We start from the raw sequence: 112952 nt of genomic DNA, 5'->3' as shown, positions 1-112952 counted from the left end.
GCACGATGTCGCGGTCGTCCGCGATGATCTCCGACAGCCGGGTCGTCGCCGACGGGTCGAGGATCAGCACGCGCTCGGCGCTCGCACGCTCCACCAGCTCTGCCGTGCTGGCGGGAGCCGAGACGTCCGGGACCCACGGCCGGTGAGCCTGCTTGGCCGCCTCGCGAACGATCGTCGCCCACCGCTCACGGCCCTTCACGGCCTTCGGCCCCTCCCAGCGGGAGACGCTCCGGCTCGCCTGCCAGGGCACGACCTCATCGACGCCCAGCTCGCACGCGGCCTGGACGGCGAGCTCGTCGCGGTCGCCCTTCGCCAGCGCCTGGGCGAGGACGATGCGCGGGGTCGGAGACGGATGCACGGCACGATCGGAGATCCGCACGTCCACGCGCGTGGGAGCGACCTCCTCCGCGACGCCCTGGAGCCAGACGCCCCGGCCGTCACCGATCGTGACCTGCTCCCCCATCCGGAGGCGGCGGACGACCGCGGCATGCTTCGCCTCGGCGCCGGTCAGCGACACGAGGTCGCCGGCTTCGGCATCCGATGATGTGTCGACGAGGAAGTGCAGCGCCATGACTCAGTGCGCGCGGAAACGGTCGCGGAGCTTGGAGAAGAGACCCTGCTGGAACTGCGCGAGCTGCGGGCCCGGAGCCTTCGCCTTCTTCGCGAAGTCCTCGATGAGCGCCCGCTGCGCGGAGTCGAGCTTGGTCGGGGTGAGCACCTGCACGCCCACGCGCAGGTCGCCCCGCTGCGAACCGCGCAGCGGTGTGATGCCGCGTCCCTTGATCGTGAGCACGTCGCCGGACTGCACGCCCGCACGCACCTCGAGGTCCACCGCACCGTCGAGACCCTGGATCGAGGTCTCGGTGCCGAGGATCGCATCGGTCATCGACACCTCGAGCGTCGCGAGCAGATCGTCGCCGTCACGGCTGAACGCCGCGTGCGGGTTGACCGTGACCTCGACGTACAGGTCGCCGTTCGGGCCGCCGGCCTTGCCGACCTCACCGGAGCCCGGCAGCTGCAGGCGCAGACCGGTCTCGACACCGGCGGGGATGTCGAGCGAGACGGTGCGACGGGAGCGCACGCGCCCCTGACCACCGCAGGTACCGCACGGGTATGGGATGGTCGTGCCGTAGCCCTCGCACGTGCCGCAGGGCTGCGAGGTGACGACGTTGCCGAGCAGGCTGCGCACGGTGCGCTGCACGTGACCGGACCCGCCGCAGATGTCGCACGTGACGGGCGACGTGCCCTCCTGGCAGCAGGAGCCCTGGCACGTCTCGCACAGCACCGCGGTGTCGACCTCGATGTCCCGATGGGCGCCGAAGACGACGTCGCCGAGGTCGAGGGTGACCCGCACCAGCGCGTCCTGGCCGCGCTCGCGGCGGGAGCGCGGGCGCGCACGCCCTCCGCCCTGCCCTGCCCCGAAGAACGTCTCGAAGATGTCGCCGAAGCCGCCGAACCCGCCGCCGAAGTTCCCGGCGGCGCCGTCTCCCCCGCCCATGTCGTAGCGGCGGCGGGAGTCGTCGTCGCTGAGCACGTCGTACGCGTGCGTGACGAGCTTGAACTTCTCTGCGGCGTCCTCGCCCGGATTCACATCCGGGTGCAGCTGACGCGCGAGGCGCCGATACGCCTTCTTGATCTCGTCGGTGGAAGCGTCCCGGGACACCCCGAGAACCTCATAGTGGTCCGCCACGATCGCCTTTCTGCGTTGTTCTTCGTCGACGGCCGCTCAGCGGCTCGTCTCGTCTTCGTCGAGCATCCGCGTCAGGTAGCGGGCCACGGCCCGCGCCGCCGCGAGATTGCTCGGATAGTCCATGCGCGTCGGGCCCATCACGCCGACCCGCGCCATGCCGCTGGGGGCGGCGTAGTTGCTCGCGACGATCGACGCCTCGCCCAGACCGAACGGGGCGTTCTCGGTGCCGATACTGGCCGCGAGGCCGTGCTCGTCGGTGACCATCTCGCTCATGAGCCGCAGGAGCGTCACCTGCTCCTCGATCGCCTCGAGCAGCGGATGGATGCTTCCGCGGAAGTCCTGCTCTCGACGCGCGAGTGTCGCGGCCCCCGCCATCACCAGACGTTCCTGACGGAAGGTGCCCAGCTCGTCGACGATCACGGTGGCGAGAGCCCGCAGCGCAGCATCGCCCGGTGCGGCCTCGGGCGCCGCCAGCAGCGTCTGCAGACGCTCGGCCGCGTCGCTGACCGCCTGCCCGGTGAGCAGAGCGGAGAGGCGTGCGCGCAACATGATCGTGTCGCCCTCGTCGATCTCGATCGGCAGCGGGGCCATCCTCTGGGAGACACCGCCGGCGTCGGTGACGAGCACGACGAGCATGCGGGTCGGAGCCAGCGGCACGAGTTCGATGTGCGTGAGGTGCGCACGGGCGAACGACGGGTACTGCGCGAGGGCGACCTGACCGGTCAGCTGGGTCAGCACCCGCACGGTGCGCACCATCAGGTCGTCGAGATCGCTCGGCGTGGCCAGGAACGACTCGATCGCCGTCCGCTGGGCGGACGAGAGCGGGCGCAACTGGGCGAGGTGGTTGACGAAGACGCGATAGCCCTTGTCGGTGGGCACGCGGCCCGACGACGTGTGCGGCGCGGTGATGAGCTCCTCGTCCTCGAGGAGCGCCATGTCGTTGCGGATGGTGGCCGCCGACACTCCGAAGGAGTGTCGGTCCACGATGGAACGGCTGCCGACGGGTTCGTGGGTCTCGACGTAGTCCTGCACGATCGCGCGGAGAACCTGGAGTCCTCGCTCTGTGACCATCACCCTTCCCTTCCGTTGGCACTCGGACGTTCAGAGTGCCAATCCTACCCCGCCCGCGGCTCCTCTCGTCGGAGGTCGGGGCTGCGTCCTAGGATGACGACCATGACCGCCCCCACCGTCGAGCTGTCCGCCGGAATCGTCGAGGGATCGAGCGAGGGCGGGGTGTCCCGGTTCCTCGGCATCCCCTACGCCGCCCCTCCCCTCGGCGAGAACCGGTTCCGGGAACCGCGGCCGGCGACTCCGTGGACCGGCGTGCGTCCCGCCACGGTTTTCGGGCCCACGGCCCCGCAGTCGCCGTATCCCGGCGCGATCGGCGAGCTGCTCGGATCGGTCAGGATCGACGGTGACGACATCCTGACCGCCAACGTCTGGGCGCCGACGGATGCCGAGCGCGCCCCGGTGCTGCTGTGGATCCACGGCGGAGCGCTCGAGCGCGGCACCGCGGCGCTTCCGCTCTACGACGGGGCCGGCTTCGCGGCGGCGGGGATCGTCTTCGTGTCGATCAACTACCGCCTCGGCTCGGAGGGTTTCTCGGTGCTCGACGACGCCCCGCGCAATCTCGGCCTCCGGGACGCGGCCGCAGCTCTCGAGTGGGTGCATCGCGAGATCGGCGCGTTCGGCGGCGACCCCGCACGCATCACCCTCATGGGCGAATCGGCCGGAGGCGCGATCGTCGCGGGCCTTCTCGCGCGCGACGACTCCCGCGCCCTCGTCGCGCGCGCGATCATCGAGTCCGGCCCGTTGGAGGCGCAGCCGCCGCAGAAGGCGGGGCGGGTGACCGCGGCTCTCGCGAAGCAGCTCGGCATCCGCGCCGATCGTGCGTCGTTCGCGTCCGTCCCTCCCGAGAAGCTGCTCGAGGCGCGTCGCGCGCAGTCCGCGGGTTCGTCGCCGCTGGGCGGAGCGCCGGGGTTCCAATTCGCGATCGATCCGGACAGCCTTCCGCGCTCGCCTCACGAGGTCCTGCCGACCATCGACACGCCGCTGCTCATCGGCAGCAACACCGATGAGTACCGGCTCTGGTTCACACCCGAGACCCTCGCCGAGATCCGCCCGCTCAAGCTCTTCATCGCCCGTCTGGCCCTGGGAATCCCGCGCCGAGCCGTATCGGAGTACCGGAAGGCGTTCCCGAAGGCCTCCACCGGCGAGATCTTCGGACAGCTGGCGACCGACGTGATGCTGCGCGCGCCACTCTCGCGCGCGGCGCGCGCCCGCCCCGCGCTCACCTTCGTCTACGAGTTCGCGTGGCCGAGCCCGGTGCGCGATCTGCGTGCCGCACACGCTCTCGAGCTCGGATTCGTCTTCGATCGTCTGGCGGATGCCGAGGCGCAGCGCCTCGCGGGCGCCGACGCACCCCAGGCTCTCGCCGACGAGATGCACGCCGCCTGGATCTCGTTCGTCACGACAGGTTCACCCGGCTGGGCGGCATACGGCGCCGACCGCACGGCACGGGTGTTCGACGCGACGAGCGGCACGCTCCCCCAGCGCCGCACCGCTGGAATGGATCTTCTCCCGACCCGGAGCTGACGAGGTTCGCTGCGCGTCAGTCGGTGAGCTCGCGGACGACCGCGTCGGCCAGGAGCCGTCCGCGCAGCGTCAGCTGCACCCGCCCCTGCACGGCGGCGCGGGCGTCGACGAGCCCGTCGGCGATGAACCCCGCGACGTTCGCACGGTTGCCCGCGGGCAGGTCGGCCACGGCGATGCCCTCGACGAGGCGGCTCTGCAGGAGCACCCGTTCGAGCATCCGCGCGCCCTCGTCGGGACGCTCGGTGCCGGCGGCCGGAGAATCGGATGCAGAGAGCCGCTGCGCGTAGGCCGCCGGATGCTTGACGTTCCACCAGCGGAGTCCGGCCACGTGGCTGTGCGCCCCCGGCCCGAAGCCCCACCAGTCGCTCCCCCGCCAGTAGGCGAGGTTGTGACGCGAGCGCTGCGCGTCGCTGCGCGCCCAGTTGCTCACCTCGTACCACTCGAAGCCCGCGGCGGCGAGACGGCGATCGGCGAGCTCGTACATGTCGGCCTGCAGGTCGTCGTCGGGCGTCGGCACCTCGCCGCGTCGGATCTGACGGGCGAGCTTCGTGCCGTCCTCGATGATGAGCGCGTACGCCGAGATGTGGTCGGACTCGAGTTCGAGGGCGGCGTCCAGCGACGCCTCCCAGTCGGCGAGCGACTCGCCCGGCGCACCGTAGATGAGATCGACGCTGACCGCGAGCCCCGCGTCCTTCGCGGCGGCGACGGCCGTGCGCACGTTGTCGGGATCATGCGTGCGGTCGAGAGCGGCGAGCACGTGCGGCACCGCCGACTGCATACCGATCGAGAGACGCGTCACCCCGGCATCCGCGAGCGTGCGGGCGACCTCGGGCGTGACGGTGTCGGGGTTCGCCTCGACCGTGACCTCCGCGCCCTCGGCGAGACCGAAAGCCGAGACTGCGGCGCCCAGCATCCGCGCGAGGTCGCCCGCCGGGAGCAGAGTGGGCGTTCCCCCGCCGAAGAAGACCGTGTCCATCGGGCGCAGCGCACCCGCCTCATCCAGTACGTGTCGCGCGAGGTCGATCTCGGCGAGGAGCGTGGAGGCGTAGTCCTCCTGACGGGCGCCGCGTAATTCGCTCGAGGTGTAGGTGTTGAAGTCGCAGTATCCGCACCGCACCCGGCAGAACGGGATGTGGAGGTACGCCGAGAAGGGCACCGAAGGATCGATCGGCAGATCGGCCGGCAGGCGGCCGTCGGACGGTGCGGGATCGCCGAGAGGAAGGGGCCCCGCCATCAGAGGGGGGTCGCGTAGAGCGGGGAGATCGCCCGGAGGTAGCGGGCGAAGAGCTCGCGGCGGCGGCGCTTCACGAGCGGCGGCACCGTGCGGTAGAGCAGGGAGTTGGGGGCGTCGAACGCGCGCACCGTGAACCAGACCTCGTCGTTGTCCTCGCGCCAGTCGACGTCGAAGGACTCCTCGCCGCTGACGACGGATCCGCCGACCGTGCCGAGCACGAAACCGATGCGGCGGGCCTCCTCGGTGACCGAGATCACGCGCAGCTCGGCATCCGCCCGCATCCCCGACAGCCGACCGCGCACGCGCAGCGTCATCCCCGGGCCGACGAAGGGAGTTCCCTCGGCGTCGTAGCGGGGCTCGACGTCGCGCTTGCTCGGCGCGATGGGGTTACCCTCGGCATCGAAGCTCACACCCGCGTACGCCGGGCCCGGTGCCGGGCGCACGTCTTCGATCACGAGTCCGGCCGCGCGCTGCGCCGTCCACGACAGCAGAGCTTCGCCGGCCGTCTGGAAACGCTCCGCTCCGGAGCCGATCCGCCAGGATTCCTCCGCCGGGAAGCTGCGCTCCGGCGGGTACTGCATCAGATCGGGCGCGTGGGTGGCACCCACGGCCGCATAGTCCACCGTGTCGTCTCGGAAGTTCCCGCGCCGCATGACATCCAGCCTACTGGCGGTTGCCTGGACGAACACCCCACTCGCGCGCCTCGGCGGCGACGATGCGGGTGTACCGCGCGTGGGTGCGGCGCTGGATCAGTCTCAGCGCGGGCGACAGCAGCCACCACACGATGGTCGCGGGGCGCGAGATCGAACGAGCGGTGAACACGCCGTCGTCGAGCGCGAACGACTCCTCTCCGTAGATCGGATGCCCCGGGCGCGTCTCGTACCCGAAACCCCGCTCATCCGCCCACACGACCCGGATCGGTTCGGAGAACCGGATGCCGAGCACGCGCTTGGCCAGCACGCCCTCCTGCCCGGTGAACGGTGCCGTGCGTGGACCGTCGAAACCCGCCCGCCGCTTGAACTCCCAGGAGCGGATCAGCGCACGAACGGCATCCTGGCCCTCCGGAGCGACCCGGATGCTGCGCTCGGAAAGGCGCATCCCCGCCGGGACGTCGACGATCGGATGCCGCGTCATCCCGCGCGTGTACGGCGGGAGCGCCATCGTTACTTCTTGTCCTTGCCCTCGACGTCGCCCGAGAGCGCGGCGATGAACGCCTCCTGGGGGACCTCGACGCGGCCGACCATCTTCATGCGCTTCTTGCCCTCCTTCTGCTTCTCGAGGAGCTTGCGCTTACGGGTGATGTCACCGCCGTAGCACTTGGCGAGCACGTCCTTGCGGATGGCGCGGATGGTCTCGCGAGCGATGATGCGTGCACCGATCGCCGCCTGGATCGGCACCTCGAACTGCTGGCGAGGGATGAGCTTGCGCAGACGCTCGGCCATCATCGTGCCGTAGGCGTAGGCCTTGTCGCGGTGGACGATCGAGCTGAATGCGTCGACCTTCTCGCCCTGGAGCAGGATGTCGACCTTGACGAGGTCGGCCTCCTGCTGACCGGCGGGCTCGTAGTCGAGCGAGGCATAGCCCTGCGTCTTGGACTTGAGCTGGTCGAAGAAGTCGAAGACGATCTCCCCGAGCGGCATCATGTAGCGCAGCTCGACGCGCTCCTCCGAGAAGTACTCCATGCCGAGCAGCGAGCCGCGACGCGACTGGCAGAGCTCCATGACCGTGCCCACGTAGTCCTTCGGGAGCAGGATCGCGGTCTTGACGATCGGTTCCGACACGGAGCCGATGCGGCCGTCGGGGTACTCGCTCGGGTTCGTGACCGTGACCGTCTCGCCGGTGTCGGAGGTCAGCACCTCATAGATCACGCTCGGTGCCGTTGTGATGAGATCGAGTCCGAACTCGCGCGAGAGCCGCTCGGTGATGATCTCGAGGTGCAGCAGGCCGAGGAAGCCGCAGCGGAAACCGAACCCGAGGGCCACCGAGGTCTCCGGCTCGTACTGCAGGGAGGCATCCGAGAGCTTGAGCTTGTCGAGGGCTTCGCGGAGTTCGGCGTAGTCGCTGCCGTCGATGGGATAGATACCCGAGAAGACCATGGGCTTGGGGTCGGTGTATCCGGCCAGAGCGTCGGTCGCGGGCTTGCGCGCCGACGTGACGGTGTCGCCCACCTTCGACAGACGCACGTCCTTCACGCCTGTGATGAGGTACCCCACTTCGCCGACGCCGAGTCCCTTGGTCGGGATCGGCTCGGGGCTCGAGACACCGACCTCGAGCGCCTCGTGGTTCGCGCCGGTCGACATCATCTGGATGCGCTCGCGCGGCGACAGGCTGCCGTCGACCATGCGGACATAGGTGACGACGCCGCGGTAGGCGTCGTAGACCGAGTCGAAGATCATCGCGCGCGCCGGAGCATCCGCGTCACCCACCGGAGCGGGGATCTCCTTAACGAGTCGATCGAGCAGCGCCTCGACACCGACGCCGGTCTTGCCGGAGACGCGGAGGACGTCCTCCGGCTTGCCGCCGATGAGCGACGCGAGCTCCTTGGCGTACTTGTCGGGATCGGCGGCCGGGAGGTCGATCTTGTTCAGCACCGGGATGATGTGCAGATCGTTCTCGAGCGCGAGGTAGAGGTTCGCGAGGGTCTGCGCCTCGATGCCCTGCGCCGCGTCGACGAGCAGGATCGCTCCCTCGCACGCGGCGAGCGAGCGGGAGACCTCGTACGTGAAATCGACGTGGCCCGGGGTGTCGATCATGTTGAGCGCGAACGTCTCGCCCTCGATCTCCCACGGCATGCGCACGGCCTGGCTCTTGATCGTGATGCCGCGCTCACGCTCGATGTCCATGCGGTCCAGGTACTGAGCGCGCATGTCTCGGTCGGAGACGACACCGGTGATCTGCAGCATGCGGTCGGCGAGGGTCGACTTGCCGTGATCGATGTGCGCGATGATGCAGAAATTTCGGATCTGCGTCGCGGGCGTCGCGGCAGGCTGAAGCGGAGTGAGAGCGCGTGGGGACATGTTGCGTCGATTCTACGGTGAGGGAGGCCTAATGCCCGATTCCGCCGATCCGGTGGTAACGTCGCCCAGGTCTCCGGCATGGAACCCAGTTCCACGAAGGAAACGACCCCGTAACATCTTTTTGGTATACCGGAACGAGCGAAGAGGCACGTCCGGAGTGAAGCACATTGATCGGATCCGCAACGGCGATCCCGTTCGGCTCTGGTGAAGAGAGAGATACCGACCTTGATCAAGTACCTGCTACGTCGAGCACTGGGCTGGCTGCTCATGATCGTCGTGGCGACGAACCTCACGTACTTCCTCGCCTGGCTCTATCTGGACCCGCGCAGCAACTACGTCGGCCGCCGCCCCCCTCTCAACGAGGAGCAGATCGAAGCACTGCTCCGCCCCCGCAACCTCGACGACACGGTACCCCTCATCGAGCGCTGGTGGACGTGGTTCAGCAACATCCTCTTCCGCTGGAACTGGGGGCTCAGCCCCACGGGCGATTCGGTGAACGATCAGGTCGCCTACCGCGTCTGGGTCAGCGCCGAGCTCGTGCTCGGGGCCACCATCCTCTTCACCGTGATCGGCATCGCGCTCGGCGTCTACACCGCCTCGCGCCAGTACAAGCTCGCCGACCGCATCGGACAGGCGACCTCGATCATCACGATGAACATCCCGATCGTCGTCGCGTCGCTGGGAATCGTGCTGCTCGCGATCCAGGCGAACAGCGCGACCGGCACCCGGATCTTCTTCGTCACGGGAGCGGCGAGCCCGGGGGTGAGCGGGTTCTTCCCCGTCCTCATAGATGCGCTGCAGCACCTGATACTCCCGACCATCGCGCTGATCCTCGTCAGCTACGCCGGCATCCACTTCCTGCAGCGCTCGCTGCTGCTCGACAACATCAACGCCGACTACGTGCGCACCGCGCGCGCCAAAGGGCTGACCAAGTCCCAGGCGATCCGCCGCCACGCGCTGCGCACCTCGCTGATCCCGGTGACGACGCAGGTGGCCTTCTCCATTCCCGCGGTCTTCACCGGCGCCGTCCTCACCGAATCGATCTTCGGGTGGAACGGCATGGGCAAGTACTTCACACAGACCATCGCGACGAACGATATCCACGGCGTCGTCGCCGTCGCGGCCTTCGGCGCCGTGATGACCGCGATCGGCGCCGTCCTCTCGGACATCGCCGTCGTCATCCTCGATCCACGAGTGCGGGTGAGCTGAACCATGAGCATCGCAGACCTCTCCGATCCCCTCCGCCACGGCGACGACCCGCCGGCGACCCCGGTGCGCACACCGAGAAAGCGGATGTCGAAGTTCGAGCTGTACGGACGCCGCTTCCTGCGCAACCGCGGTGCCGTCGCGGGCGCGGTGATCTTCGTCATCATCGTGCTGTTCGCCCTGATCGGCCCCCTCTTCCAGCAGTACGACCACATCGAACTGGACTTCCTCGCACTGACGAAGCCCCCGTCCGCCGAGCACTGGTTCGGCACGAACGGCGCGGGCAACGACCTCTACGCCCAGGTCGTCGTCGGTCTGCAACGGTCGCTCATGATCGCCCTGGCCGTGTCGATCGGAACGACCGTGCTCTCCGCGCTCATCGGCGCAGCCGCCGCCTACTTCGGCGGCGTGTTCGAGCGCGGCGTGCTCGTCGTCATCCACTTCCTCATGGTCGTGCCGACGTTCCTCATCCTGGCGATGATCTCGAACAGCGCCGGCGGCGACTGGCGGATCATCGCGGTCATCATGATCGCGATCAACTGGTTCTTCCCCGCCCGCGTCATCTGGACGCTCTCGCTCTCTCTCCGCGAACGCGAGTACATCTCCGCCGCGAAGTACATGGGCGTGCCCGGATTCCGGATCGTGCTGCGGCACATGCTCCCCAACATCGGATCGCTGCTGGTCATCAACTTCACGCTCGGCGTCGTCGGCGCGGTGCAGACCGAGACCAGCCTGTCGTTCCTCGGTTTCGGTGTGAAGGCGCCGGACGTGTCGCTCGGCTCGCTCATCGGCTCCGGCTCGGCGACCATCACGAGCGCGCCCTGGCTGTTCTACTTCCCCGCGGCCGCGCTCACCCTCCTCACGATCTCGATGGCCCTGATCGCCGACGGTCTGCGCGACGCCCTCGACCCGACCTCTGCCGCGGGAGGCCGCGCATGACCGCTCCCATCCTCTCCGTCCGCGACCTGCGCGTCAGCTTCCCCTCGGAGGCCGGTCGCGTCGACGCGGTGCGCGGCATCTCGTTCGACCTCGAAGCCGGCCGCACGCTGAGCATCGTGGGCGAGTCCGGCTCGGGCAAGTCCGTCACGTCGCTGGCGATCATGGGCCTGCTGACCGAGAACGCGAAGGTCGAGGGTTCGATCGTCTTCGACGGCCAGGAGCTGATCGGCAAGACGGATGCCCAGCTGTCGATGATCCGTGGGAACGGGCTGTCGATGGTCTTCCAGGATCCGCTCACGTCGCTGACGCCCGTGTACACGATCGGCGATCAGCTGGTCGAAGCGCTCACCGTGCACAAGAGCATGGGCAAGAAAGAAGCCCAGGCCCGCGCGATCGAACTGCTCCGTCTCGTCGGCATCCCGAATCCGGAGCGGCGCTTGAAGGCCTTCCCCCACGAGTTCTCGGGCGGAATGCGCCAGCGCGTGGTGATCGCCATCGCCATGGCGAACAACCCGAAGCTGATCATCGCCGACGAGCCGACGACCGCCCTCGACGTCACCATCCAGGCGCAGATCCTCGACCTGCTCGGAACCGCGCAGCGCGAGACCGGCGCCGCGGTGATCCTCATCACCCATGACATGGGGGTCGTCGCCAAGACGGCCGACGACGTCCTCGTGATGTACGCGGGACGCGCCGTCGAGCAGGCGCCCGTGCGCGAGCTCTTCCACCACACGCGGATGCCGTACTCGATCGGCCTCCTCGGCGCGATGCCCCGGGTCGACGCCGCCGAGAAGGTGCCGCTCATCCCGATCCACGGCAACCCACCGCTGCTGATCGATCTTCCCGATGCCTGCCCGTTCGCGGCGCGCTGCCCGATCGCGATCGATGCGTGCCGGGCGTCGGAACCCGACCTGCTCCCGGTGCCGACGAGCACCTCCAGCGAGCACCGAGCCGCATGCATCCGATCGCACGAGATCGACGACGGCGGCATGCTCGGCGGACTGCCGGTCTACCCCGTGCCGCCGATCCCGGAGAGTGCACTGACCCGCACACCCCGCGAGGAGCGCCCGATCGCCCTCGAGGTCACGAACCTCACCAAGACCTTCCCCCTCCTCAAGGGAGCCTTCGTCAAGCGTCGGGTGGGATCGGTCCACGCGGTCAAGGGTGTGACCTTCGACGTGCGCAAGGGCGAGACGATGGCGATCGTCGGCGAGTCCGGCAGCGGCAAGTCGACCACCCTCCTGCAGATCATGGACTTCGTGCCGCAGGAGAACGGCGACATCCGGATCGGCGGCACCAGTGTCTCCGATGTTCGCCGCGGCGCCGCGGAACGCCATCTGCGCCGGGACATCCAGATCGTCTTCCAGGACCCGATGGGAGCCCTGGACCCGCGCATGACCGTCGCCGACATCATCGCCGAGCCGCTGCACGCCATCGGCGTCAAGGGCGACGAGGCCGACAACCGGGTCGACGAGCTCATGGATCTCGTCGGTCTCGATCCGGCGCATTCCGATCGGTTCCCCGGAGCCTTCTCGGGTGGACAGCGTCAGCGCATCGGCATCGCCCGCGCCCTCGCGACCAATCCCAAGATCATCGTGCTCGACGAGCCCGTCTCGGCGCTCGACGTATCGATCCAGGCCGGCGTGATCAACCTGCTCGACGAGCTCAAGGTGAAGCTGGGGATCTCGTACCTCTTCGTGGCGCACGACCTCGCCGTCGTCCGCCACATCGCCGATCGCGTCGCGGTGATGTACCTCGGCGCCTTCGTCGAGGAGGGCGACGTCGACAGCGTGTTCGACGATCCGCAGCATCCGTACACGCAGGCGCTGCTGTCGGCGATCCCCGTGCCCGATCCCGACATCGAGCGCGCACGCGAGCGGATCGTCCTCTCGGGCGACCTGCCCAGTCCGACCGAGGAGGTGCGCGGCTGCTCCTTCGTCAGCCGCTGCCCTCTCTACCCGACGCTCGCACCCGAGCAGCAGGCACGCTGCGAGGGCGAGGTTCCCGAGTTGACGGGCCCCTCCACCGCGCACATGAACGCATGCCACTTCCGGTAACGGTTAACAACGATTAATCGACGTCGGAGCGCCACAGGCTTAACCTTCCCCCATCCCCACAGGCCGACACGGCACAAGAAGGAGCACACCACACCATGAAAAGGCATCAGAAGCTGCTGGGCGCTCTCGCCCTCAGCGGCGCCCTCGCACTCGTCATGAGCGGCTGCGCATCGGGCGGCGACGGCGGTAGCACCGACGACGGCGGCGAGGCCCAGGCCGTCACGGGCGCCGACTACAACCCGCAGCCCCGCGAGAATCTGCAGGAGGGCGGCGAGGTCACCTTCCCCATCAGCGAGATCACGCCGCAGATGAACGCCAACCACTCCGACGCCACGGTCGACACCGCAACGCTCTGGGAGTGGTACAACCCCCAGACGATCCTCATGACCCCGGACGGCGAGGCGTACGCCAACCCGAACTACCTCACCGACTGGACCACCGAGGTCGTCGACGACAAGACCGTCGTCACCTACACGATCAACCCCGACGCCGTCTGGAACGACGGCTCGCCGATCGACTGGACCGCCTACGAGCAGACCTGGAAGGCTCTGCGCTCGACCGACGAGGGATACGTCCCCAACTCGACCGACGGCTACTCGCTGATCGAGAGTGTCGAGCAGGGCACCGACGACCGCCAGGCCGTCGTGACGTTCACGCAGGTCTACCCCTGGACGAACGGCCTGTTCTGGCACCTCGTGAACCCGAACATCAACACGCCGGAGCTCTTCAACGAGGGCTACCTCAACGAGGCGAACCCCGACTGGGGCTCCGGCCCCTACGAGATGACCGAGTTCGACCCCAAGGGCGGCACGGTCATCTTCGAGCCTAACCCGGACTGGTGGGGCGACAAGCCGCTGCTCGACAAGGTGACCTTCCGTCAGCTCGACGACACCGCCGAGATCAACGCGTTCAAGGCCGGCGAGATCGACATGGCCTCGACCGGAACCGCCGACCGCCTCGCGCAGGTCGCCGACATGGACGACGTCGTGACCTACAAGGCGCAGCGCACCGCCACCAACCTCATGCAGTTGAACGCCGAGCGCCCCCAGCTCGCCGACATCAAGGTGCGCGAGGCCATCATGAAGGCGATCGACCGCGAGCAGCTCAAGGAGGTCGTCTGGAACGGCCTCGGCTACACCGAGGACCCCGCCGGTTCGCTGATCCTCTTCCCGTTCCAGGAAGGCTTCGTCGACTCGCTCGGCGACGCGGGCTGGAAGTTCGATGACGACGAGGCGAACACACTCCTCGACGATGCCGGATGGGTCGCGGGCAGCGACGGCATCCGCGAGAAGGACGGCGTCAAGCTGTCGGTCGCCCTGCCGGTCTTCGGCGACGACCCCATCGTCGAGACGCGTGGAAAGGTCATCCAGGCGCAGCTCAAGGCGATCGGTGTCGAGGTCACGGTCGACGTGCGTCCGGCGTCGGAGTTCTCGACGACGGTGACGACGAAGGACTGGGACATCATCCTCATGGGCTTCTCGTCGAGCGACCCCTACGGGTTCGCGTACTTCTGCCAGGTCTACTGCTCCGACAGCGGCCTGAACCTGTCGGCCACCGGCACGCCGGAGCTCGACGAGAAGATCGCGGGCGTCGCCGACCTCCCCACCGCGGAGGAGCAGATTGCCGAGGGCACCAAGGTCGAGACCGAGGTCATCAAGGAGACGTGGGGCATCCTGCCGCTGTACTCCGGCCCCGAGATCCGCACGGTGACCAAGGGACTCGCCAACCTCACCCCCGAGACCTACACCGGTCTCGACCTCTTCGGGCTCCTGCCCGTCGAGAACGTGGGCTGGGAGAAGTAATCCCCTCATCCGAGGCGGGGTCGGTGGTCTTCCACCGGCCCCGCCTTTCTCGTGCGGTGCGTGGAATGCGCACCTAGGCTGAGAGCGTGAGCGTCCAGATCGTCTTCGTGCACGGCATCCGCACATCGGCCACCATGTGGCGCTCTCAGCAGGCCTTCCTCGACACTCACGGATACGCGCACTCCGCGGTCGACCTGCCGGGGCACGGGACGCGCATCGCCGAGGACTTCACGCTCCACGAGGCCCTGCACACGATCGATGCCGCCGTACGCGATGCGGCGACGCGCGGACCGGTGCTGCTCGTCGGGCACTCCATGGGCGGGATCCTCTCGCTCGCGTACACCGGAGGCGGCGAGGCCACCCCCGTCGCAGGCCTCGTCGCGGCGTCGTGCACCGCGCTGCCCATCGGGGCGGGCCTTGCCGCCTACCGTTGGCTCGCGCGCGCGATGGATTCCCTGCCCGACCGCGGACGCTGGCTCTCGGATCGCGTGCTCGATGCCACGATCCCCCCGGAGACCCGCGACGACTTCGGCGCGGGCGGTTATGCGCTCGACGCGCAGGACATCGCCCTGGGCAGTCTCTCGGCGCTCGACCTCGCCGCGGCGGTCGCGCGCATCCGGCTGCCTCTCTGGTTCATCAACGGCCAGTACGACCAGCTGCGTCGCCACGAGGCCCTCTTCTGCTCGCTGGCGCCGCAGGCCGAGCTCATCGTCGTGCCGCGCACCACGCACCTCGTGACGGCGATGCGACCCCGCGTCTTCAACGCCGTGCTGCAGCTCGCGATCGCGACGCTCGAGAACGAGAGCTCATGACCTCTGCGGTTGCCGTGCGAGGGCGGTGAGCACTCCGCCGGCGAGCGACAGCACCGTGGCGGCCACGAAGACGAGCCAGAAGCCACCCACCAGCGCCACGAGACCGGCCCCGAGAACCGGGCCGATCAGCTGGCCGAGGGCCGCGGTGACGTTGACGATGCCGAGATCCCGGGCGTGGTCCTTCTCGTCGGGCAGCAGATCGGCGGCGAACGCGAGACCGACGGTCGAGAACGCGCCGTACCCGAGTCCCATGAGGGCGGCGGCGACCATCGTCATCTCGAACGTCGGAACGAGCGCGATCGCGACACCGGACGCCGCCTGCACGACGGTGGCGATCACGGCGAGCCGACGACGGTCGCCCGTGCGATCGGACAGGATGCCGGTGAGCACGGATGCCGCGACCACGAACAGCGTGTAGACGACGATGAGCAGCAGGAGGTTGTCCTGCGCCGTCGATGACGGCTGACCGAGGCCGTGCAGGAGGAAGAAGAGGAAGAGCGCCGTCCCCAGCGCGTTGCCGATGTTGGTCATGAGACGCCCGGCGAGCATCCAGGCGAAGTCGCGGTCGCGCAGCGAGGCGAGGCGCCGACGGTCTCGGGTCGCCGGCCGCACTGTCTCCGGGCGCACCGTCTCCGGGCGCACCGTCTCCGGGCGCACCGTCTCCGGGCGCACCGTCTCCGCCGAGGAAGGGTCGGGCAGCAGCAGGGCCGCAGCACTGCCGACCGCGGCGATGACGGCGGCGAGCAGCAGGTAACCCGAGACGATGTCGAGACCGAGCAGCACGACGAGACCGACGCCCAGCACGATGCCGACGGCCTGACTCGACCCGACCGCTGCGGATGCCGCGCCCCGCTGCGTCGTGGGCAGCTGATCCGCGATCATCGCGGTGAAAGCGGCCGACGACACCGCGACACCGATCGAGACACCGACCCACGCCCCGCCGACCGCCCAGGGCCCCGCGCAGAAACCGGTGAGCACCAGGAAGGCCGCGGTCGTCCACACGCCCGCGAGCGCCCACGGCCGTCGGCGCGAACGCCCCGGTCGGGCACGATCCGACAGCGCTCCGGCGAGGGGCCCCGCGACGATGCCAGCGAGTCCGCCGATTCCGAGGACGAGGCCCGAGGAGACCACTCCCCGGATCCAATCGTCTTCAGGGGTGTCGAGTTGCAGGGGCAGGAGGAGCTGCACGGGGGTGAGCTGCACGGTCCAGATCGCGAGCCAGGCGAGAGTGAACAGCGACATCCACCGCGCGCCTACCCTCGTCGCCGCGGTCATTGCACGCTCCGCTCGATCGCCGCTGCGGTGCGAGTGCGGGCGATGGCGTCCCGGTACCAGTCGTACGAGGCCTTGGGCGTGCGCTCCCCCGTGGCGAAGTCCACGTGCACGAGGCCGAAGCGCTGGGTGAAGCCGTCGGCCCACTCCCAGTTGTCGAGGAGGGACCAGACCGTGTACTCCTCGACGGGAACCCCGGCGGCCATCGCTTCACCGACCGCCGCGATGTGATCGGCGAGGTAGTCGATGCGATCGGCATCGTCGACGCGGACCGCGTCGTCGAGTTCGGGGAAGGACGCACCGTTCTCGCCGATGATCACCGGTGGCATGTGCGGATGCCGCCGATGGAGGTCGACGAGCAGATCGCGGAGCGCCCCGGGCACGATCGGCCACTCCGGGCCGAAGCCGGTGACAGGTGCCCCGGGCGTCGGCACGATCTCGAACGGCAGCGGTCCTGCGGGATCGGCGACGCTCACCGTCGTGGGGTTGTAGAAGTTGATGCCGTAGAAATCGATCGACGCCGCGATGCGCGCGAGGTCCCCGTCGAGCACGGGCATCGGCGGCAGGCCGAGCGCCTCGAGATCGGGGTACTCGCCGGCGAGGAGTGGCTCGCTGAACATTCTGTTGTGGAGCATGTCGTAGATGGTCGCGGCCACGAGATCTTCTCGCGATGCGCTGAGCGGAAGCACGCGGGTGTGGTTGTTGACGAGGCCGACTGCGGTCGCGCCCCGCGACCGCAGCGCCTCGGCGGCGTACGCGTGCGCGAGGAGCTGATGGTGGACGGTCGGCAGGGCGTGGAACAGCAGCGGTCGTGCGGGGGCGAGCGCGCCGGTCCCGTACCCCTGCAGCGTAGTCATCGCCGGTTCGTTGAGCGTGTACCAGTGGGCTACCCGATCGCCGAGCCGATCCGCCACGATCGTGGCATAGTCCGCGAAGCGTTCGGCCGTGTCGCGGATGAGCCAGCCGCCGTCGGACTCCACCGCGCTCGGCATCTCCCAGTGGTACAGCGTGGGGAACGGGGTCGCGCCCACCTCGAGCAGCGCATCGACGAGGCGGGAGTAGTGGTCCAGCGCGGCGGTGTTGCCCGCGCCGCGCCCGTCCGGTTGCACGCGCGCCCACGGGATCGAGAAGCGGTAGCGGTCGATGCCGAGGTCGGCCACCAGGGCGACGTCGGCCTCCGGATGCCGATAGCTGTCGCAGGTGCGTTGCGGCGTCGAGCCGTCTCGCACCGCACCCGGCGCATAGGCGAAGTCGTCCCAGATCGAGCGCCCTCCCCCGTCGTCGGAGGGAGAGCCTTCGATCTGGATGGCGGACGTCGCCGCGGACCAGCGGAGACCTGAGGGCAGAACGGTATCGCGGGAAGCAGAACTCATGTCGCTCCTTGGCGTCTGTGTCGGGTGATCCTGATTCTGCACCCGGTACCGCGTTTCGCGCGACCGAGTTCCGCGATCGCCTCGTCGTGTCGGAGTCCGGACGCCACCCGAGAGGCGTCGTTTCGCGTGATCCGCCTGACTGCTGGTAGAGTTGCTTCTTGGCTTGCGTGTGGGTTCTTCCCTCACGACCGTCGTGCAGCAGCCCTCTTCTGCTGCCGGCACTCCGAATCACTCCTGTACAGAAAGCGTCCACACGTGGCAAACATCAAGTCGCAGATCAAGCGCAACAAGACCAACGAGAAGGCTCACGAGCGCAACAAGGCCGTGAAGAGCGAGCTCAAGACCCTCGTTCGTCAGACCAAGGCAGCCGTCGCCGCAGGCGACAAGGCAGCCGCCGAGGCCACCCTCAAGAAGGCCGCCGTCAAGCTCGACAAGGCCGTCAGCAAGGGTGTCCTGCACAAGAACCAGGCGTCGAACCGCAAGTCGGCCATCGCCAAGTCGGTCGCCGCTCTCTGAGCCAGCACCGCTGAGAAAGGCCCGTCCCGTTCGCGGGGCGGGCCTTCTTCGTGTCTGTGACGCGTGCGGGCTTCACCCTGCAGCGACGGAGCAGAACGGCGGACTACTCCTCGCCGAACGGACGGCGGGTGGCGATGACCGTGACCATGCGCTCGAGCGCGAAGATCGGGTCGCGTGACGCGCCCTTCACCTCGGCATCCGCCCGTGCAGTCGCCTGGATCGCGAGCCCGAGTGAGCGCTCGTTCCACCCGGCGAGATCGCGTCGTGCACGGTCGACCTGCCAGTCCTTCATGCCGAGGCGCTGCGCGAGCTGACGGCTCGGCTCCCGGTTGCCCGCAACGCGCGCCATGGTGCGCAGCTTCATCGCGAAGGCAGCGACCATCGGCACCGGATCGGCACCGGACGACAGCGCGTGGCGCAGGGAGATGAGCGCCTCGCCGTAACGACCGGCGATCGCCGTGTCGGCGACGACGAAGGCGGAGACCTCGACGCGACCCCCGTAGTACTTGGTGACGACGTCGTCGGTCACGTCGCCCTCGACATCGCCGATGAGCTGCTGACATGCGGCGGCGAGCTCGGTGAGGTCATCGGCGAAGGCCGAGACGAGCGCCCGCAGCGCGGATGGCTGGATGCGCTTCTTCGCGGCCTTGAACTCACCCGCGGCGAAATCGACGCGGTCGCCGTCGCGCTTGATGGCGGGGCAGGCGATCTCGATGCCCTCGCCCGTCCCGGCGCGCAACGCGTCGAGGAGCTTCTTGCCACGGACGCTGGCTCCGGTGTGCCGGAGGATCACGGTCGCGCCGTCCTGCGGCTGGTCGAGATACGACACGGCCTCCTGCAGGAAGGCATCGGAGCAGCGCTCGACGCCCGAGACCCTCACGAGCCGCGGCTCGCCGAAGAGGGACGGCGATGTCATGGAGAGCAGGGTGCCGGGCGCGTAGTCGTCGGCACGGATGTCGCTGACTTCGAGGGCCGGGTCCTCGGCGCGCAGGTAGTCGCGGATGCCGGCGATCGCGCGCTCGGCGCAGATCTCCTCGGGTCCGGAGACCAGCACGAGCGGGGCGGGACGCGGATCGCGCCAGGAGACCTGGGGGACCTTCGACGGCTTGGCGGCGGTGCGGGAGGAGGATCGCGGAGCTGCCATGGTTCCAGACTACTCGGGGGCACCGACGTCGGACTCCGTCCAGACCGCGATCCTGCCGTCGTCGATCCCCAGCAGGATGCGCCCCTGACGGTCGGTGCGCAGGACGTGCGCCCCGACCGCCGTGAGCAGGTCGAGCGTCTCCTCCCTCGGGTGCCCGTAGTCGTTGTCGACGCCCGCGCTGAAGACCGCGATCGCCGGGCGGATCGTCTCGTAGATCGCGGGATCCTGATCGGCACTGCCGTGGTGGGCGACCTTGACCACGTCGTACGGTCCCGCCAGCGGGGTGTTGCGTGCGAGCATCCGCTGAGCCTCGGCCGACAGATCGCCGAGGTAGAGCGAGCGCGGCACGCCCCCGCCGGAGACCTCGATCACGACACTCGCGTCGTTGCCGGAGGGGAACACCACCGACTCGCGGAGCGGCCAGAGCACCCGCCACGTCGATGCGCCGAGCGTGCCGTGCAGCCCCGCCGTCGCCTCGGTGACGGTGGCGCCGCCCGCGCCCAGGCCGTCGAGGATCCGCTGCTCCTCCGCCTCGACGACCGGTCCGTGCAGCACCGCGCCCACCCGTCCGCGCACGGCATCCACTCCCCCGACATGATCGAGGTCGAAGTGCGTCAGCACGAGAAGATCGATGCGATCGATGCCGAGCGACCGCAGGCACTCGTCGAGCGGACCCGCCTCCGGACCGGTATCGATCAGCGCGACCTCACCCTCCGAGCGCACGAGCAGCGCGTCCCCCTGCCCCACGTCGCACGCCGCGATCGACCAGCCGGACGGTGCCGACATCGCGGCGAGTGGCCCCTGCAGAGCGAGATGCGCCCCGCCGAGCGAGAGTGCCACGATGAGTACCACCGCGGCGAGGCGATACGTCCGGGAGAACCACCGGCCTCGTCGGCTGCTGACGCCGCTCGTTCGTCGCCGCCCGCGCACGATGATCCCCAGGGCGGCGCTGAGCACCGCGACGAGCAGGGCGCTGCCGATGCCGGGAACCAGCGAGGCCTGCGCGAGCGGCAGTCGCGCGCTCACCGTCGCGGTCACGGAGATCCACGCGGCCGGCAGCCAGGCGGATGCCGCGAGAAGGTCGGCGAGCATCGGAACGGGTGCGGCGAGGCAGGCGAGAAGGCCGATCACGGTCGCGATCGGCGCCGCGGGAGCGGCGAGCAGGTTCGCGGCGATACCGACCAGGGACTGCTGCTCGGCGAACAGCGCGATGATCGGACCGCAGGCCAGTTGAGCTGCGAGGGGCACCGAGATCGCGAGAGCGAGCGGCTGCGGCATCCACCGGGCGAGCCCGCGCGCGAGCGGAGGTGCCAGCAGGATCAGCGCGCCCGACGCTGCGACCGACAGGGCGAACCCGGCCGTCGCGGCCAGCCACGGATCGGCGACCAGGATGCCGGTCGCGCACAGCGCGAGCATCCCCGCGCCCGCGCTCGGACGCCCGAGGAGCACCGTGAGCATCGCGACCCCGGCCATCACCGCCGCGCGGATCACACTGGGTTCAGGGGTCACCAGCACCACGAACCCCGCCAGTGCGAGGGCGGCGACGACGACCCGCAGACGGCGCCCGCCTCCGCACAGGGCGACGAACCAGAACGCCGCCGCGACCACGATCGCGCAGTTGGCGCCGCTCACGGCCGTGAGGTGGCTGAGGCCGCTCGTGCGCATGTCGTCATTCAGCGCGTCGGAGATTGCCCGGGTGTCACCGACGGCGAGACCGGGCAGCAACCCCGCCCCCGGCTCGGGCAGGCGCGTCGCCCGCTCGATGAAGGCGCTGCGCGCGCCAGCGGCCACGGCGAAGACCCCCGACGCCGGGCGCATGATCTCCGCCTCGCTCGCGAACACGACGACCGCGGCGCGCTCCCCCGCATCCGTCGCCTCCATCTGCCCCGTCACCCGGATCGTCGCGCCGAGATCGAAGCCCTCGGCCGGCTCGATGCCGATGCGCACCGGCGCCGAGACCGCGGCCTTCCCCTCCGACGACCCGACGGAGGTCGACTGCGCCTCGAACCAGAGTCGCCCGTCCTTCCCGACCGACGCCGACGACGACACGTCCGCCACTACGTCGACCGCATACGCCTCCCGCTCGCGGACCGCATCACGTGCCGGCATCGCGAGGCATGCGGTGGCCGCGACCGCAGCAGCCGCCGCGAGCACCACGATGATGAGACCCCCACGCTCCACGCCACGCGCACGGGAGCGCCCGACGAGCGCCCCGGCGACGACAGCGGACAGAACGCAGAAGGCAGCCACCGCGCCCGCCGTCTGCGGGAGGAACACGCACAGCAGCCCGGCGGCCCAGGCTCCTCCGGCGATCGGCAGCAGCCGGAGATCGCGTCGCCTCACACCCGCACGCCGTCGCGCAGTCCCTCGAGCAGCTTCTCGCCGATGCCCGGAACGGCGAGAAGGTCGTCGACGGTCTGGAAACGCCCGTTCTCGTCGCGCCACGAGATGATGCGCTCGGCCAGCGCAGGACCGATGCGCGGCAGGGTCTCGAGCGCCGCCTGATCCGCGGAGTTGAGATCGATCCGATCATCGCCGGGCGCCGTCGTCCTCGCGCCCGGAGTCGTCCCCGCGCCCGGTTCGGGAGCGGTCGCGCCGATGACGGGCACGACGACCTGCTCGCCGTCCGTCACGATGCGCGCGAGGTTGATCGAGGCGAGGTCGGCCTCCTCGGTCGTGCCGCCGGCCGCAGCGAGGGCATCGACGATCCGCGCATCGATCGCAAGCACGTACAGGCCCGGCTTCTCGACAGCGCCGAGGACGTGCACATAGAGCTCCCTGCCCGGCGTGGTGGCGCCCCCGGCATCCGTCGTCCCGGTCGGCGTGTCTCCGATCGACACCGTCTCGACGGGTGCGGCCTGTCCGCGGAGGATCCCGAGTCCGACCGCCGCGGAAAGTACGACGAGGGCGAGCACCGCCGCCGCTCCGATGCTCAGACGCACACGTCGGGGCGCGGGCGGAGCATCCACGGGCAGGGCGTCATCGGGAGGTGCTTCGGTCAGCGGCATCCGCCCACGCTAGGCCGCCCGATCTCGCTGCCCCGCACCGCTTGCCGCACACCGTGGACAACTCAGCACATCGGTCAGCCGTGCAGAACCACCCCCGCCGGAACGCCGAGACCGCCGCCCGGCGTCCGGACGGCGGTCTCGATCGAGAGAGCGGATCAGCCCTTGACGACGAAGCTCACGATCTTGGGCGCACGCACGATGACCTTGACGATCTCCTTGTCGCCGATCGCACGGATCACGCGCTCGTCGCCGCGGGCGAGAGCCTCGAGCTCCGCCTCGCCGATGCGTGCGGAGACCTCGAGCTGAGCACGCACCTTGCCGTTGACCTGCGCGACGGCGGTGATGGTGTCTTCGACCAGTAGCGCCGGGTTCGCCGAACGCCACGTCACGAGACCCACGGAGGGCTCGTGACCGAGGATCTCCCACATCTCCTCCGCGGTGTGCGGGGCGATGAGGTCGAGCATCACGGCGACGGTCTCGGTGGCTTCGCGCACCGCAGGGTCGGCAGCACCGTTCGCACCGTTGTCGATCGTCTTTCGGATGGTGTTCACCAGCTCCATCAGACGCGCGACGAGCACGTTGAACTTGGTCTGCTCGACGAGCGCCGGGGCCTCGGAGAGGAGCTTGTGCGTCGTGCGGCGCAGCGCCGCATCACCACCGTCGAAGACGACGTCGACCGGGCTCGAGACCTCGCGCGCGATGCGCATGGCCCGCGACAGGAACTTCTGGGCACCCGTCGTCGAGACGTCGGCCCAGTCCTTGTCGTCCTCCACGGGACCGGCGAACGCGAGACCCACGCGCAGTGCGTCGGCGCCGTGCGCGTCGAGTTCCTCCTGGAAGAGCACGAGGTTGCCCTTGCTCTTCGACATCTTCTGGCCGTCGAGGAGCACCATGCCCTGGTTGATCAGGTTCGAGAACGGCTCGGTGAAGTCGATCAGCCCCATGTCGAACAGCACCTTCGTGATGAAGCGGGCGTACAGCAGGTGCAGGATCGCGTGCTCGACACCGCCGATGTAGGAGTCCACCGGAGCCCATCGCGCGGCCTGGGCCGGGTCGAAGGCGACCTGATCGCTGTTCGGCGACAGGAATCGCAGGAAGTACCACGAGCTGTCGACGAAGGTGTCCATCGTGTCGGGGTCGCGCAGCACCGGCTCACCGGTGGCCGGGTCGACCGTGCGCACCCAGCCCTCGGCACCGCCCAGGGGCGACGTGCCCTTCGGCTTGAGATCGAGACCCTCGATGCTCGGCAGACGAACGGGCAGCTTGTCCTCGGCGACCGGGACGATGCTGCCGTCCTCGGCGTGCAGCATCGGGATCGGCGTTCCCCAGAACCGCTGACGGGAGATCAGCCAGTCGCGCAGACGGTAGTTCTTCGCGGCGCGACCGGTGCCGGATGCCTCGAGCTGCTCGATCGCGCGGGCGATCGCGTTGCGCTTCGACAGGCCGTTGAGCTCGCCCGAGTTGATCAGACGCCCCTCACCCGTGAGCGCGACGCCCGTGGACGCGGGGTTCTGGTCGTCGAGTGCGCCGGTGTCGATCGGCACGCCCTCGTCGTCGACCTCGATGACCGGCATCGCTCCCGTGATGGGCGCGGTCGTGTCGACGACCACCTTGACCGGCAGGTCGAATGCGCGGGCGAAGTCGAGGTCGCGCTGGTCGTGCGCGGGAACCGCCATGACGGCACCATGACCGTAGTCGGCCAGTACGTAGTCGGCAGCCCAGATCGGCAGCTTCTCGCCGTTGACCGGATTGATCGCGTAGCGCTCGAGGAAGACACCCGTCTTGGGGCGATCCGTCGCCTGGCGGGCGATGTCGGTCTCCTTCTGCACCCCTTCGAGGTACGTCTGGAAGCGCTCGCGCACCTCGGCCGGAGCATCCGCAGCCAGCTCGGTCGCCAGGTCGGAATCGGGTGCGACGACGAAGAAGGTGGCGCCGTGCAGCGTGTCGGGGCGCGTCGAGAACACGGTGACCGGCTCGTCACGGCCCTCGATGCGGAAGTCGACGTCGGCGCCGACCGAACGGCCGATCCAGTTGCGCTGCATCTGCAGCACCTTGTGCGGCCAGAAGCCCTCGAGCTGGTTGAGGTCGTCGAGCAGACGGTCGGCGTAGTCGGTGATGCGGAAGTACCACTGGGTCAGCTTCTTCTTGACGACCTCGTAGCCGCAGCGATCGCAACGACCGTCGACGACCTGCTCGTTCGCCAGCACCGTCTGGTCGTTGGGGCACCAGTTGACGGCGCTCTTCTTGCGATAGGCGAGACCGCGCTCGTGCATCTTCAGGAACAGCCACTGGTTCCAGCGGTAGTACTCGGGGTCGGACGTGTGCAGCACGCGCGACCAGTCGAACGAGACGCCGTACGCCTGGAACCCGACCTTCTGCTGCGCGATGTTCTGATAGGTCCACTCGCGCGGGTCGGCGCCCTGACGGATCGCCGCGTTCTCGGCGGGCAGCCCGAAGGAGTCCCACCCGATGGGGTTCAGGACGTTGTGCCCGCGGTGACGCCAGAAACGCGCCACGATGTCGGAGTACAGGTAGTTCTCGGCGTGCCCCATGTGCAGGTCACCGGACGGGTACGGGAACATCGCGAGCACGTAGCGCCGGGGGCGCGTGTCGTCATCGCCGCCGGTGAGGAACGTCTCGTTCTCCGCCCAGTACTTCTGCCACTTGGCCTGGATGGCATGAGCCGACGACGTCTCGTCCTCGGCGGGAGCGGTGGACAGGTTCTCAGACAACGAACGCACGACCAATCTGAAAGGAAAATCGGGATCAGTTCAGGATATCGGAACCCCAGGCCCCGGGCAGGACAGCCCCCAGCGCCGCGAGCGGCGCACGCGCCTTGGTCGCGACCTCGGCGACCTCGGCTGCGGCATCCGATCCCCAGGTGATCCCGCCACCGGCGCCCACGGTCGCCTTCTCGCCGTCGATCACGATGCTGCGGATGACCATCGCGAGGTCGACGGCGCCGTCGACGCCGATGTAGCCGAAGCATCCGGCGTAGATCCCGCGCGGTCCGCCCTCGAGCGAATGCAGACGCGTCATCGCCGACAGCTTCGGGGCGCCGGTCATGCTGCCGGCCGGGAACGCGGCGTCGAACAGTGCACCGACGGTCGCGCCGGGTGCCGCCGTGCCGCTGACCGTGCTCACGAGCTGGTGCACCGCGGGATAGCTCTCCACGACCCAGAGTCCCTCCACGCGGATGGACCCGGCGACGCAGACGCGGGAGAGATCGTTGCGCATGAGATCGACGATCATCACGTTCTCGGCGCGTTCCTTCGGGTCGACCGCGAGTTCGGCGGCGAGAGCGGCATCCTCGATCGGATCCGCGGATCGTGGCCGCGTGCCCTTGATGGGTCGGGTGCGGATGACGCCGTCCGAGGCGAGGAGGAACTGCTCGGGGCTCGCGCTCAGCAGCGCCCGACCCTGGATGCGCACGAACCCGCCGTGGTGCGCGGGAGTCGCGGCGCGCAGTCGCGCGTAGACGGCGACCGGATCGCCGACACCGGATGCCGAGAAGTGCGTCGTGAGGCAGAGCTGATACGCGATCCCCTGCCGGATCAGGTCGCGGCAGCGCTCGATCAGGGACGCGTACTCGTCGGGTTCGTGTCGGGCCTCGGCCACGACACCGGCGACCGGCGCGTCCGGCAGGTCGGGAAGAGCGGATGCCGCGCTCGCCGCCTGCTCGACGACGGACTGCCACTCCGCGAGGTCTTCCTCGGCTTGCACCCACACCCGCCGACGCGCATGGTCGAACGCGGCGAAACGCTGCACGCGCATCCACGATGCCCGGTTATCCGCATCGCCGGCGTGGATCGGAGCGCCGGCCGCCGCAGCCCCGCCCTCGTAGTCGTGCCACCCGACCCATCCGCCTCGGAACGGCGGTCGTTCGTCCTCGCCCGCGCCGTCGGCGGGTACGCCGGGGACCGAACCGAGCGCCACGTCAGCGGGCAGCGCCGACGGCTCGCCGACCCCGACGAAGCTCCACCCGTTCGCCGTGTCGGGACCCGCGTCGAGCCAGAACACCTCCGGCGAGGAGGCCTCGAGAACACGGAAGACGTCGACGGGCTCGACCCAGATGGGAAGGGGGCGAGCGGTCGGACGATCGGGCACCTTGTCAGCCTAGAACCTGGCCGCTCCCGTATTCTCGTGCTGTGGATGACCTCTTGACCTGGATGTTCGAATTCATCCGTTCGATCGACCCCGTCACCCGCACTCTCATCGCCGGCGTGGCCGTCATGCTCGAGACCAGCGTTCTCATCGGACTGATCGTGCCCGGCGACACCGTCGTGATCATGGCCTCCATCGGCGTCCGCGGTCCCGTCGAGGCGACCGCGATGGTGATCGCCGTCGTCATCGGAGCGCTGATCGGCGAGAGCATCGGCTTCGCCCTCGGTCGCTGGCTCGGCCCGCGCATCCGTACGTCGTGGCTCGGGCGCCGTATCGGCGAGAAGAACTGGGTGCGAGCCGAGCGCTATCTGCAACGACGCGGCGGCATCGCGATCTTCCTCTCGCGCTTCCTGCCCGTGCTGCACTCCCTCGTTCCGCTCACGGTCGGGATGAGCCATTACTCGTACCGGCGCTTCCTCGCCTGGACGGCACCTGCCTGCGTGATCTGGGCGGTCGCGTACGTGAGCGTCACCTCTCTCGCCGCGCTGACCTTCGACGAGATGGTCGATCGCGTGCACTACGCCGGGTACATCTTCGTCGGGATCATCGTGGTCTTCCTCGTCGTGGTCTACCTCGGCAAGAAGCTCCTGGAGCGCTCGGAGGCCCGTCACCTCGACGCCCACGACGCGGAACCCGAGGCGGACGTGAAAGACTGAGCCAATGGCTTCCGCACCCCCGGCGCCCCGGATCCACTGGTTCGCCCGACTCGAACACCGCTTCCACGTGTGGCGTGAAGTTCGTGCGCGCAAGCGGGGTCGCACCGCGACGGTCGTGCCGTTCCCCGGCTACGGCGGGCCCGGCTGGGTGCGCGTCGTCGGGCGTGTGCTGATCGTGCCGCCGCAGCGACGGGGCAAGGACGGCGAGCTCGCGAGCATTCGCGGCTGGCGCAGCTTCGTCGGGATCCCGGTGAGCTTCGCGAAGGTCACGGTGCACGTCGGCGATACGGTGCACCAGGTCGTCGCCGACCGCGGCGGGGTCGTGGATGCCGTGATCCACGCGGATCTCGATGCCGGATGGCAGACGTTCCGCGTGTCGACGGAAGAGCAGGAGCCGGTCGAGGCGACCGCCTTCGTCGTCGCCGAATCCACGAATTTCGGTGTCGTCTCCGACGTCGACGACACCGTGATGGTCACCGCTCTGCCGCGTCCGTTCATCGCGTTCTGGAACTCTTTCGTGCTCGACGAGCACGCCCGCATCCCCGTGCCAGGTATGGGCGTGCTCCTCGACCAGTTGCTGCGTCAGCACCCCGGCGCCCCGATGGTGTACCTGTCGACCGGCGCGTGGAACATCGCGCCGACGCTCCGTCGCTTCCTGGGCCGCCACCTCTTCCCCGCCGGCTCCATGCTCCTCACCGATTGGGGCCCCACACACGACCGCTGGTTCCGCAGCGGTCGTGAGCACAAACTCACCAACCTGCGTCGGCTCGCCGCCGAGTTCCCGCACGTGCGCTGGCTGCTCATCGGCGACGACGGGCAGCACGACGAGGCCATCTACTCGACCTTCCTCGAGGAGCACCCCGAGTCCGTCGCCGGTGTCGCGATCCGTCGTCTGCTCCCTGCCGAGGCCGTTCTCGCCGGTGGGCGCACGGATGCCGAGCCGCACGGCGACGAGGACGTGCCGTGGGTCAGCGCCGAGGACGGCGCCGGGCTCCGCGACCGCCTCGGCGACGCCGGCATCCTGGACTGACATGCCGCTCGCCCTGGACGAGGTCGACTGGCGCGCACGGGAACGCGCCCATCAGGAGCGCGCCGAGGCCCTGACCGCCGAGCACCGCTCGCGCGCCGCGGCCGGGGAGAAGCACCCCGTGTGGGACTTCCTCTTCACGTACTACTCGTACAAACCCGCGCAGTTGCGCCGTTGGCATCCGGGCGCGGCCGTCGAACTCGCCGATGCTCCGGAGCGCGCGGACTGGCGCTGGTACGCCGCCGGCTCTGCTCCCGGCAACGTCGTGCCCGATGCTCCCGCGTTCGCGCGCGAGAAGCCGGAGCTCGCGGGACTCGTCGAACGGATGCTGCGCCGCACCGCCTCACGACCCGGTCAGTTCGGATGCTTCGGTCTGCACGAGTGGGCCATGGTCTACCAGGCGGACGAGCACCGTCACCCCGTTCCCCTCCGGCTGGGGCGAAAGGGCACGGACGCCGTGGTCGATGCGCACGATCTGCGCTGCACGCACTTCGACGCTTTCCGTTTCTTCACCCCGGAGGCCGTGCCGCGCAATCGCTCCCCACTCACCCGCGAGGAGCAGCCGCTGTTCGAGCAGCCGGGCTGCCTGCACGCGGGGATGGATCTCTACAAATGGGCGACGAAGCTCGGACCCCTTGTTCCGGGTGAGCTGCTGCTCGATACGTTCGAGCTCGCTCGCGACATCCGTCTGCTCGACATGCAGGCGGCCCCGTACGACCTCTCGGCGTGGAACGTCGAGCCCGTGCCGATCGAGACGAGTGAGGGCAAGGCGGAGTACGTGCGCCGCCAGCGTGTCTTCGCCGACCGCGGTACCGCGTTGCGCGCCGCGCTGCTCGACGCCTGGCTCGGAGACGCGGAGACCGCGGCCGCGTAAGGCGCGCTCAGCCGGCGGGCGTGCAGTTCTCGCACACCGACCAGTCGGCCGTGTCAGCGGCCAGCTCGAGGCGCAGTTCCCTGACGCGGGTCGCCGCGTCCGCCAGTCGCTCGGCCGGGAGGTCGCCGGATTCCACCGCGGCGACCAGCCCCGCGACCATCTGACCGGCGGTCTCGGGAGTGGACCCGGCGATCATGAGCACGAGGTCGTTGCCCGCAGCGATCGCGGCGACGCCGTTCGCCACCGGATCCGCGTAGGCGGGGTCGCCCGACGAGAGCAGCATGCCCAGATCGTCGGTCACCATGACCCCCGCGAAACCGAGCTCCTCGCGGGCGATCCGATGCCATTCCTCCGACATCGACGCCGGGGCGGGATCGACCGCGGTGTACGCGAGGTGTCCGAACATCAGCAGCGAGGCACCAGCATCGATGCCGGCGGTGAACGGTGGCGCGTCGGCCGTGCGCCACTGCTCCTTCGACATCGGCGTCGTCGGGATCGCGTGATGCGAATCTCCCTCCGCCGCTCCGTGCCCCGGGAAGTGCTTGAGCGTCGACGCGAGGAACTCCTCCTGTGCCGTCGTCGCCGCCGCGACGCGCTCCGAGGCCGATGACGGGTCGTCGCCGAGAGCTCTGCCGTAGATGAACGATGCGGGATCGGAGGTGACATCGGCGACCGTGCCGAAGTTGATGTTGACCCCAGAGCGGGCGACCACTGACGCCCGCGCCGCGAAGGCATCCGTCGTCTCGGCCACCGGCGCCGACTTCAGCGTCGTCGATGCCGCGAACGTGTCGGACGGCAGACGCGAGACGATTCCACCCTCTTGATCGATCGCGATCAGCGGAGGGAGCGACGCGTCGACCGTCAACGCGGAGGTGAGCGCCTGCAGCTCCGGCTCGGTGGCGGGGATGTTCGACCCCATCAGGATGAAGCCGCCGAGTCCCTGCTGCATATAGGCGCGGAGAGCCGCGGCATCCGTCACCGGGATATGCCCCATCACGACGCTGGCCGCCTGCTCGGTGACGCTCATGTCGTGCACGTCGGCCACCGCGCGAGCAGCGGGGCCGACGATGCCCGGCGTCGCAGCATCCGCCTGCGGCCTCTGGGCGGCCGGCCGCGGGGTCTCCGACGGCGTCTGCGCCGCCGCAGGTGCCGCGACCGCCGCCACCGCGAGAGCGGCGACGGTCGCGAGCATCCAGCGACGCAGCGTCCTCATCCGATCAGCTCAACACCTCGGCGATGGGCAGGGCGGCGTCCGCCGGACCGTTGCCGAAGCGGATCGTCCGCCCGAACGTCGACGGCTCGACGAGGGCGGCCGCGATGACCGCGGCGACATCCGCACGCGACACCTCGCCCCTGCCCTCGGGGTCGAGCACGATGCGACCGGTCGGGTCGTCGAATGTGAGGGTGCCAGGGCCGAGGATCGTGCCGTCGAGGTCGGTGGAGCGCAGGTGCTCGTCGGCCGCCCACTTCGCATCGGCGTAGGCGAAGAAGCCGTCGCTCTCGGGCACGCCGTGGTCGGCGGTCGAACCGATCCACGACACCATGACGTAGCGGCGGACTCCCGCGGCCTCGGCCGCGTCCATCGAGCGGATCGCGGCATCGCGGTCGACCGCGTACGTGCGCTGCGCGTCTCCTCCGCCGGCACCGGCCGACCAGACGACCGCGTCGTGATCGCGGATCAGATCGACGATCCCCGCGACGTCGAGCGATTCGATGTCGGCGACGAGCGGGCGCGCGCCCGCGGCTTCGACGTCGGCGATGTGCTGAGGGTTGCGGATGACGGCGGTCACCTCGTCGCCGCGGGCGACCAGAAGCGGGGCGAGCAGAAGGGCGATACGACCGTGCCCTCCGAAGACGATGATGCGGGACACACGATTCTCCTTACTCCGGCAGCTGAGAGCTGTCGATCACGAAGGCTTGCGGATGGCTCGGAAGGTAGCGTACGACCACACCCTGACCGCCCGGTATGTACGCGTCGCGGTCGGGGAAGACGGCCGGGCTGAAGAAGTTGCTCTCGAGGGTGTACTCCACCCCGTCGGCCGTGGTGAAGGTGACCCAATCGCCGTCGAGCGTTGCCACGGTCGGGCGGCCGTTGTCGTAGATGTACGCGCGGGTGACGGGCACGCCGGTCAGGCTCAGGATGCCGATGACGAGGCTCGCGAGCATCACGAAGGCGAGGATGCGGAACAGTACGCGAAGCGTCGTTCCGCCGATGTCGCGCCGTGCCACGCTGCCCGCTGTCAGCAGACCCTCGCGCTCGCGCATACGGCGCAGCGCCGCGCCCGGACTCGTGCGCTTCGCCGATACCGCGAACAGTCCCAGGATCGAGAACCCGGCGATGAAGACGATCGCGTAGGCGTGGGAGGCGGGGAAGTTCATCAACCAGAACAGGGTGTCGAGGGGGTTCATCGGCCGGCCTCCTTTTCGATCGTCACGGCCACGGTCTGCGGATCCTCCCGGCGGTAGAACGCCCAGATCGGGGCGCCGACCTGCAGATGCGGGATCGCCTGCGGGTAGACGAAAACCGTGGTGTCGGCCTCCCAGGTCTCCCCTCCCTCGGGCGCGAGCAGCACCCGCAGCGCGAGTTCGGACTGGCCTTCACGACGGCGCCCGGTGGGCCGGATCTCGAGAACGGATGCCGGGACCTGCGTACCGGTCGTGCGCGCCCGGACCTGGCTCGGGTCGATCAGTCCGCGGTCGATGCGCCACTGCAGCAACGCCTCGCTCACCGCCGGATCGGACGGATCCACGAGTTCGAGGGCGTCGTGGTCGCCCGGCCGGTACCGCACCGCGAGCGGTTGGCCGACCTGCAGCGCCCCCACGTCGGCGAGCGGCACGAGGGTGCGCAGCTGCGCCACGAAGTCGTCGCCATCGGTCGGGGTCACGCGGAGGAAGATGTCGTACTGAGGCACGTCGTTGATGGTCGTTCCCGTTGTCTCGACCTCGACGATGCGTCCGATACCGATCCGTGCGTCACCCGCGCGTGCGAGTCGTCGGCGGGTCGGGCCGAGCATCACGCCCCCGAAGGTGAGGAGAAGCCCCCAGGCCACGCCGATCATGATCGGGGCACCGAGGCTGTCGCTCCCGAAAGGGAGTATCGACTGCCGCTGGTCGATTCCGAAGAGCCCCTCGCCCGTCCAGATCACCAGCCAGGCGGTGAGCAGCAACCAAACGATCAGCAGTGCGAGGCGAAGCATGCCTTCAGCGTATCGAGGGAACGTTCGCCAGCGCTCGCCGCGCTCCGGTTGCGGCAGAGCGCCCTGCACGGTTCGCCCCGATCGTGCTCGCCGAGGGGCCGTAACCCACGAGCTGGATCCGGGGATCGGCGACGGCCGTCGTTCCCCGTCCGCCACGATCGAGCTGGATGCCTCCCGCGCCGCTGCGCAGGTGCAGTGGAGCGAGGTGGCCGATCGCGGGCCGGAAGCCCGTCGCCCAGAGGATCACGTCGACGCGCTCGAACGATCCGTCGGCCCAGCGCACGCCGTCGGGTTCGATCCACGTGAACATGGGCCGCCGCGCGGCGTAGGCCCCGAGACGCTCGGCTTCTCGCTCCTGTTCGCGGAGCATGAGCCCGGTGACGCTCACGACGCTCTGCGGCGGCAGCCCCTGCGCGACGCGCTGCTCGACGAGCGCGACCGCTGCCGCGCCCGCCTCGGGCGTGAAGTCGTCGGTGCGCCAGACCGGTTCGCGCCGCGTCACCCAGAGGGTGTCGGTGATCGGGGCGAGCGCGCCGAGGAACTGGACGGCGGACGCCCCGCCCCCGACCACGAGAACGCGCTTCCCTCGGAAGTGCTCGGGACCGGGGTAATCGATCGTGTGCATCTGCTCGCCGAGGAACGTCTCCATGCCCGGGTAGTGCGGCAGGAACGGATGCGTCCAGGTGCCGGTCGCGTTCACCAGGGTGCGCGAGCGCCACTCCCGCTCCCCCGCCCGCGTCACGAGCACCCCGTCCTCGTCGTCCACGAGATCGACCGTGACGGGGCGGATGATCGGAAGGACATGCGTGCGCTCGTAGGCGGCGAAGTAGGCGGGCACGACGACGTTGGCGCGCTGGCCGTCACGCGGGGGCGGAGTATCGCCCGGAAGCTCTGCGACCCCGTGCACGTCGCGCATCGTCAAGGCATCCCATCGGTGCTGCCAGGCTCCGCCCGGCTCGGCGTCGGAATCGAGCACCACGTGCGAGATGCCGAGCCGCGTCAGGTGATACGACGCCGAGAGTCCGGCCTGACCCGCGCCGATCACGATGCTGTCGAGGATGCTCACGCTGACGTGAACGTGCGGGAGCCCGTCGTTGTTCCCCGTCGCCCTCCCCGGCTCCGGATCACGACGCGCCCGGGCGGCTCGCGCCGATTGGTGTTGACCTCGCGACCTGTAGTACGCTTTTCGAGTTGCCCCGGTTGATCCGGAGCGATTCTGGGCCTGTGGCGCAGCTGGTAGCGCACCTGCATGGCATGCAGGGGGTCAGGGGTTCGAGTCCCCTCAGGTCCACCGAGAAAAAGCCCCGCGAGACATCGCGGGGCTTTTTGCTTCTCGTGGGCAGGTTCCCCTCCGTCTCGGACGACGGACTCTCCCCTCCGTCACACGTGCGACAGCGCGCGCGCTTTGATCCGCTCGTACTCCTCGGCCGTGATGGTGCCGTCATCGAGCAGACCCTTCGCCTTGGCGATCTCATCACTCGGACTCGCGCCGGCGACCGAGCGGATGTAGTGATCGGTCGCATCGGCCGTCGTCTGCGCCTGTGCGGCGCTCCGCTCGGCCATACCCTGCCCGCGAGCGATGAGATAGACGAGCGAGGTGAGGAACGGCACGAAGATCAGGAAGACGACCCACACGGCCTTCCACCAGCCATTGAGCTTCCGATCCCGGAACAGATCGCCGATGATCGCGAACAGTGCGAACAGATACGAGATGAAGACGAACGCCCAGAAGAACCACCAGATGATGTCCCAGAACCCCTGCCAGAAACTCATGATCGACCTTTCGTTGATTGCCGTGGATGGTGCGGGCTACTGCTTGAGCATGGCGACGGCGAGCCGGTGCTCGTCGTCGATGAGGTGCGAGTGGTCGTCGTCGCCCAGATCGATCCGCACCCACTGGAGCGTGCCGCTGAACCCGTTGTCGGTCGCCCCGTAGTCGGGCGACACCGGCGAGGCGAGGTCCGCTCCGACATCCACCGTCTCGTCGAAGCTGAACTGGAACGGGATGGTCTTCTCGACGCGTCCCTCACCGAGCAGCTCGTCGTCGGAGTAGAGCGTGACCGTGCCGCCTTTTCCCAGCCCTCCGCCGTCGTAGGCGAAGTGCGCACGCACCTCCTGCTCTCCCGGGGGGACATCGCGGTCCGAGTGGATCACCGCCACCTCGATCCCCAGCAGGTTGTACGCGAAGGCGAGCTTGCCGCCGTGCGCGTAGAACGACCAGCCGCCGTAGGCACCGCCCTGGGCGATGATCACGCCGTCGGCCCCCGCAATCGACGGCGAGACACTGGCCGTGACCGTCCACGACTTGTTCTTGATGTTGATCGTGGTGTTCTCGCTGAGGCGTTTCATGCCCGGATAGAACTTCTGGGTGTCGGCCACCACGAGCTGCGGCCGACCGGCGAGATCGGGATTGAACCGTTCGGCGGTGCGGATGTCGAGCGGCAAGACGTTGAATCTCGCCGCCTGGATGAGGAAGAGCTCTTTCAGATGTGCGAGACGCTCGGGTTCCCGAGCCGCGAGATCGTTCGACTGCGTCCAGTCCTCGTCGACGTTGTAGAGCTCCCACACGTCGTCGTCGAGACCGTGCGACGACGCCAGCCACGGATCCTTGTGCTTCGCCACCGCGGTCCAGCCCTTGTGGTAGATCGCACGGTTGCCGACCATCTCGAAGTACTGCGTCGTGTGCCGCTCCTCGGCCTCCGCACCGTCGGCGCCGAACGTGTAGTTCATGGGGGTGCCCTCGTAGGGCCGTTGCGTCACTCCGTTCACGGTCGACGGCTCCGGGATGCCGGCCGCTTCGAGAACCGTCGGTGCGACGTCGATGACATGGCTGAACTGGTGGCGGATCGCGCCCTTCGCGACGCCGCCGTTCGGCCAGCTGACGATCGTGCCGTTGCGGGTGCCTCCCCAGTGGCTCGCCACCTGCTTGGTCCACTGATAGGGGGTGTCCATCGCATGCGCCCAGCCCACCGCGTAGTGGTTGTACGACCGGGGCGTGCCGATGTCGTCGATGTGGTCGGCGACGTACTGCTCGGTCTCCAGGTCGTTCATGTGGTTGATCGTGAAGCCCTCGTTGGTGGTGCCGTGCATCGACCCCTCGGCACTGGCCCCGTTGTCGCCGATGATGACGTACACGAGCGTGTCATCGAGAATTCCGAGTTCCTCGTAGGCATCCAGGAGCAGGCCGACGTGGTGATCGGCGTAGGCGAGGAAGCCGGCGTAGACCTCCATCTGTCGGGCCAGCGCGGGCTTGATGACGTCGCTCATGTCGTCCCATGCGGGGATGCCGGGGCTGCGCTCCGTCAGCACCGAATCGGGTGCGATGACCCCCATCTCGAGCTGGCGCGCGAACGTCTCGCGCCGCACTTCGTCCCACCCCTGATCGAACTCGCCCTTGTAGGCGTCGGCCCACTCGGCCGGGACGTGATGAGGGGCATGCGTCGCGCCGGGGGCGAAGTAGGTGAAGAACGGCACGTCGGGTGCCAGCGACTTCTGAGCGCGTGTCCAGGCGATGGCCTTGTCGGTCATGTCTCCCATGAAGTGGTAACCGTCCTCGGGCGTCCCCCAGGGTTCGACCGGCACCGTGTTCTCGTAGAGCGCCGGATACCACTGGTTGGTCTCGCCGCCGATGAAGCCGTAGAAGTACTCGAAGCCGTTGCCCGGGCTCGGCCAACCGTCGAAGGGTCCGATCTCGCTCGCCTGCCAGACCGGCACCTCATGGCACTTCCCGAACTGTGAGGTGTTGTAGCCGTTCAGCTTCAGGGTCTCGGCCAGCGGCGCGCAGCTGTTGGGGCGGAGCGAGCTGTACCCGGGGGCGGAGGTGGCGATCTCGGTGATGCCGCCCATCCCGACGGTGTGGTGATTGCGACCGCTGAGGAGGGCGGCGCGGGTCGGCGAGCACAGCGCCGTGGTGTGGAAGCGCGTGTATTTGAGTCCGGCAGCCGCCACCCGTTCGAAGTTCGGGGTCCGCACCGGGCCCCCGAAGGCGCTCGACGCGCCGAAACCCGTGTCGTCGATCAGCACGACGAGGACGTTCGGTGCACCCGTCGGCGGGCGCACCGGAGTGATCGCGGGGAAGTGCGTGTCGGGATCGGTCGCGTCGTAGGTCACCATCCCGGTGTGCACCAGGTCGGGGATCGGAAGGATCGAACGTTGACGGTCGGACATGGTCGCTCCTCTGCATCCGGCGAGTGGGGTCTCGCTCCGAGACACGTCGATTCGAGTCTGTTGACGCCCCGGATCCACGTCCTCACCCGCCGCGGGTGAGATGTGGCAGCGCTCTCATGAGGCGGTCGTCGGGTTTCCCAAACCCGAGAGCCATCGCAACCATCGCTGCTCCGGGTCGCCGTCGATGATCAGCGCTCGGGCGAGCAGCGTGAGCGGCACCGCGAGGATCGCTCCGAGCGGTCCGATGATGAACGTCCAGAAGATCACCGAGAAGAAGGTGAGGGTCAGACTGAGATCCACCGCGTCGCTGACGAACTTCGGCTGCACCAGCACCTGCAACGTGACGTTGATCACGACGTAGAGCGCGATCACGACGAGCGCCAACTGCCATCCGCCCACGGCGAGCGCGAGCACCGCCGGCGGGATCAGTCCGAGCACGAACCCGATGTTGGGCACGAAGTTCGTCACGAACGCGAGGATCGCCCACACCACCGGGGCCGGCACGCCGAGCGCCCAGAGAGCGAGCCCGTCGATCACCGCCACCACGGCGCCGAATGTGGCGTTGACCACGTAATAGCGCCGGACGCCCGACGTGAATCGAGCGACGCGCTGCGCTCGCGCCCGATGGTCGCGAACGGGGGCGCTCGCTGCGGCACCGAACCGTGCGCCGTCCGCGGCCATGAAGAGAACATAGGCGAGAACGAAGAACAGGCCCGTCAGCACCCCCATCACCGAACCGCCGATCGAGGCGGCGGCCGTCAGGAGCGACGCGGGATCGATCACCGAGGCGACTCCCTCGCCCGTGCTCGCGTCGAACCCGAGCGACGCCGTCCATGTCTGCACATCGTCGACGAGCCGCCGCAGCTCGGGGGCGGACTCGGCGACGAGTCGCCCGAATCTCATCCCTGCGAGAGCGAGCAGCGCGAACATGCCGCCGATGACCGCGTAGGCGACGACGATCACGACCGTCGTCGCCGCCCACGACGGCCACCCCGCTCGCTCCAGCGGACGCCGCACCGGATGACAGATGATCACGATCACCGCGGCGAGCGCCAGCGGTCCGACGAGTTCACGTCCGAGAGAGAGTCCTGCCAGCACCACGACTCCCGCTGACAGCGCGAGCAGGATCCGCAGCGACGACGGGAGGAGAGGCGAGGCCTGGTCGCCGCGACGGGCACCGCTCACCGGTTTCATGATCGGCGATCTCTCACGGCCTCGACTCGAGGACCGTTCCCGGCACGATGACGTTCAGGCCGCCGTGCTCGACCCGGGCGTGGATCGCCATCGCCTGCCCGACGACGTCGCCGTCGATCTCGAGGCGGTGCGGGGTGTCACTGCGCAGACGGATGTCACGGGTGGTGCGGTAACTCATCGCCCGCACCTCGTGCGCGAGGCCGAGGACCCGGGGGCCGAGGCTCGTGCGGCGCAGGACTCCGTTCTCCCAGATGATCTTGACGAAGATCTGCACCCACCCGAGGATCGAGGTCGGCCGGAGCACGAGGACCTCGAAGTTCCCGTCGTCGACCGAGGCATCCGGCATCAACAGGATGTCGCCCTGCAGCGTGCCGCAGTTCCCCACCATGATCGTGTGGCAGCGCAGTCGGTGCGCCCGTGCTCCGTCGAGACTCATCGTCATGCGCAACGTCTTGCGAATACGCATCACGCGCAGGATGGCCGAGACGTAGGCGAGCCAGCCGACGCGCTTCTTGAGCACGGGGTCGGTGGCGTCGATCATGCGCGCGTCGATCCCGATGCCCGCCATCACGAGGAAGCGTCGCCGGTCGACGCTCCCGTCCTCTCGCAGCACATCGAGACGACCGACGTCGATCGCTCGGGGTGACCCGGTGAAGGCCACATGGAGGGCCGTGCGGGGGTCGCCGGTGTTCATCGCGAGGTTGCGCGCCAGGAGGTTCCCGGTCCCGGCCGGGACGATGCCGAGCGGGATGCCGCTCCCGGCGAGCGTCTCCGCCACGGCTCGCACGGTTCCGTCGCCGCCGGCGGCGATGATGAGATCGCATCCGTCCGCGACCGCCTCCCGCGCCATACCGGTTCCCGGGTCCTCTGCAGTGGTCTCGTACCACTGCGCCGTGACGTCGTCGGGCAGCTCTTCGCTCACTGCCTCGATCGCGTCGCGCAGGGCGGCGATGGAGATCTTGGTGGGGTTCACGACGATCCCGACGGTGCGAGCCCCCCGGGCGCTCCCGTTCACGTCGTCATCCCGGTCGGTGTCGGGCGTCACTGCGCAGCGTCGTGGATCAGTTCCTCTTCGGCCTCGGCCGAGAGCGAGGTCTGCACGATCGTGCCCCGGTAGGGCGCGATGGCAGCGGCGAACTTGTCTTCCGTGAGCTTGGTCGCGTAGAGGACCACGGCGGACTTCCCGGCGGCCACCGCGGACTTCACCCGCTCCCGGAACTCCGAGTCGATCCCGGACTTGTCGAGTCCGGCGATCAGCGCGCCGAAGGCTCCGCCGAAGATCAGGCCCGCCCACGGGACGAAGAAGAGGATGCCGAGCAGGAAACCGAACAGCGCACCGCTCGTGGCACCGAGCCCGACGTCACCCGCGGCACCGGGGTGCTCGACCTTCATCTTGCCGTCGCTGTCGACCTTGACGAGTGCCAGGCCCGCGAGTTCGACGACGAGGTCGTCGGCCAACCCCTGGATCGTGGCATACGCTCCTTCGGCGTCCGCCTCGGTATCGAATGAGATGACGATGAGATCGGCCATGCGTGCAGTCCTTCCGTGCGGGTTTCGTCAGTGGAGTCCGTCACCCCCGGGCTCGGGAGAGCGCCTCCGACCTGCCGTCAGTCTCGGAGGGTTCGCGCCGTCTCGGCTCACCCGATCGGGGTGAGGTTCGGGTGTTCAAGAACCCCTCGCGCGGCGATATATCACCCTGCTAGCCTGGCCCCACCCGAGTGACATCACGTACGCGCGATTCGGTAGGGGGCATGCGGTGGCGAAGATCGATCAGCCGTTCAGCGCGAAGCGCGAGAAGGCACTCCTCCCCGAGCGCAGTGTCCACCACCTCCGCAGGCCGAGACTCGACCGCTCCTTGAGCGCGTTGCTCGACGACGGCGCGCGGATCCTCACCGTGTGGAGCGCGGCCGGATCCGGGAAGACCGCGCTGTTGACCGACTGGGCGCACGACCTCGATGATTCCGGACGGCGGGTGAGCTGGTTCCGCGGCGGCTCGTCCCCCGATCCGGATGCTCGCGCCGTCGACGACGAGTGGGTCGTCGTCGACGATGCGCACCTGGTCGACCCCCGAGCCCTCGGCGCGCTGCTGGCCGGCGCGGTCGGGACGGCACGACATCTCATCGTGGCCGGCAGGTTCCAACCGGTGCACAGCCTCTCGTACCTGGCCGCCGCCGGCACCCTCGTGGAGGTGCGCGGCGATGAGCTCGCCTTCACCCCCGACGAGGCATCCGATCTCGCGAGCCTGCACGGGGTGCAGCTCGGCGGCGCGGCGTCTACGGCTCTCGTGGCGCGAACCGCGGGGTGGTCCACCGGTATCGCCCTGGCGGTGCCGAGACTGCTCCATGGCGACGTCGACGACGTGATCGAGAGATTTCTCGCCGATTCGCGTGCCGTCGGAGACTTCCTCTCCGCCGAGGTCCTCGACCACAGCAGCTACGAGGAGGTGGATATCCTCATCTCCGGCGCCGTGGCGGAGTCCCTCCCCGGCGACCTCCTCGTCGAGCTCACCGGCCGCGCGGATGCCCCGGCCATCGCCGCCGGGCTGGCCGCCGAGAATGCGCTCCTGACCGTGGCCGACGGGCTCGTCACCTTCCACCCCGTGCTGTTCGCTTTCCTGCAGGCCGAAGGACGACGACGCGATCCGGTCGCTCTGCGCGACAGCCACGGGCGCGCTGCGCTCTGGTATGCGGCACGGGAGCGCTCCGTGGAGGCTCTCCGTCATGCACTGCGCAGCGAGAGCTCGTCGTTGATCCGGCGGATGGCGGAACGGTTCGGGCTCGAGCTGGTTATGAGCGGGCACGGCGCGCTGGTCGCCGAGGCGGTGCGGCTGCTCCCCCGGACCACCGACACCCTGGGCGTGATCGTGACTCGGCTCCTATTGCAGATCCCGTTCTCCACCGACCCGCTGCTCTGGGCACGTCTGATCGAGGACGCCCACCGGCACGATCACTCGAGCTACGAACGCACCCCGTGGCCCACCGCGCTCGAGGCGATCGAGTGCTTTCCCCCGGACGACGCATACCGCACGCTCGAGCGCCCCGATCTGCGCTCGCCACCTCGTGTCGCCGCTCGTGCGTCATCCCTCGCACTGGATCTGCTGTGCACCCTCGCCGAGGCGCAGGCGCTGCGATGCGCCGGCGACATCCGCGAGGCGATGTCCACGGCGGGGCAGGTGGTGGAGTGCGCCGGGACCGCCGGATACCAGTGGCTGCAACTGCACGGTGCTGAGCTCTACTCGAACTGCGCGATCGCGCTCGAGGAGTGGGAGAAGAGCGCGACGATGGAGGAGCGAGTGATCGAGAGCGGGATCACTCTCGCGACGGGCCTGAGCGATCCGGTGCGCGCCGCCACCGTGATCATCCGCGCCGGCCGCGACTACCAGCGGGGAGAGCCGCTCCCCCACGAACTCGACGACGTGGTCGTCTCGCGCGGAGGATCCGCCGACGCCCTGGCTGTTCCCGCCCGCGTGCTGCAACTCCTCGAGACCCTCGACGCCGACGACGAGCCTCTCGACGCAGCCGATGAGCTCGAGAGGATCCTGCGCACCTCGGGGTCGCGGTTCCCCCGCCTGGTCGCGGCCGCTTCGCTGCAGGTCGTGGCGCTGCGCGCCGCGCAGGACGAGCTGCCCCTGGCCATCGACTTCGCGGATTTCGCCGAGACCATGCTCGGCAGCAGCAGCCTCGAGCTCGCCAACCTGCGATTCCTCCTGGACCCGCGCCCTCACCCCGATCGCGAGACGGAACTCAGTCATGCCGTGGCGCGCGGCGCACGGAGCTGGCATCCCAACGCGATCGTCGGTACCTCTCTGCTCCTCGCCGAATCCGCCCACGCCGACCGGCGCGATCGTGTCTGCATCTCGCATCTCACGACCGCACTCACCCAGGCGAGGCGATTTCGAACGGTGCGCCCGTTCCTCATGCGCGGCGCGGTCGGCGCCCGTCTCACCGCATCTCACGCCGGCCGCTTCGGGCACCTCAACCCGCTGTCGTCCACCGTGGCCCGGCTGGTCGGAGTCGCACCGGCGGGTCCCGGCCTCACCGTGGCGCTCACCCCGAAGGAACACGACATCCTCATCGAGCTGCCCGTGCACCAGAGCGTCGCCGACATCGCCGCCGGCCAGTACCTGAGCGTCAACACGGTGAAGACCCACCTTCGCAACATCTATCTGAAGCTCGATGTCACCGGTCGCAGCGAGGCGGTCAAGCGCGCGACCGAACTGGGACTGCTCTGACCGCGCTCGCGATCGTGCTCTCTTTCACCTGAGACGGGCGAGGCGCTCGTCGAGCGGGCGCCTCACCATGGAGGCATGGAAGCCGCAGGCTCAGCACGGAGGACGCAGTACGAGATCCGTCTGCCGTACGCGCGCTCCGACACGCTCGCCGCCGCCTTCCCCGAACTCGAGGCCGTGCAGATCGACCGGAGCACCACCTTGCTCTCCGGTCCGATCCGCGACCAAGCCGAGCTCCACGGCCTGCTCATGCGCATCGCCGGCATGGGCCTGGAGATCACCGAAGTCCGTCGAAAGCCCTGACCCCACTCCACCGATCGAAGGAGACCATGACCATGAGCGAACAGCTGCCCGGCTCGATCCTGCCGCTGCCCGACCGCGAGTATCAGGGGCCCGTGGGCTTCGACGCGAAGAAGGCCGACGCCGATTTCCCGGCTCTGACGGCGAAGCGACCGCCGAAGAGCGCCCCGAACGTCCTGATCATCCTTCTCGACGATGTCGGGTTCGGTGCCTCCCGTGCCTTCGGCGGGCCGGTCCGCATGCCCACGGCCGAGCGGCTCGCGGACGCGGGGCTGAAGTACTCGCGCTTCCACACGACGGCGCTCTGCTCCCCGACACGCGCCGCCCTGCTGTCGGGCCGCAACCACCACGCCGTCGGTATGGGTCACATCACCGAGACGGCCACCCCTTCGCCCGGGTATCGCTCGACCCGCCCGAACTCCGCCGTGCCCCTGCCGGAGATCCTTCGACAGAACGGGTACAACACCGCGCAGTTCGGCAAATGCCACGAGGTCCCGGTCTGGGAGACCGGGCCCACGGGTCCCTTCGACCACTGGCCCGCGTTCTCCGGGTTCGAGCGGTTCTACGGCTTCATCGGCGGAGAGACGAACCAGTGGACACCCGCCCTCGTCGACGGCGTCACCGCCGTCGAGCCCTCGACCGCGGACGGCTATCACCTCATGCCCGACCTGGCCGACAAGACGATCGACTACATCCGCCAGCAGAAGAGCCTGACCCCGGACAAGCCCTTCTTCATCTACTTCGCCCCCGGTGCCACCCATGCTCCGCATCACGTGCCGAAGGAGTGGATCGCGAAGTACAAGGGCGCCTTCGACGACGGGTGGGATGCGCAGCGGGACCGGACGTTCGCACGTCAGGTCGAGCTGGGCGTCATCGCGCCCGACTCCGTGCTGACCGCTCGCCCCGAGGGCCTTCCCGCCTGGGACGACGTCGCCGAGGAGCGCAAGCCGATCCTGGCGCATCAGATGGAGGTGTACGCCGCGTTCCTCGAGTACGCCGACTTCCACACGGGACGCGTGATCGACGCGCTCGAAGAGCAGGGGATCCTCGACGAGACCCTCGTCTACTACATCATCGGAGACAACGGCGCGAGCGCCGAGGGCGGCATCAACGGCGCCTACATGCTCACGACCGCCTCGAACGGGGGCGGCGAACTCGAGACGGTCGAGTTCTGGAACGAGCACCTCGACGACGTCGGCGGCCCCGAAGCCTACAACCACTACTCCGTCGCCTGGGCGCACGCGATGTGCACCCCCTACCAGTGGACCAAACAGGTCGCCTCGCACTACGGCGGAACACGCAACGGCACGATCGTGCACTGGCCCGCCGCGATCGAGGGGGCGGGCGAAGTGCGCGATCAGTGGCATCACGTCATCGACATCGCCCCGACGATCCTCGATGTCGCACGCCTCGCCGAGCCGCACACCGTCAACGGGGTCACGCAGATCCCCATGCACGGGGTGTCGATGGCGTACTCCTTCAACCAGTCCGACGCGCCCGAGCGGCACGTCACCCAGTACTTCGAGTTGATGGGCAATCGGGGCATCTACCACCACGGATGGACCGCGCAGACCAAGCACCGCACTCCCTGGGACGTGGTGTCGAAGGCCCCGGACTTCTCCGCCGACGTGTGGGAGCTCTACGACACCTCGGTCGACTGGACCCAGTCGAACGACCTCTCGGCGTCGCACCCCGAGAAGCTCGCCGAGTTGCAGCAGCTCTTTCTCATCGAGGCGGCGCGGCACAACGTCTTCCCTCTCGACGATCGGGCGGCCGAGCGGATGAACCCCGCCATCGCCGGTCGACCGACTCTGGTGACGGGCACATCGCTCCGTCTCTACCCCGGCATGGTCCGTCTCGGCGAGAACGTCGCCCTCAACGTGAAGAACCGCTCGTACAGCGTCACCGCTCAGATCACGGTTCCCGCGGATGCGAGCCTCGACGGCGCGATCGTCGCGCAGGGCGGACGCACCGGCGGCTGGTCGTTCTTCGCGGAGGACGGCAAGCTGGGCTACCACTACAACTACTGCGGCCTCGTGCGATCGACGACCGTGTCGGACCGCGCGATCGGCAGCGGCGACCACCTCGTTCGGGTCGAGTTCTCCTACGACGGCGGCGGAATCGGCAAGGGAGGCGATGTCGCCCTGTTCATCGATGACGAGCCCGCGGGCACCGGCCGCGTGGAACACACGCATCCGCTGTACTACTCCTTCGACGAGGGCATGGATGCCGGCGAGGACACCGGCATGCCCGCGTACGAGGGCTATCGCGAGTGGGGCGGGAAGTTCAGCGGGAAGCTCGACTGGGCGGAGGTCGCGCTCGGTGACGACGATCACTCGCACCTCATCGACCCCGAGGAGCACCTCAACGCCGCCCTGCGGCATCAGTAGCCGGCCGAGGCCGAAAGGGGCGTCCTCCACCGCGGAGCGGAGGGCGCCCCGACGCCTGTCCGGCACTTCTCCCCGCCGCCGTCTCAGAGCAGAGCGCTGAGGCCCTTCTGCAGCTGAAGGACGGCGATCACGAGGAGTAGCGCCGCGTTGAGCACGTTGGTGTGCGTCGCGACCCAGTCGCGGAGCCTGTCGAGGCTCGGTTGCGCCGCGGGGCCCCGCAGGAGCACGTACACGACCGGGAGCGTGATCGGCAGGATCGAGACGATCCAGAAGACCGCGACGACCGCGACGAGCGACCCGGTGTCGAGACGCGCGAGCGTCATGTCCAGGGCCGCGAGAAGAGCGCAGGATGCATCGACCGGATTCAGGACGAAGATCCCCACCCCGAGCGCGGCGGATCGCCCGGGGCGGAACGTCGATATCGTCTGCAGCCACCCCGGCAGCTGCGGCGCCGCCGCGACGACCGCCTGAGGAGTCGTCGCCTCGGCCATCGCCTTCACATGCGCATGGCCGCGGCGATAGACCCAGAAGGCGGCGCCGAGGAGGAACAGGGCGAGGAGGATACGGAGCACGTCGGCCCAGAGCGGTGGTTCGGTGACCTGGTGCAGTTCGAGCACCGAGAAGAGCCACAGCCCCAGCAGGAGCACACCGAGCGTCCCGACGGCCCAGCCGATCAGGAAGGCGACGCCGTTCCTGCGCGCGTGCGTCGAGACGAGGATGGCGACGAGGGCCATGATCGCGAGGGGGCTCAGCACGATCCCGATCGCGACGGGGATCAGCTGCAGGATGAGTTCGCCCATGATGGCGTCTTCTCGGGTCCGAGTGATCGCAGGCTCGGCGCTAACCGAGGAGGCGCGCCTTCGCCGCGTCGAACTCGGCCGATGTGAGCGCACCGGACTCGCGCAGAGCGGCGAGCTTCTGCAGCTCCCCGACGAGGTCCCCGCCCGGTGCCGCACCCGATGGTGCGCTCTGCGCGGCGACCGCCGACTGCGCGGAGACATCGATCTGCTCCTGCTGCTGCGCGGCCTCGTACTGACCCTGTTCGTACTCCGCCTCCGCTTTGCGCTGCTGATGCTCCCGCATGCTGTTCGTCACAGCGCCGGCCGTTCCGGCGACGATCGCCGTCCTCGCCGCGAGACCGAGGAGTCCGGGGCGACCGAACCTTCTGATGAATGGCATCGTGCTACTCCTGTCCTGCGTGTGCGACGGCGTCGATGATGGCGTTGACGGTGGGTGCCGGGATCCGCTCGGTGCGCAGCACGACGCCTCCGGCGGCGTCCAGACGGCTCGCGAGCGACCGCGCCCACGTGAGTTCGAGCGCGACGAGCGCCGCAGATCCCCCCGGGGGGATCTGCTCGGCGAAGTCCACGACGTCGTCGTCGGCGATGAGACCGGAGACCCCGAACTCGACCCCGCCGAATCCGTAGGCCTCGCTCTCGTCCTCGATCTCGGTCACGGTCACGTCTCCCTCCTCGGAGCGCGAGACGATGATGAGGTCGAGCAGACGGATGAGATCCCCGTCGACGAGTTCCCTCAGCGAAGCCATCACCGCCGGGTGGGGGTGGTCTCCTTCGAAGCCGACGAGATAGAGCTCGACCGGACCATAGGCGAGATGCGTCATGCGGGGATCCTCTCTAGAAGCTTGCGAACGACTTGCCGATCATGGAGACGCCGATGACGAGGAGGAGAACGGCCATGATCACAGCGTTCTCCTTCTGCAACCAGTCGCGGAGGGCATCGAGCGGGCTCCGCAGCCTGTCGGCCGCGAGGAGGTAGGCGATGACGGGGATCGCCACGGTGGATGCCGCGATGATCACGAACACCACGATCACGACGACGACGGATCCGACGTCGAGCGCATCTCCCCCGATCGCGACGCCCGCGCCCGCACCCATGAGCAGGTTCTTGGGGTTGAGCGCCGACAGGAGGAAACCGAGACCGAGCGCGACGGGGAACGTCACCCGGTCGATCGCCTGCATCCATTTCGGCAGGACCGGTTCCTGGTCGCCGCGCGGCCGACCGCGCCACTGCCGAAGCGCCACCAGGAGCAGCAGCAGGCCGAGCACGAGTTGGATGATGCCCTTGACCGGCGACGAGGCCTCCGAGTCCTGGGTCGGCAGCACCGAGGAGATCAGCGTGAAGACCACCACCGCCACGATGATGCCCACGATCCAGCCGAGCAGGAGCCCGACGCTGGTCACGCGCGCTTTGGGCGAAAGAAGCATGAGGATCGCCGCGATGATCGGAATCGGACTGATCGCGATGCCGAGGGCGAGGGGAAGTGTTTCGCCGATGACGGAGAGCATGGTCTACCTCTTCTTCTTCTCGGACGGCGCGAGTGCAGTCGTGGTGAGGGCCGTGAGCGCTTCCCTGTTCGTCGAGTACACCGCCTCGCTCGTCAGCAGACCAAGATGCGTCAGTCTCGCCGCCGTGTCGGCGCGCATCCGACTGAACGACAGTGATACCCGCTTCGCGGCGAGCCACTCCTGGAGGGCGGTGAACGACTCCGCCCCGGTGACGTCCACGTCGGTCACGGCCTCCATGTCGATCACGACATGCTCGACCTCCTGATCGTGCACGTTCTCGACCGCACTCTTCACCGCCTGCGCGAAGACATCTCCGTTGGCGAAGAACAGCGGGGCGGCAAGACGGATGACGATCACGCCGGGGGCCGTCGTCATCCCCTGCGGTGCGTCGGTGAGAAGGGACTCGGACGGGTCGCCGGTGGCCTCGAGCACGTCGATCGCCGGATTGGCGGCGCGCTTCGCCAGATTGATCAGCGCAAGGACGAACGCGACCACGATGCCCGCGATCGAGCCGATGAACAGGGTGACGAGGAAGCAGACCACGCCGATCGCGAATTCGAATCGGTCCTGGCGCCAGAGCTGGATGAAATCACGGATGCCGAGGAGCGGGATGATCGCGACCGCCACGATCGCCCCGATGGCCGGCGATGGGATGTCGGCGAGCAGTGCGGTGCCGAACATGACGAGGAGGAGCGTTCCGACCGCGAGAACGAGCGACGGCAGCTGCGTGCGCGAACCGGCCTGGTCCATCGCGGCGGTCCTCGACGTGGAGGAGCCGACCGTGAAGCTCGCGGACGCGCCCGCCATGATGTTGCTGACACCGAAGGCGAAGAGATCACGGTTCGGCTTGGTCGGGTAGTGCCGCTTCTCGCCGTAAGCGCGGGACACGAGCAGGCCCTCGGCGGTCGTGATCATGGTGAGGGCGATGGCCGAGGGCACGAGAGCCAACCACATCGACCAGTCGATCACCGGCCAGCTCAACTGCGGCGGTCCCGCAGGGACGTCGCCGAGCACGTCGACGCCGGCATCCTGAGCCCGGGTCACGACCACTGCAACGGTCGCGACGACGAGCACGACGAGGGCCCACGGCACCACGGGGAGAAGTCTGCGCCCGCCGATCAGCACCGTCACGGCTGCGATGGCGATCAGCACCGACCAGCCGTTGGCCGTTCCGATCCCGCCGAGGAGCTGCCCGACCTTCTCGACGAACTCCCCGCCCGAGTCGATCCCCACTCCCAGCATCTTGGCGACCTGGCTCACCATGATGTCGAGCGCCAGCCCGCCGACGAACCCGATGAGGATGGGTTTCGACAGGAAGTTCGCGAGGAAACCGAGGCGGAAGAACGACAGGGCGAGGAACAGCACGCCGACGATGATCGCCTGCGCCAGCGCCAGCGTCGCGTAGTCGGCGCTGCCGGCCACCGCGAGTCCGCCGATCGACGAGGCCACGAGCGCGGCGGCCGCGGCGTCGGGCGAGGCGACGAGCTGCCGGGACGAGACGGTGAGCGCGTACACGACGGTGGGCAGGATCAGTGCGTACAGGCCCGCGGTCGGCGGCAAGCCGGCGATCTGCGCGTACCCGATGTTCAAGGGGACGGCGATCGCGAGGAGTGTGACACCCGCGAGGAGTTCGCGGGTGACGTTCGTCCTCGTCAATCCCGCCAACGGTCGCTGCACCGCTCTCCGGTCGGTCACGCGGTCATTCTGGCAGAGGAGGGCCTCCGACGCCATACCGATATTTCGCAGTAGCGTATGCCCATGGACGACATGGTGCGCATCCCCGCCGGCACGTTCTCGATGGGGTCCGAGGAGTTCTATCCCGACGAGCGTCCCGTGCATCAGCGGGAGATGGAGTCCTTCCTCATCGATCGTTTCACCGTGACGAACGCGGACTACGCGGAGTTCGTCGACGCGACCGGATACGTGACGGTCGCCGAACGGCCACTCGATCCGGCCGGCTTCCCCGGCGCCGACCCCGCCGACCTCGTCCCGGGCGCGATGGTGTTCACGCCGACGACCGGTCCGGTCGATCTGAACGACTGGCGCGGCTGGTGGAGGTGGCAACCCGGCGCGTACTGGCGGCAGCCGTTCGGACCGGATTCGTCGAGCGACGACCGTCCCCAGCACCCGGTGGTCCACATCGCCTTCGAAGACGCCCAGACCTATGCGACGTGGGCGGGCAAGCGGCTGCCCACCGAGGCCGAGCACGAGTACGCCGCCCGCGGCGGGCTCGACCGGGCCCGGTACGCGTGGGGCGACGAGACGTATCCGGACGGCATCCCTCTCGCGAACTCCTGGATCGGGCACTTCCCGTACGAGAACCGAGGATGGGGCGGCACGGCTCCCGTCGGCTCCTATCCGCCGAACGGATACGGCCTGCACGACATGACCGGGAACGTCTGGGAGTGGACGACGGACTACTACACCCCGAGACACCTGCGATTGAGCGACTCCGCCGTCGATCCCGGCAAGCGCACGAACCTCCTCGCCCGTGCCAGTGCACAGGAGGGGTTGCCCTCGATCCCCCGCCGAGTGCTCAAAGGAGGCTCGCACCTGTGCTCCCCCGAGTACTGCCTGCGGTTCCGCCCCGCGGCGCGGTCACCACAGGCGGAGGACACGGGGATGTCCCACATCGGCTTCCGCTGCGTCACCTCGGCCTAACCGCTTCGTACACTCGGCCTCGCCGCTCCGCCACACTCGGCCTCGTGCAGCGGCAGTGCCAGCTTGTACCGTGATGCCATGGACCTGCGTTCCCTGTTGCCCGACGACGTGAAGTGGTGGGACCTGCTGATCGCTCTGGCGATCGTGATCGCGGGATGGGTGCTCTCGCGATATGCGCGGAAAGGCGTCCTCGCACTCCTCCGTCGCACACCGGGGATCACCGAGAACGTCGCCCATGCCGTCTCCCGCATCTGCGGGTATCTTCTCGTGCTGCTCGGCGTCGGCGTCGCGTTCGCCGTGCTCGGCGCGAACGTGCAACCCCTGTTGGCGATCGTCCTGCTCGTCGCCGTCGTGCTCGCGCTCGTGCTGCGCGGAGTGGCCGACAACTTCGCGGCCGGCGTGCTGATCCAGGCCAGGCAGCCGGTGAAACTCGGCGACGAGATCCGTGTCGACGGACCCGACGGTCTGATCGTCGGCACCGTGACCGAGTTGAACTCGCGCTCCGTCGTGCTGGTGACACAGGACGGTCGCACCGCGCACGTGCCGAACGCGAAGATCCTCGGCGACCCGATCATCAACGATTCGACCCACGGCGCACGGCGCAGCGAAGTGCAGGTACGGGTGGAGCGCCAGTCGGCGGCCGTCGACTCCCTCCTCGAGGAGATCGCGCAGGCGACGATCTCCGTCGAGGGCGTGCACGCGCGCGAGCACGTTCGTGCACTGCCCGTTGCGATCTCGCCGGAACGGCTGACCGTGCGCGTGCTTTTCTGGCACCATCCGGCCCATGCCGTGGCCGTCACCGCAGACGTCGTCCGCGCGATCGCGGCCGGCTTCGAGGCATCCGGAAGGCGGGCCGCGGTGACGAGCGAACCGACGACCGCCCCGTTGACTCCCCCCGACAGGATCTGAGGCGCCCGCCGGACGCTCCGGCTCACGGCGTCGAAGCGGCGACGCCCTCCGCGACGGTCGCATGCACCCGACCCTGGTCGCCCAGTCCGCGGTACCACGGGGTCTTCTCCGCCACGGCGACGGCGCGACCCGGCAGAGCGGCGATGTGCAGCACGATGCCGGCAGCACTCAGCTCCCCGTCGAGGTCGTGCAGCGCGTCGAGCACGGTGATCGTGATCGCATCCATCCGCTCGAGGTCGAGGACGACCGCGGAGACCGGCGGCTCCTGCGTCGTTGCGAGTTCGACGATCGCACGTTCGTTGGCGAGGGCGTTCGCCGTGTAGAGGCCGCGTCCGAGATGCACGGCGATGACGTCACCCGACCGCGCCGTGATCGAGAGCCGAGGGGTGTTGAGCTCCCGGAGCACCAGCACGAGGGTCACGATCACGCCGACGGCCACCGCGATGAGCAGCCCGGCCGAGAGACCCACGAGTGCGACGACGAGGGCGATCCAGAAGTCGACGGGGCTGATCCGCGACCACCGGATCAGCTGGGGCACGTCGATCAGCCCGACGACCGCGACGAAGACCATGGCGGCGAGCGTCGCCTGCGGCAGCAACGAGAGCACGGGGCCGAGGAAGAGCGCGACCAGGACGGCGAGGCCGACCGTCACGAGCGTCGAGACCTGGGTGCGGGCTCCGGCGTTCTGATTCACGGCGCTCTGGGAGAAGCCGCCGGCCGCCGGCATCGCCGAGAAGAGGGATCCGACGACATTCGCCGCACCGGTCGCGAGCAGTTCCTGATCACTGTCGATGGGCGGCTCCCCGGGCCGACGTATCCCGCGCGCGACGGCCGTGGATTCCAGGAACGCCATGACGGCGATCGCGAGCGCTCCCGGCACGAGCGCACCGATGCTCGAGAAGTCCGGCAGAACGGGAACGGGGAACCCCGACGGGACGGGCTGGATCAGGTCGACCCCCAGGCGATCGATACCGGCGAGAGCGACGAGCAGGATGCCGCCGACCACGACCACGAGCGTGCCCGGAACGACCGGCGCGAAACGCTTGAGCGCCACGAGGAGCCCGACGGACACGACCGAGAGGACCACCGTGGCGAGGTTCGCGCCGTCGAGCGCTTGTGCGACCGCCACGAGCGAGCGGACGAATCCGTGGCCCGAGAAGTCCGCCGACTCGCCGAGGAGCTTGGGGAGCTGGCCGACGGCGACGGTCGCGCCGACACCGATCTTGAGACCGAGGACGGTGGCGCCCGAGATGTTCTCGACGAGGCCCCCCAGGCGCGCCAGACGGGCGAGGATCAGGAACACCCCCACGAGCAGGGTCAGCACCAGGAGTTCTCCGAGCGGCTCCTCCGCTCCGGCCGCCACTCCGGCGGAGACGAGGGTGGTCGCCGTCAACGTGGCGATCGTCGAGGTCGTCGACACGCTCATCGCACGTGATCCGCCGAGCAGCGCGTAGACGAGCATCGGGACGATGCAGGTGTAGAGCCCCACCTGGACGGGCAGCGCGGCGATCGTGGCGTAGGCCATCGCCTGCGGCACCACCACCGCTCCGGCGGCGAGGCCGGCGACGACGTCCCGACCGAGCCAGCCGCGGTCGTACCCGGCGAGCGTCGGCGCGAACCACCGCCGCCGCCGCGCAGAGACCGGCGCCGTGGTCACCGATCCGCACTTTCGTCGCCGCGCGTCGGCGGGAAGATCGTCGACCAGTCCCTCTCGACGCTGATCGGGGTGTAGCCGCGCGCCGCCGCGGCGGCGAGTGCCTTCTCCGCACCGGCCTCATAGGGCGGGTCCGCACGTGAGGCGTCGTCGTGATGGACGAGGAGCGCGAGGGCGTCGCGCTCGCCCGCGAGCGTGAAGTCGAGCATCGGCATGTCACCGTTCGAGTTGCCGACGGCGAGGATCGGCCGGCGCCCGATCCTGCTCCAGATGCGGACCGGCTTCTCGGGGCCGTCATCGAGGAAGGAGAACGAGGAGCCGTACCGGACGCGGCCGGTCTCCGCGTCGTAGGAGAGTCCGAGCGCGGAACCGATGACGCGTTCGGCCGGGATTCCGTACGCCCTCTCCGACATCACCCGCACGAAGTCGCGGTCGCCGCCCGAGACGATGTAGCAGGTGAACTCGTGACTTTCGAGGTACGCGAGCAGTTCGCGCATCGGTTGGTACGTGGTCTCGAAGTACGAGGTTCGCCGCACCGGATGGCGCGCATCCTCGAAGAACGCGGAGACGGTCGATGCGTACTCCTCGACATCCGTACCGTCGGTCAGCGCCACGATCGCGGCGATGACGGGACGCAGATCATGGTCGTCACCCGCGTGATGCCGATCGATCGCCCGCGCGAGCCACGACAGATCACCGCTCACCGCCGACCGATAGGGCTGGCGTTCCCTCAACCGAGGATCCTCCTCCGCTGCGGCGGTCCAGCGCCCGATGATGTAGTGCAGTTGCGCCGGCAACGGCTTCTCGGACCACAGGGTGCCGTCGTTGTCGAAGACGGCGATGCGTTCGTCGACCGGCACCGGCGCCTGTGCGCTCGTGGTGCGCGTGACGAACGCCTCGATCGCCCGACGGGCATCCCCGTCCCGCCAGGAGGGCAGTTCATCGACCATCGGAGTGCACTTCTTCGGACGGATGCTGCATGACGACGCCCCTTCGGACTCACCTGGTCTGGTCGCATCGATCCTGGCGGGCCGGACGCGGACGTGCCCCACCCGCAACGGGTGAATTCAGCGCGCGAGGTGTCGGATTCCGCTGGCATCACCAGCCCGGCCACGGGGCGGGCGGCGACGGGGCGGGCGACGTCGAGCACGATCGGGCGACGGAAGTCAACGACCTCGACCACGGCGCCGATGGGTCGAGAGGATGCTGTTCCGCACACGAGACAGGAGACCCCATGAGCACCCCCGACTCCTCCGCGCCGAACGACTCCCGCTCCTACGACGGCCCGGACGCCGACATCGCCGCCGGCGACATCACCGACGCCGACTTCGCTCCCGCCGTCCCCGACTCCGGCTCCGGCTCCGGCTCCGGCGATGAGCCGGAGTCGGGCTCCGACACGGGCGCATAGGGATTCGCTCCCTCCTCCCTGCCGCACGCGCCGGGTGTCGCGCAAGGGGGAAGACGATGTCGGCGGCTCCCCGTAGGTTCTTCCTGTGAACGATCGTGAGCAGCATTCGGCCGACGTCCTGTGGGCGTGCGTCGAAGACGGATTCCATGTCGGCAGCCGTGGTGGGGATTTCCTCGGCTACGTCGATCGGCAGACCGACGGGCGCTACGTCGCCTTCGACGCGCGATCCCACGAGCTCGGGTCGCATGCCTCCCTCGCCGAGGCGACGGATGCCGTCACCGCATCCTCCACGCGCACGCCCCTGGCGACCGCCGGCGATGAGCTCGTCGGAGGTGACCGATGAGCGCCGAGCTGGTCTCCGTCGTCTACACGAGCACCGCGTCGCAACCGTTCCGCGGCACCGCACTCGATGAACTCCTCGCGACCTGCCGCCGCCGGAATGGGGAGCATGACGTCACGGGCATGCTCCTGTATCGCGAAGGTCGGTTCATCCAGGTCCTCGAAGGCCCACGAGCGACCGTCGACTCCCTCATCGAGGCGATCCGTCGCGACCGACGACACCACGACCTCCGCGTCCTCCTCGACGATGCGATCCCCCAGCGCCGTTTCACCGACTGGACGATGGGCTATCGGCCCCTCCGAGACTCCGGCGGCGCCGTTCCCGACGGCTACCGCGACTCGTTCGACGATCTCGACGACGGGGCCGACGGCGAGACCGCACGGCGTGCGCTGGCAGAGCTGACCCTCTGGTTCCGTGTCCGTGCGAGCCGGTCCGTCACGGGAGCATAGCGTCGTAGCCGGCGCGGAACGACGGGAACTCGAGACCCCCGAGCACCCGGCGCAGGAGCGAACCGTCGAGCACGTGGCCGGAGTCCGCGCCGGCACCCGCGTCCGGCGGCGCCTCCATGCCCAGCGACGACGCGATGTAGGAGACGACCTCTCCGAGCCGCACCGGCTCCTCATCGACGGCGTGCAGGAGCGCCGGCGGAGACGGCATCCGCAGAAGCGTGTCGATCGTGCGCACCAGGTCGCTCTCGTGGATGCGGTTGGTCCAGCGCCGATAGTCCACTTCGGCATGCTCGCGCACGCGGCGGATGAGGAAGTCCCTGCCCGGGCCGTAGATGCCCGCAGGGCGGAGCACGACCGCGGACAGCAGCTCCTGCGCGGCGAGCTCGCCATCGCGGATCGCCTGCGCGCGCTCGGTCTGCGGGTGCGGCACCGTGCGCTCCGTCAGCACATGGCCGGGCCCCTCACCCGCGAAGACACCCGTCGAGGATACGAACACCGTGCGCTCCGGGATCGCCGGCAGAGCACGGGCGAGGTGGCCGAGCGCTCTGCGGTATGCGTCGAATCCCTCTCCCGGGGGCAGGGTGATGACCAGTGAATCGACCGACGGGAGCGCGACGAGCACCGGCGACGCGACGTCTGCCTCGATACCGATCACGCCCGCGGGCAGGGCGGATGCCGAGCGGCGAAGCGCGAACACCTCGCTCCCGGCCGCGATCAACGAGGGGGCCAGCCGAGCGCCGAGCTTGCCGAATCCGACGAGCAGGGTGCGTCGAATCGGCCTCGTCTCGTGAGCGGGGAACGTGTCCATCCCTCCAACCTGCCACAGAGCGTCAGGGGCGGTTGCTAGGTTGGACACTCACGGTGCGCGAGCGCCGGCGAACGGGAGGAAACCGATGGGACTGTTCCGACGACCGGAGATGCCGACGCCCGCCGAGCCGGGGCTCTGGTCTCGAGGATTCGGTGTCGTCGCGACCCGCAGCCTGCAGACCCTGATCGTGCTCGCTCTCGTCGCCGTCGGCGTGCTCGTGATCACGCAGCTCTCCCTCGTCTTCATCCCCGTGACGATCGCGCTGATCCTCGCGAGTGCGATCCATCCGCTCGTCGCCCTGATGCGCCGTCGCGGGATGCCGTCGATCCTCGCCACGTGGATCGCCTTGATCGGCATCCTCGCCGTTCTCGGCGGCGTCGTCTGGGTCATCGTGCTCACGGTGCGATCGCAGTGGGACGACCTCGTCGATTCCGCCACCGACGGCATCGCGCAGGTCACCGACTGGCTCGGCACTCTCCCGTTCGACTTCGGGGCCATCGACCTCGACGACGTCTGGGCGAACGCGCAGGACTTCCTCACGAGCGCATCCTTCGGCCAGGGCGCCCTGGCCGGCGTCTCGGCCACGGCCAGTTTCTTCACCGGACTCGCGCTGATGATCGTGGTGCTGTTCTTCTTCCTCAAGGACGGGCCCCGTATCTGGGAGTTCCTGCTGCGTCCCTTCACCGGTGAGAGCTACGAGCGGGCGCGCCGGATCGGCGACAAGACCGTCGACGTGTTCGGCGGGTACATCCGCGGCACGTCGATCGTCGCCGCCGCCGACGCGCTCGGCATCGGAATCGGCTTGGCTATCCTGCAGATCCCGCTCGCGGTCCCGCTCGCCGTGATCGTCTTCCTCACCGCCTTCATCCCCCTGGTGGGCGCCACGGCCGCGGGAATCCTCGCCGCCCTCGTCGCCCTCGTCACGCACGGGCCGGTGGCGGCGCTGATCGTGGTCGGCATCGTGGTGCTCGTCAACCAGCTCGAGGGCAACTTCCTCCAGCCGGTCGTCATGGCGCGGTCGCTGAAGCTGCATGCCCTCGTCATCCTGCTCGCCCTGACCGCGGGTACGATCCTCGGCGGCATCGTCGGAGCCGTGCTCTCGGTACCCCTCGCCGCGGTCGCCTGGGGAATCATCACCGTGTGGGACGGACCGCACACCCCGGCTCGCCCCTTCCGCAAGAAGCGGTCCGAGACCGTCTAGCCCCGGCGGACGCAAGAAGCAAGAAGAGGCCGCGAACGCCGATTCGTGGCGCCGACACGCGAGCATCCCATCGCGATCGGGATCGACGCCACCTACCGCCCGACGCCGCGCGCGTCAACGGCCTCTTCTCTGCGACCGCCGAATTCTAGGCTGGCTCGACTCACCGACGAGAGGAGCATCCGATGTCCAATCCCCCACCGATCCCCCCGATCCCGTCGCTCGGAGACGAGTCGGACGATGACCGCGACGGAGTGCCCACGCACGAGGTAGACGGCACGGAAGAGGTCGATGCCGATATCGACGGCGCGCAGGTCGACAGCGCTGAAGCCGATCGGATCGCCGCAGAAGGCGAATGAACGAGGCCTCCGACGGGCGGGTGCGAGATATCGCATCCGCCCGTTTCGGTGCCGACTCAGTTGGCCAGCAACGGCGGGAGATGAGGAATCTGCACCGGGCGGGTGGCTCGGCTCGACCCGTGCATGCGCTCGACGTCGGCGAGCACCTCGAAGGCGTTCGAGTAGCGCATCGCGAGCGGCAGGTCGCGCACCCACACCACCTCGACCTCGGTCTCGGCGTATTCGTACACGCACGCGACGATGTGACGTGGGTCGTTCGCAGGGAAGCGCTGGTCGTTGATCACCCATTCGGTCGGGGTGATCCGTCGCAGCACGTAGCGCGGTTCGGGATCCTCTGTCATGTCGGCCCTCCAAGACTCTCTCCCCTTAAGAAAGAGTGTGCGCGCCGGTATACCGCCGGGAAAGACCCTTGACAGAATCCATGCAGGATGCCGAGCCCGCGCTCAGCTCTCAGAAGCCCCGGCCGACGCGACCTGTGCGCGCCACCACGGCGTCTCGATGAAACCACGCTTCATGAACACGAGCTCCATGGCCGCGGTCCAGCCGCGCACCCCCTTGAGGTGGGCGATCGTGCCGGTGAGGAAGTCGTGCAGCGTCTCGGTGCTCGGCAGGATGATCTCGCAGTAGAGCGAGTTCTCCTCGAGAGCCGCCGCGAGGAAGCGCACCGACACGTGCTGCGACAGCGTCTGGGCGACCGAGGCGAGGCGCGACGGCTCCACTCGCAGCATCAGCAGCGTCTCCGCGCTCATACCGAGGGCCGATGCCGGCACCATCGTGACCGTCGTCAGGCACCCCGCGCTGCGCATGCGCTCGTACCGCCGCCGCACGCTGCTCTCGTTCATCTCGAGCTTCGCAGCGATAGACAGGAACGACGCCCGCCCGTTCTCGCTGAGTTCGCGCACGATCGCATGATCGGCATCGTCGAAGTGGGTGGGGTCGCAGGTGTTCGGCGCCGGCATATACGACTGAGGATCGCTTGCGGCCTCCGCATGGGAGTCGTAGAGCTGACGCCCCCAGTCGAAACTCACCTTGTAGGTGTGCACGACGAGATCGCTACGCCATCGCTCGACGCCCGGGATTCCCTGCAGATCGGTCAGCACATGGGCGTACGTCGCCGAATCTCCCGGGATGACGACCTCGGCGAAGACGTCGAACTTCCCGGTCACGAGCGTCACGAAGCGCACGTACGGCGACCCGATGAGGGCTTCTGCGACGGAGAGCTGAGATCCCGGCGTGCAGTTGATGCGCACGAAGAACGTCTCGACGTGCCCCTCGCTGCCCAGCGTCGGCACGATCCCGACCCGCACCACTCCCTCGGCGAGCAACTGCTGTCCGCGGCGGGTCACGGTCGACACCGATGCCCCCGCGAACTCCGCGATCGAGGTCCAGCTCGCGCGGCCGTCCTGCTGCAGCGCGACGACGATGCGCCGGTCGAGGTCGCTGACCTCGCGTCCCATCTGCACGGCGCTCATACCGTCGGCGGGTACACCCGGTGCAGGAAGGTGCGCACTGCGTCGGTCCACGCCTCTGCCTCCTCGATCTGGGGCGAATGCCCGGATTTCTCGAACACCACCATCTCGGAGTCCGGAATGAGATCGGCGATCACCTGGCTACACGATACTGGCGTGATCCAGTCCGTCCGCCCCACGGTGATGAGTGTCGGCACCGAGATCTCATGTAGACGCGGCTTGAGGTCGTAGTTCGGGAGGTTGAAGGAGAACGCGTAGTTGTGAGCCCGATAACGATAGGGCGTCGCCTGCACCTTCCGCTCGGTGGCCTCGGGATCGTAGACGAAGTCGTACAGCGGGAGGATCTCGCGCCAGCAGTCCTTGAGATCCTCGTCGTCGCGCACCTGACCGACGTCGATGCGGTCGAACTTCTCCATGTCGATCGTGACGCGATCCGAGGCGAGGGCGTTCTCGCGGGCGAGGTGGGCGTTGGAATTGTCGGCAGAAGTGTCGCGCAGCACGACGGCGGCGACGCGATCGGGATAGCGCAGCGCGTACTCCATGGCCATGAAGCCCCCGTACGAGCCACCGGCCATCACGATCCGCTCGGCGCCGATCCACTCGCGCAGGCCGTCGATGTCGGCGGCCCATTGCTCGTGGCTGTACGTGCCCTCCCCCGCGCTCGCGCCACTTCCCCGAGCGTCGAAGACGACGACCCGGTACTCGTCGGCGAGACGTCCGAAGCTCGCCCGAGGCTCCGCTCGCGAGCCGAGTCCCGGCGCACCGTGGTGGGTGATGATCACCGGCGCCCCCTCGGGCCCGAGAACCTCGACGGCCAGGTGATTGCCGTTGATCTCGATCCACAGGTGGTCGCTGGTGGCGGCGGCGAACTCCGGAGATACCTCGGGTGTCGATGTCATGTCGTCCTCTTTCTCGGTCGGTGGCGCTCAGAGAGCGATCGTGCAGTCATCCAGGTCGCGGGGGAAGGTGGTCAACGCCTCGGCGCCGTCGGCGGTCACGAGCATGCTGTCGCTGATGCGGTACCCCGCGTGGCCCGGCACGTAGATGCCCGGCTCGTTGGACACGACCATTCCGGCGGCGAGAACAGTGGCGTCGCCGTCCTCCAGCCAGGGTGCCTCGTGCATGCCGAGTCCGATTCCATGCCCCTGCCGGTGGCGGATGTACGCCCCGAGCCCCGCCTCGCGGACGACATCGAGACACAGACGGTTCGCCTCACGGCACTCCCGTCCGGCGCGGATCGTCTCGCGCCCGACGGCCTGGGCCTCGCGGATGGTGTCGTGGTAGCGCCGCTGATCCGCCGTCGGCTCGCCGAGCACGAAGGTGCGCTCGCCTTCGATGAAGCGGCCACCCACCGCACAGCCGAGAGACAGCATGAACGTGTCTCCCGCTTTCAACCGGTTCACGGAGGGCAGGCCGTGCGGGAAGGCCGAGTTCGCGCCGGAGTACACGAGGCCGCCCGCGAGCAGCGAGGCGACGACCACATTGCGATGTTCCGCGTACATGATCGCCGTCCCCGTCGCGGTGACGTGGCGTTCGAGCTCGGCCTCCGTCGGGAGGTCTCCCCCGGCGGAGATCGCTCCGGCGACCATGCGCACCCCTGCGTCGAGCATCCGATCCGTCACCCGTGCGGCCTCCCGATGCAGCTCAATCTCCTCGGGGAACTTGACGTAGCGGGCACGGGCGATGAGGTCGGATGCGACCAGATCGGCATCGCCCATCGCCGCGCGCGCCGCGGCGAGGCGTTGGAACGTCATCGACGAGCTGAAGCCCACGCGACCCCTCGGCCGCACGGCACTCGTGAGCGCGGTGTAGGGCGACGTCACCCCGGGATACTCGAAGAAGGCGACGAGTTCCGCTCGCGCCGACTGCGACTCCGCGTACTCCCGTTCGAGTTCGGGCAGAAGCATGACCACGCGGTCGCTCGCATCCACCCAGATCGCGACGGGACGCTCCGAAGGATGGTGGAAGAATCCAGTGAGATACGCGATGTCCTCGGGATGGTCGGTGAGGAAGCCGTCGAACCCCTCCTCCGCCATCATGGACCGCACGCGCTCCTGCACCCGGTCGAAGAACTGGGGAGGGAGACGCTGATCGAGCTCGGTCATGTGGGTCTCCTTCTCAACGGGCGAGGTGGCGCGGATTCCGCGCGTCGTTGTAAGCGATCGACAGCAGCGTCGCCGAGAGCACCAGGATGAGGATGGCGATCGAGGGGAAGAGCGTGAGCCACCACGCGCTCACCATGGCGCCGGCCTGCTGGGCCTCGTAGAGGATGCGCCCCCACGACCAGGTGGTCGGATCGCCGAGGCCGAGGAACGCGAGGCCCGCGGCCGAGAGCACTGCCCGGGATGCCGTGACCACGACCGAGACCACGACGACCGGGGTCACGGCGGGCAGGACATGCCGCGAGATGATCCACAGCGGGGACGTGGTCATCAGACGCGAGGCGTCGACGTACGGCAGGCCGACGACGGTGAGGGCCTGCGACCGGACGAGACGAGTCACCTCCGGCCACGAGAAAGCGGCGACGACGAGAATGATCGTCGTCGTGCTCGGGCCGGCGAGGGCGGCGATGAGGATCATCAGCGGCAGCACCGGCAGCGAGAGCGTCATGTCGACGATCACGCTGATGAATCCGTCGAGGCGACGGAAGTAGGCGCCGATGACGGCGATGATCGTTCCGAAGACGATCGCGATGACGGATGCCGCGACCGCGACGAGCACGCTCTGCTGGGTTCCCCAGATGACCTCGGAGAACACATCGCGCCCCAGGGCATCGGTACCGAACCAGTGCTCGCCTCCCGGCGGCCTGAGCACGTCGGGCCCGTAACTGGCCGGGTAGGGCGCGATCAGCGGGGCGGCGAGCGCGACGATCACGAGGAGGACCAGCAGACCCAGGGAGATCATCCCGAGCGGGTCGCGCCGGAACGCGCGCCACGTATGGGCGCTCGCCCGCTCGCTGCCGACGGCGGCGGGTTCGGTCGGGTGCAGGTTCTCGGTGGAGGGCAGCGGAGCGGTCATGAGGTCTTCACTCTCGGGTCCAGGTAGCCGTAGATGATGTCGGTGACGGTGTTGGCGACGACCACCGTGACCGCGAGCATGAGGAAGGCCCCCTGCAGCACCGGGAAGTCGAGCTGCGTGACGGCCTCGTAGATCCCGCGGCCGATGCCCGGGTAGGCGAACACCGTCTCGGTGAGCACGGCTCCGCCGACGAGGAAACCGAGCTGGAGGCCGATGAGGGTCGTCGTCGGCAGAAGCGCGTTGCGGAGCGCGTGTTTCCAGAGGATGCGGCGCCCCCTGAGCCCGTTCGCCTTGGCCAGCAGGATGTAGTCCTCCCCCAACGTCTCGATGAGCGTGGAGCGCATGGTGAGCACGTAGGACCCCACCTGGATGAGCATGAGCGAGACCGCCGGCAGCACGAGATGCTGCGCGACGCTCAGGTACCACTCGACGCCGTAGGTGTTGTTCGTGTAGGCGCCCCCGATCGGGAACCATCCGAGGTTCAGCCCGAAGACGAAGAGCAGCAGGATGGCCACGCTGGGCACGAAGAGAGACTGACCAGTGACGCCGACGATCTGCACGGCCCGATCTATGAAGCGTCCCTTGTGCGACGCTGCGGCGACGCCGAGCGGGATGCCGATCACGATCGTGAGAGCCAACGCCGTGAGCGTCAGCAGCAGTGTCCACGGCAGCCGCTGCAGGAGCACGTCGAGGACGGGGATGGACTGGGTGAACGAGATGCCCAGGTTGCCCTGCACCAGCTGCCACATGTACAGCCCGTACTGCACGATGAGGGGCTGGTCGAGGCCGTACTGCTCGAGGATGGTCGCCCGGATGGCATCCGTCATGTTCGGGCTCGCCAGCGCGAGCGCCGGGTCACCGGGGAGCAGACGGAGCAGCAGGAATGTCACGGTCACGGCGAACCAGATCGTGAGCAGACCTCTACCTGCGCGACGGAGAATGAACGATGCTCGGGACACCCGGGCGACCTTCCTCGAGAGTGGGGGTTGTATTACTCGACCGGGTGCGCGCTCGCGAGCGAGAGCGGGTTCACGATCGAGAGCAGTTCGCTCGGCTTCGAAACGAAGCCGGCCCACTCGTCGCTGGCGGCGAAGAACAGGTTCTGCGTGTACATGATGTTGTCGTAGACCTGCTCGTGCACGATCTTGTTCGCCTCGCGCATGATCTCGATCTTCTCGTCCTCGTCGAAGGTGACCATGCCCTCTTCGATCAGGGCGTTCAGCTCGGGGTCGTCGACGTGCGTGTAGTTGATCGCTCCATCGGGCAGGTAGGAGAGCGCGAAATTCGTCACCGGATCGTCCATGATGGCGAAGTTGCCGGCGTAGATGTCGTAATCGCCTTCGCTCGTCATCGACAGGTAGGTGTTGCGCTCGGTGCCCTGCAGCTCGATCGTGATGCCCGCCTCTGCAGCGCTGTCCTTGACCATCTGCGCCCACTGGCTCGTCACGCTGTCCTGCAGCGAGTAGATCAGGCGGAACGAGACCGGGAAGGTGCCGTCTGCGCCGGCGGTGTATCCTGCCTCCTCCATGAGGGAACGAGATTCCTCGGGGTCGAATACGTACTCGGTCACCGAGTCGTCGTAGTACTTCGCGAGCACCGGCATGAGAGCGCTCGATCCTGTCGACACCGCCTGACCCTGCAGAACCACGGTGCGGATCGCCTCGTAGTCGACCGCATGAGCGAGCGCCTGACGCACGAGCACGTTCGCGAGATCCGGCTTCTCCATGTTGTACACGAGGTGGGCGTAGCCGAGACCCGCCGCCTCGATGACCTGCAGGCCGTCGGTGCTGCTGAGCTGCTCGACCTGCGCGGGTGGCAGGGCGTTCGCGATCACGTCGATCTCGCCGCTCTGCAGCGCCAGGATCTCGGTGTTCACATCGGGATACACGCGGTACACGACCTCGGCAGGTCCCGGCACGCCGCCGTCGACCAGGGGATAGTCCTCCACGCGCTCGAGCGTGTAGTGCTGCCCCACCTGGAAGTCGCTGAGAATGAAGGGGCCCATGCCCACCCATCCGCCGTCGCTGCCGTCGTTGGCGAACTCCGCGATGGAGCCCTGCGGCTCGAACACGTGCTGGGGCACCACGACACCCCAGAAGCCGATCTCGTCGACGATCGACGAGTCGGGTTGGGTGAGCGTGAGCTCGACGCGGGTGTCCGAGACCGCGGTGGCGGTGTCGAGGTTGCCGAGCTGACCGAAGAACGTTCCCGGTGCCTCATCGCGCTTGACGGCGTTGAGCGTCCAGGCGACGTCCTCGGCCGTCAGCGGCTCGCCATCGCTCCACGTCAGGTCGTCACGGATCTCATAGAACCCGGTCGTGTCGTCGACGTAGCCCCAGTCGGTCGCGACGTGGGCTTCCTTGGTGCCGTCATCGCTGATGCTCAGCAGGTGCGGATACATCAGGTTGGTGATCCACGAGTCCGTGCGGCTGTTACCGAGCACGGGGTTGAAGTTGACGACATCCGTCGTCGTGCCGATGCTGAGTGTTTCATCGCTGGGGCCGGTGCTCCCGGATGATTCCCCGGGCTCTGGTGCCGTGGGGGCGCAGGCGACGAGACCGACGGCGAGAGCCGCGGCGGCGCCGAGCGCGAGGTACTTGCTGTGCTTCATCAGACCCAAACCTCCTCGAGTACGCGCATGGTGTTCCCGCCGACGACCGCGCGGATCTCGTCGTCGGAGTAGTCGTGCTTCACGAGCCAGCCGATGATGTTGTAGAAGGCTTCGGCAGGGTTCTCGATGCCGTCGACGTAGGGCTGCTTCTCGTAGTCGACGTTGGCGTGCGCCTGGCCGAGAGACAGGTTCGACGAGAACGCGTCGTGCAGACCCACGTGGTCACCGAAAAGCGTGTCCGGGCCGAAGCTGACGTGCTCGAGACCGACGAGATCGACGCAGTACTGGAAGTGGTCCATGACCGACTCCAGAGAGTGCTTCGGATGCTGCGGCGAGATCGTCGTGTGGGGTGCTGCCTCGATGCCGATGACTCCCCCGCGCTTCGCGCATTCGATGATCGTCTCGTCGGTCTTCATGCGGTTCGTCGGCCACAGTCCCCGCGCGCCGGCGTGAGTGATGAACACCGGAACCTTGGAGTGCTTGACGACGTCGACGCAGGTGCGGTCGCCGGAGTGCGAGATGTCGATGGCGATCCCGAGCTTGTTCATGCGCTCGACGGCGCGCTCGCCGAAGTAGGTGAGGCCGCCGTCGCCCCGCTCCTTGAGACCGCCGCCGAGCATGTTCGCCTCCGAGTACGCGATGCCCATCTGGCGCACACCGAAGCCGTACAGCACGTCCAGACGATCGACCTCGTTCTCGATCATCGTCGCCGCTTCGAGCGCGAAGATGTGGGCCACCCGACCCGTTTCGGCGGCGTGACGGATGTCCTTGATCGACTCCGCCTTGATGACGAAGTCCTGGTGTGCGAGGTCGGCCATCCGAACCCCCAGATCGAACAGCACGTCCTGGTACTTCCACCCGGCGTCGCTCGAGATGCAGCACGTGCCGTCCATCCCGTTGTCGAAGACGGCCGTGAGCCCGGAGCGCGCGAGCCCCTGGTAGCCGGTGGGTTCGCGACCCTGGCGGATGTGGTCGCGCAGCTCACCCATGTCCTCGGGGAAGACCTGGACGTGCTCGTGCAGCGAGATCACGGTCTCTTCGCGCAGCAGGCGTTCGGTGCGCTCCTTCTGAGGAGCGCTGAGGTCGAGGCCCTCGTAGGCGGGGACTCGGCCGATCTGCTTGGCGTAGCGGAACTCACGGTAGTCCTTGCCCGCTTCGAGGTAGTCGTAGGCGGTGTAACCGGTGTAACGGTCGGCTGGTTCGAGCACGAATGCGCTCCTTCGATTCGGTGGTGCGGGGAAGCCTCTCCCGCTCGACGAAGGGGAGATTTCCTCGAATCTCGATGATTTCGGCGCAAATGTCAATACACGTGGTGATTTTCGGCTGAGATGTTTCCTGTTCGAAACATTTCAGAGCAGATTCCTGGCATGATGGCCTCATGCACACCACGCCCGCAGCAGAGCACGACATCGTCCTCGACGTTCGAGGCCTCACCGTCACCCTGTCGTCCGATGGACGTCGCAATCGCGTCGTCGACGGCGTCGACCTCGCCGTGCGACGCGGCGAGGTCTTCGCGCTGCTCGGGGAGTCCGGGTCCGGCAAGTCGATGACCGCGCGGGCCATCATGGGTCTGATCGACAAGGGCGACGTGGCCGCCGACGGTCTGACCCTGAACGGCGCCGATCTGCTCGCGCTCTCGGACGAGGAACATCGACGACTGCGCGGGGTGCAGGTGAGCCTGGTCATGCAGGATGCCCTGTCGGCACTCAACCCCGTGCTCAGCATCGGTGACCAGATCATCGATCTCATTCGAGCGCACCGCTCTACGAGCCGCCGTGCGGCGGAGAAGCGCGCGGTGGAATTGCTGACGATGGTCGGCATCCCCACGCCGGAGAAGCGGGTCCACGACTATCCCCATCAGTTCTCGGGCGGACAACGGCAGCGGATCCTCATCGCGATGGCGATCGCCCTCGAACCCGATCTCATCATCGCGGATGAACCGACCACGGCACTGGATGTGACGGTCCAGGCACAGATCCTCGACCTGCTCCTCTCGCTCCGCGATCGCCTCGGCATGGGCATCCTGCTCATCACCCACGATCTCGGCGTGGTGATGGAAGTCGCCGATCAGGTCGCGGTGATGCGCTCGGGTCGGATCGTCGAAGCGGGAAGTGCCGACACGGTGCTCACCGCTCCCCAGCACCCGTACACGCTGCAACTCCTGCACTCCCTGCCGCGCGACGTCACCGCAGCCGTCGACGACGACGAGGCCGCGCCGATCCTCCAGGGCACCGGACTCGAGCGCACGTTCCGCTCGGGCAGCGGGCGCCGAGCGCACCGAGTCGCTGCCGTCGCCGGCGTTGACCTTCACCTGCGAAAGGGAGAGATCCTCGCGATCGTGGGCGAGTCGGGCAGCGGGAAGTCGACTCTCGCACGCATGCTCGTCGGGCTCGATTCACCCGACGTCGGCACCCTCACGTATCGCGATCAGGACGTCACGCGCGGGCGTCTCCGTGATCGCAAGATCCTGCGTCGCGGCGTCCAGATGGTGTTCCAGGACCCGTACATGTCTCTGAATCCCCGAATGACGGTGCAGCAGATCATCGCCGAACCCCTCGCTGCGACGCGCACGGGAAGCGCGGCCAGCCGACGGGAGCGCGTCGCCGAGCTTCTGGAACTCGTGGGCCTCACGCCCGAGATGGGGTCACGCTTCCCCCACCAGTTCTCCGGCGGCCAACGGCAGCGAATCGGTATCGCTCGGGCACTCGCACTCGACCCCGACGTTCTCGTATGCGATGAGCCGGTGTCCGCGCTGGACGTCTCCATCCGCGCGCAGATCATCGACCTTCTCTGCGATCTGCGGGAGCGCCTGGGCATGTCGATCGTCTTCATCGCGCACGATCTGTCGCTCGTCCGCCACATCGCCGATCGTGTCGCGGTGATGTACCTGGGCAACATGGTCGAGATCGGTGACACCGATCAGGTCTACCGCGAACCCTCCCACGCCTACACGCGGTCGCTGCTGTCAGCCATCCCCCCTCAGACGCGGGCCGAAAGAGGCATGCTGCAGCGACGGACCCCGCTCAGCGCCTGAGGCGCGCGGCGCCCGCAGTGCGGGGGTCACTCCCCCGCGACGGGCTCCGGGAGGTCGATCGGCACGACGGGGCAGTCCTTCCACAGGCGCTCGAGCCCGTAGTACACGCGCTCCTCCTGGTGGAACACGTGAACGATCAGATCGCCGAAGTCCATCAGGACCCAGCGAGACTCGGCGCGACCCTCGCGGCGGACACGCTTGTGCCCCTCCTCGATGAGACGGTCCTCGATCTCGTCGGCGATCGCGGCGACGTTGCGCTCGCTGTTTCCCGTGACGAGCAGGAAGATGTCGACGAGCGGGAGCGGCTCCGAGACGTTGAGAGCGACGAGGTCTTCGCCACCCTTCGAGACGGCGGCGGCCGCAGCGATCTGCAGCATGGCTTCAGCGGATTCAGGTGATTGCATCAGAACACATTCGTGGTGAAGGCGACGACGAGGACCACGCCCAGTGCGAGAGCGAGACCACCCGCAACGATCGCAAGGATGAGCATGAGTTTGTTGCCCTTTTCGGGGGCGGGCGGTCGGATGACCTCGCCGGCGGGCTTGATGGTGCTGACCGCCGAGCTGGCGGCGATCGGCGTGGGAGAAGAGGCGGGCGGCAGCTCGCCGTCGATGAGGACCGCATCGACGTCCTTGCCGTCGGCCACGCCGTGGGCGTGGCCCTGGGAGCCGATGCCGCGCGGAAGCTCGTAGGACCCGGTGACGAGGATCTCGCCGGTCGATGCGACCGGTCCTGAGAGCGACCCCTCGCCCGGCGAGGGGGTGAAGATCAGCGCGCTGGGCGACGTGTGCTGAGACCCGCTCGAATCGCCGACCGTGAGCAGCTCGTCGAACGACGGCGCGAACGGCTTCTGCGTCTTGTCGATCACGGACGCCCCGAAGGCCGGGTTCACGGTGGGGCGCTCATCGGGGGCGATGACCTCGTCGTCGTCTCCGACGTCGGCGAGCACGTCATCGGTGTCCGAGAGGGCGGGTTCCTGGTCGAGACCCAGAACGGCATCGACGTCGTCAAGGTCGTCCGGCGTTTCCTCCGCGGACGCCTCGAGCGGCACGTCGCCCACCGACGCGCTCGCGCCGGCGGCGCTCACGGGCGCGATCGCGACCTCTGCGTCGTCATCATCATCGGTGAGGTCGTCGGCGACGATCACGTCGTCGGTCGGGTCCGCGGGGGCCGAGAACTCCGGTACGGCGTCGACGATCGGGGTCGACTCGACCGAAGACTGGATGTGCGGGGCCGGAACCGGGGCTGCCGGTTCCGCCGGCTCCACCGGAGCGACGGGCGCGGCGTCCTCGGGTTCGACGACCGGCACGGATGCCGTGCGAACGCGCTCCTGGTCGCGCGCCTGACGGCGTGTGAGCGGGGCGCCGGATACCGCGGGGAACGATGCTTGTGCTGCGACGGCCGGTGCGGGCGCCGTGGCAGCGGGCGTCTCGGGGGCCGGAGTCTCGGGGGCCGGAGCGGGCTTCTCAGCGGCAGGCTTCTTCTCGACAGCCTTCGCGGCGGCAGGCTTCTCGACGACAGGCTTCGCGGCGGCAGGCTTCTCGACGACGGCGTCGGGCTCGCGCGTCGGTGCGGCCGACGCCGCCGCCTCGTCGTCGGTGATGACGGGCGTCGATCCGGTCAGTCGGATCTCACGCAACTGCTTGCGTGTCAGCGGACCCTGACCCTGCTGATCCGATGTAGTCATGACTTGCTCCGATACAGATGATGCTTCGCGATGTACTGGACGACCCCGTCGGGAACGAGATACCAGACCGGCTGGTCGTCCCGGACCCGCTCTCGGCAGGCGGTCGACGAGATCGACAGGGCCGGCACCTCCAGCTGGCTGACGTTGTCGCTCGGGAGGCCGTCCGTGCTCAGGACGTGTCCTGGCCGGGAGACCGCGACGAAGTGGGCCAACTCCCACAACTCATCATGGTCCCTCCAACTGAGAATTTGCGCCACGGCATCCGCTCCCGAGATGAAGAAGAGCTCCGCATCCGGTCGATCCCGCTTCAGATCGCGCAGGGTGTCGATCGTGTAGGTCGGCCCTTCGCGATCGACATCGACGCGGCTGACCGTGAACTGCGGGTTGGATGCCGTCGCGATCACGGTCATCAGGTACCGGTGCTCGCTCGGGGTGACGTCCGACTTCTGCCAGGGGCGTCCGGTCGGGACGAAGACGACTTCATCGAGATCGAAGGAGTGCGCGACCTCACTGGCGGCGACGAGGTGACCGTGGTGGATCGGGTCGAACGTTCCACCCATCACACCGATGCGCGGAGCGCGCGAGGTCACGGTCTTCATAGTGCCTTAGTGGCCGTGCCCTGCCCCGTGACCGTCCTTGCCGTGCTTCGCGGCCCAGGCGTCGGCCTTCGCCGAGTGACGGTTGGCGACGTTGCGGTACGACAGTGTCACGAGACCGAGGAAGGCGAAGATGATCGCCGCGATCACACCGAAGATCACGGTCTCGAGGGCAACGTTGCCGTGGTGCTCGGTTTCCGCAGCGGCCATCGCGACCTGTGCGATGAAGTTCATCGTTTCTCCGTTTCGTGACCTGAGTCAGTGCAGCGCGATCCAGTCTAGCCCTCAGCCGCGCGTCTGCCCCGACCCACGCGCCAGCCATTTCGTGCTCGTGAGCTCGGCGAGGCCCATCGGGCCCCGGGCATGCAGCTTCTGCGTCGAGATGCCCACCTCGGCACCGAAACCGAACTCGCCGCCATCGGTGAAGCGGGTCGACGTGTTGACCATGACGACCGCGGAGTCCACCTCGGCGAGGAAACGCTCGGCGTTGCGGGTGTCGGTCGTGATGATCGACTCGGTGTGTCCGGTGCTGTAGCGGCGGATGTGCGCCAGGGCCTCATCCAGATCGTCGACGACCTTGATCGCGATGTCGAGGCTGAGGTACTCGGTCGCCCAGTCCTCATCCGTCGCGGGGATCACGTTCGATACGAGACCGGCGACGATGTCGTCGCCGTGGATCGCCACGCCCTCGCTCTGCAGGGCACTGGCCACGAGGGGAATGAGACGCGGTGCCGCCTGGCGGTGCACGAGGACGGTCTCGACCGCATTGCAGACGCTCGGGCGCTGTACCTTCGCGTTGACGACGATGTCGCGCGCCCAGTCGTCGGGTGCCGACTCGTCGAGAACGATGTGCACGTTCCCGGCCCCCGTCTCGATGACAGGAACGGTCGACTCCGTCACGACGGTCTCGATGAGTCCGGCGCTCCCCCGGGGAACGAGCACGTCGATGTAACCGCGCCCGTTCATGAGCGCCTTCGCTCCGTCTCGCCCGAAGTCGTCGACGGTCTGAATCGCCTCGGCGGTGACGCCCGATCGCACCAGTGCCTCTCGCATGACCTCGACGAGGACGGTGTTCGATTCGCGCGCGGCGCTGCCGCCGCGGAGCACGGCCGCGTTCCCCGAACGCAGTGCGAGAGCGGCGATGTCGACCGTGACGTTCGGCCGCGCTTCGTAGATCGCGCCGACCACACCGAAGGGCACTCGAACCTGCTCGAGGGAGACGCCGTTCGGCATCCGATGCCCGCCGACCACGCGTCCCACCGGGTCCGCAAGCGCGGCGACCTGACGAACGGCGGCGGCGAGAGCCGCGACGCGCGTGTCGTCGAGGCGCAGACGGTCGATCAGCGAGTCGCCGATGCCATTCTCGCGTCCGCGCGCGACGTCGAGTGCGTTGGCGGCGATGATGCGCTCGGCGTCGCGCTCGAGTCCGAGGGCGATCTCCTCGAGAACGCGCTCTTTGTCGCCACTGGTCAGAGCGGCCGTCGCACGCGACGCCTCCTTCGCGCGCTCGAGGCGCACCTGCGGGGTCTGATCGGTCATCCGCCCAGTCTAGGGCGCGCCGATCCCGCTCAGACGGCGGGCTCGAACCAGGTTCCGACCTCGGCGCCCGAGAGCGCGCGATCCACCAGGTCGGCACTGGTCACCAGCACGCCGATCCCCGATGCGGCGGCGAGTCTGGCGGCGGAGACCTTGGTCGCCGCTCCCCCTGTGCCGACGCTGTTCACGACGGTGGCTCCGAACTCGAGTCCGCTCAGATCGGCATCCGCGGCGATGACATCGATCGGCTCGGCCCCGGGGTCGGAGGGCGGGCGCGTGTAGAGCGACTCGATGTCACTCAGCAGCACGAGGGCGTCGGCCTCGATCAACTGGGCGACGAGCGCGCCCAGACGGTCGTTGTCGCCGAAGCGGATCTCCTGCGTCGCGACCGTGTCGTTCTCGTTGACGATCGGGAGCACCCGCAGCCCCAGAAGGCGCTCCATCGCGCGACGCGCGTTGCTGCGCGACGTCGGGTTCTCGAGATCGCCGGTCGTCAGCAGCACCTGGCCCGCGACGATGTCGAACGGACGCAGCGCCTCCTGATAGCGGTACACGAGGATGTTCTGCCCGACGGCCGCAGCAGCCTGCTGGGTCGCGAGGTCGGTGGGGCGCGCGTCGAGACGAAGGAAGGGGATGCCGGAGGCGATCGCCCCCGACGAGACGAGCACGACCTCGGTGCCCCGTCCGTGCGCGGCGGCGAGTGCCTCGACGAGCACCGGAATGCGCCAGGACGCCTCGCCGCTGATCGACGACGACCCGACCTTCACGACGATGCGTGCAGCCGTGGCGAGGTCTGCACGCGAGCGTGCGGTCACTCGCCCTCTTCGCGGTAGGCGGCGAGGCGCTGGGCCTCGACCTCCGCGCGCGCCGCGGCCTTGGCATCCATTCGCTCGTAGTAGGTCTCTCGACGCTCCGACGTCGTGCGTCGCGCATTCGGCGCCAGACGCGGGTCGGTGCCTCGCGGTGCCGTCATGAGCTCGGCGGCCGAGGTCATCGTGGGCTCCCAGTCGAAGACGATGCTGTCGCCCTCGCCGATCACCACGGTCGATCCCTGCACCGCGCCGAGGCGGAAGAGCTCGTCCTCGACGCCCAGCTTCTCGAGGCGGTCGGCGAGGTACCCCACCGCTTCCTCGTTCTGGAAGTCGGTCTGCTGCACCCACCGCACCGGCTTCTCGCCGAGGATGCGGTAGACGTTGCCGTACGTGCCGCCCTCGACCCGGATCGTGAACTCCTTCTTGGAGCCACGCGGACGGATCACGACGCGCTCGCGCGGCACCTCGACGGCGGCCTGCTCGGCGCGGACCTTCTCGACGAGCTCGCCGAGCGCGAAGGTCAGCGGACGAAGACCCTCGTGCGACACGGTCGAGATCTCGAAGACGCGGAAGCCGCGCTCCTCGAGGTCCGGGCGAACGAGCTCGGCGAGGTCACGCGCCTCGGGCACGTCGATCTTGTTCAGAGCGACGAACTGCGGGCGCTCCAGGAGCGGAGTCTGGCCCTCGGGCACCTCGTAGGCGGCCAGCTCCGCGAGGATGACGTCGAGGTCCGAGAGCGGGTCGCGTCCCGGCTCGAGCGTGGCGCAGTCGAGCACGTGCAGCAGAGCCGAGCACCGCTCGACGTGACGCAGGAACTCCAGGCCCAGACCACGGCCTTCGCTGGCGCCCTCGATCAGTCCCGGCACGTCGGCGACGGTGTAGCGGGCGTCTCCGGCCTGTACTACACCGAGGTTCGGGTGCAGCGTCGTGAACGGGTAGTCCGCGATCTTGGGCCGCGCAGCCGAGATCGCGCCGATCAGGCTCGACTTGCCGGCCGAGGGGTACCCCACGAGTGCCACGTCGGCGACGGTCTTGAGCTCGAGGACGACATCGCCCTCGTAGCCCGGCGTACCGAGGAGCGCGAATCCGGGCGCTTTGCGCTTGGGCGATGAGAGAGCCGCATTGCCCAGTCCGCCCAGGCCGCCCTTCGCGACCACGAAGCGCTCACCCGGGATGATCATGTCGATCAGCACGTCGCCGTCGGTGTTCTTCACGACGGTGCCGACGGGCACGGGGAGCTCGAGGTCCTCCCCCATGAAGCCTGCGCGATGGTCGCCCATCCCGAAGCCGCCGTTGGGCGAAGAGCGGTGCGGCGAGTGGTGGTACGACAGCAGGGTGCCGGTCTGCGTGTCGGCGACCAGCACGATGTCGCCGCCGTCGCCGCCGTTGCCGCCGTCCGGGCCACCGAGAGGCTTGAACTTCTCGCGGTGCACCGAGACACAGCCGTTGCCGCCCTTACCCGCGCGCAGGTGCAGCGTCACGGTATCGACGAACGTGACCATGTGTCGGTCTCCTCAGGTGATAGCTGTTGCCCACCGGAATCGGTGGGCAGATACACGGACGGGGCGAGCCGAAGCCCGCCCCGAACCGGATGTCTGTTGCTGTGCGGCGATTACTCGCCTGCAGCGACGATGTTAACGACCTTGCGGCCGCCCTTCGCACCGAACTGCACCGCACCGGCGGACAGCGCGAAGAGCGTGTCGTCGCCACCACGGCCGACGTTCACGCCGGGGTGGAAGTGGGTGCCTCGCTGGCGGACGATGATCTCACCGGCGTTGACCTGCTGGCCACCGAAACGCTTGACGCCGAGGCGCTGTGCGTTGGAGTCACGACCGTTACGGGTGGAGCTTGCGCCCTTTTTATGTGCCATGTCCTGGTCTCCTCGGTCTTACTTGATGCCGGTGATCTTGACGCGCGTGAGCTCCTGGCGGTGGCCCTGACGCTTCTTGTAGCCGGTCTTGTTCTTGTACTTCTGGATGATGATCTTCGGGCCGCGGAGGTTGCCGATGACCTCGGCGGTGACCTTGACCTTGGCCAGCTTGTCGGCGTCGGTGGTCACCGTAGCGCCGTCGACGAGCAGCACAGCGGCAAGCTCGATCTTCTCGCCCTGGGCAGCCTGCACACGGTCGAGCTGAACGATCGTGCCGACCTCGACCTTCTCCTGCCGCCCACCGGCGCGCACTACTGCGTAAACCACTTCATACCTGTTTCGTTGGGGAGCTCGCGGCTCCGAGAATCTCACGGGAAGACTGTTGCTTGCATGCGCCGCGGGGCGGCGGGTGCGAATGCAAGACTCTCCGCTCCGACCGACGAGGACGACGCGGCATACGCACCAAGGGACTACTTTACCGGATGCCGGAGCCACTCGCAAAGTGAGCCGAGGGGCGTGTCCGGTCATAGGCTTGCGGGATGACCGTTCTCGTCGACGACCCGCTCTGGCCCGCGCACGGACGTCTGTGGGCGCACCTCGTCAGCGACGAGAGCCTCGACGAGCTGCACGCGTTCGCGATCCGCCACGATCTGCCCCCGCGCGCTTTCGACCTGGACCACTACGACGTACCGGAGGACAGCATCCCCCGGCTCGTCGCCGGCGGCGCCGAGCACGTCGGCGGCAAGGAGCTCGTCCGACGGCTGATCGCCTCAGGCCTCAGGATCCCCGCTCGCGACCGGAGCTGAGCCCTCGCCGTTCACCGACACCGGGGTGCCGGTGAGCGCTGCGGTGCTGACTCGACGACGTCCACGACCCTGCCCCGGCGCCTTCGGCTCCGGGAGAGCGTCGAGCACCGAGTCGAGCAGTTGCTCGGCCTGGCTGCGCGGCGCGGGCTTGCGGTCCGCCCCGCGCTTCTTGCGGGGCTTCTTCGCACGCTCGGGCGCTTCGACCGGAGCCTCATCGACCGCGACAGCATCGACAGCGCCCTCGGCGGGCGCCTTCGTGGATGCGGCGATCTGCGCGAGAGCCGACTTCGCACCCTCGGGGATGCTGTGCGTCACGTTCGCGGCGGGTGGAGCGCTCTGGCTCTGTCCGCCACCGTTGCCACCGCGCTGACGGCGGCCGCTCTGGTTGTTGCCGTTGCCGCCGTTGCCGTTCCCACCGTTTCCGTTGGAGCGGTGCTTGACGACGGGGTCGTGGTGCACGATCACACCGCGCCCGGCGCAGACCTCGCACGCCTCGCTGAACGTCTCGAGCAGACCGAGGCCTAGCTTCTTGCGGGTCATCTGCACGAGTCCGAGCGAGGTGACCTCGGCGACCTGGTGCTTGGTGCGGTCGCGGCTGAGGCACTCGATGAGGCGGCGCAGCACGAGGTCGCGGTTGGACTCGAGCACCATGTCGATGAAGTCGACCACGATGATGCCGCCGATGTCGCGCAGGCGCAGCTGGCGGACGATCTCCTCGGCGGCCTCGAGGTTGTTCTTCGTGACCGTCTCTTCGAGGTTGCCGCCGGAACCGACGAACTTCCCGGTGTTGACGTCGACCACGGTCATGGCCTCGGTGCGGTCGATCACGAGCGATCCACCCGACGGCAGCCAGACCTTGCGGTCGAGCGCCTTCTCGATCTGCTCCGTGATCCGGAACGCATCGAAGGGGTCGGCGGCGTCTTCATAGGCCTCGACGCGCTCGAGGAGGTCGGGAGCGACGCTCTCGAGGTACGAACGGATCGTGCGCTGCGATTCCTCGCCCTGGATGAGCATCTTCGTGAAGTCCTCGTTGAAGACGTCACGGACGATCTTGACGAGCAGATCCGGCTCGGCGTGCAGGAGCGCGGGAGCCTGCTGGCTCTCGACCTGCTTCTGGATGTGCTCCCACTGCGAGGTCAGACGCTGCACGTCACGCGTGAGCTGGTCCTCCGTGGCGCCCTCGGCTGCCGTGCGCACGATGACGCCGGAGGACTCCGGCAGCACCTCCTTGAGGATGCGCTTGAGGCGCGCGCGCTCGTTGTCGGGCAGCTTGCGGCTGATGCCGTTCATCGAACCGCCCGGAACGTACACGAGGTAACGGCCGGGAAGCGAGATCTGGCTGGTCAGGCGGGCGCCCTTGTGGCCGACCGGATCCTTCGTGACCTGCACGAGCACACGGTCGCCCGGCTTGAGGGCGAGTTCGATACGACGGGGCTGGTTGCCGGTCTCGACACCGTCCCAGTCGACCTCGCCCGAGTAGAGCACCGCGTTGCGGCCACGGCCGATGTCGACGAATGCCGCCTCCATGCTCGGGAGCACGTTCTGCACGCGGCCGAGGTACACGTTGCCGATGAGGGAGGCGTCCTGGTTGCGCGCGACGTAGTGCTCGACGAGGACCCCGTCCTCGAGGACACCGATCTGCGTGCGGCCGTTCTTGGAGCGCACGACCATCTTGCGGTCGACGGATTCGCGACGCGCGAGGAACTCCGCCTCGGTGACGACGGGACGACGGCGACCGGCGTCGCGTCCGTCGCGGCGGCGCTGCTTCTTGGCCTCGAGACGCGTGGAGCCCTTGATCGCCTTCGGCTCGGTGATGTATTCGACGACGCGCTGACGCTGGCGAGGAGCATCGCGCTGGTCGTCACCCTCGGACCCGCCACGACGACGGCGTCCGCGACGGCCGCCGTCTGCATCGTCATCGAGGTCGCGCTCGGGAGCCGGGCCACGACCCGGGCGTGCTGGCAGCGGCACGATCTCGGGGGCGTAGAAGTGCAGCTGGGTGGAGACCTGCGACACGAACACCTCGGGGAGCAGACCCAGCGACACGGCGGTGACCGCGGCAGGCTCCTCGGGAGCGGCAGGCTCCTCAGGAGCAGCAGGCTCCTCAGGAGCGGCAGGCTCCTCGGGAGCCGCAGGCTCTTCGGAGGGAGCAAGCTTCTCAGGAGCTGCGGGCTCTTGAGCCGCAGGCTCCTCTTCGGCAGGCTTCTCCTCGGCCGCCGCGGTCTCCTCGACCGGTGCGACCTCTGCGGGAGCATCCGACTCGGCCGCAGCCGCGTCTTCCGGAGTCTCGCCCTCGGGAGTCGGGGACTCCGTCAACTCTTCCGCGGCGTCAGCCGGGAAGACGAGGGTAGGGGTGTTGTTGTCATTGTTCTCATCGGCCATCTCTGGCTTGCTCCCTGCGCGGATCACCGGAGTGTTCCGCGAAACTCATGCAGCACCCGCGGGTGCCGCGAACTCACTCGATCTGCGACCGGCTCGTAGCTCTGGTCGCGTGGGGCATGGGCCCCGAAGTCTGCGTCGACACGTGTCACGGCTGGGCCGCTCATCGCGTCACAGGCCATTATCGCACCAAGTTCCGCAGAATGCGGCATCCGCGCACGTCCGGAGATTTTCTCCGGCCCCGTTCTCGCCCGATCCATAGCCGTCGCTGAGATAATCCTCAGATGAGCGAGCAGCGCACCCGCCCCGTCATCTTCGCCGTCTGGCTGATCATCGCGAGTGTGATCGGCTGGTTCGCCGCCTTCCAGCTCACGGTCGAGAAGTTCGTCCTCCTCGCCGACCCCGACGCCGCGCTCTCGTGCGATCTGAGCGCCTTCATCCAGTGCGGCAAGAACCTCGAGTCCTGGCAGGGCTCGGTGTTCGGCTTCCCGAACCCGATCCTCGGCCTCACCGGATGGATGGCGCCGCTCGTCGTCGGCGTGGCGATCCTCGCGGGCGCGCGCTTCCCCCGCTGGTTCTGGGCGCTCTTCGGCATCGGCATCACTTTCGCCTTCGGCTTCGTGTGCTGGCTCATCTCCCAGAGCATCTACGACCTCATCGTCCTGTGCCCGTGGTGCATGGTCACGTGGGCCGTGACGATCCCGACGTTCTTCGCCACCATGCTGCATCTCACCCGCAACGGCACCTTCACCCGGCACGAAGGCGTGCAGCAGCGGGCAGACAAGCTCATGGCCTGGGTGCCGCTGGCCACGGTCATCGCTTACGCGATCATCGTGCTGATGGCGCAGACCAAGGGCATCGACTTCCTCGGAGAGATGGTGCGCATCGTCACCGGCGGCTGACCCCAGTCACGAGAAAGGCCCGTCCGCTTCTTCAGCGGACGGGCCTTTCTCGTGGAGTGCGCGGCTCAGTCGAACCAGATGCCGAGCTCGCGTGCAGCGCTCTCGGGGCTGTCCGAGCCGTGCACGAGGTTCTGCTGGACCTTCAGGCCCCAATCCCGGCCGAAGTCGCCGCGGATCGTGCCCGGGGCGGCAGTCGTCGGGTCTGTCGTACCGGCGAGCGAGCGGAATCCCTCGATCACGCGGTTGCCGGCGAGGCGGATCGCGACCGACGGTCCCGACAGCATGAACTCGAGGAGCGGCTCGTAGAACGGCTTCCCCTCGTGCTCGGCGTAGTGCGCGGCGAGCAGGTCGCGGTCGGGCTCGACGAGGCGGATGTCGACGAGCGCGTAGCCCTTCGCCTCGATGCGGGCGAGGATCGCGCCGGTGAGGCCGCGCGTGACGCCGTCGGGCTTGACGAGGACGAGGGTTTCTTCGGTGGCCATGTCATTCACTCTCTGTCTGAGTCTCGGTCGAGGGCTCGGTCGGGCGTTGTGCATCCACCCGTGCCCCCTTGATGGTCGCATACGCCCACATGCCGCCGAAAATCAGTACGACGAACAGGATGGACGGAACCAGGATCGCGGACAGGGCGATGATGACCTGCACGATCCAGCCGGCGGTGATCGCCCAGGGCTTCGTGATCATCCCGGCGATGGCGATGCAGACCAGCGCCATCACGATGCCGCCGACGATCCCCCACCACTGCGGGATGGCCGGCGGGAGCGAGCCCAGTCCGAAGATCGTGAGACCGACGAGGAACACGACGATCGACTCGAATCCGAGCACGACCGGCGCGAGCTTCTGCACGAGGGTACGGGGCGGACGGGGCGGGCGCGGAGCACGTCCGCCGGCGGCACTGGAGGTCATGCGCGCCACCCGGCCTTCCAGTCCTCTTCCTCAGCGAGGGCGATCGCCTCGCCCGCGAGCACGACCGATCCGGCGATCACGACCGCGCGGCGGTCGTTGGACGCGGCCCACTCCCGCGCGGCGTCGGCCGCATCGGCGAGGGTCGGATGCACGGTGGCACGCTGTCCCGTCTGCTCGACCAGGTCGGCGATCACATCCGCGTCCGACGCGCGATCGGAGTCGGGCGCCGTCGCGAAGACATGCGCCGCCGCGGGAGCGAGCTGCGCGACGATGCCCGCGGCGTCCTTGTCGGCCAGCACCCCGAGCACCACGCCCCACTCGTCGAAGTCGAAGCTGTCGTCCAGCGCCTGCACGAGTGCTTTCGCACCGTGCGGGTTGTGGGCGGCGTCGACGACGACGGTCGGCGCGACGCCCAGCAGCTGCAGTCGGCCGGGCGACGTGGCGCCCTGCAGACCCTCCGACATGATGTCGTCGGCGATCCGCTGCGCCGCTCCACCGATGAGCGACTCGACCGCCGCGACGGCGAGCGCGGCGTTGTGGCCCTGATGCGCACCGTAGATCGGCAGATACTCCTCGACGTAGTTCCCCGCGAGGCCACGGATCGTCAGCAGCTGTCCGCCGACCGCCAGCTTCTGCTCGGCGAGGCCGAAGTCGTCGCCGTCGAAGGCGATCGTCGCTCCGCGCTCGGCGGCGACGCGACGCAGTACCTCGGCCGCCTCGGCGGGCTGCTGCGCCGAGACGACAGCCGCACCGTCCTTGATGATGCCGGCCTTGACCTCGGCGATCTTCGCGATCGTGTCGCCGAGACGGTCGGCGTGGTCGATGTCGATGGGCGAGAACACGGCGACGTCGCCGTTGGCCGTATTGGTCGAGTCCCACTCCCCTCCCATACCCACCTCGAGCACGAGCACGTCGACCGGGGCATCGGCCACCGCGACGAAGGCGAGCACCGTCAGCAGCTCGAAGAAGGTGAGCGGCGCGTCGCCGGCGGCGTCGAGCTCGGCGTCGACGATCTCGACGAACGGGGCGATCTCGTCCCAGGCGTCGGCGACGGCCGCGTCATCGATCGGCTCGCCGTCGATCATGATGCGCTCGGTGAACCGCTCCAGGTGCGGGCTCGTGAAGAGTCCCGTGCGCAGCCCGTGCGCACGGAGCAGACTCTCGATCATCCGCGCGGTCGACGTCTTGCCGTTGGTTCCGGTGATGTGCACCACGCGGTACGTGCGCTGCGGGTCGTCGAGGAAGGCGAGGATGCGCGCGGTGCGCTCCTTGCGCGGTTGCACCCAGCGCTCCCCTGCACGCCCCAGAAGGGTCTCGTAGACGGCATCCGCCCGTTCGCGAGCGCTCATGCGACACCACCGATCCGGGAGACGGCGATCGTGAAGGCCGCACGGTTCGCGTACGTGCCTTTCGCGATGTCGGCGATGAACTCCGCTCCCGCCACAGGGCGGTCCTCTCGGTGCAGCGAGTGCTCGACGGCCAAGGTCTCCCCCGCCACGTCGGCGATCTCGAAGGCGGAAGCGACGGCATCCGCATCTTCCTCGCTCGCGAACCGCAGGTCCAGACGGATGCGGTCGCTCACGTCGAAGCCGGCGTTCTTGCGCGTCTCCTGCACGGCGCGGATCACGTCGCGCGCCAGCCCCTCGGCCTCGAGCTCGGGGGTCGTCTGCGTGTCGAGCAGCACGAAGCCGCCGGTCGGCACGATCGCGAGGGCCTCGCCCTCCGGGCGCCCCGTCGTCTCGAGCACCAGCTCGTACTCCGCCGGCTCCAGGGCGATGCCCCCGGCCGTGACCACGCCGTCGACCTCCGACCAGTCGCCGGAGCGCGCGGCCTGGATGGCCTTCTGCACCTCTTTGCCGAGGCGCGGCCCGGCCGCCCGCGCGTTCACGCTGAGGCGGTGGTCGATGCCGTACTCGTGCGCCGTCGTGTCGGCCAGCGGCACGAGCTCGACCGACTTCACGTTCAGCTCCTCGCGCAGGATGTCCTCGAACTGCCCCAGAGTCGAGGCGAGCGGCGACACCACGGTGAGGCGCGCGAGCGGCAGCCGCACGCGTAGCTTCTCCTTCTTGCGCAGCGCGTTGCCGACGCTCGAGAGCTCGCGGACGGCATCCATCGCGTCGCGGATCTCGTCGGCGGCGGGGAACGCCGCTGCGTCCGGCCAGTCCTGCAGGTGCACGCTGCGCCCGCCCGTGAGTCCCTGCCAGACGCGCTCGCTGATCAGCGGCACGAGGGGCGCGGCGACGCGGGTGAGCGTCTCGAGCACGGTGTAGAGCGTGTCGAAGGCCTCGCGGCTCTTCGGGTCTTCGCTCACCCCCACCCAGAAGCGGTCGCGCGAGCGGCGGATGTACCAGTTCGTCAGCACCTCGGCGAAGTCGCGCAGGCGCCCGGCGGCGGTGGTCGAGTCGAGTCCTTCGAGGTCGGCGTGCACCTCGCGCACGAGGTCACCGAGGCGCGCGAGGATGTACCGGTCGAGCACGTCGGTCGAATCGGTGCGCCACGACGCCTCGTAGCCGTCACCCGACGCGTTCGCGTAGGTCGCGAAGAAGTACCACGAGTTCCACAACGGCAGCAGGAACTCCCGCACGCCCGAGCGGATGCCTTCCTCCGTCACCGCCAGGTTGCCACCGCGCAGCACCGAACTCGACATCAGGAACCAGCGCATCGCGTCGGAGCCGTCGCGATCGAGCACCTCCGACACGTCGGGGTAGTTGCGCAGCGACTTCGACATCTTGTAGCCGTCGCTGCCGAGCACGATGCCATGGCAACTGACGCCGGTGAAGGCCGGGCGGTCGAACAGCGCGGTCGACAGCACGTGCATCACGTAGAACCACCCGCGGGTCTGCCCGATGTATTCGACGATGAAGTCGGCGGGTGCGTGCGAGTCGAACCACTCCTGGTTCTCGAACGGGTAGTGCACCTGGGCGTACGGCATCGAGCCCGAGTCGAACCACACGTCGAAGACGTCTTCGATGCGGCGCATCGTGCTCTTGCCGGTGGGGTCGTCGGGGTTCGGACGCGTCAGGTCATCGATGTACGGGCGGTGCAGGTCGATCTCGCCCTCGGGATTGCGCGGCAGCGTACCGAAGTCGCGCTCGAGGTCCTCGAGCGAACCGTAGGCGTCGACGCGCGGGTACTCGGGGTCGTCGCTCTTCCAGATCGGGATCGGCGATCCCCAGTAGCGGTTGCGGCTGATCGACCAGTCGCGCGCGCCCTCGAGCCACTTGCCGAACTGACCCTGCTTGACGTTCTCGGGCACCCAGGTGATCTGCTCGTTGTTCGCGAGCATGTCATCCTTGATGTCCGTCACCCGGATGAACCAGCTCGACACGGCCTTGTAGATCAGGGGGTTCCGGCAGCGCCAGCAGTGCGGGTACGAGTGCTCGTAGCTCTGCAGGCGCACGAGACGGCCGTTCTCGCGCACCAGACGCACGAGCGGGGTGTTGGCGTCCATCCAGAGTTCACCGGCGACGTCGGTCACGCTCGGCAGGAAGCGCCCCCCGTCGTCGAGCGACAGGATCGTGGGGATGCCGGCAGCACCGGCGACCCGCTGGTCGTCCTCACCGTAGGCCGGGGCCTGGTGGACGATGCCGGTGCCGTCACTGGTCGTGACGTAGTCGTCGACGAGGATGCGCCAGGAATTCTCGGTGCCCCAGACCTCGGCATCCGCGTAGTAGTCGAAGAGCCGGTCGTACGTGACGTCCTGCAGCTCGGATCCACGGACGGATGCCTCGACCGCGGCGAGCGCCTCCTCGGCGCTCTCGTAGCCGAGGTCCTTCGCGTAGCCCCCGAGCAGTTCGCGGGCGAGCAGGTAGCGGTGGGCGGAGGCCTCGACCGCGGCATCCTCGGAGCCTGCGACCTGGTGCACGTCGGCCGCGCCGTTCGGCCCGGCGGGCACGACGACGTACTCGATGTCGGGACCCACGGCGAGCGCGAGGTTGGTCGGGAGGGTCCACGGCGTGGTGGTCCAGGCGAGGGCGCGCACGGCGGTGAGGCCGAGTGCTTCCGCCTTCGCGCCCGTGAGCGGGAACGTCACGGTCACCGAGGGGTCCTGACGCATCTGGTACACGTCGTCGTCCATGCGCAGCTCGTGCGCGCTGAGCGGCGTCTCGTCACGCCAGCAGTAAGGGAGCACGCGATAGCCCTCGTAGGCGAGACCCTTGTCGTACAGGGTCTTGAACGCCCAGAGCACGCTCTCCATGTAGCCGAGGTCGAGCGTCTTGTAGCCGCGGTCGAAGTCGACCCAGCGGGCCTGGCGGGTGACGTAGTCCTGCCACTCGCGCGTGTAGGCGAGCACCGAGTTCTTCGCCTTGTCGTTGAAGACGTCGATGCCCATCGACTCGATCTCGCTCTTCTCGGTGATGCCGAGCTGCTTCATCGCCTCGAGCTCGGCCGGGAGCCCATGGGTGTCCCACCCGAACACGCGGTCGACCTTGTGACCGGTCATCGTCTGGAAGCGCGGGAACACGTCCTTGGCGTAGCCGGTGAGCAGGTGGCCGTAGTGCGGCAGGCCGTTGGCGAACGGAGGGCCGTCGTAGAACACCCACTCGGGCGACCCCTCGCGCTGCTCGATCGAGGCGCGGAAGGTGTCATCGGTCTTCCAGAACTCGAGCACCTCCTCCTCGATCTGGGGGAAGCGGGGGCTGGGCGCGACAGCACCCTGGGTCGCTGAGCTCGTCGAAGCGTCGGCGGCGGGGCCGAAGGAGGAACGCGGGTAGGTCATCGTGTCTCGCAGTGGTCGTCGTGGCGGATGCTCCTGCGAGGACGACCCTGCCGGGCCGCGGTACCACCTCGCGTGCGTTCCCGCCCCTCGCGGTGCGTTCACGCCACTCTCACTGCGGCTGTGACGGGCCTGCCCCGCTCGGTTCTACTGAGCCCGTCGCCGGGCCGTTCTTCCGAGAGCTCCCCGGTGATGCCGGATCGATGCTCGTGCTCCCAGTGTACGCGCCCGCGAGCCTGCGGGCTCCCGGCGGGTGTCGGCGCCCCGCCCTACGCTCGAGGAATGGCCCGCTCCCCCGAGACCCCCGTCGCACCTCGCGTCTCGCCTCCCGACCTCCCCGATCACCTCGACGCCGCCGTCGCCGCGCGCAACGCCGACCTCATCGCCGGACGTATCGATCTCGCAGGCGACGCCGACCTCGCCTACGCCTCGCTCGAGCAGTGCGTCGTGACCGCGGATGCCGACACGATCGACCTCACGGGGGCCACCGTGCTCGACGTCGACGTCACCGGCATCCGCGCCGCGTCGGTCAAGCTCCGCGGCGCCGGCATCCGCCGCCTGCGGGTGACCGGCGGCCGCATCGGCACGCTCGATCTCAGCACCACCCGGGTGTCCGAGCTCGAACTCCGCGATCTCCGCATCGACTACCTCAACCTGGGAGCGGCCCGCGTCGAAGACATCGACGTGATCGGATGCCGCATCCGCGCTCTCGACATGCCCCAGGCGGAGCTCACCCGGGTGCGCTTCACCGATTCGGCGAGCGACGAGGTCGACACCCGCGGCATGCGGGCGACCGATGTCGATCTGCGCGGACTCGACGCTCTCGCCTTCCTCGACGCGAACAGCCTGCGCGGCACGACGCTCACGGCTTTCCAGGTGCAGCAGCTCGCCCCCGTGTTCGCCGCGGGGCTCGGCATCCACGTCACCGACTGAGCGACCCGATCAGGGTCGGCGGACGCCGCTCGCCGCGAGCAGCTCCCGGGTGAACGGATGCTGCGGAGCCGCGAACACCTCGGCCACCGCCCCCTGCTCCACGATCCGACCGCCCTGCATCACCAGCACGTCGTCGGCGACCGCTCCCACGACGTCGAGGTCGTGGGAGACGAAGACCATCGTCAACTGCCTTTCCCGCTGCAGGCGGTCGAGCAGACGCAGCACGCGCTCCCGCACCGAGGGATCGAGCGCCGAGACCGGCTCGTCGAGCACGAGCACATCGGGATCCGCGGCGAGCGCGCGGGCGACCGCCGCGCGTTGCCGTTGCCCACCGGAGAGCTCCGACGGGCGACGGCGGGCGAGGGACGGATCGAGATCGACTTCACCGAGGAGAGCCGAGACCCGCTCACGACGCTCACTCCGCGGTACGCCGCCCGCCGCGAGCGCCTCATGCAGGGAACGGCCGACGCTCCAGCGCGGATCGAAGGCGCCGAGCGGGTTCTGGTGCACGAACTGCACCCGATGCGCACCATTCCAGCGGATGCTCCCGGTATCCGGCTCCTGCACGCCCAGCAGTACGCGGGCGAGCGTGGTCTTGCCCGATCCGGATTCCCCGACGATCCCGAGTGTCGCCCCCTGGCGCACCTCGAAAGAGGCGTCGATCACGGCGGGAACTTCCGCGAACGCTACAGATGCCCGCTCGACCGAGACGACCGGCGCGCCGCCGACGTCGCCCGCCACCCGGGGCTCGTGAAGGGTCGCGGCGATGAGTTGCCGCGTGTACGGATGCTGCGGTGCCTCGAGTATCTCGGCGACGGGGCCCTCCTCCACGATCGCTCCGTCACGCATCACCAGCACCCGGTCGGCGAGCAGGCGCACGGCGGCGAAGTCGTGACTGATGAAGAGAACGGCGGTGCCGGTATCCGCGATCTCCCGCAGCAGGTCGAGGATCTTGGCCTGCACGGTGGCATCGAGTGCCGTGGTCGGCTCATCCGCGATGAGCGCGGCGGGCCCGGCGGCGAGCGCCGAGGCGATGAGCGCCCGCTGACGCAGACCACCCGAGAGTTCGTGCGGGTACTGGCGCACGCGGCGCTCGGGCTCCGGCATCCAGACCCGGCGCAGGAGCGCGAGCACCCGCTCTCGCAGTGCGCCGCCCGCCCGCCCATGCAGGCGCAGGGGTTCGGCGATCTCCGATCCGATGCGCTGCAGCGGGTCGAGGGCCACGAGAGCGTCCTGCGCCACCAGAGCGATGCGCGCCCCGCGCACGCTTTGCCACCCGCGCTCGTCGAGGCCGCGCACGTCCGTGCCGTCGACGCGCATCACGTCGGCAGTGACGGCGGCTCGGCGGGGAGCGAGCCCGAGAAGCGCCCGGGCGGTGAGAGACTTCCCCGCTCCGGACTCCCCCACGATCGCGACGCGCTCGCCGGGTGACACGGTGAGCGACACCCCGTCCACGACGGAGGCGCCCTCGATCGAGATGCGAAGGTCCTGCACCTCGATCACCGGTACGACGTTCTCGCTCATCGCCCGCTCCCGTCCGCACGCGCCCGCAGGACGCGTCCGACGATCGTCGCCGCGACCACGGTCAGGGTGATGGCGACACCGGGGAACACCGAGATCCACCAGGCCTGACCGAGCACGTTCCGGCCTCCCGCGAGCATGAGTCCCCATTCGGGTGTCGGCTCCGCCGGCCCGAGTCCGAGGAAGCTGAGGCCGGAGGCGGCGAGGATGCTCGACCCGATGCCGATCGTCGCCAGCACGCTCAACGACCCCAGCACGCCGGGCAGCACATGCCGCCAGAACGCCAGCAGGCGCGGTACGCCGAGGATGTGCGCGGCTTCGACGTGCTCGGCGACGCGGAGGGTGCGCGTCTGCACGCGGGCGAGCCGGATGTACACGGGGACAGCGGCCAGGGTCACGGCGATCGCGACGTTCACCGGCCCCGGACCGAGCACGGCGATCACGACGAGCGCGACGAGGAACTCCGGGAATGCCATGAGCACGTCGTTCACGCGCATGAGCGACACGTCGACCCATCGAGGTGCGAGGCCCGCGACAGCTCCGATGGCGAGCCCGGCCACCAGTGCGATCGCCGTGGCGAGCAACCCGATACCGACCGAACGCGCGGCGCCGAACACGACCCGGGAGTACACGTCGCGTCCGCTCTGGTCCGTGCCGAAGAGGTGCTCGGCGCTCGGCGGGCGCAGCGCCCCCCGCACGTCGGTGAGCACGGGGTCGTGCGTCGCGAGGACACCCGGGAAGGCGGCGGCGAACGCGATGACGCACAGCACCCCGACAGCCGCCCACAGCAGCAGCCGTTGCGCGCGGCTCATCGACTCGCTCCACGGACGGCCGCGCGCACGCGCGGGTCGATGAGCGGATGCACCAGCTCGACGATCACGTTCACGATCACGAACACGAGCGCGCTGAGCAGGATGATACCCGAGATCACGGGGAGATCGCGGTCGCTGATCGCGGCGAGCGTCACCCGTCCGAGCCCCGGACGCGCGAAGACGGTCTCGACCAGCACCGCCCCGCCGAGCACCGATCCGGTGAGATAAGCGGTCAGTGTCACGGCTCCCGCCGCCCCGTGGCGCAGACCGTGCCGCAGCGTGAACCACCCCGCACTCGCGCCCCGCGCCCGAACCGTCTCGGCGAACGGCATCCGCTCGGCCTGGACGAGGCCGTCGCGCAGCACCTGCCCGAGCAGTGCCGCGACGGGCAGGGCGAGCGTGACCGCCGGAAGCACGATGGTGGCCGGGTTGCGCGCGCCCGACACGGGGAACCAGCCCAGCCCGAACGCGAACACGCTCAACAGCACCAGCCCGATCCAGAACACCGGCGACGAGAGCACGACCAGCTCGACGCCCGTCGCGACCGCACGCGCTGTCTCGCCGCGCACGAGCAGAGCGACGGAGAGCGCGAGCACGACGGCGATGAGCAATGCGAGCGCCGAGAGCTGCAGGGTCGCCCCGAGCTGCCGACCGATGACCTCCGTCACCGGCATCCGCAGCTGGTACGACTCCCCCAGGTCTCCGCGTACGAGCCGGCCCAGGTAGTCCACGTACTGCTCGACGGGCGGACGGTTCAGACCGAGGTCTTCCCGGATGCCGTCCTTCACCGCCTCGCTCACCTGCGCCTGGGGCCCGAGCATCACCGAGACCGGATCGCCGGGGATCACGCGGAAGGCCAGGAACGCCACCGTCGCGGCTCCCCACAGCACGACCACCACGGATGCGACGAGACCGGCGATCTTCACGAGCGCAGCCGTCACCGCTCTCCTCTCACCGCCGTGCGTCGACTCGGGTCAGCCAACCGTCACATCGTAGAACAGCGGCCGACCGTACAGGTCGTACGAGAGGCCGTCGATGCGCTCGCCGACGGCGGTGATCGCCGAGGGGCTGTAGAGCGGAACGATGGCCGTGTACGTCGCGTTCCATTCCTGCAGCTGCGTGTAGATCGTGTTGCGCTGGGTCTGATCGCTGGTCGCGACCGCCTGCTCGAGAAGCCCGTCGACCTCGGCATCGGTGACCTGCGAGGCGTTCTGGAAGCCATCGGTGTGCAGGTGCGCGCGCAGGAAGTCGGGGTCGACGCCCGAGAAGCCCCAGTCGGTGAGGTCGAATGTCTTCGGTCCGTACTGCTCGTTGTAGGCGCCCGGCTCGAGCACCTCGCGCTCGACCTCGAAGCCGATCTTCTTCAGGTCGGACTGGATCGCGTTCGCGAGGGCCGCGCGGTCGTCGGGCACCGGCGTCCAGGCGATCCAGCGTGCGGAGAGACGCGCGCCGTCCTTCATGCGGATGCCATCGGTGTCGCGCTCGGTCCAGCCGGCTTCGTCGAGGAGGCGGTTCGCCTCGTCGGGGTCGAACGCCCACGTGCCCTCGAGAGCCGCGTCGTAACCCGGCGTCGTCGAGCTCAACACACTCCAGGCGCGGGGGAACTGGCCGAAGAAGATCTCCTCGACCGCGGGGTCGATGTCGATGCCACGGGCGAACGCCTGGCGCACCTTCTCGTCGGCGAACACGCCGTACTTCTCGTTGAGGTAGAGCGAGTACGGGAGGCCCGGGTACTCGACCGAGTCGACGCGCACGCCGTCACCGAGGTCTCCGGCGAGGTTCGGCGGGATGTTGCTCGCGAGGTCCGCCTCACCGCTCGTCACGACGCCGGCACGGACGGATGCCTCGGGCTGGATCTCGACGCGCAGGGTCTCGAACTTCGGGGCGCCTTCGCCGTGCGGACCCCAGGCGTAGTCATCGTTGCGCGTGTACACGAGCTCCTGGTCGGGCGTGTACTCGGTGAGCTCGAACGGCCCGGTGCCGACCGTGATCCCGGGGCCACCGGCCTTGAGCTGATCGGCGGAGTCGGCGAGGACGGCCGGTGAGTAGAACCCGAGCTGGGGCGTGCTGGCCGCCTGCAGGAAGGGAGCGTAGGGCTGGGTGAAGCTCACCGTCACCGTGTGGTCGTCGACGACCTCGGTACCCGCGTAGAAGTCGGCGCCGAGCATGCTCGCCGCCTGCGCGGATGCGGTCTCCGGGTCGACGATGCGGTCGAAGTTCGCCTTGACCGCCGCCGCGTCGAAGGGCTCGCCGTCGGTGAAGGTGACGTCGTCGCGCAGCGTGAAGGTGTACTCCGTGCTGTCGTCCGACACGGTCCAGTCGGTCGCGAGCCACGGGGAGAACGTGCCGTCCTCCTCCTGGAAGACGAGCGAGTCGAGCACCGCGCGCTGCACCGTGCCCGACACGTCGAGCTGGCTGACCTGCGGGTCCATGTGACCGGCGGAGAGGTTCGCACCCTCGATCGACCACACCACCTCGCCGTCACCGTCCTGCCCACCGGGGGTGGCGCAGGCGCTGAGCGCCAGGGCGGTCACGGCGACGATCGCCGCGGCGGGGAGAAGACGGCGCACGGATGCTGCGGGCATGACGATTCCTCAGAACGAAAGATGGGGGTGAGATCAGTCTAGGACCGATTCTTGGACTGGGTCGATTTGCGACGGCATCCGCTCGCGCGCGCCCTCGCTAGACTGGTGGGCACACCCACACTCAGGCACGCTCACACAGTGCCGCATACATCGCTCGAGGAGACCCTTCATGCCTGCTTCCGAAATCGCGCAGAACCAGATTCCCGACAAGCCCGCACTCGAAGGTCTCGAAGCGAAGTGGGATGCCGCCTGGGCGGAGCAGGGCACTTACCTGTTCGACCGCATGCGGGCGGCGCAGTCCGGCCGCGACGGCGTGTACTCGATCGACACCCCGCCGCCGACGGCATCCGGCAGCCTGCACATCGGTCACGTGTTCTCCTACACGCACACCGACGTCAAGGCGCGCTTCGAGCGCATGCGCGGCAAGACGGTGTTCTACCCGATGGGCTGGGACGACAACGGCCTCCCGACCGAACGCCGCGTGCAGAACTACTACGGAGTGCGCTGCGACCCGTCGCTGCCGTACACCCCCGACTTCACTCCCCCGTTCGAGGGCGGCGACAACAAGTCGAGCCGTGCCGCCGACCAGCTGCCGATCAGCCGCCGCAACTTCATCGAGCTGTGCGAACGCCTCACCCTCGAGGACGAGAAGCAGTTCGAGGCACTGTTCCGCCAGCTCGGCCTGAGCGTGGACTGGACGCAGACGTACCGCACGATCTCGGACGACACGATCCGCCAGAGCCAGCTCGCGTTCCTGCGCAACATCGAGCGCGGTGAGGCGTATCAGGCCCTCGCGCCGACGCTCTGGGACATCGACTTCCGATCCGCGATCGCGCAGGCCGAGCTCGAGGACCGCGAGCAGCAGGCGGCCTATCACACGATCGAATTCCCCTTCGCGGACGGATCGGGGTCGATCGCCATCGACACCACCCGCCCGGAACTGCTCCCCGCATGCATCGCGATCGTGACGCACCCCGAGGGCCCGCACAAGCACCTGATCGGCACGAAGGTGCGCACGCCCTTCTTCGGCGCCGAGATCGAGATCCACGGTCACCACCTCGCTCAGCCCGACAAGGGCACGGGAGCCGCGATGGTCTGCACCTTCGGCGACGTGACCGACATCATCTGGTGGCGCGAACTCCGCACCGCCGCCGGCGAGTCGCTGCCGAACATGACGACGATCGGCCTGGACGGTCGCTTCCTGCCGGAGGCGCCGTCGACCGTCGCCGACGCCGATGCCCGCGCCTGGTACGCCGAGGAGGTCGCCGGCAAGACGGTGTTCAGCGCCCGCAAGGCGATCGTCGAGAAGCTGCAGGAGACCGGCGACATGACCGCGGTCGGCAAGCCGTTCAGCCACGCGGTGAAGTTCTTCGAGAAGGGCGACCGCCCGCTCGAGATCGTGTCGACGCGCCAGTGGTACATCCGCAACGGCGCCCGCGACGGCGAGCTGCGCGAGCAGCTGCTCTCGCACGGCACCGAGCTCAACTGGTACCCGGACTTCATGCGCGTGCGCTACGAGAACTGGGTCAGCGGGCTCACGGGCGACTGGCTCGTGTCGCGTCAGCGCTTCTTCGGCGTGCCGATCCCGCTCTGGTACGGACTCGACGAGAACGGCGAACGCGACTACGACCGCGTGATCGTGCCGGATGCCGCATCGCTTCCGATCGACCCGACCACCGACGTGCCCGACGGTTACACCGAGGACCAGCGCGGCGTCGCGGGTGGCTTCGACGCCGAGGCCGACATCTTCGACACCTGGGCGACCTCATCGCTCACCCCTCAGCTCGCCGGAGGCTGGGAGCGCGACGAGGAACTGTGGAACCTCACGGCCCCGTTCGACCTGCGCCCGCAGGGTCAGGACATCATCCGCACCTGGCTCTTCTCGACCATGCTGCGATCCGTCCTCGAAGACGGCCGTTCGCCCTGGCGCAACGCCGCCATCAGCGGTTTCATCGTCGACCCCGACCGCAAGAAGATGTCGAAGTCCAAGGGCAACGTGGTCACGCCGGCCGACATCCTCGAGACGCACGGATCGGATGCCGTGCGCTACTGGTCCGCGTCGAGTCGCCTCGGCGCCGATGCCGCCTTCGACCCGCAGAGCCCGACGCAGGTCAAGATCGGCCGTCGCCTCGCGATCAAGGTGCTGAACGCGGCGAAGTTCGTGCTGTCGTTCCCGGTGCCCCAGGGAGCCCAGGTCACGCACGCCCTCGACGCCTCGATGCTCAGCGCGCTCGACGGCGTGATCGCCGAGGCCACCGCCGCGTTCGAGAACTACGACCAAGCCCGTGCGCTCGAGATCACCGAGGCGTTCTTCTGGACGTTCTGCGATGACTACCTCGAGCTGGTGAAGGAGCGTGCGTACAACCAGAACGACGTCGGGCAGGCATCCGCTGCCCTTGCGCTGCGCCTCGCGCTGTCGACGTTGCTGCGGCTGCTCGCCCCCGTGCTGTCGTTCGCGACCGAGGAGGCATGGTCGTGGTTCGAGGAGGGCTCGGTGCATACCGCTGCCTGGCCCGAAGCTCTCGGCATCGAGGGTGACACCGCCGTGCTGTCGGCGGCGAGTGAGGCACTGATCGGCATCCGCCGCGCGAAGACCGAGGCCAAGGCCTCGCAGAAGACTCCGGTGTCGCGTGCGGTGATCGCCGCGCCCGCCGCGAGGCTCGTCGCTCTCCGAGCCGCCGCCGACGACCTGCGGGCCGTGGGCCGGATCGCCGAGCTGGAGTTCGTGGAGGCGGATGCTTTCGCCGTCACCGCCATCGAACTCGCACCGACCGAGGCCTCCTGATGCAGCTGGGCACGCGCTGGGCGACCGGTTCAGAGGCTCCGGCGTCGGTTCCCGCGGCTCTGCGTCCCGCGATCGCCGAGGTCGAGTCGCGCGGAGTCACCGGTCACTGGACACTCACCTGGCTCGAGGGGCGGGCGATCGCCGAGCTCGACGCCGGCTGGGAGGTCCTGCAGTCCGCAACGGGCGAGGTCATCGCCCGCCCGTTCGAGGACTGACCCTCCGCTTCGTGTTGAGAGGTCCCTCCGCCCACCGGCGGAGGGACCTCTTGCGGTTTCCGCGGGAAGCCCCGACGATGTGGGCATGACCGCCTTTCCTGACCGCCCGTTCGGCGCGATGGAGCGCCTCACCCTCGATCCCGACCCTCTGGCGGTGATCCGGCATGGGGGCATCCGCATCGCCGACCTGCGCGACGCCTTCGACACCGGCTACGGCGCGATCGCCGTCTTCTTCCACGACGGCACGCTCGTGCCGGTGGGGCCCGCCGTGGCCATCTATTACGGGGACCCGATGGGCGTTTTCGACCTGGAGCTCGGCTTCCCCGTCGCCACGGCGCCGACCGATCCGCTGACGACTGCGAACGGCGCCTCTGTGCAGTCGTCTGCTCTTCCGTCCGGCGACGCCGCGGCGACGACATACATCGGCCCGTACGACGGTCTCGGGCGGGCGTGGATGGGCCTCGCCGAGCGAGCCGGCGCGGAGGGCCTGCACCACCGGGGAATCTGGATCGAGGTCTACGTCTCCGACCCCACCGAGGATCCCGAAGAGCTGCGCACCGACCTCATCCTGCCGGTCGCCTGAGGCCCCGGGAGCGGAGGAACTCCTCCGCTTTGTACCAGGTCAGTTGGTGATAGCTCTGATGCAGGTGCTCGGCGAGGCCCTCGAACGGAACCACATGGACTCCGATGTCCTCGTTCTCGTCGAGCGACTGCGCCGACGTCGGTCGACAGCCGAGCGCCACGAAATGATGCACGCGGTTCGTGTGGTTGCCGAAGTTCGCCCACGTTGCACCGAGCGCGATCATCGACGCCGCTTCGTATCCGGTCTCCTCTCGGAGTTCCCGAGCGGCTGCGACGGCCACGTCTTCACCCTCGGCTACCCCACCGCCGATCGTGCCCCGCGCGACGATGCCCGCTCCGTGACGATACTCCTCGACGATGACGGCGTCGCCGACGGTGTCGATGGCGAGCACGGAGACCCAATCGCCGTATTCGAGAACGTAGTAGGGCGCGATCGTCCGCCCTCGGGCATCGACGCAGTCATCGGCACGCACCGAGATCCACCGATCGGAGACGACGGTTTCGGACCGGCGGGTCTCCCAAGGTTCAGGCGACGACGCCCGCTCCGAGGTCACGCGCTCTTGCGCTTGCGTTCCATCACGATCGTGGGAGGCGCACCTTCGTCGACGGCGGCGCGAGTCACGATCACCTTTGCGACGTCTTCGGCCGAGGGGATCTCGAACATGATCGGGCCGAGCACGTCCTCGAGGATCGCACGCAGCCCCCGCGCGCCGGTCTTGCGCTCGACGGCGAGATCGGCGATCGAGCGGAGCGCGTCGTCTTCGAATTCGAGCTGCACGCCGTCGAGCTCGAACATGCGCTGGTACTGCTTCACGAGCGCGTTGCGCGGGCCGGTGAGGATGTCGATCAGTGCGTCCTGGTCGAGCGGAGACACCGAGGCGATCACGGGCAGACGGCCGATGAACTCGGGGATCAGGCCGAACTTGTGCAGGTCGTCGGGCAGCACCTCGCTGAAGAGATCGAGATCCTTGCCCTTGTCGTGCAGCGGGGCGCCGAAGCCGATGCCGTGCTTGCCGACGCGTGCCGAGACGATGTCTTCGAGACCCGCGAACGCTCCGGCGACGATGAACAGGACGTTCGTGGTGTCGATCTGCAGGAACTCCTGGTGCGGATGCTTGCGCCCACCCTGCGGCGGGACCGAGGCTACCGTGCCCTCGAGGATCTTGAGCAGCGCCTGCTGCACGCCTTCACCCGAGACGTCGCGGGTGATCGACGGGTTCTCGGCTTTGCGGGCCACCTTGTCGATCTCGTCGATGTAGATGATGCCCTGCTCGGCGCGCTTGACGTCGTAGTCCGCCGCCTGGATGAGCTTGAGGAGGATGTTCTCGACGTCTTCACCGACGTAGCCGGCCTCGGTCAGCGCGGTCGCATCGGCGACGGCGAACGGCACGTTGAGGCGCTTGGCGAGCGTCTGGGCGAGATAGGTCTTGCCGCAACCGGTCGGCCCGATGAGCATGATGTTGCTCTTCGCGATCTCGACCTCGTCGGCCTTCTGCTCCGCGGGCTGCAGCGTGCTGTGCGCGCGCGTGCGCTTGTAGTGGTTGTAGACGGCGACGGCGAGCGCCTTCTTCGCAGGCTCCTGGCCGACGACGTACTCCTCGAGGAACGAGAAGATCTCGCGGGGCTTGGGCAGATCGAAGTCCGTCACTCCCTCGGCGGAGGACTCGGCCATCCGCTCCTCGATGATCTCGTTGCACAGCTCGACGCACTCGTCGCAGATGTACACACCGGGGCCAGCGATGAGCTGCTGCACCTGCTTCTGGCTCTTTCCGCAGAACGAGCACTTGAACAGGTCAGCGCTTTCACCGATACGGGCCATGCGCGTCCTCCTATGGGGGATCCAGAGATCGTGCTTCGAGCCTAACCTCTGCATCGGACACCGGGACGCATTGGGACGGGGCCGTGTCAGAGAGCATCGGCTCGGGGGGATCGACACGACGAGGGGCCGACCCGCAGCATCCTGCGAACCGGCCCCTCGAAGAACGGTCAGATCAGATCATGCTCTTGGTGTGCCACACGGTCTTGACCTCGGTGAACGCCGCGATGCGCTCGGGCGAGGCGACGACCTCACCCGGTGCAATCACTCGCTTGAGCGTCTCGGCTGCCGCGATCTGGAGGTCGACCCACTCCAGCGCACCGGCACCCGCGAGATCGAGCGCGTTCACGTCCTGATGCGAGGCGAGCCACGGGGCGATCTCGGCCGGCGAGCCGGTGAGCACGTTCACCACGCCGCCGGGCACGTCGCTGGTCGCGAGCACCTCGGCGAGGCTGATGGCAGAGAGCGGATGCCGTTCACTCGCGATCACGACGACCGTGTTGCCGGCGACGAGCGCCGGAGCCACGACCGAGACGAGTCCGAGCAGCGCCGAGTCCTGCGGGGCGACGATCGCGACGACACCGGTCGGCTCCGGGACGGTGATGTTGAAGTACGGGCCGGCGACGGGGTTCGCGTTCCCGGCCACCTGGGCGTACTTGTCGCACCATCCCGCGTACCAGACCCAGAGATCGATCGCCTCGTCGACCTGGGAGGCAGCGGCGGATGCCGATGCCCCCTCCTGGGAGACGATCTCGTCGATGAACTGCGCACGGCGCCCCTCGAGCACCTCGGCGACGCGGTAGAGCACCTGGCCGCGGTTGTATGCGGTGGCGCCCGACCAGCCCTTCACCGCGGAACGCGCGGCCACGACGGCATCGCGGGCGTCCTTGCGGGACCCCTGCGCCGCGTTCGCGAGGAAGGCCCCCTTGGGCGAGACGACCTCGTAGGTACGGCCGGACTCGCTGCGCGGGAAGGCGCCGCCGATCGCGAGCTTGTACGTCTTCGGCACGGTCAGTCGCTTGCTCATGCTGCCGATCCCTTCAGGTAGGCGGTGAGACCCTGGCGGCCGCCCTCGCGGCCGTAACCGGACTCCTTGTATCCGCCGAACGGGCTCGACGGATCGAAACGGTTGAACGTGTTCGCCCACACCACGCCCGCGCGCAGGCGATCGGCGACGGCGAGGATGCGCGATCCCTTGTCCGACCAGATGCCCGCAGAGAGGCCGTAGGGGGTGTTGTTGGCCTTGGCGATCGCCTCGGCCGGCGTGCGGAAGGTCAGGACCGAGAGCACCGGGCCGAACACCTCGTCGCGGGCGATGCGGTGCGAAGCCTCGACGCCCGTGAAGATCGTCGGGGCGAACCAGAAGCCCTTTTCCGGGATCGCGCAGTCCGCGGTCCAGCGCTCGGCGCCCTCCGCCTCGCCGATGTCGCTGAGCTCGCGGATGCGTGCCAGCTGGGCGGCGGAGTTGATGGCGCCGATGTCGGTGTTCTTGTCGAGCGGGTCGCCCAGACGCAGCGTCGACAGGCGCGTCTTGAGCCGGTCGATGATCTCGTCGTGGATCGACTCCTGCACGAGCAGGCGGCTCCCGGCGCAGCACACGTGCCCCTGGTTGAAGAAGATGCCGTTGACGATCCCCTCGACCGCCTGGTCGATCGGCGCGTCGTCGAACACGATGTTCGCGGCCTTGCCACCGAGCTCGAGCGTGAGCTTCTTGTTCGTGCCGGCCACCGCCTTCGCGATGTCGCGGCCGACGCCGGTCGAACCGGTGAAGGCGACCTTGTCGACGTCGGGGTGGCGCACGAGAGCCGCGCCCGTGGACCCGGCACCGGTGATGATGTTGACGACACCGGCGGGCAGATCCGCCTGCTGCAGGATCTCCGCGAAGATCAGCGCGGTGAGCGGCGTCGTCTCGGCGGGCTTCAGCACGACCGTGTTACCGGCCGCAAGGGCAGGGGCGAGCTTCCACGCGAGCATCAGCAGCGGGAAGTTCCACGGGATGACCTGACCGGCCACGCCGAGCGCACGCGGGTTCGCGCCGAGGCCGGCGTGATCGAGTTTGTCGGCCCATCCGGCGTAGTAGAAGAACCAGGCGGCGACCAGGGGCACGTCGACGTCACGGCTCTCCTTGATCGGCTTGCCGTTGTCGAGGCTCTCGGCCACGGCGAGCTCGCGGGCGCGCTCCTGCACGAGGCGGGCGATGCGGAAGAGGTACTTACCGCGATCGCGACCGCTCATCCGCGACCACGTCTTCTCGTAGGCACGGCGTGCAGCGGCGACGGCGCGGTCGACGTCGTCATCGCTCGCGGTCGCGATCTCGGCGATGCGCTTCTCGGTCGCGGGCGAGATGGTGGTGAAGCTGTCGCCGGATCCGTCGACGAACTCACCGTCGATGAAGAGGCCGTAGCTGTCCTTGAGGTTCAGCAGCGCCGTGGATTCCGGCGCAGGGGCGTATTCCAGAAATGACATTTTGCGTATCCCAGTCAGTCGATCGTGACGTAGTCGGGGCCGGAGTAGTGGCCGGTGGTGAGCTTCTGACGCTGCAGCAGCACGTCGTTGAGGAGGCTCGAGGCGCCGAAGCGGAACAGGTGCGGCTGGAGCCACTCCTCCCCCACGGTCTCGGCGACGGTGACGAGATACTTGATCGCGTCCTTCGAGGAGCGGATGCCGCCGGCCGGCTTCACACCGATCTTCTCGCCGGTCGCGCGGTGCCAGTCGCGCACCGTCTCGAGCATGAGCAGCGTCGTCGGGAGAGTCGCCGCCGGCTGCACCTTTCCGGTCGAGGTCTTGATGAAGTCGCCACCCGCGAGGATGCCGAGCCACGACGCCCGCTTGATGTTGTCGTAGGTGTTCAGCTCACCGGTCTCGAGGATCACCTTGAGCGAGGCGTAGCTGCCGTCCTCGCGGCGGCAGGCTTCCTTCACTCGCGCGATCTGGTCGAACACGAGCCCGTAGCGCCCGGAGAGGAATGCTCCCCGGTCGATGACCATGTCGATCTCGTCGGCTCCGGCGGCGACGGCCTCGGCCGTGTCGGCGAGCTTGATCTCGAGCGACGAACGGCCGCTCGGGAACGCCGTCGCGACGGCGGCGACCGAGATCAGCCCCTCGTCGGGATCGCCGTGCAGGGCACCGAGTGCGGTCACCGCGTCTCCGACCATGTCGCCGTAGACGCACACCGCTGCGACCTTCGGGGTCGTGGGGTCCGCAGCATCCGGGTTCTTGGCCTTGGCGACCAGAGAACGCACCTTGCCGGGGGTGTCGGCCCCCTCGAGAGTGGTGAGGTCGATCAGCGTGATGATCGTGTCGAGAGCCCACGCCTTCGACGTCGTCTTGATCGATCGCGTGCCCAGGCCCGCGGCGCGCTGCTCGAGGCCGACGGCGTCGACGCCGGGGAGGCCTTGCAGGAAGCGGCGGAGCGTCGCGTCGTCGGGATCTCCGCCGAGCACGTCCACCGCCGTTCTGCGGGTCAGTTCATTGGTCGTCATCGTTCCTCCAACAATGCTCGTGCTGTGGTCTCATCTGTCACCAGAACCCCGCACAGGCCGCTGGTGACGACGGTGCGGGCGATGTCGTGCTTCGCGGGGCCGGCGGTGACGAAGATCGCCTTCTTCGCTCCGCGCAGACGGTCGAGGCTCACGCCGACCGTGCGGGCGTCGAGCTGCGCGTCGACGATGTTGCCCTCGGCGTCGACGTAGCGGCCGAGCACATCTCCGACGGCTCCGCGTCGGGCGAGCTCGTCGACGTCCTCGGCGCTGAGGTACCCGTTCTCGACATGCGCCGACGAGGCGTCGCACGGACCGGCCGTGAAGAGGAAGGCCTGCGCATCGGCGGCCTCCTCGAGGATGCCGGCGACGGTTCGGTCGGATTCGATCGCCTGCTTGGTCTCGACGCGCTCGAGGATCGCGGGGCTGGGCAGCAGCGACACCTGCCCGTTCGCGCGCTGCGCGATCGTCACCGCGAGCCCTGCGGCACCACCAGATCGGCGATTTAGGCTCACTCCCCCGTTGAGCTGGACGACAGTGACCCCGTTCGCCCACCCGTCGGGAAGGGCCTCGGCTACAGCGCGGAGAGTGCGCCCCCAGCTCACCCCGAGCGTGCGGGGCACGGGACGGAGTGCCGTCAGGAAGTCGGCCGCGGCCTGGGCGACCCGTTCCAGCGTGCCGTCGTCGCCCTCGGGAGCGGGGACCACCACCGCGTCACTCAATCCGAAGCGCTCGACGAGCTCGCGCTCGAGGCCCAGGCGCCGGGCCCGGGGGTGGATGATCTCGATGCGGACGATGCCGCGCTCGCGCGCCTGGGTCAGCAGACGGCCGACCTTCCAGCGCGAGATCTTGAGGAGTCCGCCGATCTCGTCTTGCGTCTTGTCCTCGTCGTAGTACAGCTCGGCGACCCGGACCATGAGCAGTTCGTCTTCCACGGCATCCTCCTTCCGTGGTCCAGCGTACGACGCTTCCCGCGTTGGCGCACGTCGATGCTCATATGAGCATCGACCGGCATTCGTCCGCACATCTGCCGGGTACGACGAAGGGGCGCCGGTCACATGACCGACGCCCCTTCGAGGAGAGAGCGACTCAGGCGCGCTTGCGCGAGGTGAGCACCTGATCGACGATCCCGTACTCGCGAGCCTGTTCGGCCGAGAGGATGTTGTCGCGATCGATGTCGCGGTTGATCTGCTCGACCGGCTTGCCGGTGTGCTTCGCCATGGTCTCTTCGAGCCAGGTGCGCATGCGGAGGATCTCCGCCGCCTGGATCTCGATGTCGGATGCCTGCCCCTGGCCTGCCTCGCCCATGGCGGGCTGGTGGATCAGAACGCGAGCGTTCGGCAGCGCGAGGCGCTTGCCCGGCGCGCCGGCGGCGAGCAGCACGGATGCCGCGGAAGCCGCCTGGCCCAGGACGACGGTCTGGATCTGCGGCGCGACGTACTGCATCGTGTCGTAGATCGCCGTCATCGCGGTGAACGAGCCGCCGGGCGAGTTGATGTACATCGTGATGTCGCGCTCGGAGTCCTGGCTCTCGAGAACGAGGAGCTGCGCCATCACGTCATCGGCGGACGCGTCATCGACCTGCACGCCGAGGAAGATCACGCGATCCTCGAACAGCTTGTTGTACGGGTCCTGGCGTTTGAAGCCGTATGCCGTACGCTCCTCGAACTGAGGGAGCACGTAGCGGCTGGAGGGCAGGTTGCCTGCGGATTGGAAAGTGGGCGTGTACATGGTGTCCTTTCGAATCCGGATTACGCGGCGTCGTCGGCCGTGCCGCCGCCACCGGTGACGTCGCTGGCGTGCTCGCGGATGTGGTCGACGAAGCCGTACTCGAGCGCCTCCTCGGCCGTGAACCAGCGGTCGCGGTCGCCATCGGCGTTGATCTGCTCGACGGACTTGCCCGTCTGACCGGCGGTGATCTCGGCGAGACGCTTCTTCATCGACAGGATGAGCTGCGCCTGGGTCTGGATGTCGCTCGACGTTCCACCGAAGCCGCCGTGCGGCTGGTGCAGCAGCACGCGTGCGTTCGGGGTGATGTAGCGCTTGCCCTTGGTGCCGCTGGTGAGCAGCAGCTGTCCCATCGAGGCGGCCATGCCGATACCGACGGTGACGATGTCGTTCGGCACGAACTGCATCGTGTCGTAGATCGCCATTCCCGCGGTGATCGAGCCACCGGGCGAGTTGATGTAGAGGTAGATGTCCTTTTCCGAGTCCTCTGCGGCGAGAAGAAGGATCTTCGCGCAGATCTCGTTGGCGTTCTGGTCACGCACCTCTGAGCCCAGCCAGATGATGCGATCCTTCAGCAGCCTGTCGAAGACGCTCGTCGCGACAAGGGGTTCTGCAGCCATTTCAGCTCCTGTTTCCGTGTTCGTGCTTCGAATCTACCGGCGACCGCGCAGCCCTCAGGCCGTTGTTCGCCGTCGGCATATCAGCGTGGCGGATCGACCAGTTCGCGGGCGTATCCGGTGACCGAGCGCGTGTACCGCGGCAGGTGCGGCGCGAGCGCCTCCAGCGCGATGGCGGCACCGCGCACGGGATCGCCGCTCGACACCAGTGCGAGGGCGTAGAAGGCCGACGCCGCATCGCCGAAAGCGCCGCCCCGCTCCCTCTCGGCTCGGAGCATCTCCAGCGCCTCGTCGGTGCCGCCGAGGTTCCGCAGAGTGCTCGCCAGTTGGATCACGGCCTGCGGCCGATGCTCCTCGTCGAGACCTTCGGCGAGAGCGCGCCGGTAGAGCACCTCGGCCTCCGCCTCGATACCGGCGGAGTCGCGGGCCCCGGCCCGCTCGAACAGCGCGCGGCCGTCGTCGTCGCTCCGCTCCGCCGCGAGAGCGTCGATGCGGACGATCCGTTCCGCATCGGTCAGGGCGGCGTCCGCCCATACGGCATCGATCCGCGTGTTCCAGTCATCCATCGGGCACTCCTCGCTGATGAGAAAGGGGCGGATGCCGCAGCATCCGCCCCTTTCATGGTGATCGTGAGATCACTCGGCCTTGTCGGCCGCCTTCTTGGCCGGAGCCTTCTTGGCGGCGGGCTTCTTCGCAGCCGGCTTCTCGTCGGCGTCGCCGTCGGCCGCCTTCTTGGCGGGAGCCTTCTTGGCGGGAGCCTTCTTCGCCGGAGCCTTCTTCTCGGCGGGAGCCTCCTCGGCCTCCGCAGCCTCCGCCTCGTCATCGGTCACGATGAAATCGGACAGATCGACCGGCTTGCCGTTGGTGTCGACGACCTTGACCTTGCCCAGGGCGACGGCCAGCGCCTTGTTGCGCGCGACCTCACCGACGAGTGCGGGGAGCTGGTTCGACGACTGCAGAGCCTCGACGAACTCCTGCGGCGCCATGCCGTACTGTGCAGCGGACTGCACGAGGTACTGGCTGAGCTCCTCCTGCGAGACCTGCACGTCGGCCTGCTCGGCGATCGTGTCGAGCAGAACCTGCGTACGGAACTGCTTCTCGCTCGCCTCGGTGACCTCGGCACGGTGGACGTCGTCCTCGAGGCGGTTCTCGCCCTCGAGGTGGTTGTGCACCTCGTCCTCGATGAGCTGCGGCGGAACTGGGATCTCGATCTGCTCGAGCAGCGTCTCGACGAGCTTGTCGCGCGCGGCCGAACCCTGCGTGAACACGCCCTGCTGCGCCACACGCTCGGCGAGGCTGGCGCGCAGCTCGGCGATGGTGTCGAACTCGCTCGCGATCTGCGCGAAGTCGTCGTCGGCCTCGGGGAGCTCGCGCTCCTTGACGGCCTTGACGGTCACGGCGACCTCGGCCTCGGAACCGGCGTGGTCTCCGCCGACGAGAGCCGAACGGAAGGTGGTGTCCTCACCGGCGGTGAGCGACTCGATTGCGTCGTCGATGCCCTCGAGCAGCTCGCCGGAGCCGACCTCGTAGGACACGCCCTCGGCGCGGTCGATCTCTGCGCCGTCGATGGTGGCGACGAGGTCGAGCTCGACGAAGTCGCCCTTCGCTGCGGGACGGTCGACCGGGACCAGCGTGCCGAAGCGGGCGCGCATGTTCTCGAGCTCGGCGTCGAGAGCGGCGTCATCCGCCTCGACGGCGTCGACGGTCACGGTGATGCCCTCGTAGGAGGGGAGCTCGATCTCGGGGCGCACGTCGACCTCGACATCGACGAGCAGGTCGCCGGAGAAGTCCTTCTCGCTCGGCCACTGGGTGATGTCGGCGGACGGACGGCCGACGATGCGCAGCTTGTGCTCGGCGCTCGCCTCGCGGAAGAACTTGTCGAGGCCCTCGTTGACCGCGTGCTCGATGACGGCGCCGCGGCCGACGCGCTGGTCGATGATGGGAGCAGGGACCTTGCCCTTGCGGAAGCCGGGGATCTGGACGTCCTGAGCGATGTGCTCGTAGGCGTGAGCGATGCTCGGCTTGAGGTCGTCCGGGGTGACCGTGATGGTGAGCTTGACCCGGGTCGGGGTCAGCTTCTCGACGGTGCTGTTCGCCATGCTTGTGTGTCTCCTTGTGATTTCCGCGGTGCACCGCGGCCGTGAGCCTTGGGGGCCGTGTCGGGGCGACAGGAGTTGAACCTGCGACCTCCCGCTCCCAAAGCGGGCGCTCTACCAAACTGAGCTACGCCCCGGGGAATCCGCACGCAGATTCAGCCCCACCGAGTCTAACGGACAGGAGCATGCCTCAGAGTCCGGTATAGTCGATGAGTCGGCAACCGAGCTCCTGGGCTCGTTTCCGGGGCTGTAGCTTAGTGGTAAAGCCTTAGTCTTCCAAACTAATGATGCGGGTTCGATTCCCGTCAGCCCCTCCACATCACGAAGGCCCTCGTCGCGAGACGAGGGCCTTCGTCGTCCGCGCCATCTCCTAGACTCGAGGGCATATCCACGTGGTGCCACGACGAGGGGGATGCCGGTGAGCGACGGGAATCGACCTCCGAGCGGGATCGTCCCCGCGCACGGGCACCACCAGCTGCCCCCGCGATTCTCCGGCGGAACGGAAGCGGTCGTCCGCCGCCGCCGCTACACACCGAAGGCTCTGGTGTTCGGAATCCTCGGTGCGGCCGTCGCCGTCGGGGCGTTCACGGCCGTCCATATCGGTGCCAACCTCCGCTTCGACGATGCGGCCGACGCCTATCAGGCCGTCCGCACCGACGCGATCTCTGCGCGTTCCGCACTCGAGACCGGTGTCGACGCACTGACCGCGACCACCACCTCCGCCGATCAGCTGCTCGCCGCCGACACCGGCATGCTGATGGACGGCATCCTGCTCGACGATCTCACCACGGCGATCACCGACGCGAAGGACGAGACAACGACCGCCCAGGAGCTGACGGCGCAAGACCCGCCCCGACTCGGCGAGAAGCCGGGTTGGTTCTGGGAGCTGTTCGGCACCGCGGATCTTCTCGATGCGCAGGCCGACGACGCCGACGCGCTCCGATCCGACCTCGACGCGCAGCTGCCCGTGGTGGAACAGGCGGACTCCGCGATGATCGACGCCGCCAGCACGATCGTCACCGGCGCCGCCGCCGCCGTTCCTGCGTTCGAGGCCGCGCACCTCTCGGCGAAGAACCTCGACATCATCGCGATGCGCACAGCCGCCGAGGACATCGCTCCGCTCACGACGCTCGACCAGGACGCCGTAGCGCGCTTCACCGCGCTCCAGGCATCCGCCGCCCAGGTCGTCGTCTCCCAGGATGCGGAGATGGCGGAGAAGGCCGGCCCGCTGCTCGGCGCCCGGCTCGAGATCGAGGCGTTCGCCCGTTCGCTCGCCCCGGGCGTGCTGCTCGAGTTCGATTGGGCCCCGATCGTCAACGGAGCAGGCGACAACGGGAGCATGGGCGGGTACACGACCTGGTGGTGGGACGAGCCGGACCGATCCGTGATCCTGCTGTCGAACTCGGTCGCCGAGCAGTGGCCCGCCGAGCGGAGCAAAGCGCTCGTCGCCCATGAGGTCGGCCACGCGATCAGCGTGAAGTGCGAAGACATGTACGACTCCTCCACCCAGGACAGCATCGAGAAGTGGGCGACCGCCTGGGCGATCAGCATGGGATTCACCGACGACGCGAACGGCGTCTGGGCCTACGGTTACCCGCCGGAGAGCTACATCGCCGCGGCCGCCGGATGCCGCTGACGCTCCCCACCTGCAGACACGACGAAGCCCCCGCGATTCGATCGCGGGGGCTTCGTGATGTCTGTCTGCGGAATTACTGCCCGCGACGCTCGCGCAGCTGAGTGAGCGCGTCGTCGAGGAGCTGGACGGCCTCCTCGTCGGTGCGACGCTCCTTCACATAGGCGAGGTGCGTCTTGTACGGCTCGGTCTTCGCCAGCGCGGGCGGATTCTCACGATCGCGACCGGCCGGAAGACCGGACTGCGGGTGATCGATCGTGTCGGGGATCTCCTCTTCGGGCAGACCTGCCGCGAAGTAGCGAACCGTCTCGTTGCCGAGGCCGTCCCAGTACGAGACCGCGATGCGGTCGGCGTGGTAACCGTGGTCCTGCTCGCCCATCGGGCCGGAGCCGACGCGGGTGCCACGAATGGCGTTGCCACCGGTAGCCATCAGATCACCTCGAACTTCGTGATGAGTCCCAGCGCGACGATCGCCACGAACCAGGCCAATGCCAGAACGACCGTGAAGCGGTTCAGGTTGCGCTCGGCGAGACCGGACGAGCCGACCGCCGAGGACATCCCTCCACCGAACATGTCGGAGAGGCCGCCACCGCGACCCTTGTGCAGAAGGATGAGAAGGGTCAGCAGAACGCTGGTGATGCCCAGCACGACCTGCAGGACGAACTCGAGAATTGCCACGAGAAAGAGCCTTTCGCTGGGGCAGGAGTGCCCCCGTAACGGTCAAGTATACGGTGCAGCGGGGCCGAAGCCCCGCCGCACTCACACTCCGACGTGCTTCTCGAAGCGGATGATCGCAGCGAACTCGTCGACGACGAGGCTCGCACCGCCCACCAGCGCACCATCGACGTCGGGCTCGCGCATGAAGCTCGCGATGTTCGCGGACTTCACCGAACCGCCGTAGAGGATCCGGGTGCGGGCGGCCGCATCGTCGCCGAGGACCTTCGCGATGACACCGCGCAACGCGGCGCAGACATCCTGCGCCTGCTGCGGCGTCGCCGCCTGTCCCGAGCCGATCGCCCAGACGGGCTCGTACGCCACGACGATGTCGGCGGATGCCGGCACGTTCTGCAGCGCGACTTCGAGCTGACCGGCCGGAACCGCGCTGGCCCCGAACTTCTCGAGATCCTCCGCGGTCTCACCGACGCAGATCACCGGCACGAGACCGTGCTTGATCGTCGCCTGCACCTTGGCCGCGACGACCTCGTCGGATTCGGCGTGGTACTCACGACGCTCCGAGTGGCCGAGGATCACGTACTTCGCATCCAGCTTGGCGAGGAACGCACCCGAGACCTCACCGGTGTAGGCGCCCGAGTCGTGCGCCGAGACGTCCTGCGCGCCTAGGGCGAACGGGATCTTGTCGGCGTCGATCAGCGTCTGCACGCTGCGAATGTCGGTGAAGGGCGGGAACACCGCCACCTCCACGGAACCGTCCTCGTGCTTGGCATCCTTCAGCGTCCAATGCAGCTTCTGCACGAACGCGACCGCCTGCAGGTGGTCGAGGTTCATCTTCCAGTTTCCCGCGATCAGCGGGGTACGGGCGTTCAGGCCCATCCGAGCACCTCCAGGCCGGGTAGTTTCTTTCCCTCGAGGAACTCGAGGCTGGCGCCGCCGCCGGTCGAGATGTGGCCGAAGCGGTCGTCGGCGAATCCGAGCTGACGCACGGCGGCTGCGGAGTCTCCCCCGCCGACCACGCTGAGACCGTCGACCTCGGTCAACGCCTGCGCGACGGTCTTCGTGCCGTTCGCGAAAGCGGGGAACTCGAACACGCCCATCGGACCGTTCCAGAACACCGTCTTCGACTCCCGGATGACCTCCGCGAACCGCGCGGCGGTCTCGGGGCCGATGTCGAGACCGATGCCCGACGAGCCGAACGCCGTCGACTCGATCGCATCGGCGGCCGTGGTCTCGTGCGCCGCATCTGCGGAGAACGAGGCGGCTACGACCACGTCGGTCGGGAGCACGAGCTCCACGCCGCGCTTCTCGGCCTCGGCGATGTAGCCGCGCACTGTGTCGAGCTGATCCTCTTCCAGGAGGCTCGAGGCCACATCGTGGCCCTGCGCCTTGAGGAAGGTGAACAGCATGCCGCCACCGACGAGGATCCGATCGACGCGCGGCAGCAGGTGCGAGATGACGCCCAGCTTGTCGCTGACCTTCGACCCGCCGAGCACGACCGCGTACGGGCGCTCGGGGTTCTCGGTGAGACGATCGAGCACGTCCAGCTCTGCCGCGATGAGCAGACCGGCAGCCGAGGGCAGGATCTCCGCGAGGTCGTAGACGCTCGCCTGCTTGCGGTGCACGACACCGAAGCCGTCGGAGACGAGGACGTCGCCCAGCTCCGCCAGTTCGGCCGCGAACGCCGCGCGGGTCGCGTCATCCTTCGAGGTCTCCCCCGGGTTGAAACGCAGGTTCTCGATCACGACGACGTCGCCGTTCTCGAGCGACGCCACGGCATCCTTCGCCGACTCGCCGACCGTGTCGCGGGCGAAGGCGACCGGCTTGCCGAGCAACTCGGACAGCCGCTGAGCGACCGGCTCGAGGCTGTACTGGGGGTCGGGCGCGCCGTCAGGGCGGCCGAGGTGCGAGCAGACGACGACGCGGGCGCCCGCGTTGATGAGTGCGTTGAGGGTCGGCAACGAGGCGCGTACACGGCCATCGTCCGTTATGACCCCGTCCCGCAGGGGGACGTTCAGGTCACAACGGACGATGACGCGCTTGCCCTCGAGCGAACCCAGTGAGTCCAGGGTGCGCAGAGTCATGGGGCGATGCTCAGAGACGCTCTGCCACGTACTCGGTCAGGTCGACGAGACGGTTGGAGTAGCCCCACTCGTTGTCGTACCAGCTGGAGAGCTTGACCTGGTTGCCGATGACACGGAGCAGACCGGCGTCGAAGATCGACGAGTGCGGGTCGGTGACGATGTCGCTCGAGACGATCTCGTCCTCCGTGTACTTGAGGATGCCCTTGAGGGGGCCCTCGGCAGCTGCCTTGTACGCGGCCTTGATCTCATCGACCGTGACCGGGGTCTTGGTCGTGATCGTGAGGTCGGTGATCGAGCCGGTGGGCACCGGCACGCGCAGCGCGAAGCCGTCGAGCTTGCCCTTGAGCTCCGGCAGGACCAGGCCGATGGCCTTGGCCGCACCCGTGGAGGTCGGGACGATGTTGATCGCTGCGGCGCGGGCGCGACGCAGGTCGCTGTGCGGGCCGTCCTGCAGGTTCTGGTCTGCGGTGTAGGCGTGGACCGTGGTCATGAGACCGGTCTCGATGCCGAACGCGTCGTTGAACACCTTGGCCAGCGGCGCGAGGCAGTTCGTCGTGCAGGAGGCGTTCGAGATGATGTGGTCGGTCGCCGGGTTGTAGGTGTCCTCGTTCACGCCCATCACGATGGTCGCGTCGTCACCCGTGGCGGGAGCCGAGATGAGCACCTTCTTGGCGCCGGCGTCGATGTGCTTCTTGGCGAGCTCCGCCTTGGTGAAGAAGCCGGTCGACTCGATGACGATGTCGACACCCAGCTCGCCCCAGGGGAGGTTGGCGGGGTCGCGCTCGGCGAAAGCCTTGATGACGTTGCCGTTGACGGTGATGCTGTTCTCGTCGTAGCTCACCTCGGCGTCGAGGCGACCGGTGATCGAGTCGTACTTCAGCAGGTGCGCCAGGGTCTTGTTGTCGGTGAGGTCGTTGACCGCGACGATTTCGATGTCCGCTCCCTGCGCGAGAGCCGCGCGGAAGTAGTTGCGTCCGATACGGCCGAAGCCGTTGATACCGATCTTGACAGACACTCAGGTCTCCTGATTTCTCGTGCGCTTGCGCGCGGTTTCTACTAGAGAAGCGTGGACAACGGCGTCCCGACGGGCGAATCGTCCGTCGGGACGCCCGTCTTGTTTACGACAGTACCAGCAGGCCAGCGGTCTTCTCGCGGGCCACCTCGAAGCGCTGGGCGACGTTCTCCCAGTTGGCGATGTTCCACGCGGCCTTGACGTAGTCGGCCTTCACGTTGAGGTAGTCGAGGTAGAAGGCGTGCTCCCACATGTCGAGCTGGAACAGCGGAACGGTGCCCTGCGCGGTGTTCGCCTGCTGGTCGAACAGCTGCTGGATGATCAGGCGGGCGCCGATCGGATCCCAGCTCAGCACGGCCCATCCGGAACCCTGGATGCCGGTGGCTGCCGCGGTGAAGTGCGCCTTGAACTTCTCGAAAGAACCGAAGTACTCGTCGATGGCCGCCTTCAGCTCGCCCTCCGGCTGGCCGCCGCCGTTCGGCGAGAGGTTGGTCCAGAAGATCGAGTGGTTGACGTGTCCACCGAGGTTGAACGCGAGGTCCTTCTCGAGCTTGTTGACGTTCGCGAGGTTTCCGCTGTCGCGGGCCTCGGCGAGCTGCTCGAGCGCGGTGTTCGCACCGGTCACATACGCCTGGTGGTGCTTGTCATGGTGCAGCTCCATGATCTTTCCGCTGATGTGCGGCTCGAGAGCTGCGAAGTCGTAGGGGAGGTCGGGGAGCGTGTAGGTCGCCATATCGCTTTCATCCAATCCGCGCCGCGCCGCGGCGCTTGCCGATCCTCCGCGCCGCCGAGATGCGGCGAGGAGCGGACGTAACTCATCCTACTGACGCACAACGCCCGACGGCACCGGATCCTTCCGCTGAATGACGAAGAGAGCCGACCCTTGACAGGACCGGCTCTCTTGTGAGCACTGAGGCGAGGTTCAGACGTCGAGCCCGGCGGGCACCGCCGCCTCGGTCCCGGGGATCCCGTCGTGCTGCGCCTTCTTGTCGGCCATCGCCAGGAGACGACGGATGCGGCCGGCGACGGCATCCTTCGTGAGCGGCGGGTCGGCGTGGTGTCCGAGTTCGTCGAGGCTCGCATCGCGGTGAGCGAGACGCAACTCGCCCGCCACGCGCAGGTGGTCGGGTACCTCGTCGGCGAGGATCTGGAGCGCACGTTCGACGCGCGCGCACGCGGCGACGGCGGCCTGCGCCGAACGACGCAGGTTCGCGTCGTCGAAGTTGACGAGACGGTTGACACCGGCGCGCACCTCTCGGCGCTGCCGCAGTTCTTCCCACGCCACAGCGGTGCGGTGGGCACCCATCTCGCTGAGGATGGCGCGGATCGCTTCGCCCTCGCGGACGACCACGCGCGGCATGCCGCGGACTTCACGGGCCTTCGCAGCGACTCCCAGGCGGTGCGCGGCACCGACGAGCGCCATCGCGGCCTCCGATGACGGGCAGACGACTTCGAGCATGGCGGAGCGGCCGGGCTCGCTGAGCGTTCCCGCAGCGAGGAAGGCACCGCGCCAGAGACCGGCGAGTTCCGAGCGCGAACCGGTCGTGAGGCGGTTCGGGAGTCCGCGCACCGGACGACGACGCTGGTCCAGGAGACCGGTCTGACGGGCGAGAGTCTCCCCCGAGTCGATGACGCGCACGGCCCATCGGGCGCCCTCGTTGGCGGTGCTGGACTGAACCTGGGCGATCTCGGGACGAACACCGTAGATCTCGGCGAGATCCCGGGCCACGCGACGCGCGAGAGTCTCGGCATCCACTTCCGCTTCGACGGCCACCCGACCGGCGATCGAGTGCAGGCCGCCGGCGAACCGCAGGATGGCGGTCACCTCCGCGACTCGCACCGTCGGGGGTGCATTTCGGATGCTGACCAGCTCGGCCTTGACGTCGGTGGTGAGTGCCACGGGACTCCTTCTACGTTCACGCGCCGGGTCGCGACGCAAACGTCCAGCTTACCGGCTGGGCGCTCCCCTACTCGCGCCCGAGGTCGCGATGACGGACGTTGACGGCCACCCCGGGAATGGCCGCGAGACGTCGCGCCAACTCCTCCGACATGGCGACGGAGCGGTGCTTGCCTCCGGTGCAGCCGATCGCGATGGTGGAGTGGCTCTTGTTCTCGCGCTGATACCCCTCGAGCACCGGAGTGAGAGCCGCGGCATAGGCCTCGAGGAAGTCGCCCGCCCCCTCACGCGACAGCACATACTCGCGCACCGGCTCGTCCTGCCCGGTGAGACCGCGCAACTCCTCGTTCCAGAAGGGGTTCGGCAGGAATCGCATGTCGGCCACGAGATCGACGTCGGTCGGCAGGCCGTACTTGAATCCGAAGCTGAGCAGCGTGACGCGATGGCGCGCTTGCCCCTCTTCGGAGAACAGCTCCGAGACCTGTGTCGCCAACTGATGGATGTTCAACGTCGACGTGTCGATCACCATGTCGGCGGATTCGTGGATCGGCGCGAGTCGGGCGCGTTCGCGGCGGATACCGTCGAGGAGCGTTCCGTCGTTCTGGAGCGGATGCGGCCGGCGGACGGCTTCGAAGCGCCGGACGAGCACGTCATCGGATGCTTCGAGAAACAGCACTCGCACGGATCCGCGCGAGCGGAGCAGGCGCGCGACCTCCGGGAAGTCGTCGAAGAGGCTTCGTCCGCGCACGTCCACGACGGCCGCGACCTTGGGGAGCGCGTCCCCACCCATGTCGGTGAGGTCGATCAACGGCCGCAGGATCTGGGGCGGGAGATTGTCGACGACGTACCAGCCGAGGTCTTCGAGGGCGTTCGCCACCGTCGTGCGGCCTGCGCCGGACATACCTGTGACGATGAGGAACTCGCCCTTCTCGGACTCGGTCATCTCTCGCTCATCCCTTTCGCCTGGGACACCAGCCTATCGACTGGCGAGGTGCGTGTGGATGTTCTGCGCCAGCACCGGCCCGATGCCCTGCACCTCCTCGATCTGGCCCGGCTCCGCGGCGCGCAGTGCCGTCACGGATCCGAAGTGCTTGAGCAGCACCTTGATGCGCGCGGCGCCGAGTCCCGGGACCTCGGCGAGCACCGTGGTGATGTCGTTGCGACGCTTCTTGCGCTGATGGACGATCGCGAACCGATGGGCCTCGTCGCGCAGGCGCTGCAGCAGATACAGCGCTTCGCTCGTGCGCGGCAGGATCACGGGGAAATCATCGCCCGGTAGCCAGACCTCCTCGAGGCGCTTCGCGATGCCGCACACGCTGATCTCCGGGTGACCCGCATCGCGCAGGGCACGTGCGGCCGCTTCGACCTGCGGCTTGCCGCCGTCGACGAGGAGCAGCTGCGGCCGGTAGGCGAAGCGCGGCTTCTTGCGACCGGTCTCTGCCTCGATCTCACCGTCGGCGTCGACCCCGGCGAGCGTCGGATCGCTGACGACGACCGGATCCGGTCGGTCGAGATACGCCAGACGGCGACGCAGGACCTGGTACATCGAGTCGGTGTCGTCCGTGGTCTCGGCGATGCCGAAGGATCGGTACTGGTCCTTACGCGGGAGGCCGTCCTCGAAGACCACCATCGAGGCGACCACGTTCGTGCCGCCGAGGTGCGAGATGTCGAAGCACTCGATACGCAGCGGAGCCTCGTCCATACCGAGGGCTTCCTGCAGATCGGTGAGCGCCTGCGTTCGGGCCACGTAGTCGCTCGTCCGCCGCGTCTTGTAGCGGATCAGGGCCTGCTGTGCGTTCAGGGTGGCGGTGCGCATGAGATCCGCGCGCTGGCCACGCAGCGCGACGGCGATCTCGACCTTCCTGCCCCGCCGCTCGCGGAGCCACTCCTCCATCTCGGGAGCGTCGTCCGGCAACGAGGGCACGAGGATCCGCCGCGGTACGTCGGCGGCATCTCCGTACGCTCGCTGGAGCACCTGATCGACGAGCTCGGCACCCGAGATGTCGATCTCCTTCTCGATCGTCAGAGCCCGCACGCCGCGCACACGACCGCCGCGGATCACGAAGTGCTGAACGGCTGCCGCGAGCTCGTCCTCGGCGATACCGAAGAGGTCGGCGTCCTCGTCGGACGCCAGCACGAGCGCGCTCTTCCCGAGCACCGCCTCGATCGCGGAGAGCTTGTCGCGGTACTTGGCCGCCGCCTCGTAGTCCATCGCCGCGGAGGCATCGAGCATCCGCCTGCGGAGGTCGCGCGTGAAGCGCTCGTCGCCGCCGGCCATGAACGCCACGAAGTCGTTCACCATCGCCCGGTGCTCCTCGATGGTCACGGTCATCGAGCACGGCCCGCCGCACTTGCCGATCTGTCCGGGGAAACAGGGGCGCCCCGTCTGCATGGCGCGCTTGTAACTCGCGTCGCTGCAGGTGCGGATCGGGAACGCCTTGATCATCAGGTCGATCGTCTCGTGCACGGCCCAGACCTTCGGATACGGGCCGAAGTACCGCGCACCGGGAATCCTGCGGTTGCGGGTGACGAGCACGCGAGGCGCCTCATCGCCGAGGGTCACCGCCATGAACGGGTAGGACTTGTCGTCCTTGTAGCGCACGTTGAAGGGCGGATCGAACTCCTTGATCCACATGTACTCCAGCTGCAGCGAATCGACATCGGTCGAGACGACGGTCCACTCGACCGAGGAAGCCGTCGTGACCATGCGCCGCGTGCGCTCGTGGAGCGTGCGCAACGGGGCGAAGTAGTTCGACAGCCGCTGGCGGAGGTTCTTCGCCTTCCCGACGTAGAGCACCCGCCCATCGGCATCACGGAAACGGTACACACCGGGATCGGTCGGGATCTCTCCCGGCCGCGGCTTGTACGGAAGCACATCGGCCATCAGCTGGCCTTGCGCGCGGCGCGCCCTTCCCCGAGGATCTCGGCGAGGAACTGCCCGGTGTGGCTCTCCTCGACCCGGGCGATCTGCTCCGGGGTACCCGTTGCGAGGATCTCCCCACCGCCGGAACCACCCTCGGGACCGAGGTCGATGACCCAGTCGGCGGACTTGATGACGTCGAGGTTGTGCTCGATGACGATCACGGTGTTGCCCTTGTCGACGAGTCCGTTCAGCACCTCGAGGAGCTTGCGTACGTCTTCGAAGTGCAGACCGGTGGTCGGCTCGTCGAGCACGTAGATGCTGCGGC

General features: G+C 68.5%; 106 protein-coding genes and 3 tRNA genes (2 of these 109 cut by a window edge). 30 read left to right on the top strand and 79 right to left on the bottom strand.

The features are described 5' to 3' along the window. The 3 genes in view from ACIQTT_RS01070 to hrcA are tightly spaced (at most 36 nt apart) and all read right to left on the bottom strand, a layout consistent with a single transcriptional unit that may run on beyond the window. Window positions 1-571 carry the 5' portion of a 16S rRNA (uracil(1498)-N(3))-methyltransferase gene (locus ACIQTT_RS01070; protein ID WP_402784878.1) on the bottom strand. The gene continues 158 nt to the left of window position 1, outside the view, so 571 of the gene's 729 nt are visible here — the first part of the coding sequence; the start codon lies at window positions 569-571; its stop codon lies off the left edge, out of view. A 3-nt stretch (window positions 572-574) separates the two neighbouring features. Beyond that, entirely contained in the window at window positions 575-1690 is a 1116-nt protein-coding gene (dnaJ, locus tag ACIQTT_RS01065) for a molecular chaperone DnaJ (RefSeq protein ID WP_402784875.1), read from the bottom strand. A 36-nt stretch (window positions 1691-1726) separates the two neighbouring features. After that, entirely contained in the window at window positions 1727-2761 is a 1035-nt protein-coding gene (gene hrcA / locus ACIQTT_RS01060; RefSeq protein ID WP_402784873.1) for a heat-inducible transcriptional repressor HrcA, read from the bottom strand. Window positions 2762-2863: 102 nt separating this feature from the next. Between hrcA and ACIQTT_RS01055 the strand changes: the two genes are divergently transcribed. Then, window positions 2864-4285 (top strand): carboxylesterase/lipase family protein, encoded by a 1422-nt coding sequence (locus ACIQTT_RS01055; protein WP_402784870.1) that lies wholly within the window; start codon window positions 2864-2866, stop codon window positions 4283-4285. A 16-nt stretch (window positions 4286-4301) separates the two neighbouring features. Here the strand turns inward: ACIQTT_RS01055 and hemW are convergent, their stop codons facing one another. The 4 genes from hemW to lepA are packed head-to-tail and all read right to left on the bottom strand — an operon-like array spanning window position 4302 to window position 8536. Beyond that, window positions 4302-5519: a radical SAM family heme chaperone HemW gene (gene hemW / locus ACIQTT_RS01050; RefSeq protein WP_402784867.1), complete on the bottom strand. Its 1218-nt coding sequence runs from the start codon at window positions 5517-5519 to the stop codon at window positions 4302-4304. Beyond that, window positions 5519-6172 (bottom strand): DUF1990 family protein, encoded by a 654-nt coding sequence (locus ACIQTT_RS01045; protein ID WP_402784864.1) that lies wholly within the window; start codon window positions 6170-6172, stop codon window positions 5519-5521. The genes hemW and ACIQTT_RS01045 overlap by 1 nt, the downstream gene beginning before the upstream one ends. A 10-nt stretch (window positions 6173-6182) precedes the next feature. Then, the gene (locus ACIQTT_RS01040; RefSeq protein ID WP_402784861.1) at window positions 6183-6680 is read right to left on the bottom strand and encodes a DUF1990 family protein; all 498 of its coding nucleotides are present in this window, start codon (window positions 6678-6680) and stop codon (window positions 6183-6185) included. Between the two features lie 2 nt (window positions 6681-6682). Beyond that, entirely contained in the window at window positions 6683-8536 is a 1854-nt protein-coding gene (lepA, locus tag ACIQTT_RS01035; protein WP_402784858.1) for a translation elongation factor 4, read from the bottom strand. Between the two features lie 225 nt (window positions 8537-8761). Here lepA and ACIQTT_RS01030 point away from each other — a divergent pair, with 225 nt between their 5' ends. The 5 genes from ACIQTT_RS01030 (at window position 8762) to ACIQTT_RS01010 (ending at window position 15352) form a co-directional block, all read left to right on the top strand. Beyond that, window positions 8762-9745 (top strand): ABC transporter permease, encoded by a 984-nt coding sequence (locus ACIQTT_RS01030; protein ID WP_402784855.1) that lies wholly within the window; start codon window positions 8762-8764, stop codon window positions 9743-9745. A 3-nt stretch (window positions 9746-9748) separates the two neighbouring features. Next, complete coding sequence (locus ACIQTT_RS01025) at window positions 9749-10681, top strand: ABC transporter permease (RefSeq protein ID WP_247632038.1); 933 nt, start codon at window positions 9749-9751, stop codon at window positions 10679-10681. Further along, complete coding sequence (locus ACIQTT_RS01020; protein ID WP_402784851.1) at window positions 10678-12738, top strand: dipeptide ABC transporter ATP-binding protein; 2061 nt, start codon at window positions 10678-10680, stop codon at window positions 12736-12738. Before ACIQTT_RS01025 ends, ACIQTT_RS01020 begins: the two co-directional genes overlap by 4 nt. A gap of 95 nt (window positions 12739-12833) precedes the next feature. Then, complete coding sequence (locus ACIQTT_RS01015) at window positions 12834-14540, top strand: ABC transporter family substrate-binding protein (protein ID WP_402784848.1); 1707 nt, start codon at window positions 12834-12836, stop codon at window positions 14538-14540. Window positions 14541-14626: 86 nt separating this feature from the next. Beyond that, complete coding sequence (locus tag ACIQTT_RS01010; RefSeq protein ID WP_402784845.1) at window positions 14627-15352, top strand: alpha/beta fold hydrolase; 726 nt, start codon at window positions 14627-14629, stop codon at window positions 15350-15352. On the opposite strand, the gene ACIQTT_RS01005 is transcribed toward ACIQTT_RS01010, so the two are convergent. Further along, window positions 15347-16594 carry an MFS transporter gene (locus tag ACIQTT_RS01005; RefSeq protein WP_402784842.1) on the bottom strand — a complete coding sequence of 416 codons (1248 nt, stop codon included), beginning with the start codon at window positions 16592-16594 and terminating at the stop codon, window positions 15347-15349. The two genes, ACIQTT_RS01010 and ACIQTT_RS01005, sit on opposite strands and share 6 nt — an antisense overlap. 29 nt (window positions 16595-16623) lie before the next feature. Then, window positions 16624-17997, bottom strand: coding sequence for a glycoside hydrolase family 1 protein (locus tag ACIQTT_RS01000; protein WP_402784839.1), 1374 nt, complete (start codon window positions 17995-17997; stop codon window positions 16624-16626). Between the two features lie 255 nt (window positions 17998-18252). Here ACIQTT_RS01000 and rpsT point away from each other — a divergent pair, with 255 nt between their 5' ends. Next, a complete protein-coding gene (rpsT, locus tag ACIQTT_RS00995; protein WP_247622209.1) occupies window positions 18253-18513 on the top strand; it encodes a 30S ribosomal protein S20 in 261 nt (86 codons plus the stop codon). Window positions 18514-18616: 103 nt separating this feature from the next. Here the strand turns inward: rpsT and holA are convergent, their stop codons facing one another. The 5 genes from holA to ACIQTT_RS00970 all read right to left on the bottom strand — a co-directional run bounded on the left by holA (window position 18617) and on the right by ACIQTT_RS00970 (window position 26772). Then, window positions 18617-19657, bottom strand: a complete 1041-nt coding sequence (gene holA, locus ACIQTT_RS00990; protein WP_402784836.1) for a DNA polymerase III subunit delta — start codon at window positions 19655-19657, stop codon at window positions 18617-18619. Between the two features lie 9 nt (window positions 19658-19666). Beyond that, window positions 19667-22000 carry a ComEC/Rec2 family competence protein gene (locus ACIQTT_RS00985; RefSeq protein ID WP_402784833.1) on the bottom strand — a complete coding sequence of 778 codons (2334 nt, stop codon included), beginning with the start codon at window positions 21998-22000 and terminating at the stop codon, window positions 19667-19669. Further along, on the bottom strand, window positions 21997-22665 hold the full coding sequence (locus ACIQTT_RS00980; RefSeq protein ID WP_402784830.1) for a helix-hairpin-helix domain-containing protein: 669 nt from the start codon (window positions 22663-22665) through the stop codon (window positions 21997-21999). Before ACIQTT_RS00980 ends, ACIQTT_RS00985 begins: the two co-directional genes overlap by 4 nt. A gap of 155 nt (window positions 22666-22820) precedes the next feature. Beyond that, the gene (gene leuS, locus ACIQTT_RS00975; protein ID WP_402784827.1) at window positions 22821-25397 is read right to left on the bottom strand and encodes a leucine--tRNA ligase; all 2577 of its coding nucleotides are present in this window, start codon (window positions 25395-25397) and stop codon (window positions 22821-22823) included. A 34-nt stretch (window positions 25398-25431) separates the two neighbouring features. Then, window positions 25432-26772 (bottom strand): anthranilate synthase component I family protein, encoded by a 1341-nt coding sequence (locus tag ACIQTT_RS00970; RefSeq protein ID WP_402784824.1) that lies wholly within the window; start codon window positions 26770-26772, stop codon window positions 25432-25434. Between the two features lie 41 nt (window positions 26773-26813). Between ACIQTT_RS00970 and ACIQTT_RS00965 the strand changes: the two genes are divergently transcribed. Genes ACIQTT_RS00965 through ACIQTT_RS00955 form a run of 3 tightly spaced genes read left to right on the top strand, consistent with a single transcriptional unit; the run spans window position 26814 to window position 29386 of the window. Then, complete coding sequence (locus ACIQTT_RS00965) at window positions 26814-27485, top strand: DedA family protein (RefSeq protein ID WP_402784821.1); 672 nt, start codon at window positions 26814-26816, stop codon at window positions 27483-27485. 4 nt (window positions 27486-27489) lie between these two features. After that, window positions 27490-28515: an App1 family protein gene (locus ACIQTT_RS00960; RefSeq protein WP_402784818.1), complete on the top strand. Its 1026-nt coding sequence runs from the start codon at window positions 27490-27492 to the stop codon at window positions 28513-28515. 1 nt (window position 28516) lies between these two features. Then, window positions 28517-29386 carry a 3-methyladenine DNA glycosylase gene (locus ACIQTT_RS00955; protein WP_402784815.1) on the top strand — a complete coding sequence of 290 codons (870 nt, stop codon included), beginning with the start codon at window positions 28517-28519 and terminating at the stop codon, window positions 29384-29386. A 7-nt stretch (window positions 29387-29393) separates the two neighbouring features. Here the strand turns inward: ACIQTT_RS00955 and ACIQTT_RS00950 are convergent, their stop codons facing one another. Genes ACIQTT_RS00950 through ACIQTT_RS00930 form a run of 5 tightly spaced genes read right to left on the bottom strand, consistent with a single transcriptional unit; the run spans window position 29394 to window position 33649 of the window. Further along, window positions 29394-30599, bottom strand: coding sequence for a glycoside hydrolase family 3 N-terminal domain-containing protein (locus tag ACIQTT_RS00950; RefSeq protein WP_402784812.1), 1206 nt, complete (start codon window positions 30597-30599; stop codon window positions 29394-29396). Window positions 30600-30603: 4 nt separating this feature from the next. Then, window positions 30604-31257 carry an SDR family oxidoreductase gene (locus ACIQTT_RS00945; protein WP_402784809.1) on the bottom strand — a complete coding sequence of 218 codons (654 nt, stop codon included), beginning with the start codon at window positions 31255-31257 and terminating at the stop codon, window positions 30604-30606. A 10-nt stretch (window positions 31258-31267) separates the two neighbouring features. Continuing rightward, complete coding sequence (locus ACIQTT_RS00940; RefSeq protein ID WP_402784806.1) at window positions 31268-31795, bottom strand: hypothetical protein; 528 nt, start codon at window positions 31793-31795, stop codon at window positions 31268-31270. Further along, the gene (locus ACIQTT_RS00935; protein WP_402784803.1) at window positions 31792-32583 is read right to left on the bottom strand and encodes a hypothetical protein; all 792 of its coding nucleotides are present in this window, start codon (window positions 32581-32583) and stop codon (window positions 31792-31794) included. Before ACIQTT_RS00935 ends, ACIQTT_RS00940 begins: the two co-directional genes overlap by 4 nt. A 4-nt stretch (window positions 32584-32587) precedes the next feature. Further along, on the bottom strand, window positions 32588-33649 hold the full coding sequence (locus ACIQTT_RS00930) for a flavin-containing monooxygenase (RefSeq protein ID WP_402784800.1): 1062 nt from the start codon (window positions 33647-33649) through the stop codon (window positions 32588-32590). A 152-nt stretch (window positions 33650-33801) separates the two neighbouring features. Between ACIQTT_RS00930 and ACIQTT_RS00925 the strand changes: the two genes are divergently transcribed. Then, a tRNA-Ala gene (locus ACIQTT_RS00925) sits at window positions 33802-33874 on the top strand. A gap of 89 nt (window positions 33875-33963) precedes the next feature. On the opposite strand, the gene ACIQTT_RS00920 is transcribed toward ACIQTT_RS00925, so the two are convergent. The 5 genes from ACIQTT_RS00920 to ACIQTT_RS00900 form a co-directional block, all read right to left on the bottom strand. Then, complete coding sequence (locus tag ACIQTT_RS00920) at window positions 33964-34356, bottom strand: SHOCT domain-containing protein (RefSeq protein WP_402784797.1); 393 nt, start codon at window positions 34354-34356, stop codon at window positions 33964-33966. Window positions 34357-34392: 36 nt separating this feature from the next. After that, a complete protein-coding gene (locus ACIQTT_RS00915) occupies window positions 34393-36750 on the bottom strand; it encodes a sulfatase-like hydrolase/transferase (RefSeq protein WP_402784794.1) in 2358 nt (785 codons plus the stop codon). A 114-nt stretch (window positions 36751-36864) separates the two neighbouring features. Further along, window positions 36865-37935: an AI-2E family transporter gene (locus ACIQTT_RS00910; RefSeq protein ID WP_402784791.1), complete on the bottom strand. Its 1071-nt coding sequence runs from the start codon at window positions 37933-37935 to the stop codon at window positions 36865-36867. A 22-nt stretch (window positions 37936-37957) separates the two neighbouring features. Then, a complete protein-coding gene (locus ACIQTT_RS00905) occupies window positions 37958-38989 on the bottom strand; it encodes a diacylglycerol/lipid kinase family protein (protein ID WP_402784788.1) in 1032 nt (343 codons plus the stop codon). Further along, window positions 38986-39474 (bottom strand): DUF1269 domain-containing protein, encoded by a 489-nt coding sequence (locus ACIQTT_RS00900; protein ID WP_402784785.1) that lies wholly within the window; start codon window positions 39472-39474, stop codon window positions 38986-38988. Before ACIQTT_RS00900 ends, ACIQTT_RS00905 begins: the two co-directional genes overlap by 4 nt. A 226-nt stretch (window positions 39475-39700) precedes the next feature. On the opposite strand from ACIQTT_RS00900, the gene ACIQTT_RS00895 reads away from it, so the two are divergent. From ACIQTT_RS00895 to ACIQTT_RS00885, 3 genes are all read left to right on the top strand, one after another. Continuing rightward, complete coding sequence (locus ACIQTT_RS00895; protein WP_402784782.1) at window positions 39701-42175, top strand: LuxR C-terminal-related transcriptional regulator; 2475 nt, start codon at window positions 39701-39703, stop codon at window positions 42173-42175. 75 nt (window positions 42176-42250) lie between these two features. Beyond that, window positions 42251-42475, top strand: coding sequence for a hypothetical protein (locus ACIQTT_RS00890; RefSeq protein ID WP_402784779.1), 225 nt, complete (start codon window positions 42251-42253; stop codon window positions 42473-42475). A gap of 32 nt (window positions 42476-42507) precedes the next feature. Next, entirely contained in the window at window positions 42508-44862 is a 2355-nt protein-coding gene (locus ACIQTT_RS00885) for an arylsulfatase (RefSeq protein ID WP_402784776.1), read from the top strand. An 83-nt stretch (window positions 44863-44945) separates the two neighbouring features. Here the strand turns inward: ACIQTT_RS00885 and ACIQTT_RS00880 are convergent, their stop codons facing one another. From ACIQTT_RS00880 to ACIQTT_RS00860, 5 genes are read right to left on the bottom strand one after another with little or no spacing between them, the layout of a single operon-like run. Next, window positions 44946-45662 carry a GAP family protein gene (locus ACIQTT_RS00880; RefSeq protein ID WP_402784773.1) on the bottom strand — a complete coding sequence of 239 codons (717 nt, stop codon included), beginning with the start codon at window positions 45660-45662 and terminating at the stop codon, window positions 44946-44948. 40 nt (window positions 45663-45702) lie between these two features. Further along, on the bottom strand, window positions 45703-46041 hold the full coding sequence (locus ACIQTT_RS00875; protein WP_402784770.1) for an SHOCT domain-containing protein: 339 nt from the start codon (window positions 46039-46041) through the stop codon (window positions 45703-45705). A 4-nt stretch (window positions 46042-46045) separates the two neighbouring features. Beyond that, window positions 46046-46483 (bottom strand): DUF6325 family protein, encoded by a 438-nt coding sequence (locus ACIQTT_RS00870; protein WP_402784767.1) that lies wholly within the window; start codon window positions 46481-46483, stop codon window positions 46046-46048. A 13-nt stretch (window positions 46484-46496) separates the two neighbouring features. Beyond that, on the bottom strand, window positions 46497-47168 hold the full coding sequence (locus ACIQTT_RS00865; RefSeq protein ID WP_402784764.1) for a GAP family protein: 672 nt from the start codon (window positions 47166-47168) through the stop codon (window positions 46497-46499). Window positions 47169-47171: 3 nt separating this feature from the next. After that, a complete protein-coding gene (locus ACIQTT_RS00860) occupies window positions 47172-48863 on the bottom strand; it encodes a SulP family inorganic anion transporter (RefSeq protein ID WP_402784761.1) in 1692 nt (563 codons plus the stop codon). 72 nt (window positions 48864-48935) lie between these two features. Between ACIQTT_RS00860 and ACIQTT_RS00855 the strand changes: the two genes are divergently transcribed. Together ACIQTT_RS00855 and ACIQTT_RS00850 are read left to right on the top strand one after the other, a co-directional pair. Further along, window positions 48936-49829, top strand: coding sequence for a formylglycine-generating enzyme family protein (locus tag ACIQTT_RS00855; protein WP_402791047.1), 894 nt, complete (start codon window positions 48936-48938; stop codon window positions 49827-49829). A 78-nt stretch (window positions 49830-49907) separates the two neighbouring features. Continuing rightward, window positions 49908-50738, top strand: coding sequence for a mechanosensitive ion channel family protein (locus ACIQTT_RS00850; protein ID WP_402784758.1), 831 nt, complete (start codon window positions 49908-49910; stop codon window positions 50736-50738). Window positions 50739-50760: 22 nt separating this feature from the next. Here ACIQTT_RS00850 and ACIQTT_RS00845 read toward each other — a convergent pair whose 3' ends face one another. Then, window positions 50761-52395: a SulP family inorganic anion transporter gene (locus ACIQTT_RS00845; protein ID WP_402784755.1), complete on the bottom strand. Its 1635-nt coding sequence runs from the start codon at window positions 52393-52395 to the stop codon at window positions 50761-50763. Continuing rightward, complete coding sequence (locus ACIQTT_RS00840; RefSeq protein ID WP_402784752.1) at window positions 52392-53342, bottom strand: HAD family hydrolase; 951 nt, start codon at window positions 53340-53342, stop codon at window positions 52392-52394. Before ACIQTT_RS00840 ends, ACIQTT_RS00845 begins: the two co-directional genes overlap by 4 nt. Before the next feature lie 284 nt (window positions 53343-53626). Here ACIQTT_RS00840 and ACIQTT_RS00835 point away from each other — a divergent pair, with 284 nt between their 5' ends. The 3 genes from ACIQTT_RS00835 to ACIQTT_RS00825 all read left to right on the top strand — a co-directional run bounded on the left by ACIQTT_RS00835 (window position 53627) and on the right by ACIQTT_RS00825 (window position 54589). Next, window positions 53627-53800, top strand: a complete 174-nt coding sequence (locus ACIQTT_RS00835) for a hypothetical protein (RefSeq protein WP_402784749.1) — start codon at window positions 53627-53629, stop codon at window positions 53798-53800. A gap of 85 nt (window positions 53801-53885) precedes the next feature. Beyond that, entirely contained in the window at window positions 53886-54143 is a 258-nt protein-coding gene (locus tag ACIQTT_RS00830) for a hypothetical protein (protein ID WP_402784746.1), read from the top strand. After that, on the top strand, window positions 54140-54589 hold the full coding sequence (locus tag ACIQTT_RS00825) for a BLUF domain-containing protein (RefSeq protein ID WP_402784743.1): 450 nt from the start codon (window positions 54140-54142) through the stop codon (window positions 54587-54589). Before ACIQTT_RS00830 ends, ACIQTT_RS00825 begins: the two co-directional genes overlap by 4 nt. Here the strand turns inward: ACIQTT_RS00825 and ACIQTT_RS00820 are convergent. Beyond that, entirely contained in the window at window positions 54576-55397 is an 822-nt protein-coding gene (locus ACIQTT_RS00820; RefSeq protein WP_402784740.1) for a hypothetical protein, read from the bottom strand. The genes ACIQTT_RS00825 and ACIQTT_RS00820 overlap by 14 nt on opposite strands. 85 nt (window positions 55398-55482) lie before the next feature. On the opposite strand from ACIQTT_RS00820, the gene ACIQTT_RS00815 reads away from it, so the two are divergent. Together ACIQTT_RS00815 and ACIQTT_RS00810 are read left to right on the top strand one after the other, a co-directional pair. After that, window positions 55483-56598, top strand: a complete 1116-nt coding sequence (locus ACIQTT_RS00815) for an AI-2E family transporter (RefSeq protein ID WP_402784737.1) — start codon at window positions 55483-55485, stop codon at window positions 56596-56598. A 182-nt stretch (window positions 56599-56780) separates the two neighbouring features. Beyond that, on the top strand, window positions 56781-56954 hold the full coding sequence (locus tag ACIQTT_RS00810; protein ID WP_402784734.1) for a hypothetical protein: 174 nt from the start codon (window positions 56781-56783) through the stop codon (window positions 56952-56954). Between the two features lie 56 nt (window positions 56955-57010). On the opposite strand, the gene ACIQTT_RS00805 is transcribed toward ACIQTT_RS00810, so the two are convergent. The 8 genes from ACIQTT_RS00805 to ACIQTT_RS00770 all read right to left on the bottom strand — a co-directional run bounded on the left by ACIQTT_RS00805 (window position 57011) and on the right by ACIQTT_RS00770 (window position 65260). Further along, window positions 57011-57295, bottom strand: a complete 285-nt coding sequence (locus ACIQTT_RS00805; RefSeq protein WP_247622168.1) for a hypothetical protein — start codon at window positions 57293-57295, stop codon at window positions 57011-57013. Between the two features lie 102 nt (window positions 57296-57397). Beyond that, window positions 57398-58477, bottom strand: a complete 1080-nt coding sequence (locus ACIQTT_RS00800; protein WP_402784731.1) for an Lrp/AsnC family transcriptional regulator — start codon at window positions 58475-58477, stop codon at window positions 57398-57400. Further along, entirely contained in the window at window positions 58423-59322 is a 900-nt protein-coding gene (locus ACIQTT_RS00795) for an alpha/beta fold hydrolase (protein WP_402784728.1), read from the bottom strand. The genes ACIQTT_RS00800 and ACIQTT_RS00795 overlap by 55 nt, the downstream gene beginning before the upstream one ends. Window positions 59323-59349: 27 nt before the next feature. Beyond that, window positions 59350-60528 (bottom strand): M24 family metallopeptidase, encoded by a 1179-nt coding sequence (locus ACIQTT_RS00790; RefSeq protein ID WP_402784725.1) that lies wholly within the window; start codon window positions 60526-60528, stop codon window positions 59350-59352. Between the two features lie 13 nt (window positions 60529-60541). After that, window positions 60542-61441, bottom strand: a complete 900-nt coding sequence (locus ACIQTT_RS00785; RefSeq protein ID WP_402784722.1) for an ABC transporter permease — start codon at window positions 61439-61441, stop codon at window positions 60542-60544. After that, window positions 61438-62400, bottom strand: coding sequence for an ABC transporter permease (locus ACIQTT_RS00780; RefSeq protein WP_402784719.1), 963 nt, complete (start codon window positions 62398-62400; stop codon window positions 61438-61440). Before ACIQTT_RS00780 ends, ACIQTT_RS00785 begins: the two co-directional genes overlap by 4 nt. Before the next feature lie 32 nt (window positions 62401-62432). After that, complete coding sequence (locus ACIQTT_RS00775) at window positions 62433-64052, bottom strand: ABC transporter substrate-binding protein (protein ID WP_402784717.1); 1620 nt, start codon at window positions 64050-64052, stop codon at window positions 62433-62435. Continuing rightward, window positions 64052-65260, bottom strand: a complete 1209-nt coding sequence (locus ACIQTT_RS00770; protein WP_402784714.1) for a dipeptidase — start codon at window positions 65258-65260, stop codon at window positions 64052-64054. The genes ACIQTT_RS00775 and ACIQTT_RS00770 overlap by 1 nt, the downstream gene beginning before the upstream one ends. A gap of 170 nt (window positions 65261-65430) precedes the next feature. On the opposite strand from ACIQTT_RS00770, the gene ACIQTT_RS00765 reads away from it, so the two are divergent. Then, on the top strand, window positions 65431-67086 hold the full coding sequence (locus ACIQTT_RS00765; RefSeq protein ID WP_402784711.1) for a dipeptide ABC transporter ATP-binding protein: 1656 nt from the start codon (window positions 65431-65433) through the stop codon (window positions 67084-67086). A 26-nt stretch (window positions 67087-67112) separates the two neighbouring features. On the opposite strand, the gene rsfS is transcribed toward ACIQTT_RS00765, so the two are convergent. The 9 genes from rsfS to rplU all read right to left on the bottom strand — a co-directional run bounded on the left by rsfS (window position 67113) and on the right by rplU (window position 73914). Next, window positions 67113-67463 (bottom strand): ribosome silencing factor, encoded by a 351-nt coding sequence (rsfS, locus tag ACIQTT_RS00760; protein ID WP_402784708.1) that lies wholly within the window; start codon window positions 67461-67463, stop codon window positions 67113-67115. Between the two features lie 26 nt (window positions 67464-67489). Further along, complete coding sequence (locus ACIQTT_RS00755; RefSeq protein ID WP_402784702.1) at window positions 67490-68773, bottom strand: hypothetical protein; 1284 nt, start codon at window positions 68771-68773, stop codon at window positions 67490-67492. Then, window positions 68770-69372 (bottom strand): nicotinate-nucleotide adenylyltransferase, encoded by a 603-nt coding sequence (gene nadD / locus ACIQTT_RS00750; RefSeq protein ID WP_247622165.1) that lies wholly within the window; start codon window positions 69370-69372, stop codon window positions 68770-68772. Before nadD ends, ACIQTT_RS00755 begins: the two co-directional genes overlap by 4 nt. A gap of 6 nt (window positions 69373-69378) precedes the next feature. Further along, window positions 69379-69603, bottom strand: coding sequence for a hypothetical protein (locus tag ACIQTT_RS00745; protein WP_402784699.1), 225 nt, complete (start codon window positions 69601-69603; stop codon window positions 69379-69381). A gap of 51 nt (window positions 69604-69654) precedes the next feature. After that, the gene (locus tag ACIQTT_RS00740; protein ID WP_402784696.1) at window positions 69655-70908 is read right to left on the bottom strand and encodes a glutamate-5-semialdehyde dehydrogenase; all 1254 of its coding nucleotides are present in this window, start codon (window positions 70906-70908) and stop codon (window positions 69655-69657) included. Between the two features lie 29 nt (window positions 70909-70937). Next, window positions 70938-71720 (bottom strand): glutamate 5-kinase, encoded by a 783-nt coding sequence (gene proB / locus ACIQTT_RS00735; protein WP_247631998.1) that lies wholly within the window; start codon window positions 71718-71720, stop codon window positions 70938-70940. Beyond that, entirely contained in the window at window positions 71717-73219 is a 1503-nt protein-coding gene (gene obgE / locus ACIQTT_RS00730; RefSeq protein WP_402784690.1) for a GTPase ObgE, read from the bottom strand. The genes proB and obgE overlap by 4 nt, the downstream gene beginning before the upstream one ends. 110 nt (window positions 73220-73329) lie before the next feature. After that, window positions 73330-73587 carry a 50S ribosomal protein L27 gene (gene rpmA / locus ACIQTT_RS00725; protein WP_247622160.1) on the bottom strand — a complete coding sequence of 86 codons (258 nt, stop codon included), beginning with the start codon at window positions 73585-73587 and terminating at the stop codon, window positions 73330-73332. 18 nt (window positions 73588-73605) lie between these two features. Beyond that, window positions 73606-73914, bottom strand: coding sequence for a 50S ribosomal protein L21 (gene rplU / locus ACIQTT_RS00720; protein ID WP_247622159.1), 309 nt, complete (start codon window positions 73912-73914; stop codon window positions 73606-73608). A gap of 212 nt (window positions 73915-74126) precedes the next feature. Here rplU and ACIQTT_RS00715 point away from each other — a divergent pair, with 212 nt between their 5' ends. After that, window positions 74127-74393 carry a DUF4031 domain-containing protein gene (locus tag ACIQTT_RS00715; RefSeq protein ID WP_402784685.1) on the top strand — a complete coding sequence of 89 codons (267 nt, stop codon included), beginning with the start codon at window positions 74127-74129 and terminating at the stop codon, window positions 74391-74393. Here ACIQTT_RS00715 and ACIQTT_RS00710 read toward each other — a convergent pair. Further along, window positions 74358-76775: an Rne/Rng family ribonuclease gene (locus ACIQTT_RS00710; protein WP_402784682.1), complete on the bottom strand. Its 2418-nt coding sequence runs from the start codon at window positions 76773-76775 to the stop codon at window positions 74358-74360. The genes ACIQTT_RS00715 and ACIQTT_RS00710 overlap by 36 nt on opposite strands. Window positions 76776-77056: 281 nt before the next feature. Between ACIQTT_RS00710 and ACIQTT_RS00705 the strand changes: the two genes are divergently transcribed. Beyond that, a complete protein-coding gene (locus ACIQTT_RS00705) occupies window positions 77057-77674 on the top strand; it encodes a vitamin K epoxide reductase family protein (protein ID WP_402784679.1) in 618 nt (205 codons plus the stop codon). Between the two features lie 65 nt (window positions 77675-77739). On the opposite strand, the gene ndk is transcribed toward ACIQTT_RS00705, so the two are convergent. The 4 genes from ndk to ileS are packed head-to-tail and all read right to left on the bottom strand — an operon-like array spanning window position 77740 to window position 83300. Next, complete coding sequence (ndk, locus tag ACIQTT_RS00700; protein WP_402784676.1) at window positions 77740-78156, bottom strand: nucleoside-diphosphate kinase; 417 nt, start codon at window positions 78154-78156, stop codon at window positions 77740-77742. 1 nt (window position 78157) lies between these two features. Beyond that, complete coding sequence (locus ACIQTT_RS00695) at window positions 78158-78580, bottom strand: DUF4233 domain-containing protein (RefSeq protein WP_402784673.1); 423 nt, start codon at window positions 78578-78580, stop codon at window positions 78158-78160. Continuing rightward, complete coding sequence (locus ACIQTT_RS00690) at window positions 78577-79929, bottom strand: bifunctional folylpolyglutamate synthase/dihydrofolate synthase (RefSeq protein WP_402784670.1); 1353 nt, start codon at window positions 79927-79929, stop codon at window positions 78577-78579. Before ACIQTT_RS00690 ends, ACIQTT_RS00695 begins: the two co-directional genes overlap by 4 nt. Further along, window positions 79926-83300 carry an isoleucine--tRNA ligase gene (gene ileS / locus ACIQTT_RS00685; RefSeq protein ID WP_402784667.1) on the bottom strand — a complete coding sequence of 1125 codons (3375 nt, stop codon included), beginning with the start codon at window positions 83298-83300 and terminating at the stop codon, window positions 79926-79928. Before ileS ends, ACIQTT_RS00690 begins: the two co-directional genes overlap by 4 nt. 279 nt (window positions 83301-83579) lie before the next feature. Between ileS and ACIQTT_RS00680 the strand changes: the two genes are divergently transcribed. Further along, window positions 83580-84230, top strand: coding sequence for a pentapeptide repeat-containing protein (locus tag ACIQTT_RS00680; RefSeq protein ID WP_402784664.1), 651 nt, complete (start codon window positions 83580-83582; stop codon window positions 84228-84230). A gap of 9 nt (window positions 84231-84239) precedes the next feature. Here ACIQTT_RS00680 and ACIQTT_RS00675 read toward each other — a convergent pair whose 3' ends face one another. From ACIQTT_RS00675 to ACIQTT_RS00660, 4 genes are read right to left on the bottom strand one after another with little or no spacing between them, the layout of a single operon-like run. Continuing rightward, on the bottom strand, window positions 84240-85754 hold the full coding sequence (locus ACIQTT_RS00675) for an ATP-binding cassette domain-containing protein (RefSeq protein WP_402784661.1): 1515 nt from the start codon (window positions 85752-85754) through the stop codon (window positions 84240-84242). Beyond that, entirely contained in the window at window positions 85751-86563 is an 813-nt protein-coding gene (locus ACIQTT_RS00670) for an ABC transporter permease (RefSeq protein WP_402784658.1), read from the bottom strand. The genes ACIQTT_RS00675 and ACIQTT_RS00670 overlap by 4 nt, the downstream gene beginning before the upstream one ends. Next, complete coding sequence (locus tag ACIQTT_RS00665; RefSeq protein ID WP_402784655.1) at window positions 86560-87504, bottom strand: ABC transporter permease; 945 nt, start codon at window positions 87502-87504, stop codon at window positions 86560-86562. Before ACIQTT_RS00665 ends, ACIQTT_RS00670 begins: the two co-directional genes overlap by 4 nt. Window positions 87505-87537: 33 nt before the next feature. Then, complete coding sequence (locus ACIQTT_RS00660) at window positions 87538-89148, bottom strand: ABC transporter substrate-binding protein (protein WP_402784652.1); 1611 nt, start codon at window positions 89146-89148, stop codon at window positions 87538-87540. A gap of 169 nt (window positions 89149-89317) precedes the next feature. Here ACIQTT_RS00660 and valS point away from each other — a divergent pair, with 169 nt between their 5' ends. The 3 genes from valS to ACIQTT_RS00645 all read left to right on the top strand — a co-directional run bounded on the left by valS (window position 89318) and on the right by ACIQTT_RS00645 (window position 92731). Further along, a complete protein-coding gene (valS, locus tag ACIQTT_RS00655) occupies window positions 89318-91933 on the top strand; it encodes a valine--tRNA ligase (RefSeq protein WP_402784649.1) in 2616 nt (871 codons plus the stop codon). After that, window positions 91933-92148 carry a hypothetical protein gene (locus tag ACIQTT_RS00650; protein WP_247622146.1) on the top strand — a complete coding sequence of 72 codons (216 nt, stop codon included), beginning with the start codon at window positions 91933-91935 and terminating at the stop codon, window positions 92146-92148. The genes valS and ACIQTT_RS00650 overlap by 1 nt, the downstream gene beginning before the upstream one ends. An 85-nt stretch (window positions 92149-92233) precedes the next feature. Next, the gene (locus ACIQTT_RS00645) at window positions 92234-92731 is read left to right on the top strand and encodes a GyrI-like domain-containing protein (protein ID WP_402784646.1); all 498 of its coding nucleotides are present in this window, start codon (window positions 92234-92236) and stop codon (window positions 92729-92731) included. Here the strand turns inward: ACIQTT_RS00645 and ACIQTT_RS00640 are convergent. The 11 genes from ACIQTT_RS00640 to ACIQTT_RS00590 form a co-directional block, all read right to left on the bottom strand. Continuing rightward, on the bottom strand, window positions 92712-93203 hold the full coding sequence (locus ACIQTT_RS00640) for an NUDIX hydrolase (protein WP_402784643.1): 492 nt from the start codon (window positions 93201-93203) through the stop codon (window positions 92712-92714). The genes ACIQTT_RS00645 and ACIQTT_RS00640 overlap by 20 nt on opposite strands. Before the next feature lie 77 nt (window positions 93204-93280). After that, window positions 93281-94549, bottom strand: coding sequence for an ATP-dependent Clp protease ATP-binding subunit ClpX (gene clpX / locus ACIQTT_RS00635; RefSeq protein WP_247622143.1), 1269 nt, complete (start codon window positions 94547-94549; stop codon window positions 93281-93283). 172 nt (window positions 94550-94721) lie between these two features. Continuing rightward, a complete protein-coding gene (locus tag ACIQTT_RS00630) occupies window positions 94722-95573 on the bottom strand; it encodes an aldehyde dehydrogenase family protein (RefSeq protein ID WP_402784639.1) in 852 nt (283 codons plus the stop codon). After that, window positions 95570-97012, bottom strand: coding sequence for an aldehyde dehydrogenase family protein (locus ACIQTT_RS00625; protein WP_402784636.1), 1443 nt, complete (start codon window positions 97010-97012; stop codon window positions 95570-95572). The genes ACIQTT_RS00630 and ACIQTT_RS00625 overlap by 4 nt, the downstream gene beginning before the upstream one ends. Window positions 97013-97026: 14 nt before the next feature. Continuing rightward, a complete protein-coding gene (gene deoC / locus ACIQTT_RS00620) occupies window positions 97027-98028 on the bottom strand; it encodes a deoxyribose-phosphate aldolase (protein ID WP_402784633.1) in 1002 nt (333 codons plus the stop codon). Beyond that, entirely contained in the window at window positions 98025-98960 is a 936-nt protein-coding gene (locus ACIQTT_RS00615; protein ID WP_247956387.1) for a sugar-binding transcriptional regulator, read from the bottom strand. The genes deoC and ACIQTT_RS00615 overlap by 4 nt, the downstream gene beginning before the upstream one ends. Before the next feature lie 154 nt (window positions 98961-99114). After that, window positions 99115-99756, bottom strand: coding sequence for an ATP-dependent Clp protease proteolytic subunit (locus ACIQTT_RS00610; RefSeq protein ID WP_247622138.1), 642 nt, complete (start codon window positions 99754-99756; stop codon window positions 99115-99117). A 20-nt stretch (window positions 99757-99776) separates the two neighbouring features. Continuing rightward, window positions 99777-100373: an ATP-dependent Clp protease proteolytic subunit gene (locus tag ACIQTT_RS00605; RefSeq protein WP_247622137.1), complete on the bottom strand. Its 597-nt coding sequence runs from the start codon at window positions 100371-100373 to the stop codon at window positions 99777-99779. 80 nt (window positions 100374-100453) lie between these two features. After that, complete coding sequence (locus ACIQTT_RS00600; protein ID WP_402784627.1) at window positions 100454-100936, bottom strand: tetratricopeptide repeat protein; 483 nt, start codon at window positions 100934-100936, stop codon at window positions 100454-100456. 69 nt (window positions 100937-101005) lie between these two features. Further along, entirely contained in the window at window positions 101006-102469 is a 1464-nt protein-coding gene (tig, locus tag ACIQTT_RS00595; protein WP_402784624.1) for a trigger factor, read from the bottom strand. 60 nt (window positions 102470-102529) lie between these two features. After that, window positions 102530-102603, bottom strand: a tRNA-Pro gene (locus ACIQTT_RS00590). A 106-nt stretch (window positions 102604-102709) separates the two neighbouring features. Here ACIQTT_RS00590 and ACIQTT_RS00585 point away from each other — a divergent pair. Further along, window positions 102710-102783 (top strand) — tRNA-Gly (locus ACIQTT_RS00585). Window positions 102784-102884: 101 nt separating this feature from the next. Next, the gene (locus tag ACIQTT_RS00580; protein WP_402784621.1) at window positions 102885-104102 is read left to right on the top strand and encodes a hypothetical protein; all 1218 of its coding nucleotides are present in this window, start codon (window positions 102885-102887) and stop codon (window positions 104100-104102) included. A gap of 73 nt (window positions 104103-104175) precedes the next feature. On the opposite strand, the gene ACIQTT_RS00575 is transcribed toward ACIQTT_RS00580, so the two are convergent. From ACIQTT_RS00575 to uvrA, 10 genes are all read right to left on the bottom strand, one after another. After that, window positions 104176-104529, bottom strand: coding sequence for an RNA polymerase-binding protein RbpA (locus ACIQTT_RS00575; RefSeq protein WP_247622133.1), 354 nt, complete (start codon window positions 104527-104529; stop codon window positions 104176-104178). Beyond that, the gene (gene secG / locus ACIQTT_RS00570; protein WP_247622132.1) at window positions 104529-104777 is read right to left on the bottom strand and encodes a preprotein translocase subunit SecG; all 249 of its coding nucleotides are present in this window, start codon (window positions 104775-104777) and stop codon (window positions 104529-104531) included. The genes ACIQTT_RS00575 and secG overlap by 1 nt, the downstream gene beginning before the upstream one ends. Before the next feature lie 81 nt (window positions 104778-104858). Next, window positions 104859-105650: a triose-phosphate isomerase gene (tpiA, locus tag ACIQTT_RS00565; RefSeq protein WP_402784617.1), complete on the bottom strand. Its 792-nt coding sequence runs from the start codon at window positions 105648-105650 to the stop codon at window positions 104859-104861. After that, window positions 105641-106855 carry a phosphoglycerate kinase gene (locus tag ACIQTT_RS00560; protein ID WP_402784614.1) on the bottom strand — a complete coding sequence of 405 codons (1215 nt, stop codon included), beginning with the start codon at window positions 106853-106855 and terminating at the stop codon, window positions 105641-105643. The genes tpiA and ACIQTT_RS00560 overlap by 10 nt, the downstream gene beginning before the upstream one ends. Before the next feature lie 10 nt (window positions 106856-106865). Then, window positions 106866-107870, bottom strand: a complete 1005-nt coding sequence (gap, locus tag ACIQTT_RS00555) for a type I glyceraldehyde-3-phosphate dehydrogenase (RefSeq protein WP_247622129.1) — start codon at window positions 107868-107870, stop codon at window positions 106866-106868. A 103-nt stretch (window positions 107871-107973) separates the two neighbouring features. After that, a complete protein-coding gene (locus ACIQTT_RS00550; RefSeq protein WP_402784611.1) occupies window positions 107974-108600 on the bottom strand; it encodes a superoxide dismutase in 627 nt (208 codons plus the stop codon). Window positions 108601-108789: 189 nt separating this feature from the next. Then, window positions 108790-109767: a DNA-binding protein WhiA gene (whiA, locus tag ACIQTT_RS00545; protein ID WP_402784608.1), complete on the bottom strand. Its 978-nt coding sequence runs from the start codon at window positions 109765-109767 to the stop codon at window positions 108790-108792. A 67-nt stretch (window positions 109768-109834) separates the two neighbouring features. Next, window positions 109835-110707: an RNase adapter RapZ gene (gene rapZ / locus ACIQTT_RS00540; protein WP_402784605.1), complete on the bottom strand. Its 873-nt coding sequence runs from the start codon at window positions 110705-110707 to the stop codon at window positions 109835-109837. Between the two features lie 33 nt (window positions 110708-110740). Then, a complete protein-coding gene (gene uvrC, locus ACIQTT_RS00535; protein WP_402784603.1) occupies window positions 110741-112648 on the bottom strand; it encodes an excinuclease ABC subunit UvrC in 1908 nt (635 codons plus the stop codon). Next, window positions 112648-112952, bottom strand: partial view of an excinuclease ABC subunit UvrA gene (gene uvrA / locus ACIQTT_RS00530; protein WP_402784600.1) — the 3' portion only. Its footprint extends 2584 nt past the window's final position; the window shows 305 of its 2889 coding nt (coding positions 2585-2889); the start codon falls outside the window, past its right edge — the gene reads right to left on this strand; the stop codon is at window positions 112648-112650. The genes uvrC and uvrA overlap by 1 nt, the downstream gene beginning before the upstream one ends.

Origin of the sequence: Microbacterium sp. NPDC090225, from assembly GCF_044772365.1 — a bacterium.
GTDB lineage: Bacteria > Actinomycetota > Actinomycetes > Actinomycetales > Microbacteriaceae > Microbacterium.
The sequence above is the reverse complement of the archived record's forward strand: the minus strand, read 5'-3'. Positions and strand labels throughout refer to the sequence as shown.

Excerpts from the sequence above, each read along its gene's own strand:
- ACIQTT_RS00550 (WP_402784611.1), bottom strand. The coding sequence starts at position 108,600 with ATGGCGACCTACACGCTCCCCGACCTCCCCTACGACTTCGCAGCTCTC.
- ACIQTT_RS00690 (WP_402784670.1), bottom strand. The coding sequence starts at position 79,929 with ATGAGCGCTCGCGAACGGGCGGATGCCGTCTACGAGACCCTTCTGGGG.
- ndk (WP_402784676.1), bottom strand. The coding sequence starts at position 78,156 with ATGGCCACCGAAGAAACCCTCGTCCTCGTCAAGCCCGACGGCGTCACG.
- ACIQTT_RS00680 (WP_402784664.1), top strand. The coding sequence starts at position 83,580 with ATGGCCCGCTCCCCCGAGACCCCCGTCGCACCTCGCGTCTCGCCTCCC.
- valS (WP_402784649.1), top strand. The coding sequence starts at position 89,318 with ATGCCTGCTTCCGAAATCGCGCAGAACCAGATTCCCGACAAGCCCGCA.
- ACIQTT_RS00660 (WP_402784652.1), bottom strand. The coding sequence starts at position 89,148 with ATGCCCGCAGCATCCGTGCGCCGTCTTCTCCCCGCCGCGGCGATCGTC.
- ACIQTT_RS00960 (WP_402784818.1), top strand. The coding sequence starts at position 27,490 with ATGGCTTCCGCACCCCCGGCGCCCCGGATCCACTGGTTCGCCCGACTC.
- ACIQTT_RS01045 (WP_402784864.1), bottom strand. The coding sequence starts at position 6,172 with ATGCGGCGCGGGAACTTCCGAGACGACACGGTGGACTATGCGGCCGTG.
- tig (WP_402784624.1), bottom strand. The coding sequence starts at position 102,469 with ATGGCGAACAGCACCGTCGAGAAGCTGACCCCGACCCGGGTCAAGCTC.
- ACIQTT_RS00795 (WP_402784728.1), bottom strand. The coding sequence starts at position 59,322 with ATGACATCGACACCCGAGGTATCTCCGGAGTTCGCCGCCGCCACCAGC.
- rapZ (WP_402784605.1), bottom strand. The coding sequence starts at position 110,707 with ATGACCGAGTCCGAGAAGGGCGAGTTCCTCATCGTCACAGGTATGTCC.
- ACIQTT_RS01020 (WP_402784851.1), top strand. The coding sequence starts at position 10,678 with ATGACCGCTCCCATCCTCTCCGTCCGCGACCTGCGCGTCAGCTTCCCC.
- ACIQTT_RS00705 (WP_402784679.1), top strand. The coding sequence starts at position 77,057 with ATGAGCGAGCAGCGCACCCGCCCCGTCATCTTCGCCGTCTGGCTGATC.
- ACIQTT_RS00840 (WP_402784752.1), bottom strand. The coding sequence starts at position 53,342 with ATGGTCGATGAACTGCCCTCCTGGCGGGACGGGGATGCCCGTCGGGCG.
- ACIQTT_RS00775 (WP_402784717.1), bottom strand. The coding sequence starts at position 64,052 with ATGAAGCACAGCAAGTACCTCGCGCTCGGCGCCGCCGCGGCTCTCGCC.
- ACIQTT_RS00600 (WP_402784627.1), bottom strand. The coding sequence starts at position 100,936 with ATGGATGACTGGAACACGCGGATCGATGCCGTATGGGCGGACGCCGCC.
- hrcA (WP_402784873.1), bottom strand. The coding sequence starts at position 2,761 with ATGGTCACAGAGCGAGGACTCCAGGTTCTCCGCGCGATCGTGCAGGAC.
- ACIQTT_RS00745 (WP_402784699.1), bottom strand. The coding sequence starts at position 69,603 with ATGAACTTCATCGCACAGGTCGCGATGGCCGCTGCGGAAACCGAGCAC.
- ACIQTT_RS00765 (WP_402784711.1), top strand. The coding sequence starts at position 65,431 with ATGCACACCACGCCCGCAGCAGAGCACGACATCGTCCTCGACGTTCGA.
- deoC (WP_402784633.1), bottom strand. The coding sequence starts at position 98,028 with ATGACGACCAATGAACTGACCCGCAGAACGGCGGTGGACGTGCTCGGC.
- ACIQTT_RS01015 (WP_402784848.1), top strand. The coding sequence starts at position 12,834 with ATGAAAAGGCATCAGAAGCTGCTGGGCGCTCTCGCCCTCAGCGGCGCC.
- clpX (WP_247622143.1), bottom strand. The coding sequence starts at position 94,549 with ATGGCCCGTATCGGTGAAAGCGCTGACCTGTTCAAGTGCTCGTTCTGC.
- ACIQTT_RS00950 (WP_402784812.1), bottom strand. The coding sequence starts at position 30,599 with ATGAGGACGCTGCGTCGCTGGATGCTCGCGACCGTCGCCGCTCTCGCG.
- ACIQTT_RS00630 (WP_402784639.1), bottom strand. The coding sequence starts at position 95,573 with ATGAGCAAGCGACTGACCGTGCCGAAGACGTACAAGCTCGCGATCGGC.
- ACIQTT_RS00900 (WP_402784785.1), bottom strand. The coding sequence starts at position 39,474 with ATGGCCGATCTCATCGTCATCTCATTCGATACCGAGGCGGACGCCGAA.
- obgE (WP_402784690.1), bottom strand. The coding sequence starts at position 73,219 with ATGGTCACGTTCGTCGATACCGTGACGCTGCACCTGCGCGCGGGTAAG.
- ACIQTT_RS00785 (WP_402784722.1), bottom strand. The coding sequence starts at position 61,441 with ATGACCGCTCCGCTGCCCTCCACCGAGAACCTGCACCCGACCGAACCC.
- rpmA (WP_247622160.1), bottom strand. The coding sequence starts at position 73,587 with ATGGCACATAAAAAGGGCGCAAGCTCCACCCGTAACGGTCGTGACTCC.
- ACIQTT_RS00865 (WP_402784764.1), bottom strand. The coding sequence starts at position 47,168 with ATGCTCTCCGTCATCGGCGAAACACTTCCCCTCGCCCTCGGCATCGCG.
- ACIQTT_RS00810 (WP_402784734.1), top strand. The coding sequence starts at position 56,781 with ATGTCCAATCCCCCACCGATCCCCCCGATCCCGTCGCTCGGAGACGAG.
- ACIQTT_RS00715 (WP_402784685.1), top strand. The coding sequence starts at position 74,127 with ATGACCGTTCTCGTCGACGACCCGCTCTGGCCCGCGCACGGACGTCTG.
- ACIQTT_RS00940 (WP_402784806.1), bottom strand. The coding sequence starts at position 31,795 with ATGAACCCCCTCGACACCCTGTTCTGGTTGATGAACTTCCCCGCCTCC.
- ACIQTT_RS00935 (WP_402784803.1), bottom strand. The coding sequence starts at position 32,583 with ATGCTTCGCCTCGCACTGCTGATCGTTTGGTTGCTGCTCACCGCCTGG.
- ACIQTT_RS00650 (WP_247622146.1), top strand. The coding sequence starts at position 91,933 with ATGCAGCTGGGCACGCGCTGGGCGACCGGTTCAGAGGCTCCGGCGTCG.
- ACIQTT_RS00825 (WP_402784743.1), top strand. The coding sequence starts at position 54,140 with ATGAGCGCCGAGCTGGTCTCCGTCGTCTACACGAGCACCGCGTCGCAA.
- ACIQTT_RS00790 (WP_402784725.1), bottom strand. The coding sequence starts at position 60,528 with ATGACCGAGCTCGATCAGCGTCTCCCTCCCCAGTTCTTCGACCGGGTG.
- ACIQTT_RS00915 (WP_402784794.1), bottom strand. The coding sequence starts at position 36,750 with ATGTCCGACCGTCAACGTTCGATCCTTCCGATCCCCGACCTGGTGCAC.
- ACIQTT_RS00955 (WP_402784815.1), top strand. The coding sequence starts at position 28,517 with ATGCCGCTCGCCCTGGACGAGGTCGACTGGCGCGCACGGGAACGCGCC.
- holA (WP_402784836.1), bottom strand. The coding sequence starts at position 19,657 with ATGGCAGCTCCGCGATCCTCCTCCCGCACCGCCGCCAAGCCGTCGAAG.
- ACIQTT_RS00670 (WP_402784658.1), bottom strand. The coding sequence starts at position 86,563 with ATGAGCCGCGCGCAACGGCTGCTGCTGTGGGCGGCTGTCGGGGTGCTG.
- ACIQTT_RS00805 (WP_247622168.1), bottom strand. The coding sequence starts at position 57,295 with ATGACAGAGGATCCCGAACCGCGCTACGTGCTGCGACGGATCACCCCG.
- ACIQTT_RS00575 (WP_247622133.1), bottom strand. The coding sequence starts at position 104,529 with ATGGCTACCGGTGGCAACGCCATTCGTGGCACCCGCGTCGGCTCCGGC.
- ACIQTT_RS01000 (WP_402784839.1), bottom strand. The coding sequence starts at position 17,997 with ATGAGTTCTGCTTCCCGCGATACCGTTCTGCCCTCAGGTCTCCGCTGG.
- ileS (WP_402784667.1), bottom strand. The coding sequence starts at position 83,300 with ATGACCTACCCGCGTTCCTCCTTCGGCCCCGCCGCCGACGCTTCGACG.
- ACIQTT_RS00710 (WP_402784682.1), bottom strand. The coding sequence starts at position 76,775 with ATGGCCGATGAGAACAATGACAACAACACCCCTACCCTCGTCTTCCCG.
- ACIQTT_RS00755 (WP_402784702.1), bottom strand. The coding sequence starts at position 68,773 with ATGACTACATCGGATCAGCAGGGTCAGGGTCCGCTGACACGCAAGCAG.
- ACIQTT_RS00890 (WP_402784779.1), top strand. The coding sequence starts at position 42,251 with ATGGAAGCCGCAGGCTCAGCACGGAGGACGCAGTACGAGATCCGTCTG.
- ACIQTT_RS00820 (WP_402784740.1), bottom strand. The coding sequence starts at position 55,397 with ATGGACACGTTCCCCGCTCACGAGACGAGGCCGATTCGACGCACCCTG.
- ACIQTT_RS00610 (WP_247622138.1), bottom strand. The coding sequence starts at position 99,756 with ATGTACACGCCCACTTTCCAATCCGCAGGCAACCTGCCCTCCAGCCGC.
- ACIQTT_RS00835 (WP_402784749.1), top strand. The coding sequence starts at position 53,627 with ATGAGCACCCCCGACTCCTCCGCGCCGAACGACTCCCGCTCCTACGAC.
- lepA (WP_402784858.1), bottom strand. The coding sequence starts at position 8,536 with ATGTCCCCACGCGCTCTCACTCCGCTTCAGCCTGCCGCGACGCCCGCG.
- ACIQTT_RS00740 (WP_402784696.1), bottom strand. The coding sequence starts at position 70,908 with ATGACCGATCAGACCCCGCAGGTGCGCCTCGAGCGCGCGAAGGAGGCG.
- ACIQTT_RS00560 (WP_402784614.1), bottom strand. The coding sequence starts at position 106,855 with ATGACTCTGCGCACCCTGGACTCACTGGGTTCGCTCGAGGGCAAGCGC.
- rsfS (WP_402784708.1), bottom strand. The coding sequence starts at position 67,463 with ATGCTGCAGATCGCTGCGGCCGCCGCCGTCTCGAAGGGTGGCGAAGAC.
- ACIQTT_RS00920 (WP_402784797.1), bottom strand. The coding sequence starts at position 34,356 with ATGAGTTTCTGGCAGGGGTTCTGGGACATCATCTGGTGGTTCTTCTGG.
- ACIQTT_RS01005 (WP_402784842.1), bottom strand. The coding sequence starts at position 16,594 with ATGTCGCTGTTCACTCTCGCCTGGCTCGCGATCTGGACCGTGCAGCTC.
- ACIQTT_RS00815 (WP_402784737.1), top strand. The coding sequence starts at position 55,483 with ATGGGACTGTTCCGACGACCGGAGATGCCGACGCCCGCCGAGCCGGGG.
- ACIQTT_RS00875 (WP_402784770.1), bottom strand. The coding sequence starts at position 46,041 with ATGCCATTCATCAGAAGGTTCGGTCGCCCCGGACTCCTCGGTCTCGCG.
- ACIQTT_RS00855 (WP_402791047.1), top strand. The coding sequence starts at position 48,936 with ATGGTGCGCATCCCCGCCGGCACGTTCTCGATGGGGTCCGAGGAGTTC.
- ACIQTT_RS00980 (WP_402784830.1), bottom strand. The coding sequence starts at position 22,665 with ATGCCGCTGACCGAAGCACCTCCCGATGACGCCCTGCCCGTGGATGCT.
- ACIQTT_RS01040 (WP_402784861.1), bottom strand. The coding sequence starts at position 6,680 with ATGGCGCTCCCGCCGTACACGCGCGGGATGACGCGGCATCCGATCGTC.
- ACIQTT_RS00850 (WP_402784758.1), top strand. The coding sequence starts at position 49,908 with ATGGACCTGCGTTCCCTGTTGCCCGACGACGTGAAGTGGTGGGACCTG.
- ACIQTT_RS00880 (WP_402784773.1), bottom strand. The coding sequence starts at position 45,662 with ATGGGCGAACTCATCCTGCAGCTGATCCCCGTCGCGATCGGGATCGTG.
- ACIQTT_RS00885 (WP_402784776.1), top strand. The coding sequence starts at position 42,508 with ATGAGCGAACAGCTGCCCGGCTCGATCCTGCCGCTGCCCGACCGCGAG.
- tpiA (WP_402784617.1), bottom strand. The coding sequence starts at position 105,650 with ATGGGCCTGAACGCCCGTACCCCGCTGATCGCGGGAAACTGGAAGATG.
- ACIQTT_RS00695 (WP_402784673.1), bottom strand. The coding sequence starts at position 78,580 with ATGACCTCCAGTGCCGCCGGCGGACGTGCTCCGCGCCCGCCCCGTCCG.
- ACIQTT_RS00870 (WP_402784767.1), bottom strand. The coding sequence starts at position 46,483 with ATGACGCATCTCGCCTATGGTCCGGTCGAGCTCTATCTCGTCGGCTTC.
- ACIQTT_RS00645 (WP_402784646.1), top strand. The coding sequence starts at position 92,234 with ATGACCGCCTTTCCTGACCGCCCGTTCGGCGCGATGGAGCGCCTCACC.
- ACIQTT_RS00625 (WP_402784636.1), bottom strand. The coding sequence starts at position 97,012 with ATGTCATTTCTGGAATACGCCCCTGCGCCGGAATCCACGGCGCTGCTG.
- hemW (WP_402784867.1), bottom strand. The coding sequence starts at position 5,519 with ATGGCGGGGCCCCTTCCTCTCGGCGATCCCGCACCGTCCGACGGCCGC.
- uvrC (WP_402784603.1), bottom strand. The coding sequence starts at position 112,648 with ATGGCCGATGTGCTTCCGTACAAGCCGCGGCCGGGAGAGATCCCGACC.
- ACIQTT_RS00675 (WP_402784661.1), bottom strand. The coding sequence starts at position 85,754 with ATGAGCGAGAACGTCGTACCGGTGATCGAGGTGCAGGACCTTCGCATC.
- ACIQTT_RS00605 (WP_247622137.1), bottom strand. The coding sequence starts at position 100,373 with ATGGCTGCAGAACCCCTTGTCGCGACGAGCGTCTTCGACAGGCTGCTG.
- ACIQTT_RS01055 (WP_402784870.1), top strand. The coding sequence starts at position 2,864 with ATGACCGCCCCCACCGTCGAGCTGTCCGCCGGAATCGTCGAGGGATCG.
- nadD (WP_247622165.1), bottom strand. The coding sequence starts at position 69,372 with ATGAAGACCGTGACCTCGCGCGCTCCGCGCATCGGTGTGATGGGTGGA.
- ACIQTT_RS01025 (WP_247632038.1), top strand. The coding sequence starts at position 9,749 with ATGAGCATCGCAGACCTCTCCGATCCCCTCCGCCACGGCGACGACCCG.